Annotated in this window: 87 protein-coding genes, 2 tRNA genes and 1 rRNA gene (1 of these 90 running past the window's edge); 41 read left to right on the top strand and 49 right to left on the bottom strand. The window is 67.9% G+C overall.

Going from position 1 to position 115,343, the window contains the following annotated elements; translation table 11 throughout:
- Window positions 1-541: the beginning of a pyruvate dehydrogenase complex E1 component subunit beta gene (locus FHS97_RS00445; protein WP_184032356.1), read on the bottom strand. It extends 890 nt beyond the left edge of the window; 541 of the gene's 1,431 nt are visible here — the first part of the coding sequence; the start codon lies at window positions 539-541; its stop codon lies off the left edge, out of view.
- Window position 542: 1 nt separating this feature from the next.
- A complete protein-coding gene (gene pdhA, locus FHS97_RS00440; RefSeq protein ID WP_184032355.1) occupies window positions 543-1,598 on the bottom strand; it encodes a pyruvate dehydrogenase (acetyl-transferring) E1 component subunit alpha in 1,056 nt (351 codons plus the stop codon).
- A 113-nt stretch (window positions 1,599-1,711) separates the two neighbouring features.
- On the opposite strand from pdhA, the gene FHS97_RS00435 reads away from it, so the two are divergent.
- The 3 genes from FHS97_RS00435 to FHS97_RS00425 are packed head-to-tail and all read left to right on the top strand — an operon-like array spanning window position 1,712 to window position 5,230.
- Window positions 1,712-3,067 carry an MFS transporter gene (locus FHS97_RS00435; protein ID WP_184032354.1) on the top strand — a complete coding sequence of 452 codons (1,356 nt, stop codon included), beginning with the start codon at window positions 1,712-1,714 and terminating at the stop codon, window positions 3,065-3,067.
- Entirely contained in the window at window positions 3,064-3,984 is a 921-nt protein-coding gene (gene cysK, locus FHS97_RS00430) for a cysteine synthase A (protein WP_184032353.1), read from the top strand. The genes FHS97_RS00435 and cysK overlap by 4 nt, the downstream gene beginning before the upstream one ends.
- A gap of 22 nt (window positions 3,985-4,006) precedes the next feature.
- Window positions 4,007-5,230 (top strand): cell wall hydrolase, encoded by a 1,224-nt coding sequence (locus tag FHS97_RS00425; protein ID WP_184032351.1) that lies wholly within the window; start codon window positions 4,007-4,009, stop codon window positions 5,228-5,230.
- A gap of 349 nt (window positions 5,231-5,579) precedes the next feature.
- On the opposite strand, the gene FHS97_RS00420 is transcribed toward FHS97_RS00425, so the two are convergent.
- The 3 genes from FHS97_RS00420 to FHS97_RS00410 form a co-directional block, all read right to left on the bottom strand.
- Window positions 5,580-6,146 (bottom strand): FKBP-type peptidyl-prolyl cis-trans isomerase, encoded by a 567-nt coding sequence (locus tag FHS97_RS00420; protein ID WP_184032350.1) that lies wholly within the window; start codon window positions 6,144-6,146, stop codon window positions 5,580-5,582.
- 102 nt (window positions 6,147-6,248) lie between these two features.
- Window positions 6,249-6,455, bottom strand: coding sequence for a 30S ribosomal protein S21 (rpsU, locus tag FHS97_RS00415; RefSeq protein ID WP_007404630.1), 207 nt, complete (start codon window positions 6,453-6,455; stop codon window positions 6,249-6,251).
- Between the two features lie 99 nt (window positions 6,456-6,554).
- Window positions 6,555-7,382: a nitrilase-related carbon-nitrogen hydrolase gene (locus tag FHS97_RS00410; RefSeq protein WP_184032349.1), complete on the bottom strand. Its 828-nt coding sequence runs from the start codon at window positions 7,380-7,382 to the stop codon at window positions 6,555-6,557.
- Window positions 7,383-7,501: 119 nt separating this feature from the next.
- Between FHS97_RS00410 and cysS the strand changes: the two genes are divergently transcribed.
- The 4 genes from cysS to FHS97_RS00390 all read left to right on the top strand — a co-directional run bounded on the left by cysS (window position 7,502) and on the right by FHS97_RS00390 (window position 11,338).
- A complete protein-coding gene (gene cysS / locus FHS97_RS00405) occupies window positions 7,502-8,929 on the top strand; it encodes a cysteine--tRNA ligase (protein ID WP_184032348.1) in 1,428 nt (475 codons plus the stop codon).
- Window positions 8,930-8,950: 21 nt separating this feature from the next.
- Window positions 8,951-9,730, top strand: a complete 780-nt coding sequence (locus tag FHS97_RS00400) for an SDR family oxidoreductase (protein WP_184032347.1) — start codon at window positions 8,951-8,953, stop codon at window positions 9,728-9,730.
- A 60-nt stretch (window positions 9,731-9,790) separates the two neighbouring features.
- On the top strand, window positions 9,791-11,167 hold the full coding sequence (locus FHS97_RS00395) for a class II 3-deoxy-7-phosphoheptulonate synthase (RefSeq protein WP_311770311.1): 1,377 nt from the start codon (window positions 9,791-9,793) through the stop codon (window positions 11,165-11,167).
- Between the two features lie 96 nt (window positions 11,168-11,263).
- Window positions 11,264-11,338 (top strand) — tRNA-Glu (locus tag FHS97_RS00390).
- Window positions 11,339-11,461: 123 nt separating this feature from the next.
- On the opposite strand, the gene FHS97_RS00385 is transcribed toward FHS97_RS00390, so the two are convergent.
- A complete protein-coding gene (locus FHS97_RS00385; protein ID WP_343053334.1) occupies window positions 11,462-13,438 on the bottom strand; it encodes an alpha/beta hydrolase family protein in 1,977 nt (658 codons plus the stop codon).
- 552 nt (window positions 13,439-13,990) lie between these two features.
- Here FHS97_RS00385 and FHS97_RS00380 point away from each other — a divergent pair.
- The 3 genes from FHS97_RS00380 (at window position 13,991) to FHS97_RS00370 (ending at window position 20,996) form a co-directional block, all read left to right on the top strand.
- Complete coding sequence (locus tag FHS97_RS00380; RefSeq protein ID WP_184032344.1) at window positions 13,991-17,137, top strand: TonB-dependent receptor; 3,147 nt, start codon at window positions 13,991-13,993, stop codon at window positions 17,135-17,137.
- 146 nt (window positions 17,138-17,283) lie between these two features.
- Window positions 17,284-19,881, top strand: a complete 2,598-nt coding sequence (locus FHS97_RS00375) for a glycosyl hydrolase 115 family protein (RefSeq protein ID WP_184032342.1) — start codon at window positions 17,284-17,286, stop codon at window positions 19,879-19,881.
- Window positions 19,882-19,988: 107 nt separating this feature from the next.
- Window positions 19,989-20,996, top strand: a complete 1,008-nt coding sequence (locus tag FHS97_RS00370) for a zinc-dependent alcohol dehydrogenase family protein (RefSeq protein WP_184032340.1) — start codon at window positions 19,989-19,991, stop codon at window positions 20,994-20,996.
- A 19-nt stretch (window positions 20,997-21,015) separates the two neighbouring features.
- Here FHS97_RS00370 and FHS97_RS00365 read toward each other — a convergent pair whose 3' ends face one another.
- The 5 genes from FHS97_RS00365 to FHS97_RS00345 form a co-directional block, all read right to left on the bottom strand.
- Window positions 21,016-22,089 carry an endonuclease/exonuclease/phosphatase family protein gene (locus FHS97_RS00365; protein ID WP_184032338.1) on the bottom strand — a complete coding sequence of 358 codons (1,074 nt, stop codon included), beginning with the start codon at window positions 22,087-22,089 and terminating at the stop codon, window positions 21,016-21,018.
- An 8-nt stretch (window positions 22,090-22,097) separates the two neighbouring features.
- Window positions 22,098-22,943 carry an undecaprenyl-diphosphate phosphatase gene (locus tag FHS97_RS00360; protein WP_184032336.1) on the bottom strand — a complete coding sequence of 282 codons (846 nt, stop codon included), beginning with the start codon at window positions 22,941-22,943 and terminating at the stop codon, window positions 22,098-22,100.
- A gap of 17 nt (window positions 22,944-22,960) precedes the next feature.
- Window positions 22,961-23,893 carry a lysylphosphatidylglycerol synthase domain-containing protein gene (locus tag FHS97_RS00355; RefSeq protein WP_184032334.1) on the bottom strand — a complete coding sequence of 311 codons (933 nt, stop codon included), beginning with the start codon at window positions 23,891-23,893 and terminating at the stop codon, window positions 22,961-22,963.
- A 458-nt stretch (window positions 23,894-24,351) separates the two neighbouring features.
- Window positions 24,352-27,429, bottom strand: a complete 3,078-nt coding sequence (locus tag FHS97_RS00350; RefSeq protein ID WP_184032332.1) for a family 78 glycoside hydrolase catalytic domain — start codon at window positions 27,427-27,429, stop codon at window positions 24,352-24,354.
- 198 nt (window positions 27,430-27,627) lie between these two features.
- Window positions 27,628-28,443: an IclR family transcriptional regulator gene (locus FHS97_RS00345; RefSeq protein WP_184032331.1), complete on the bottom strand. Its 816-nt coding sequence runs from the start codon at window positions 28,441-28,443 to the stop codon at window positions 27,628-27,630.
- A 244-nt stretch (window positions 28,444-28,687) separates the two neighbouring features.
- On the opposite strand from FHS97_RS00345, the gene FHS97_RS00340 reads away from it, so the two are divergent.
- The gene (locus tag FHS97_RS00340; protein WP_184032330.1) at window positions 28,688-30,487 is read left to right on the top strand and encodes an NPCBM/NEW2 domain-containing protein; all 1,800 of its coding nucleotides are present in this window, start codon (window positions 28,688-28,690) and stop codon (window positions 30,485-30,487) included.
- Window positions 30,488-30,661: 174 nt separating this feature from the next.
- Window positions 30,662-31,699 (top strand): ABC transporter ATP-binding protein, encoded by a 1,038-nt coding sequence (locus FHS97_RS00335; RefSeq protein ID WP_343053333.1) that lies wholly within the window; start codon window positions 30,662-30,664, stop codon window positions 31,697-31,699.
- On the opposite strand, the gene FHS97_RS00330 is transcribed toward FHS97_RS00335, so the two are convergent.
- From FHS97_RS00330 to FHS97_RS17320, 3 genes are read right to left on the bottom strand one after another with little or no spacing between them, the layout of a single operon-like run.
- The gene (locus FHS97_RS00330; protein ID WP_311770314.1) at window positions 31,689-32,540 is read right to left on the bottom strand and encodes a carbohydrate ABC transporter permease; all 852 of its coding nucleotides are present in this window, start codon (window positions 32,538-32,540) and stop codon (window positions 31,689-31,691) included. The genes FHS97_RS00335 and FHS97_RS00330 overlap by 11 nt on opposite strands.
- Window positions 32,537-33,391, bottom strand: coding sequence for a carbohydrate ABC transporter permease (locus FHS97_RS00325; protein ID WP_246346352.1), 855 nt, complete (start codon window positions 33,389-33,391; stop codon window positions 32,537-32,539). Before FHS97_RS00325 ends, FHS97_RS00330 begins: the two co-directional genes overlap by 4 nt.
- A 23-nt stretch (window positions 33,392-33,414) precedes the next feature.
- A complete protein-coding gene (locus FHS97_RS17320; protein WP_246346351.1) occupies window positions 33,415-34,689 on the bottom strand; it encodes an extracellular solute-binding protein in 1,275 nt (424 codons plus the stop codon).
- Between the two features lie 192 nt (window positions 34,690-34,881).
- On the opposite strand from FHS97_RS17320, the gene FHS97_RS00320 reads away from it, so the two are divergent.
- Together FHS97_RS00320 and FHS97_RS00315 are read left to right on the top strand one after the other, a co-directional pair.
- A complete protein-coding gene (locus FHS97_RS00320) occupies window positions 34,882-37,779 on the top strand; it encodes a TonB-dependent receptor plug domain-containing protein (protein ID WP_246346350.1) in 2,898 nt (965 codons plus the stop codon).
- 81 nt (window positions 37,780-37,860) lie between these two features.
- On the top strand, window positions 37,861-38,697 hold the full coding sequence (locus FHS97_RS00315; RefSeq protein ID WP_184032327.1) for a hydroxypyruvate isomerase family protein: 837 nt from the start codon (window positions 37,861-37,863) through the stop codon (window positions 38,695-38,697).
- Window positions 38,698-38,728: 31 nt separating this feature from the next.
- On the opposite strand, the gene FHS97_RS00310 is transcribed toward FHS97_RS00315, so the two are convergent.
- Window positions 38,729-39,418, bottom strand: coding sequence for a DUF2490 domain-containing protein (locus FHS97_RS00310; RefSeq protein ID WP_343053332.1), 690 nt, complete (start codon window positions 39,416-39,418; stop codon window positions 38,729-38,731).
- 247 nt (window positions 39,419-39,665) lie between these two features.
- Between FHS97_RS00310 and glsA the strand changes: the two genes are divergently transcribed.
- The gene (glsA, locus tag FHS97_RS00305) at window positions 39,666-40,589 is read left to right on the top strand and encodes a glutaminase A (protein ID WP_184032325.1); all 924 of its coding nucleotides are present in this window, start codon (window positions 39,666-39,668) and stop codon (window positions 40,587-40,589) included.
- 111 nt (window positions 40,590-40,700) lie between these two features.
- The gene (locus tag FHS97_RS00300) at window positions 40,701-42,296 is read left to right on the top strand and encodes a sodium:solute symporter family transporter (protein ID WP_184032324.1); all 1,596 of its coding nucleotides are present in this window, start codon (window positions 40,701-40,703) and stop codon (window positions 42,294-42,296) included.
- 44 nt (window positions 42,297-42,340) lie between these two features.
- Here the strand turns inward: FHS97_RS00300 and FHS97_RS00295 are convergent, their stop codons facing one another.
- The 3 genes from FHS97_RS00295 to FHS97_RS00285 form a co-directional block, all read right to left on the bottom strand.
- Entirely contained in the window at window positions 42,341-45,199 is a 2,859-nt protein-coding gene (locus FHS97_RS00295) for a TonB-dependent receptor domain-containing protein (RefSeq protein WP_184032323.1), read from the bottom strand.
- Between the two features lie 92 nt (window positions 45,200-45,291).
- The gene (locus FHS97_RS00290) at window positions 45,292-46,893 is read right to left on the bottom strand and encodes a DUF885 family protein (RefSeq protein ID WP_184032322.1); all 1,602 of its coding nucleotides are present in this window, start codon (window positions 46,891-46,893) and stop codon (window positions 45,292-45,294) included.
- Window positions 46,894-47,019: 126 nt separating this feature from the next.
- Window positions 47,020-47,166 (bottom strand): hypothetical protein, encoded by a 147-nt coding sequence (locus tag FHS97_RS00285; RefSeq protein WP_184032321.1) that lies wholly within the window; start codon window positions 47,164-47,166, stop codon window positions 47,020-47,022.
- A 133-nt stretch (window positions 47,167-47,299) separates the two neighbouring features.
- On the opposite strand from FHS97_RS00285, the gene FHS97_RS00280 reads away from it, so the two are divergent.
- The 4 genes from FHS97_RS00280 to FHS97_RS00265 all read left to right on the top strand — a co-directional run bounded on the left by FHS97_RS00280 (window position 47,300) and on the right by FHS97_RS00265 (window position 53,618).
- Window positions 47,300-49,111 carry a DUF885 domain-containing protein gene (locus tag FHS97_RS00280; protein WP_184032320.1) on the top strand — a complete coding sequence of 604 codons (1,812 nt, stop codon included), beginning with the start codon at window positions 47,300-47,302 and terminating at the stop codon, window positions 49,109-49,111.
- A gap of 73 nt (window positions 49,112-49,184) precedes the next feature.
- Entirely contained in the window at window positions 49,185-51,644 is a 2,460-nt protein-coding gene (locus FHS97_RS00275) for a sulfite reductase flavoprotein subunit alpha (protein WP_184032318.1), read from the top strand.
- Window positions 51,645-51,692: 48 nt separating this feature from the next.
- The gene (locus FHS97_RS00270; RefSeq protein ID WP_184032316.1) at window positions 51,693-52,946 is read left to right on the top strand and encodes an NAD(P)/FAD-dependent oxidoreductase; all 1,254 of its coding nucleotides are present in this window, start codon (window positions 51,693-51,695) and stop codon (window positions 52,944-52,946) included.
- A gap of 84 nt (window positions 52,947-53,030) precedes the next feature.
- Window positions 53,031-53,618, top strand: coding sequence for a cysteine hydrolase family protein (locus FHS97_RS00265; protein ID WP_184032314.1), 588 nt, complete (start codon window positions 53,031-53,033; stop codon window positions 53,616-53,618).
- On the opposite strand, the gene FHS97_RS00260 is transcribed toward FHS97_RS00265, so the two are convergent.
- From FHS97_RS00260 to FHS97_RS00250, 3 genes are all read right to left on the bottom strand, one after another.
- Entirely contained in the window at window positions 53,592-55,802 is a 2,211-nt protein-coding gene (locus tag FHS97_RS00260) for a GH92 family glycosyl hydrolase (protein WP_184032312.1), read from the bottom strand. The genes FHS97_RS00265 and FHS97_RS00260 overlap by 27 nt on opposite strands.
- 94 nt (window positions 55,803-55,896) lie before the next feature.
- On the bottom strand, window positions 55,897-58,848 hold the full coding sequence (locus tag FHS97_RS00255; protein ID WP_246346349.1) for a TonB-dependent receptor: 2,952 nt from the start codon (window positions 58,846-58,848) through the stop codon (window positions 55,897-55,899).
- 365 nt (window positions 58,849-59,213) lie between these two features.
- Entirely contained in the window at window positions 59,214-59,594 is a 381-nt protein-coding gene (locus tag FHS97_RS00250; protein WP_184032311.1) for a winged helix-turn-helix transcriptional regulator, read from the bottom strand.
- Between the two features lie 91 nt (window positions 59,595-59,685).
- Here FHS97_RS00250 and FHS97_RS00245 point away from each other — a divergent pair, with 91 nt between their 5' ends.
- Complete coding sequence (locus FHS97_RS00245; protein WP_184032309.1) at window positions 59,686-60,747, top strand: SDR family oxidoreductase; 1,062 nt, start codon at window positions 59,686-59,688, stop codon at window positions 60,745-60,747.
- Between the two features lie 45 nt (window positions 60,748-60,792).
- On the opposite strand, the gene FHS97_RS00240 is transcribed toward FHS97_RS00245, so the two are convergent.
- The 3 genes from FHS97_RS00240 to FHS97_RS00230 are packed head-to-tail and all read right to left on the bottom strand — an operon-like array spanning window position 60,793 to window position 64,051.
- Window positions 60,793-61,074 (bottom strand): TonB-dependent receptor, encoded by a 282-nt coding sequence (locus FHS97_RS00240; RefSeq protein ID WP_184032308.1) that lies wholly within the window; start codon window positions 61,072-61,074, stop codon window positions 60,793-60,795.
- Between the two features lie 20 nt (window positions 61,075-61,094).
- Window positions 61,095-62,834 (bottom strand): methyl-accepting chemotaxis protein, encoded by a 1,740-nt coding sequence (locus FHS97_RS00235; RefSeq protein WP_184032307.1) that lies wholly within the window; start codon window positions 62,832-62,834, stop codon window positions 61,095-61,097.
- Window positions 62,835-62,887: 53 nt separating this feature from the next.
- Entirely contained in the window at window positions 62,888-64,051 is a 1,164-nt protein-coding gene (locus FHS97_RS00230) for an acyltransferase family protein (RefSeq protein WP_184032306.1), read from the bottom strand.
- Window positions 64,052-64,193: 142 nt separating this feature from the next.
- Here FHS97_RS00230 and FHS97_RS00225 point away from each other — a divergent pair, with 142 nt between their 5' ends.
- On the top strand, window positions 64,194-65,741 hold the full coding sequence (locus tag FHS97_RS00225) for an MFS transporter (protein ID WP_184032305.1): 1,548 nt from the start codon (window positions 64,194-64,196) through the stop codon (window positions 65,739-65,741).
- On the opposite strand, the gene FHS97_RS00220 is transcribed toward FHS97_RS00225, so the two are convergent.
- Together FHS97_RS00220 and FHS97_RS00215 are read right to left on the bottom strand one after the other, a co-directional pair.
- Window positions 65,738-66,217, bottom strand: coding sequence for a metallophosphoesterase family protein (locus FHS97_RS00220; RefSeq protein WP_184032303.1), 480 nt, complete (start codon window positions 66,215-66,217; stop codon window positions 65,738-65,740). The two genes, FHS97_RS00225 and FHS97_RS00220, sit on opposite strands and share 4 nt — an antisense overlap.
- Entirely contained in the window at window positions 66,214-67,302 is a 1,089-nt protein-coding gene (locus tag FHS97_RS00215; RefSeq protein ID WP_184032301.1) for an SPL family radical SAM protein, read from the bottom strand. The genes FHS97_RS00220 and FHS97_RS00215 overlap by 4 nt, the downstream gene beginning before the upstream one ends.
- A 160-nt stretch (window positions 67,303-67,462) precedes the next feature.
- Here FHS97_RS00215 and FHS97_RS00210 point away from each other — a divergent pair, with 160 nt between their 5' ends.
- From FHS97_RS00210 to FHS97_RS00195, 4 genes are read left to right on the top strand one after another with little or no spacing between them, the layout of a single operon-like run.
- Window positions 67,463-71,035, top strand: coding sequence for a hydantoinase B/oxoprolinase family protein (locus FHS97_RS00210; RefSeq protein ID WP_184032299.1), 3,573 nt, complete (start codon window positions 67,463-67,465; stop codon window positions 71,033-71,035).
- Window positions 71,035-71,712, top strand: coding sequence for a DUF969 domain-containing protein (locus FHS97_RS00205; RefSeq protein ID WP_184032297.1), 678 nt, complete (start codon window positions 71,035-71,037; stop codon window positions 71,710-71,712). The genes FHS97_RS00210 and FHS97_RS00205 overlap by 1 nt, the downstream gene beginning before the upstream one ends.
- On the top strand, window positions 71,709-72,608 hold the full coding sequence (locus tag FHS97_RS00200) for a 5-oxoproline transporter, DUF979 family subunit (RefSeq protein ID WP_184032986.1): 900 nt from the start codon (window positions 71,709-71,711) through the stop codon (window positions 72,606-72,608). Before FHS97_RS00205 ends, FHS97_RS00200 begins: the two co-directional genes overlap by 4 nt.
- Window positions 72,605-73,615, top strand: a complete 1,011-nt coding sequence (locus FHS97_RS00195) for a DUF2891 domain-containing protein (protein ID WP_184032295.1) — start codon at window positions 72,605-72,607, stop codon at window positions 73,613-73,615. The genes FHS97_RS00200 and FHS97_RS00195 overlap by 4 nt, the downstream gene beginning before the upstream one ends.
- A 5-nt stretch (window positions 73,616-73,620) precedes the next feature.
- Here the strand turns inward: FHS97_RS00195 and FHS97_RS00190 are convergent, their stop codons facing one another.
- Window positions 73,621-74,586 carry an alpha/beta fold hydrolase gene (locus tag FHS97_RS00190; RefSeq protein ID WP_184032294.1) on the bottom strand — a complete coding sequence of 322 codons (966 nt, stop codon included), beginning with the start codon at window positions 74,584-74,586 and terminating at the stop codon, window positions 73,621-73,623.
- Between the two features lie 25 nt (window positions 74,587-74,611).
- Window positions 74,612-75,931, bottom strand: a complete 1,320-nt coding sequence (locus tag FHS97_RS00185; RefSeq protein ID WP_184032292.1) for a GntP family permease — start codon at window positions 75,929-75,931, stop codon at window positions 74,612-74,614.
- A 206-nt stretch (window positions 75,932-76,137) separates the two neighbouring features.
- Between FHS97_RS00185 and FHS97_RS00180 the strand changes: the two genes are divergently transcribed.
- The 3 genes from FHS97_RS00180 to FHS97_RS00170 are packed head-to-tail and all read left to right on the top strand — an operon-like array spanning window position 76,138 to window position 80,424.
- Window positions 76,138-76,605 carry a YfiR/HmsC family protein gene (locus FHS97_RS00180; protein ID WP_184032290.1) on the top strand — a complete coding sequence of 156 codons (468 nt, stop codon included), beginning with the start codon at window positions 76,138-76,140 and terminating at the stop codon, window positions 76,603-76,605.
- Between the two features lie 2 nt (window positions 76,606-76,607).
- Window positions 76,608-78,650: a TonB-dependent receptor plug domain-containing protein gene (locus FHS97_RS17590; protein ID WP_184032289.1), complete on the top strand. Its 2,043-nt coding sequence runs from the start codon at window positions 76,608-76,610 to the stop codon at window positions 78,648-78,650.
- Between the two features lies 1 nt (window position 78,651).
- Window positions 78,652-80,424: a methyl-accepting chemotaxis protein gene (locus tag FHS97_RS00170; protein WP_184032288.1), complete on the top strand. Its 1,773-nt coding sequence runs from the start codon at window positions 78,652-78,654 to the stop codon at window positions 80,422-80,424.
- Window positions 80,425-80,463: 39 nt separating this feature from the next.
- Here FHS97_RS00170 and FHS97_RS00165 read toward each other — a convergent pair whose 3' ends face one another.
- The gene (locus tag FHS97_RS00165; protein WP_184032287.1) at window positions 80,464-80,898 is read right to left on the bottom strand and encodes an acyl-CoA thioesterase; all 435 of its coding nucleotides are present in this window, start codon (window positions 80,896-80,898) and stop codon (window positions 80,464-80,466) included.
- A 43-nt stretch (window positions 80,899-80,941) separates the two neighbouring features.
- Window positions 80,942-81,757, bottom strand: a complete 816-nt coding sequence (locus FHS97_RS00160; protein ID WP_184032286.1) for a formate/nitrite transporter family protein — start codon at window positions 81,755-81,757, stop codon at window positions 80,942-80,944.
- Between the two features lie 162 nt (window positions 81,758-81,919).
- On the opposite strand from FHS97_RS00160, the gene FHS97_RS00155 reads away from it, so the two are divergent.
- Window positions 81,920-82,723, top strand: a complete 804-nt coding sequence (locus FHS97_RS00155) for an NIPSNAP family protein (RefSeq protein ID WP_184032285.1) — start codon at window positions 81,920-81,922, stop codon at window positions 82,721-82,723.
- 140 nt (window positions 82,724-82,863) lie between these two features.
- Here the strand turns inward: FHS97_RS00155 and FHS97_RS00150 are convergent, their stop codons facing one another.
- Window positions 82,864-83,004, bottom strand: a complete 141-nt coding sequence (locus tag FHS97_RS00150) for a hypothetical protein (RefSeq protein ID WP_184032283.1) — start codon at window positions 83,002-83,004, stop codon at window positions 82,864-82,866.
- 100 nt (window positions 83,005-83,104) lie between these two features.
- Between FHS97_RS00150 and ppk2 the strand changes: the two genes are divergently transcribed.
- Both ppk2 and FHS97_RS00140 read left to right on the top strand, forming a co-directional pair.
- The gene (gene ppk2, locus FHS97_RS00145; RefSeq protein ID WP_184032281.1) at window positions 83,105-83,863 is read left to right on the top strand and encodes a polyphosphate kinase 2; all 759 of its coding nucleotides are present in this window, start codon (window positions 83,105-83,107) and stop codon (window positions 83,861-83,863) included.
- Between the two features lie 26 nt (window positions 83,864-83,889).
- On the top strand, window positions 83,890-84,237 hold the full coding sequence (locus FHS97_RS00140) for a hypothetical protein (RefSeq protein ID WP_184032279.1): 348 nt from the start codon (window positions 83,890-83,892) through the stop codon (window positions 84,235-84,237).
- Window positions 84,238-84,247: 10 nt separating this feature from the next.
- Here the strand turns inward: FHS97_RS00140 and FHS97_RS00135 are convergent, their stop codons facing one another.
- From FHS97_RS00135 to FHS97_RS00125, 3 genes are all read right to left on the bottom strand, one after another.
- Window positions 84,248-85,951, bottom strand: a complete 1,704-nt coding sequence (locus FHS97_RS00135; protein WP_184032278.1) for a cation acetate symporter — start codon at window positions 85,949-85,951, stop codon at window positions 84,248-84,250.
- A complete protein-coding gene (locus FHS97_RS00130) occupies window positions 85,948-86,256 on the bottom strand; it encodes a DUF485 domain-containing protein (protein ID WP_184032275.1) in 309 nt (102 codons plus the stop codon). The genes FHS97_RS00135 and FHS97_RS00130 overlap by 4 nt, the downstream gene beginning before the upstream one ends.
- Window positions 86,257-86,327: 71 nt before the next feature.
- Window positions 86,328-87,290, bottom strand: a complete 963-nt coding sequence (locus FHS97_RS00125) for a family 43 glycosylhydrolase (RefSeq protein WP_184032273.1) — start codon at window positions 87,288-87,290, stop codon at window positions 86,328-86,330.
- Window positions 87,291-87,378: 88 nt separating this feature from the next.
- Between FHS97_RS00125 and FHS97_RS00120 the strand changes: the two genes are divergently transcribed.
- Window positions 87,379-88,518, top strand: coding sequence for a glycoside hydrolase 5 family protein (locus tag FHS97_RS00120; protein ID WP_184032271.1), 1,140 nt, complete (start codon window positions 87,379-87,381; stop codon window positions 88,516-88,518).
- 102 nt (window positions 88,519-88,620) lie between these two features.
- Window positions 88,621-90,567, top strand: a complete 1,947-nt coding sequence (locus FHS97_RS00115; protein WP_184032269.1) for a putative bifunctional diguanylate cyclase/phosphodiesterase — start codon at window positions 88,621-88,623, stop codon at window positions 90,565-90,567.
- Window positions 90,568-90,636: 69 nt separating this feature from the next.
- Here the strand turns inward: FHS97_RS00115 and FHS97_RS00110 are convergent, their stop codons facing one another.
- Window positions 90,637-91,515 (bottom strand): crotonase/enoyl-CoA hydratase family protein, encoded by an 879-nt coding sequence (locus FHS97_RS00110; RefSeq protein WP_184032267.1) that lies wholly within the window; start codon window positions 91,513-91,515, stop codon window positions 90,637-90,639.
- Window positions 91,516-91,633: 118 nt separating this feature from the next.
- On the opposite strand from FHS97_RS00110, the gene FHS97_RS00105 reads away from it, so the two are divergent.
- Window positions 91,634-92,104, top strand: coding sequence for a YaiI/YqxD family protein (locus FHS97_RS00105; protein ID WP_184032265.1), 471 nt, complete (start codon window positions 91,634-91,636; stop codon window positions 92,102-92,104).
- A 43-nt stretch (window positions 92,105-92,147) separates the two neighbouring features.
- Window positions 92,148-93,305 carry a UV DNA damage repair endonuclease UvsE gene (gene uvsE, locus FHS97_RS00100; protein WP_184032263.1) on the top strand — a complete coding sequence of 386 codons (1,158 nt, stop codon included), beginning with the start codon at window positions 92,148-92,150 and terminating at the stop codon, window positions 93,303-93,305.
- A gap of 22 nt (window positions 93,306-93,327) precedes the next feature.
- Here uvsE and FHS97_RS00095 read toward each other — a convergent pair whose 3' ends face one another.
- From FHS97_RS00095 to FHS97_RS00080, 4 genes are read right to left on the bottom strand one after another with little or no spacing between them, the layout of a single operon-like run.
- Window positions 93,328-93,861 (bottom strand): hypothetical protein, encoded by a 534-nt coding sequence (locus tag FHS97_RS00095; RefSeq protein ID WP_184032261.1) that lies wholly within the window; start codon window positions 93,859-93,861, stop codon window positions 93,328-93,330.
- Between the two features lie 41 nt (window positions 93,862-93,902).
- Window positions 93,903-95,714: a glycoside hydrolase family 15 protein gene (locus FHS97_RS00090; RefSeq protein WP_184032259.1), complete on the bottom strand. Its 1,812-nt coding sequence runs from the start codon at window positions 95,712-95,714 to the stop codon at window positions 93,903-93,905.
- On the bottom strand, window positions 95,707-96,537 hold the full coding sequence (locus FHS97_RS00085) for a glucose 1-dehydrogenase (protein WP_343053330.1): 831 nt from the start codon (window positions 96,535-96,537) through the stop codon (window positions 95,707-95,709). Before FHS97_RS00085 ends, FHS97_RS00090 begins: the two co-directional genes overlap by 8 nt.
- Before the next feature lies 1 nt (window position 96,538).
- Complete coding sequence (locus FHS97_RS00080; RefSeq protein WP_184032257.1) at window positions 96,539-97,672, bottom strand: Gfo/Idh/MocA family protein; 1,134 nt, start codon at window positions 97,670-97,672, stop codon at window positions 96,539-96,541.
- Between the two features lie 189 nt (window positions 97,673-97,861).
- Between FHS97_RS00080 and FHS97_RS00075 the strand changes: the two genes are divergently transcribed.
- The 4 genes from FHS97_RS00075 (at window position 97,862) to FHS97_RS00060 (ending at window position 102,881) form a co-directional block, all read left to right on the top strand.
- Window positions 97,862-99,679, top strand: a complete 1,818-nt coding sequence (locus FHS97_RS00075) for a cation:proton antiporter (protein ID WP_184032256.1) — start codon at window positions 97,862-97,864, stop codon at window positions 99,677-99,679.
- Window positions 99,676-100,305: an OmpA family protein gene (locus FHS97_RS00070; protein ID WP_184032255.1), complete on the top strand. Its 630-nt coding sequence runs from the start codon at window positions 99,676-99,678 to the stop codon at window positions 100,303-100,305. Before FHS97_RS00075 ends, FHS97_RS00070 begins: the two co-directional genes overlap by 4 nt.
- A 203-nt stretch (window positions 100,306-100,508) precedes the next feature.
- Window positions 100,509-100,823: a hypothetical protein gene (locus FHS97_RS00065; protein ID WP_184032254.1), complete on the top strand. Its 315-nt coding sequence runs from the start codon at window positions 100,509-100,511 to the stop codon at window positions 100,821-100,823.
- A 54-nt stretch (window positions 100,824-100,877) separates the two neighbouring features.
- Window positions 100,878-102,881: a TonB-dependent receptor gene (locus FHS97_RS00060; RefSeq protein ID WP_184032252.1), complete on the top strand. Its 2,004-nt coding sequence runs from the start codon at window positions 100,878-100,880 to the stop codon at window positions 102,879-102,881.
- Between the two features lie 183 nt (window positions 102,882-103,064).
- Here FHS97_RS00060 and FHS97_RS00055 read toward each other — a convergent pair whose 3' ends face one another.
- From FHS97_RS00055 to FHS97_RS00045, 3 genes are read right to left on the bottom strand one after another with little or no spacing between them, the layout of a single operon-like run.
- Window positions 103,065-104,474, bottom strand: a complete 1,410-nt coding sequence (locus tag FHS97_RS00055) for an efflux transporter outer membrane subunit (RefSeq protein ID WP_425506274.1) — start codon at window positions 104,472-104,474, stop codon at window positions 103,065-103,067.
- A gap of 5 nt (window positions 104,475-104,479) precedes the next feature.
- Complete coding sequence (locus FHS97_RS00050) at window positions 104,480-105,649, bottom strand: efflux RND transporter periplasmic adaptor subunit (protein ID WP_184032251.1); 1,170 nt, start codon at window positions 105,647-105,649, stop codon at window positions 104,480-104,482.
- Window positions 105,642-108,845, bottom strand: coding sequence for an efflux RND transporter permease subunit (locus tag FHS97_RS00045; protein WP_184032250.1), 3,204 nt, complete (start codon window positions 108,843-108,845; stop codon window positions 105,642-105,644). Before FHS97_RS00045 ends, FHS97_RS00050 begins: the two co-directional genes overlap by 8 nt.
- 187 nt (window positions 108,846-109,032) lie before the next feature.
- Between FHS97_RS00045 and FHS97_RS00040 the strand changes: the two genes are divergently transcribed.
- Window positions 109,033-109,917, top strand: a complete 885-nt coding sequence (locus tag FHS97_RS00040; protein WP_184032249.1) for a LysR substrate-binding domain-containing protein — start codon at window positions 109,033-109,035, stop codon at window positions 109,915-109,917.
- Between the two features lie 12 nt (window positions 109,918-109,929).
- On the opposite strand, the gene FHS97_RS00035 is transcribed toward FHS97_RS00040, so the two are convergent.
- The 7 genes from FHS97_RS00035 to rrf form a co-directional block, all read right to left on the bottom strand.
- Window positions 109,930-111,339, bottom strand: a complete 1,410-nt coding sequence (locus FHS97_RS00035) for a carboxylesterase/lipase family protein (protein ID WP_184032248.1) — start codon at window positions 111,337-111,339, stop codon at window positions 109,930-109,932.
- A gap of 688 nt (window positions 111,340-112,027) precedes the next feature.
- Window positions 112,028-112,720, bottom strand: a complete 693-nt coding sequence (locus FHS97_RS00030) for a hypothetical protein (RefSeq protein ID WP_184032246.1) — start codon at window positions 112,718-112,720, stop codon at window positions 112,028-112,030.
- A gap of 186 nt (window positions 112,721-112,906) precedes the next feature.
- On the bottom strand, window positions 112,907-113,215 hold the full coding sequence (locus FHS97_RS00025) for a hypothetical protein (RefSeq protein ID WP_184032244.1): 309 nt from the start codon (window positions 113,213-113,215) through the stop codon (window positions 112,907-112,909).
- 204 nt (window positions 113,216-113,419) lie between these two features.
- Window positions 113,420-114,010 carry a hypothetical protein gene (locus FHS97_RS00020; protein WP_246346348.1) on the bottom strand — a complete coding sequence of 197 codons (591 nt, stop codon included), beginning with the start codon at window positions 114,008-114,010 and terminating at the stop codon, window positions 113,420-113,422.
- A 52-nt stretch (window positions 114,011-114,062) separates the two neighbouring features.
- The gene (locus FHS97_RS00015) at window positions 114,063-114,386 is read right to left on the bottom strand and encodes a hypothetical protein (protein WP_184032242.1); all 324 of its coding nucleotides are present in this window, start codon (window positions 114,384-114,386) and stop codon (window positions 114,063-114,065) included.
- 588 nt (window positions 114,387-114,974) lie between these two features.
- Window positions 114,975-115,051, bottom strand: a tRNA-Met gene (locus FHS97_RS00010).
- A gap of 45 nt (window positions 115,052-115,096) precedes the next feature.
- Window positions 115,097-115,211: ribosomal RNA gene (gene rrf, locus FHS97_RS00005) — 5S ribosomal RNA — on the bottom strand.
- Window positions 115,212-115,343: the final 132 nt, after the last annotated feature.

Here is a 115,343-nt window from a genome sequence, read left to right as displayed (position 1 = left end):
CGACTTCTTCGCCCATCACGAACACGCGCTCGTCGGCGCGCATTTCTTCGGCCATCGCGTCGCGCAGCGCTTCGCGGACGGTGACCTTGACCATCTCGGTGCCCGCCGGGATCGCGGGATCGGACACCTCGGCCTTGTGGCTCGCCGCCTCGAACAACTGGCGCGCGCCGGTGTCGACCTTTTCCTGCGCGGGATGCGCCGAATCCTCGACGGTGTCGGGCTTCTTCTCATCGGCCTGCGCATCGGCCTTCGGCGAATCGTCCTTGGTCGCCGCGCCGGTGTCCGCACCGACTTCCTCGCCCTCACCGGCGAGCTGCATGATGACCGTACCGACCTTCACGCCATCGGTGCCCTCGGCAACGAGGATTTTCGCCACGGTGCCTTCATCGACCGCCTCGAACTCCATCGTCGCCTTGTCGGTCTCGATCTCGGCCATGATGTCGCCTGACTTCACCGTGTCGCCTTCCTTGACGAGCCACTTGGCGAGCGTGCCCTCCTCCATGGTGGGCGACAGCGCCGGCATCTTGATGTCGATCGCCATCTCAATACTTCTCCACCAGAATATCGGTATACAATTCGGCCGGATCCGGCTCCGGCGTGCTTTCGGCGAAATCGGCCGACTCGGCGACCTGCTTGCGGATGCGCTGCTCGACGGCCTTGAAGTCCTCTTCCTTGACCCCGTGGCCCTCTGTCAGCAGCTTCTTGACGTGCTCGATCGGGTCGGACTTGTCGCGAACCGCCTGCACTTCGTCGCGCGAGCGGTACTTGGCCGGATCGGACATCGAGTGACCGCGATAGCGATAGGTCTTCATCTCGAGGATGATCGGCCCCTTGCCCGCACGCACCCACGCCAGCGCCTCCTCCGCGGCACCGCGCGACGCCAGCACGTCCATGCCGTCGACCTGAATGCCGGGGATGCGGAAGCTCTCGCCGCGGCGATACAGCTGGTCCTCCGCCGAGGCGCGGTTCACGCTGGTGCCCATCGCATACTGGTTGTTCTCGATCACGAAGATGATCGGGAGCTTCCATAGCTCGGCCATGTTGAAGCTCTCGTACACCTGACCCTGATTGGCCGCGCCGTCACCGAAATAGGCGAGGCATACGCCACCGTCGTTGTTGTACTTGTGGCTGAACGCGAGGCCCGCGCCGAGCGACACCTGCGCGCCGACGATGCCATGACCGCCGTAGAACTTATGCTCGACGCTGAACATGTGCATCGAGCCGCCCTTGCCCTTCGAGATGCCGGCCTGACGCCCGGTCAGCTCCGCCATCACGTCCTTGGGCGGGATCCCGCACAACAGCATATGGCCGTGGTCGCGATAGCCGGTGATCACCGAATCCTTCTCGGTCAGCGCCGACTGGAGCCCGACCGCCACGGCTTCCTGCCCGATGTACAGGTGGCAAAAACCACCGATCAGCCCGAGGCCATACAACTGCCCGGCCTTCTCCTCGAAGCGGCGGATCAGCAGCATGTCCTCGTAGAATTTGAGGAGTTCGTCCTTGCTTGCTTCATAGGGGCGCGGCTCGGCGGGACGCTCGCGATTCGTTTTCTGCGGGTCGGCAGCCGGTGCTTCGCTGCGTGCGGGGGCTTTTGCCACGATGGACACTACCTCGTTTCTTGGAAGACGTAGCGGCCTATAGCCACGGCACGGTGCAGACTGCAAACCCCACCGGCTTGCAAGGGATTGGGGGGCGGTCTACGCGGGCGGCAATGAGCGCGCCGGTCCCTTCGTCTGCCCCGCTGCATCCGCTGCGGATCGCCAATTTCCGGGCCTATTGGCTCTCCCGTTTCGCGGGCACGATCGCGGTCAGCGCGCAGGCGATCATCATCGGCTGGCAGGTCTATGGGATCGCGCGCGAGACGATGGACATCCGCGGCGCCGCGTTCATGCTCGGCATGATCGGTCTGGTGCAGTTCGTGCCCCTGTTCCTGCTGACCCCGGTTGTCGGGCTGGTCGCCGACAGCGTCGACCGGCGCTGGATCGTGCGCGGGACGACCGCGTTGCTGGTGCTCAACGCCGCCACGCTCGGGCTGCTGACCTGGTCGGGTAATCTTTCGTTGCCGGCGCTTTTTTCGGCCGCGGTGCTGATCGGGATCGCGCGCGCCTTCTCCGGCCCGGCCTATGCCGCGCTCGCTCCCAACCTCGTGCCGAAGGAAAGCCTGCCGACCGCGATCGCGATCTCGTCGATCGCGTGGCAATTCGGGACGGTGGCGGGCCCCAGCATCGGCGGCCTGCTCTATGCGATCCATCCCGACGTCGCGTACGGGGTGATCTCGGCGCTGCTGGGGCTGGCGCTGGCGACGATGCTCCTGATCGGCAAGGTGCCGCAACCGCGCGCGCAGAAGGACCGCCGGCCGATCCAGCGCATCCTCGACGGCTTCTCCTATGTACGGCGTAACCGACTTGTCCTGGCGGCGATTACGCTGGATCTCTTTGCGGTGCTGCTGGCCGGCGCGACCGCGTTGCTGCCGATCTACGCCCGCGACATCCTGCACGTCGGTGCGAGCGGGCTCGGCTTCCTTGCGGCGGGCATGGGAATCGGTGCGGCGACGACGGCGATCTGGTTCTCGTTCCGGCCGATGAAGTCGAACGTCGGCGTCAAGATGCTGACGGCGGTGATCGTCTTCGGGCTGGCGATCCTCACCTTCGGCGTGGCGACGCAGGTCACCGAGGCGCTGGGCGTCACCCGCATCGGTGCGGACGGCGCCATCCGCGTCGATTTCGTCATCAGCCTCGTGGCGCTGATCGTCGCAGGCGGCGCGGACATGGTCTCGGTCTATGTCCGTACCTCGTTGATCCAGCTCCACACCCCCGATGCGATGCGCGGACGGGTCAGCGCGGTGTCGCAGCTTACCATCTCGGCGTCGAACGAACTGGGCGAGGCGGAGAGCGGGTTGCTCGCCTCGTTGCTCGGCCCGGTCGGCGCGGTGGTGTTCGGCGGGGTCGGCGCGATCGCGGTGACCTTGCTGTGGTCGCGGCTTTTCCCGGAACTCCGCCGCGCGCGGACCTTTGATCCGCCCGACATGCTCGATATCGAACCACAACATGGAGTAGCGCAGCCATGAAGGCCCAGAACGTACTCGCGACGATCGGCAATACGCCGCACATCCGCATCCAGAAGCTCTTCCCCGGCTCGGAAGTGTGGATCAAGTCCGAGCGGGCGAACCCCGGCGGCTCGATCAAGGACCGCATCGCGCTGGCGATGATCGAGGCGGCGGAGGCGTCCGGCGCGCTCCAGCCAGGCGGCACGATCATCGAGCCGACCAGCGGCAACACCGGCATCGGGCTCGCAATGGTTGCGGCGGTGAAGGGCTACAAGCTCGTCCTCGTCATGCCGGAGAGCATGAGCCTCGAGCGTCGCCGGCTGATGCTGGCCTATGGCGCGCAGTTCGACCTGACGCCGCGCGAGAAGGGCATGAAGGGCGCGATCGAGCGCGCGCTGGAGCTGGTCGAGCAGACGCCCGGCGCGTGGATGCCGCAGCAATTCGAGAACCCGGCGAATATCGACGTTCACGTCCGCACCACCGCGCAGGAGATCCTCAACGACTTCCGCGACTCGCCGATCGACGTCATCATCACCGGGGTCGGCACCGGCGGGCACATCACCGGCGTCGCCGAGGTGCTGAAGAAGGAATGGCCGAACCTGAAGGTGTTCGCGGTCGAGCCGCAGGCTTCGCCGGTGATCGGCGGGGGACAGGCCGGGCCGCATCCGATCCAGGGTATCGGCGCAGGGTTCATCCCCGCCAACTTGCATACGCAGGCGCTCGACGGAGTGATTGAGGTCGATGCCGCGGTCGCCAAGGATATGGCGCGGCGTTCGGCGCGCGAGGAAGGGCTGCTGGTCGGGATCTCGTCGGGCGCCACGCTGGCGGCGATCCTCCAGAAGTTGCCCGACCTGCCCGACGACGTGCGGGTGCTCGGCTTCAACTACGACACCGGCGAGCGTTACCTGTCGGTGCCGGACTTCCTGCCGGAGAATTGACCTGTCCGAGCTGAGCTGGACCATGCGCGCGATCCTTGCCGGGATCGCGACATCGGCGCTCGTCGCCCCCGCGCTGATCGCGCGCCGGGCGCCGGCGGTGCCGCGCGCGATCGCCGCGAAGGTGGTGCGCCCGCAACGCGTCGCAGTCGCCGGCGAGGTGCCGACGGTCGAGCCGGTCGAGTTGCAGGATCTCACCCCCGAGGACGCGCGGACCTATAATGCGGCAATCCCGTTCGTGCGCGGACCGCGCCCCGCCGCCCGCCCCTTCCGGTTCGCAGGTGACGACGTGCAGCGGGCGCGGGCGACCGACTGTCTTGCCGCAGCCGCCTGGTACGAGGCGGGTGACGATCCGGTCGGGCAGCAGGCCGTGGTGCAGGTGGTGCTCAACCGACTGCGGCATCCCGCCTTTCCGAAGACGGTGTGCGGCGTCGTCTTTCAGGGGCAGGAGCGCGCGACCGGCTGCCAGTTCACCTTCACTTGCGACGGCGCGCTGACCCGGCATCCGTCCGAGCCGGCGTGGGAGCGCGCGCGGCAGGTGGCGACCAAGGCGTTGAACGGCGCGGTGTTCGCCAAGGTCGGCTATGCCACGCATTATCATACCGATTGGGTGGTGCCCTATTGGAGCGCGAGCCTCGACAAGCTTGCCGAGATCCACACGCATCTGTTCTTCCGCTGGACCGGCTGGTGGGGGACGCCGGCGGCGTTCCGGCGCACCGTGTCGAGCGACGAGCCGGTGATCGCGCTGCTGGGCACCCTCTCCCCGGTTCATCGTCTCGGCGGGGCGCTGGAGGAAGCCACGACCGCGATTGCCGCTGCCCCGCCCGGCGTCACGGTCGCGCCGCTTGCGACGGGCATGGTGCCCGGCGAGCCCGACAGCGTCACGGCCTTGCTGACCGGCGGTGCCGCCGACACCTATCCCGCGACTGCCAAGGCAGCGTGTGGCACGCGGCCGAAGTGCAAGTTCCTCGGCTGGACCGACCGTGCGATGCTACCGCGCGGCACAGCGATGACTCCGGAGCAGATGGCGAACATGTCGTTCAGTTACCTCCGCGACCAGAACGCGGGGCTGGAACGCGAGCTGTGGAATTGCCGCGAGTTCCCGCGCACCGGACCGGGTTTGTGTATGCGACGGCAGGTGGTGCCGGTCGCAGCCCCGACCGGCGCGCCGGTCCTGCGCGGGCCAGCCGATCTGGATGGCGTCCGGCGCCGTGATGAGCCGGTCGCGGCTACGACGCCCGCCTCGTAGCAATGGTCACGCTTGATTTCGCGCGGACAGCCCCAAAGCGCGTGCCAAGCGTCCGCACCGGGCTCGGCCAGCATCTGGACGGTCATTGCTATCTTCTAACGTCATCCCGGACCTGATCCGAGATCCCGCTGCTTCAAGCGCTGGCGGGAGGCGGAGCTTTGGACGAGGTCCGCGGCGTCGCGTAACGCATTGTCCGCTCCGAGGCATCCCGAAGGGTCGCGGAAGCGGTACACGACGATCGCGCCTCACCGGCGGGCTCGTCGGGCGGCGCACGCGCCACCATCGGCCGCCCGCAAACGAAAAGGGCGGCCCGCAGGCCGCCCCTCACCTGTTCCCGAAGGAACCCGCCTCAGCGCCCACCCGGCACCGGTGCGGCCGGACCGCCCGGCGCACCGCCCGGTCCGCCCATGCCCTGCATCCCGCCCATCATGCTCTGCTGCATCTGAAGCTGACGCAGCGTCGCCTCGGGGATGAAGTCCTGCAGCTCGACGTCGAAGACCAGCGTCGAATTGGCGGGGATCGGCCCGTTGGCGCGCTCGCCATAGCCGAGTTCCGGCTTGATCCAGAACCGGTACTTGGCGCCCTTGTGCATCAGCTTCAGGCCTTCGGAAAAGCCCGGCACGACACCGGCGACCGGCAGCGGCGTCGGCTGCTGCGACTTGTCGAAGACCGTACCGTCGACCAACCGGCCCTCGTAGTTGACGAGCGTGACGTCGGTGTCGGTCGGCAGGCCGCCCTTGGTGTCGCCGGGCTTGATCACCTGATAGCGCAGGCCCGACGGCGTCGTGACGATGCCGGTGCTCCCGAAGCGCGCCAAGGTCACGCCTGCCACCAGGGCGATCAACAATCCCGCCACCAGCCATAGCACGTAAGCGCGACGGACAGGAGGGATCGGAACGGCGGTGACAGTCGACATCGGCGGGCAACCTCAGGCTTGCACGCGCCGCCGCGACGACGCGCACTGGCAGATACGGGGTGAACGCAGCGCCGCCGGCAGCAGCGCTACGACCGGCGCGTCTTACCGCGCGCCGTCACGCTCCGCACGCTTGCGCTCCAGCTTGCGTGCACGACGCACCGCCGCCGCACGCTCACGCGCGCGCTTCTCCGACGGCTTCTCGTAGTGGCGACGCAGCTTCATTTCGCGATAGACGCCCTCACGCTGCAGCTTCTTCTTGAGTGCGCGAAGGGCTTGGTCAACATTGTTGTCGCGAACGATGATCTGCATTGGAACCTTCAACTCCGGATCAAACAGGTAATGCGGCGGCGAGCGAGGCTCGCGCCGAACACACCGGCCCTAGCAGCAAGTACCCAGCCTCGCAAGCGTTCACGCGATCCTGATCGGCGCGGTCACGACGCGCCGGTGCTGGAGCGCCGGCACACGGCCGCGCACGTCGTGCAGTCGTGTGCCGTCGATCTCGGCATAACCGATCCCCGGCGCCTCGCCCATGTCGAGCAGCACTTCGCCCCAAGGATCGACGACCAGCGAATGGCCGTAGGTGGTGCGGCCATCCTCATGCACCCCGGTCTGCGCAGCGGCGACCAGATGCACCCCGGCCTCGATCGCCCGCGCGCGCAGAAGCACGTGCCAATGCGCCGCCCCGGTCGGACGCGTGAAGCTGGCGGGAACGGTGAGCACCTGCGCGCCGGCATCGGTCAAGGCGCGGTAAAGGTCGGGAAAGCGCATGTCGTAGCAGATCGACAGCCCCATCGGCCCCAGCGGCGTCCCGACCACCACCGGCCGGTCGCCGGCCGCATAGCTCGCCGATTCGCGCCAGCTCTCGCCGCCCGGCAGATCGACGTCGAACAGATGCATCTTGTCGTAGCGCGCGCGGATATTGCCGATCGCATCGATCACGAAGCTGCGGTTGGAGAGACGCCCGTCCGGCCGGCGCAACGCCAGCGATCCCAGATGAACCCACACGCCGGCCCGTGCCGCCGCCTCGCGCACCGCCACCAGCACGCGGTCGTCGCCCTCGCGCATGATCGACGATGCGGCGCGGGTGCGGTCGCGATCGAGCAGGCCCGACATTTCCGGCGTGAAGACCATCCCGGCGCCTTCCTTGCCCGCTTCGTCGATCGCCGCGACCAGGGCAGCCGCGTTCCTCGCAGGGTCGATTCCAGTCGTGGTCTGAACGACGGCAATCTTCGTCACATGGGGCTCCTTGCTGCTGCACGCTGCGGAACAGCAAGCGCATCACATGCGCAAGTGTTGCAACGCGGCAACATCCGCAGACGGTTGGCGTAGCGGGGCGAGCGGATTATGAGCGCGCGATGACCGGCGCTCCCCTCATCCTGTACAACAGCCTCTCGCGCAGCCCAGAGACCTTCGCGCCGCTCGATCCCGGCAACGTCCGCATCTATTCGTGCGGGCCAACCGTCTATCATTATGCGCACCTCGGCAATCTGCGCGCCTATGTCTTCACCGATACGCTGAGCCGGACGATCGCGTGGAAGGGCTGGCCGCTGACGCATGTCATCAACATCACCGACGTCGGGCACCTGACCTCCGACGCCGATGCGGGCGACGACAAGATGGAGGCGGCGGCGCGCGTGAGCGGACAGGATATCTGGGCGATTGCAAAGCATTATACCAAGGCCTTCAAGCAGAACCTCGCGGATCTGAACGTCCGGACGCCGACTCACATGCCGCTCGCGACCGACCATGTCGCCGAGATGATCGCCTGGGGCGAGCAGATCGCGCCACGCCATTGCTACCAACTGGCGGACGGCCTTTATTTCGATACTACCACCGTGCCGGACTATGGCCGGCTGGCGGGCGCGGCCGACGATGCCGCGCACGGGCGGATCGAGACGGTCGCGGGCAAGCGGCACCCGCAGGATTTCGCGATCTGGCGCACCACCCCGCCCGGCGAGACGCGCCAGATGGAGTGGGATTCGCCATGGGGCCGTGGCGCGCCGGGCTGGCATCTCGAATGTTCGGTGATGGCGGCGAAATATCTCGGCGCAGCGTTCGACATCCACACCGGCGGGATCGATCATCGCGAGATCCACCATCCCAACGAAATCGCGCAGAATCAGGCACATTGCGAGTGCGCGGACACCGGCGCGACCTTCTGGATGCACAACAACTTCCTTGTCGATCGCACGGGAAAGATGAGCAAATCCTCCGGCGAGTTCCTGACGCTGTCGCGGGTGGTGGAACGCGGCTTCCACCCCCTGTCCTATCGGCTGATGTGTCTGCAGGCGCATTATCGCAGCGAGCTGGAATTCTCGTGGGAGAATCTGGCGGCGGCGCAGGTGCGTCTCAAACGCTGGGTTCATGCGGTGGAGACGTTGCGCCAGCGCGCCGACGGCGCTGGCGCAACGGCCGCCGGGTACCTCGAACAGCTCGACGCCGCGCTCAGCGACGATCTCGCCACCCCCCGCGCGCTGCCGGTGCTCGACGCGCTGCTCGGCGATAAGAAGTTTTCGGCCGCGGATCGGCTGGCGACGCTGCGTGCGTTCGACGCGGTGCTGGGACTCGACCTCGCGCGGCTCGACCGCGCGACGCTGCGGGTCCGGCCAGCGGATGCGCGGATCGAGGAACCGGCGATCGCGGCGCGCCTGACCGAGCGGAACGAGGCGCGGGTGGCGAAGGACTTCGGCCGCTCCGATGCGATCCGTGACGAACTCGCGGCGGCGGGGGTCGAGGTGATGGACGGCGATCCGCTCGGCTGGGACTGGAAATTGCCGGGCTGAGCGCAAGAAGAGGACGACCACATGGATCTCGGACTGACAGGACGCAAGGCGATCGTCTGCGCATCGAGCCACGGGCTCGGGCGCGCCTGCGCGACGGCGCTCGCACAGGCCGGAACGACGGTGGTGCTGAACGGGCGCGACGCCGCGGCGCTGGCGGCGACCGCCGGTGCATTGCGCGACACGGGGGCCGATGTGCGGATGGTCGCGGGCGACGTCGGCGAGGAGCGCGTGCAGCAGGCGCTGATCGAGGCGGCGGATGGGCAGGTCGACATTCTGGTCAACAACAACGGCGGCCCGCCGCTCCGCGACTTTCGCGCGCTGGACGGCGAGGCGATCCATGCCGGGGTTGACGCCAATATGGTCACGCCGATCCGGCTGGTGCAGAAGGTGATCGACGGGATGATCGAGCGCCGCTTCGGCCGGATCGTGTGCATCACCTCCGGGTCGGTGAAGGCGCCGGTGCCGGGGCTCGATCTGTCCAGCGGCGCGCGGGTCGGGCTGACCGGCTTTCTCGCCGGCGTCGCGCGGCAGGTGGCGCACGCCAACGTCACGATCAACTTCCTGCTGCCCGGGCTGTTCGAGACCCGGCGTCTGGCGGGGGTTCATGCCTTCAACGCGGAGGCGAACGGCATGTCGGTCGAACAGGCCGAGGCAAGCGCACGCGACCGGATCCCGGCGAAGCGCTTCGGCGACCCGCGGGAGTTCGGCGACGCCTGCGCCTTTCTATGCGCATCCTCGTCTGGGTTCATGACGGGACAAAGTCTGCTGATCGACGGCGGCGCCTATCCGGGTGTGCTGTAAAGAGGAAGTTGATTGCGACCCGCGTGCGGTTGGTTCAAGGCGCGGGTCTTATTTGGAAGGATGAATACCATGGCCACTTGGGCCCCGCACAGCTGGACGAATGCCGAAGCGCGCCAGCTCCCCATCTATCCCGACGCTGCCGCGCTGGATGATGCGACGCGGCGGCTGGCCTCGTTTCCGCCGCTGGTCTTTGCCGGCGAAGCGCGCAACCTGACCGCCGACCTAGCCAAGGTCGCGGAAGGCAAGGCGTTCCTTCTGCAAGGCGGCGATTGCGCGGAGAGTTTCGCGGAGTTCCATCCCAACAACATCCGCGACACCTTTCGTGTGATCCTGCAGATGGCGGTGGTGCTCACCTTCGCGTCAAAGCTGCCGGTGGTGAAGGTCGGCCGCATGGCCGGGCAGTTCGCCAAGCCGCGCTCGGCCAATACCGAGACGATCGACGGTGTCGAGCTGCCGAGCTACCGCGGCGACAACGTCAACGATATCGCGTTCACCGCGGAGTCGCGCGTGCCCGATCCGGAGCGGATGATCCGCTCCTATGCGCAATCGGCGGCGACGCTGAACCTGCTGCGTGCGTTTGCGCAGGGCGGCTATGCGAACCTCCACCAGGTGCACCGCTGGACGCACGACTTCATGGGCCGCAGTCCGTGGGCGAAAAAGTATGCGGAGACCGCCGACCGGATCGGCGAGGCGCTCGACTTCATGGAAGCGTGCGGGATCAGCCCGGACACGGTGCCGCAGCTGTCGCAGACCACCTTCTACACCAGCCACGAAGCGCTGCTGTTGCCGTTCGAGGAAGCGCTGACCCGGCAGGATTCGCTGACCGGCGACTGGTACGACACCTCGGCGCACTTTCTGTGGATCGGCGATCGTACCCGCTTCGAGGGCTCGTCACATGTCGAGTTCCTGCGCGGGATCGGCAATCCGATCGGCGTGAAGTGCGGACCGTCGCTCGATCCCGACGCGCTGCTGCGGATGCTCGATACGCTCAATCCGCAGCGCGTGCCGGGGCGAATGACGCTCATCACCCGCTATGGCTACGACCAGATCGAGGCGCATCTGCCCCGGCTGGTGCGCGCGGTAAAGCGCGAAGGGCATCCAGTGGTGTGGAGCTGCGATCCGATGCACGGCAACACCGTCAAGGCGACCAGCGGCTACAAGACGCGGCCGTTCGAGCGCATCCTGTCCGAGGTGCGTGGCTTCTTCGCGGTGCATCGCGCAGAGGGGACGCATGCCGGCGGGATCCATGCCGAGATGACGGGGCAGAACGTCACCGAGTGCACCGGCGGCGCGATCGACGTCACCGAACAGAGCCTCGCTGACCGCTATCACACGCATTGCGACCCGCGCCTGAACGCCGGGCAGAGCCTCGAACTGGCGTTCCTGCTCGCCGAGATGCTCAACACCGAGATGGCCGAGCGCCGCAAGGCGGCCTGAACGTCGGGCGACATCGGGACGATAAATCAGGGGCGGTGCGAAAGTCGCTTGACGCGCTCGCCCCTGCCCCGTAACGACGCGCCTCGCACCGCATACGGCCCCTTCGTCTAGCGGTTAGGACGTCGCCCTCTCACGGCGAAAACACGAGTTCGATTCTCGTAGGGGTCACCAGCGGTTGCCGAGACAGCGGCGTGGCACCGATCGCGCCAGCATCGCTCCGCCGCCGGACAGCCGGACGGCGCATCGCGGCTATCCAGATCAGGGGCGGATCGGCGATTGACGGTCAGCGCCCGCTCATCCTCCGAACGCCTTTCGCAGAAACGCATCGCTCCTGGACAGCAATTGCGCACGCGCGTCGCTGTCGTCGAGCTGATGATCCAGTTTCGGGAATTCGATCAGCGTCGACGGCTTCCCTGCCCCACGCAGCCGCTTGTCCATCAACCGCGACTGGCCGATGCCGACGTTTAGGTCGAGATCGCCGTGGAACATCAGCACCGGTGCCTTGAAGCGTTCGGCGTGGCGCGCGGGTGAGCCCTTGCCGATGTTCTCGCCCGAGCCGATCTGGCGCTCGACCAGTTCGCGGTTGCTGAACCCATCCGCTTCGCTCTTGGTGCGCCCGAGGTCGGTCACCGGCGCGATCGCCACCACCGCCTTGAACAGGTCGGGATCGACGACATTGCTCTGGAGCGCGGCATAGCCGCCATATGACCAGCCGACGATCGCCAGCTTCTTCGCATCAGCGATGCCTTCCTTGACCAGCCAGCGGCCCGCGTCGGTGACGTCGCCGATCGCCAGTTCCCAGGACTGAAAACCGTTGTTCGCGAACCAGGCGTCGCCATAGCCGGTGGAGCCGCGGAACTCAGGCTGCAGCACCGCATAGCCGCGTGCGGCGAAGAACTGCACCAGCCAGTCGAACCCCCATTCGTCGCGGGAGGCTGGTCCGCCGTGCGGCATGACGATCGTGGGCAGATGCTTTGCGGCGCCGCCGGGTGGCAGTGTCAAGTACGCGGGGATCATCGTCCCGTCGCGCGCGGGGAAGCGCACCGCCTGCATCGCGCCGAGCGGAACACCCTCCAGCTCGGGACGTGCCCTTGTCAGTTCGTCGAGCTTCCGCGTCGCCTTGGTGAATAGATAATATATGCCGGGATCGGTATCGCTGCCGGCGAAAACCAGCAGCTTGCTCTCGTCCGCAGTCGCGCCGAGGAAATGAATCAATGGCGTCCTGGGCAGCGCGCGCGCGAGGGCCGCTGCGAGCTTCTTGTACTCCGGATCGAAATAGTCGGTCTGCCGCCGATCGGTGACGTAAGTGGCGCCGATGATCCGGCCACGCCGGCCGATCCGCACGATCGAGCCGACGTCGACCATTGCGTTGCTCGACACCAACTCGCTCTTCATCGATCCGTCGAGCGCCACGCTGTACAAGGCGAGCCGTCCGTCGAGCCGTTTGGTCGCGAAGGCGACGTTGCGGGTGCCGTCGACGCCGATCGGATCGAGCGACTGGCGATCGTCGCGCAGCGCTTTGCTGAACAGCGTCCATTTGGTCTGACCGGTCGGGCGGTAGGAATAGATCGCGTCGCCCTTCAACTGCCCGTCCTGCTGACGCGGCAATTCGATCTTCATGCGGATATTGCCCTGCCCGTCCGCGAAATAGCCTTCGGTGTCGCGGTCGGGTCGCTCGACCAGCTCCGCCTTGCCGGTTTTCGCGTCCACCAGCTCCACCCCGAGCCCGTCGCGTCCATCGGCGCCGAGGTTCGAGCCGAGCTCGGCGCGTTCGGGAACGAAGTTGCGCTCCATCAGCACCTTGCCGTCGCCCATCCGCCAATCGATCACGTCGCCGTCGAACTGGTTGGGCCGCTCGGCATGGCGCGTCTTGCGTCCGAGATAGAGCGGATTCTTGCCATCCGCGTCGAAGCCGAGCAGCCGCGTGTAGGAAATGCGCTGCCCGCCATAGTCGCCGATGCCATAGAATTTGCAGATCAGCCGCGACGCGGACGCCCAGCCGCAGCTGGTCGGCGTGACCCTGCCGCCGTCGCCGAGATCGAGCGGGGTCATGTGCCCGCTCGCCAGATCGGCGATTACCGCCGCGCTGCCGTGGGTGCCGCGCGGGACGACATAGGCGATGTGCGAACCGTCTGGTGCGAGGCTGACCTGTTGCACGCCTTCGCGCGCGCCGAACTTCGCGGCGAGCTCCTCGCCGGCCGGGGCCGATTGCGCCGCCACGTCCGTCCCCGCCAGCAGCGCCGCGAGCGCTACCCCTGTTTTCCACGCCACGCTTCTTATCCCCGATAATCTGCGTCGGGATTAGCCAGCGGCGCAGAAAGTGTCGAGGAGGGGACCGGGTGTCGATGACCCGGGTCGAGACGCGCCATCCGACGCTCGGTGGCGCTTGCGCATCGCGGCGCTGACCGGCCAACTTCTTTGGTAAGACCAGAAACCTGATAGCGTTCTCAAACTCACCTCCATTTGCCTTGGTTGCCAGGAATGAGCGGCGTCATCCTTTTGCTCGAGCGACGTGGCCGCATGTGACCTAAATCCTCTTGCAGCGAGCATGAACGTGGCCGTTTTGCCATCCTGATCGGTGATGAACGCGCAGTCCTCACTACGAACCCGTTGATATCGCCCTAGCGCATGTCAGGCCAAAAAGCGGTTGACAGGTAAGGCATACCATTGGAAGTTAGCGCTATCAGCAGGTCGCATCGGCCTGCGGCAAGGGCGGCAATCGACCGCCCGGCCGATACCAGCCTTGATGGTCCGGGAAGCGGGCCGGGAATCATGGAAGCGGCCTCCCGGTGAGGAGGCGCTTCGAGGGAGAGGATCGAACCCATGAAGAGTCGTCGTTTCGCGCGTGCCACGCGCGCCCTTCTGCTGAGCGCGACCGTGCTTGGCGCCATGACCGCGGCGTCCGCGTCCGGGCAGGCGCTGCCCCCCACCGCTACCGCGGCGCCAGCCGACGGGCAGGATAACGGCCCGGCCACCCCGCCGCTGCCGCAGACCGATGCGACGCAGGGCACGATCGCGGAGGACATCGTCGTCACCGGCTATCGCTCATCGCTGGCCAAGTCGACCGACGCCAAGCGCGCCTCGACCGGCTTCACCGACTCGATCTTCGCCGAGGATATCGGCAAGTTCCCCGACACCAACATCGCGGAATCGTTCAATCGCATCCCCGGCATCACGATCAGCCGCGACGTGACCGGCGAGGGCACCAACGTCGCGATCCGCGGGCTCGGCTCGAACTTCACCAACGTCACGCTGAACGGCGCGACGATCGCGGTCGCGTCGTCGGGGGCAACCGATGCGCAGGGCACCGACCGTTCGGTCGACCTCAGCTTCTTCCCGACCGACCTGTTCACCAAGCTGACCGTCAACAAGAGCTACACCGCCGATCTGCTCGAGGGCGGCGCGGCAGGCAACATCGACCTGCGCTCGGCGCGCCCGTTCGATCGCCAGACCGGCTTCCTCGCCTATAACATCCAGGGCACCAAGCAGTCGCCCGAGGACCGGATTGGCGCGCGCGGCTCGCTGATCGGTAGCTGGCGCAGCGAAACGTTCGGTATTCTCGCGGGTGTGTCGGCGCAGCGGCTGTTTACCGACACGCGCGGGTTCGAGACGATCGGCTACACCAACCCGGCGCTCACCGCCGCGCAGTGCGGCGCGACGTCGGGATGCAACACCACCGGCGGTGGCAACTGGACGATCCCGACGACGGTGCCGGTCGGCTCAGGCGCCGGGCTGGTCGCCGGCACGACGATCGACCGCGCCTTCCTGCTCGCCAACAACCCCGGCGCGACGATCCAGCAGATCGACAACGGGCTGCTTCCGCGTCTCGGCCGCTCGACCAGCATCCGTGGCCCGCGCGACCGCTTCAACGCGATCGTCAGCGCGGAATGGCAGCCGACCGATACGCTGCATTTCTACATCGACGGCCTGTACGGCTATAAGAAGAACGAGCTGATTCGCGAGAATATGGCGTGGATCGTCCGCAACAGCGCGATCATCCCGACCAACCTCACCTTCGACAAATCGGATTGCAGCGCGGGCTGCACCGTCACCGGCGGCACGTTCGGCAACGTGCAGTTCTTCAACGAATACCGCCCCTATATCGAGACCACCAAGCTGGTCAGCGTCAACCCGGGCGGCGAGTGGGAGATTTCGGATCGCCTCAAGCTGACGCTGCAGGGCAATTACGCGCGCTCGACCTTCCACCGCGAAAACCCGACCGTAGGCATGACCACGCCGCTCGGCGTCGGCAACACCGTCACTTTCTCCAGCGACGGTGGCATCCCGACGATCACCAGCGGGCTCGACCTCAACGATCCCAACAACTTCGGCTGGTATACCGGCAGCCGCGTCGGCGTGAACGACGAGCGTCGCGTCAACGAGAACAAGGGCTTCCGTGGCGACCTGATGTGGGGCGACACGTCGCTCAACCTGCGGGTCGGCGGTTCCTACGACGACGTGTCGCGCCGGATCAGGAGCTACGACGCCTCGCAACAATGGCAGAACGCGGTCTGCGGCAACAACCCCAGCGCGTTCGTGCCGTCGCCGAACAGCCAGCCGCCGTGCGAAGGACTGAATGCCCCCGGCGCGGCGCCGCCCGGCTACCCGACTTATCCGGGGCTCGGCACCGGCTATAGCGCCGGCGCCACCGGCCCGCTGACCTATGGCGGCTCGCTGGTGCCGAACAGCGCCGCGCCGAGCTATCTGCGGCCCGGCCCGGCCGGCTTCGTGACGGTCGACTTCCCGGCCTTCGCCGCCGCGACCAATTACGATTTCTACCACGACAATGCGGACGAAAGCGGCTCGTCGACGACGGGCGCGAGCGGCGGCCTGATCCGCGAGGTCAACAAGGGTCTGTTCGCCACGGTCAACGGGGCGCAGGAACTCGGCGGCAACATGCTGCGGTTCAACGTCGGCGTGCGCTGGGTCAACACGATCCAGACGATCTCGGGCCGTGTCTCCGTTCCCGACCCGCGCAACACCACCGCCAGCGGTGCGAGCTTGCCGGATGGCAGCCGTTATCCGAACATCGTCACGATCGCGGACACCCGCAACGTCTATTCGAAGTGGCTGCCGGCAGCGACCTTCGCCTATGACGTCGGCGAACATGCGGTGGTGCGCGTTGCGGGCTCGCGGACGATGACGCGCCCGGATCCCTCGGCGCAGCTGCCGGGCGTCAACTTCAGCGCGCCCTCGGCCGATCAGGCGGGGATCGGCAACCCGGCGCTGGCGCCGTATCTGTCGACCAACCTCGACCTCGGCTTCGAATATTACACCGGGCGCGAAGGCGTGGTCAGCTTCAACGCGTTCCGCAAGTCGATCGAGGGGTTCACGACCACCGCGATCAACACGGTGCCGTTCTCGAACCTGGCGCAATATGGCATTACCTACGACACGCTGAACCCGACCCAGCAGATCGCGCTCAACTCGCGCGGCGGGCCGACCGCGGCGCAGGTGCAGGTGACCTCGCAGGTCAACGTCGCCAACAAGCTGACGATCAACGGCCTCGAATTCCAGTGGGTGCAGCCGCTCGACTTCTTGACACGGATGATCGGCGTGACCGGCTTCGGCTTCAACGCCAATGCCACGATCGTCGACCAGCGCAGCGATGGCCCGGCGGTGGCGTTCGGCGTTTCGCCGTTCACGTACAACATTACGGGTTATTACGAGAAGAACGGCATCATGCTGCGCGTCGCGACCACCTCGCGGCAGGGGTCGCAGAACAGCGGTGCGGCGCAGAACGGCATTCCGGCGGCGGCGCTATACGGGACCGACTATACGACCTACGATTTCTCGTCGTCGTTCGATCTCGACAAGCTGCTCGGCATCCCGAATGCGCCGCAGCTGACGTTCAACATCGCCAACTTCACCGACGCCACGCTGCGTTCGTACTTCCAGTTCGAGAATGCGACCTTCACGCAGTACAAGCCCGGCCGCCAGTTCCTGATCGGCCTGCGCGGGACGTTCTAGGAGCCGTCATGCGTCGCCCCGGACCTGATCCGAGGTTCCGCTTCTTGCTGGTCGAAGTGAGAAGCGGGATCCCGGACCAAGTCCGGTATGACGACGAAGAAAGCTCGTCTTCACCAACCGGCACGAACAGTAAGGAACATTTGGCTATGAGCGCGATCGACGATGCGGTCTCGCGGCGCGCGATGCTTTCTGCGGCTGGCTTCAGCGCGATGCTGGCCGCGATACCGGCCCACGCGGCATTGACCGGTCGCGAGGGAGAGCCGCTCGATCCCCGCACCGCCTTCCCGCTGGTTCAGGACGGCCGGGTCGCCACCGTGATCGTCGACCGCGAGGCGGACAGCGCAATCCAGCACGTCGCTGCCAGCCTCGCCAGCGATCTTGCCCGCGTCGCCGGTATACGCGCTCAGCCGGTTCGCCAGCAGGTCGCGGGCGCGCGCGGGCCGGTCGTCCTCGTCGGCGTGCTTGGCCAGAGCGCGATGATCGATGCGCTTGCGGCGGCCGGCAAGATTTCCGCCGCCGACCTGCGTGGCGGATGGGAGGCGTTCCGCCAGATCGTCGTCGATCGTCCGTGGCCGAACGTGCCGCGCGCGCTGATCATCGTCGGCGCCGACCGGCGCGGCGCGGTGTTCGGGGCCTATGACGTGTCGGAACGGATCGGCGTCTCGCCGTGGCACTGGTTCGCCGACGTGCCGGTGGCGCGCCGCCGCGAGGTGCTGTTCCCCGCCGGCTCGCACCGCGATCAGCCCAAGGTCCGCTATCGGGGCTTCTTCATCAACGACGAGGACCCGTGCCTGAAAGGCTGGGCGACGAAGAAGTTCGGGGGCGTCAATTCGGCGATGTACGCGCACGTCTTCGAACTGCTGCTGCGCATGAGGGGCAATTACCTGTGGCCCGCGATGTGGGGCAAGGCCTTTGCCGACGACGATCCGAAGAGCATGGTGCTGGCGGACGCGATGGGCGTGGTGATGGGCAATTCGCACCACGAACCGATGCTGCGCGCGCAGGCCGAATGGCACCGCCACAAGGAGGATCCGACGCGCGGCGGACCGTGGGACTATACGAAGAATGCGGCCAATTTGCGAACCTTCTGGCGCGGCGGCATCGAGCGGATGATGGCGAAGGGCGACGGCCGGGGCTATGAATCGGTTGTCACCGTGGGAATGCGCGGCGACGGTGACGAGGCGATGGCCGAGGGCACCGCGACCGACTTGCTCGAACGCGTCGTCGCCGATCAGCGCGCGATCATCGCCGAGGTCACGCGCCGTCCCGCCGGCGAAACGCCTCAGGTCTGGGCGCTCTACAAGGAAGTGCAGGATTATTACGACAAGGGCATGAAGGTGCCCGACGATGTCACCTTGCTGTTCTCGGACGACAATTGGGGGCAGATCCGCCGCCTTCCCGAAGCGGGCGCCGCGCCGCGCAAGGGCGGCTACGGCATCTATTATCATTTCGATTACGTCGGTGCGCCGCGCAACTACAAATGGATCAACACCAACCAGATCGAAAAGATCTGGCAGCAGATGGATCTTGCCTACCGCGGCGGGGTGCAGACGATGTGGATCGTCAACGTCGGCGATATCAAGCCGATGGAATATCCGCTCGGCTTCTTCCTGAAGATGGCATGGAATCCGGAGGCGATGACCCCGCAGGCGCTCGCCGACTATCCGCGCACATGGGCCGCCGCTACGTTCGGGCCGGCGCAGGCGGCGGCGATCGGCGCGATCGTCACCGACTACAGCCGTTATGCCGCGCGACGAAAGCCCGAGCTGATCGACCAGAACAGCTTTCCGCTCGGCGGCGTCACCGCGGCCGAGCTGGACGGTGGCGAGTTCGGCGCGCTGGTCGCCGAATGGGACGATCTGGAGCGACGGATGCTGGCGGCGCGTGCGGAGCTCTCTCCCGAGTATCACGATGCCTTTTTCCAGCTCGTCGAACATCCCGTCGGCGCGATGGCCAACCTCTACCGCCTCTATTATGCTGCGGCGTGGAACGAGCAGCTGACCCGCAGCAACGACCCGCGCGCCAATTATTTCGCGGATCAGGTCGAGGCGACCTTCCGCCGCGATGGTGAACTGACCCGGCAGTACCATCGTATCAACGGCGGCAAGTGGGACGGCATGATGGCGCAGGTCCATATGAGCTACGTCACGTGGAACGACCCGACGCAGCAATCCATGCCGAGCATCACGCGGGTCGCCGCCGACACGCCGGTGTCGCAGCGCACGCCGCAACCGCGCTTCGCCGCGCCGAAGCCCGATCGGAGCGGCGTCGTGTCGGTGGAGGCGACCGCGTTCAGCCGGACGCGCAGCGCGCGCGGACTGCGCTGGACCGCCATACCGCATCTCGGCCAGACGCGCGGCGCGATGGTCGCGCTGCCGCAGGGGCGACCGCCGACCCGCGCGGAGGATCAGATCGCGCTCGACTATGACGTGACGCTCGACGTCGGCGGCGTCGCGCAGCTCACCCTGCATCTCGCGCCATCGCTCGATACGACCGGTGGCGCGGGCGTGCGGGTTGCGGTGGCGCTGGACGGTGGTCCGGCGCAGCTCCTTCGCGCCGCACTGGAGCCGACCGGCGGGGCGCAGGATACGCCCGCCAAACAGGCATGGGCTACTGCGGTCAGCGATAATGAGGTCGCGCTGACCGCCAACATGGGCCAGGTGCGCGCCGGCAGACATACGATTCGCGTGTCGCGCGTCGACGACAACGTCGTGATCGAGAGGCTTACCCTCACCGCCATTTAGATAGCGCGAACCTGCGTCCGCCTGTGCCGCCGCGCCGGGCATGATCGTCCTGAAGGGATAGGTCGGGGCGGCGCAGCGTTCTGCGCATGATTGATGGAGACGGTCCAATGAAGGCGATGATCGTGCACGCCCCGGCAGCACTCGACAATTTGCGGCTGGAGGAGCGCCCTGATCCGGGCGGGCCGGGTGTGGGAGAGGTGCGGGTGCGGCTGCATGGCAGTTCGCTCAATTTCCATGATCTGGGTGTCGTCACTGGGCGGATGGGCGAGGCCGACGGGTTGATTCCGCTCGCGGACGGCGCCGGAATCGTCGAGGCGGTCGGCGACGGGGTCAGCGAGTTTTCGCCCGGCGACATGGTCGTGTCCTGCTTCTTCCCGGACTGGCAGAACGGCGCGCCGACGATCGGTGACTTCAGCAGGACGCCCGGCGACGGGATCGATGGCTTTGCACAGGAATATACCGTCCGCCCCGCGTCCGCCTTTACGCATGCGCCGAAGGAGCTCGACGCGGTGGAGGCAGCGACGATCACCACCGCCGGACTGACCGCCTGGCGCGCTTTGGTAGTCGACGGCAAGCTGAAGGCCGGAGACCGCGTGCTGTTGCTGGGCACCGGCGGCGTTTCGATCTGGGCCTTGCAGATCGCCAAGCTGATGGGCGCGCGGGTCGCGATCACCTCCTCGTCGGACGAAAAGCTGGAACGGGCGCGCGCCTTGGGTGCCGACCACGTCCTCAACTATCGCAGCCAGCCGGACTGGGGGCGCGCGATCCGCGACTGGAGCAACGGGCGCGGCGTCGATCATGTCGTCGAGGTCGGCGGGCCGGGCACGCTCGCGCAGTCGATCGAGGCGGTGCGGGTCGGCGGTCACATCTCGCTGATCGGCGTGCTGACCGGCGCCAGCGGCGAGGTGCCGACCGCTGCGCTGATGGGCAAGCAGGCGCGGCTGCAAGGTTTGATCGTCGGCAGCCGCAGCGAGCAGCAGGACTTCGTTCGCGCGATCGAGCAGGGCAAGCTCCGCCCCGTGGTCGATCGCCGGTTCGCGCTCGAGGATTTGGCCGAGGCATTTCGCTACGAAATGGGCGCGACGCACTTCGGCAAGATCGGGGTCGCGTGGTGACCTGAATAGTGGAAGGCGTTCAGGGAAGTTGCTGATCCTGCACCGCCGGGAGTGACGGAACGGACCACGCCAGCCGATAGGTCACGCGCAGGCCGTCATGATCCGAAAGCCGCGGCTGGCCTTCCGTCCCGTCGAACATCGCCTCGATCCGGGTCGGGGTGATGGTGACGCTCGCCCCCGAGCGGAAGAGTTGCAAGTCTTCGGTGTCGATCCACGGTTCGTCGCCGTCCCATGACAGCCGCACTTCGCACGGCGATCCGGGAGCGGCGCAGAAGCGATGGACCATCGCGTAACGCGACAGCGCCTCTTCGAGCTTTTCGAGCCGGTCGGGCGCACCGGCCATGTTGAAGTCGCCGCCGATGATCGCCGGCAGCCGCTCGGAACCGGTCGCGGCGAGGAAGCGGGTGAGGTCGGCGCGCTGCAGCGCCTGCGCTGCGCCGTGACGCGCCGCCGGCACGCGCGATTCCGCCTGTGAATTGAGATGGGTATTGAACAGGTCGATCGCGCTCGGCACGCCCGGCACCATGACGCGCGCCTGCTGTGCGCCCTTGTTGCTGAGACAGTCGAAGCCGGCGCAATGCCGGCTGCCGAACGGCTCCGACGCCGCCGCGACGATCGGATAACGGCTAAGGATCGCCAGCCCGGACCCCACCAGATGGAAGCCGGCCTCGCCCTTGCCCCAGCGACGCGGCCCCGGCACCCGGCCCGAGCCGGTCAGTACCCGCCCTTGCGTCCGCGTCGGTCCCCATACCCGGTAGCGATAGCCGGCCTGCGACAGCGCGCGCACCGCGGCGGGGCTGAACATCTCCTGCACCAGAATGATGTCCGGCGCCGCGCCGCGCGCGTTGAGCTGCGCGAGGATGCGACCGATCTTTGCCAGCGATGGCGCCCTTCCCCGCCGGGCGGGCCAGGCGAGGCCTTCGACGTTGAAACTCAGCACGTCGATCGTGGTGCTCGCCTGCCCTTGCGCCTGGTCGACCCGGATCGGTGGCGCGGGCGTGGCGGGCAGCGGGCCATGCGCCACCCGCGCCGGCGGCAGCGACGTACAGGCAGCGCTCGCCAGCACGATTGCCAGCGCGATCAGACGACGCATCCTCGCCCTTACCGCGCGGCGATGACGCCGTTTGCCAGCATCAGCAGCACTGCGGCCCCCGCCACGACCCGGTAGACCACAAACGGCAGGAAGCTGCGCGTGCGCAACAGGCGCAGGAAGCCGACGATCACCGCATAGCCGACGCCGAAGGCCAGCACGGTGGCCAGCAACGTCGGTCCGCCGCCGATCGGGTTCGGCTTGTCCCAGCTGTCGATCAGCTCGAAGAACCCGGAGGCGAGCACGGCTGGAATTGCCAGCAGGAACGAATAGCGCGCCGCCGCCTCGCGCGTATAACCGAGCAGCAACGCCGCACTGATCGTGCCGCCCGAGCGCGAGACACCCGGCACCAGCGCGAGCGCCTGCGCGAAGCCGAGCAGCAGGCCATGCCCCCAGCCCAGCCGCTCCAGCGTCAGCCGCCGCGTACCGATCCGGTCGGCCGCCCCGAGGATCAATCCGAAGCCGATCAGCATCGTCGCGGTGATGTAGAGGTTGCGCAGATTGCCTTCGATCTGGTGCTTGAGCACCAGCCCGAGAATGGCGATCGGCAAGGTCCCGAGAATGATGAGCCAGCCAAGCCGCGCATCCGGGGACAGCGTGGCGGGGCGCTTCGCCACCGCGGTCAGCCACGCCAGCGCGATTCGCCATATGTCGCGGCGGAAATACAGCAGCACCGCGGCTTCGGTCCCGATCTGCGTAATCGCGGTGAACGCCGCGCCCGGATCAGTGCCCGAGGGCAGCAGCGCGCCCGCGATCCGAAGATGCGCGCTCGACGATACGGGCAGGAATTCAGTCAGCCCCTGCAACAGCCCGAGGAACGCGGCCTCGAGCCATTGCGCGTTGGTATAGGTGGTCATCGATACTCCAGAACTCTTCAGGCGTCGCGCGACCGGCGCAACGCCACGACCTCATGGCCGGCGAACAACACGACCCCGAGCGCGAGCGGGATCAGATAATAGACGAGCCGGAAGGTCAGCAGCGCGGCGACGAGCCCGGTCCGCTCGATCTGCGGCAGCGCCGCGAGCATCACCACCTCGAACACGCCGAGTCCCCCGGGCGCGTGGACCAGCAGGCTGGAAATGATCGCGAGCAGATAGCCGACCAGGACCAGCGGATAGAGCCCGACATCGGGCGCGGGCAGCAGCACGAACAAAACGGCAGTCGCGGTGAGCAGGTCGAGCGTGCCGAGCGCGAACTGCGCCATCGCCATGCGCCAGGTCGGCAGCCGGACCTGCCAGCGCCACAGCCGGACGGAGCGGCCATCGAGAATGGCGAGCGCGATCATATAGCCGGCGAGCAGGGCCAGCGTCGCCAGTCCCGCGGCGGTCTGGAAGGCGGGCGGCACCGCGCGGTCGCCGATCGCGGGAAGATCGGGCAGGACGACGAACGCCAGCCCCAGCAGCAGGAAGGCGCCCAACCAGAAGGTCACCCCCGCGACGATCATGATCTGCCCGACGTCGCCCAGCGGCACGCCGTGCCGGCCGTAGATGCGGTAGCGCGCGGCGCCGCCGGTCAGCGCGGCGAACCCGAGATTGTGGCTAAAGATATAGCTGGTGAAGGCTGCCAGCGCCGTGACCGGATAGGGAACGCGTCGCCCCACCAGCCGGAGTGCGAGCACGTCGAAGCCGGTCAGGATGAAATAGCTGACGGCGGTCAGCACCCCCGACAGGGCGAGTGCCGTCGTCGGAATCGCATGAACAGCGGTGACGACATCGTTCCACACGATGCCCGCGAGCAGGTGATGCAGCGCCACCCCCGAGACCGCCAGCACGGCGATCGTCGCCGCGACGACCAGAAGATGACGCAAGGACACGTGGGAGAAGCTCAGGACACCAGGATGCAGGCAGGGCGCACCCATCTAGCCGGACAAGCGGCGCTGTCAAAAGCCGTCATGCGGGGTGCGCTACACCTATTCGGGGGCAAAGTCTGCCCCGCTGTCGATGTGAGATGGTCGCTCGGGGCAGGTCTGTCTGTGAGCCTGCCACGAAGATTGTTCCGATAGCTGCCGACAACCGGGGTGCCGGCGAAAGAAGCGATGGCGGCTCATCCGAGACGCAGCCATTTGGGGGCACCCCACGCCGCACAAAAGAAAGTCCATGTAGCATCGAAGATCATGATCGACGCCAAGCGCGAAACTCAGAAGCAGAAGCCGATCCGCTGCCCTCAGCGCTCACCATCATGCAGAAGAAGAGCCGGACGCCTGACCACTCCGCGCCGAGGCCGCCGTGCGCGCGGATGGCTGCCCTGATCGCGCCCGACCGTCGATCAGCCGACTTCGAAGCGGTAGGTGCCCGCCGGAACACTCAGGACGGCTTCCTCGGCGGTGCGCTGTTCGACGGGCATGGGCCTGCCGCCTTCGAGGACCCGCGCACCTTGGGTTGCGGGGAGATGGACGCGTGCCACGCTCCCGACCGGCACCGTCAGGTCGAGCGAGAAGCGGTCCTTGTCCTCCTTCCAGCGCGTGCTGATCCGTCCGAGCCGGGAGTCGTAGGTCGCTCCCGCCGAGGACATGCGCGCGTCGCGCAGCGGACGGACGTCGAAGCGCGTGAAGCCGGGCGCAGTCGGCGCGATCCCGGCGATGCGGCGGAACATGAAGCCGACCACCGCGCCGAGCGCATAATGGTTGAACGAATTCATCGACCGATCGCCCGCGTCGCTGTTCCAGCGTTCCCAGGTGGTGGTCGCGCCCTTCGCGATCATATAGCCCCACGACGGAAATTCGGTGCGCAGCAACAGGTCGTAGACCAGTGCGATCTCCCCCGCATCCGCCAACACGTCGAGGCTGTAGGGCGTGCCGAGGAACCCGGTCGACAGCAATGTGCCGCGCCGCCGGATGTCGGCCACCAGCCGCTCCGCCGCACCCGCGCGTGCGCCGGGCGCGAGCAGATCGAAATGCAGCGCGAGAATATAGCCGGTCTGCGAGCCGTTCCCGATCGTGCCGTCCGCCTTCACGAAGCTGCGCCGGAACGCGTCACCCAGCCTGCCGGCGAGCCCCGCATAGCGCGCCGCTTCCGCCGCGCGCCCGCTGGCGCGCGCCATGTCGGCCATCTGGTCGGCCGCACCTTTCCAGAAGGCGGTGCCGATCAGATCCTTGGGCGTGGTCGGGTCGCCGGGGTTGACCGCGTCCAGCGCGAGCCAGTCGCCGTAATCCACCCCGCGCGCCTTGCTCCAGACCAGGTCCGGATTGTCGGCCTCGATCGAGGCTAGGAAGCGCGCCATCGACGTCCAATGCTGGTCGATGATCCCGGTATCGCCATAGCGCTGCCACACCGTCCACGGCAGCGCGACCCCGGCGTCGCCCCAGCCCGGCGAGGAGCCCGGCTCGGCAAAATGGTCGTGGCGCGCAACCGGGGCGATGTCCGAATAGCCGCCGCTGTCGCGCTGTGCGTCACGCATGTCGCGCATGAAGCGCTGCGTGAACGCGGCGGTGTCCATGTTGAAGCTGGCCGCATCCCAAAAGACGTGTGCGTCCCCGGTCCAGCCAAGCCGCTCGTCGCGCTGCGGGCAATCGGTCGGGATGCCGGTGAAGTTAGAGCGCTGGCTCCAGCGGCTGTTCTGCCACAGCCGTTGCGGGACGTAGCTGCCGAGCTGCAGGTCGCTGGTCTCGGGCAGGTCGCTGCGGATCGAGATGCCGGTGATCTCGGCGGCGGTGATCGGTCGTTCCAGCCCCTCGACCTGCACGTAGCGGAAGCCGTGATAAGTGAAGCGCGGCTCGTAACGCTCGACGCGGTCACCTGCGAACGTATAGTGATCGGTGGCATCGGCGGCGCGCAGATTGCTCTGGTCGACGCTGCCGTCCGGGTTGACCAGCTCGGCATAGCGCAGCCGGATCGTCTGGCCACGCCGGCCCGATAGCGCGATCCGCGTCCAGCCGGTAAAATTCTGCCCGAAGTCGATCACCGACGCGCCATCGGCAAGCGTCGCGATCGCTTGCGCCGGCATCCGCTCCTTGCGGCGGATCGGTGGCACGGTCGCCGCGACCAGCGCGGCGGTCGCAGCCTCGGCGGATACCGCCGGCGACCAGTCGCCGTCCGGTCGGTAGTCGGCGCGGCTCCACCCGGCCCGTTCGCGCCGTGCGTCATAGAGTTCGCCATCGTAGATCGTCGCGCTGGTGATCGGCGACTCGGCGACCGCCCAGCCCGGCCCCGTCGCGACGGTCTGCATGCGCCCGTCGGCATAACGGATCTCGAGCTGACCGAAGATCCGCAACGGCGGCTCGCCGTAGGAATACCGGCCGTCCGGTGAGATATAGCTGCCGTACCAGCCATCCGCGACATGCACGCCCAGCACGTTGTCACCGGGCACCAGCGTGTCGGTCACATCCTCGACACAATAAAGGCAGTGTTTGCGATAGTCGGTGAACTCGGGCCGCAGCAGCGCATCGTCGAGCCGTTTGCCGTTGAGCTCGGCCTCATACATGCCGAGCGCGGTCAGATAGAGCCGCGCCGAGGCGACGCGCCCGGCGACGCGGAACGGCCGGCGCAACAACGTCGCGGCGCGCGCCGGCATCGTCGCCTGCCCCGCTGCCGCCCTGGTCGGCGACCACCCGGAGTCGCTGTCAACGACCGCCCCGATACGGCTCTCGAGCTGCTCCCCGCCGATGCGGATCGTGCGACCGTCGCGCAGGGTCAGGCGCAGCAGCGCAGCGGCTTGTGCCGCTACGTCACCGGGCGCGCGCGTCTCGATCGTCAGAACATGCGCCCCCGCCGCGACGGGCACCAAGGCGCTGCGTGGCCCGGGCGAGCCCCAGCCGCCGCGTTTGGGCGCGATGATCTCGGCGCCGTCGAGCCGCACGCGGCAATTGCCGCCGCAGCCGATCAACGCGGTCATCTCACCGTGCTGTGGCGCGTCGAAGCGCAGCCGGAACGCCACCTGCTCACCACGCTTCGCCACGGGGCCAGCCCGCCACGCCAGCCCGGTCGCGCGGTCCTCGCGTTGCGCCGGAGTTTCCGCCGACAACCATGCCGCCGACCAGTCGCCCGGGGTCAGCAGCCCCATTTCCCAGAACGCGACCGGTGAGGTCGCGCCCGTGCCGCGCTCGTCCCAGGCCGTGACCCGCCACCACGCCCGCTGCCGCGAAGCGAGCGGGGTGCCGGCGTAAGCGACGTCGAAGCACTTTTCCCCGGCGACGCGTCCGCTGTCCCACAGATCGTATCGCCCGGCTGCAGCTGCCGCCTGCGACGAAGCCACGCCGATCCGCCATGCGACCTGTCGCGCGCCCCGGCGGCTGGAGCGAAGCTGCCACGACAGGCGCGGAAGGTCGTGCAGCCCCAGTGGGTTGCACAGCCCACCAGTCAACAGGCCATCGACGCCCCACGCCGGCACCTCGGCCGTCGCGGCCACGGCGCCGACATGCGTCGGGAGCAACGCGAGGCCAGCACCGGCCCCCAGCAGAACGGAACGTCGCCTCGGTACCAACTTCACCTCCCTGACCGCCGCCCGTCGATCGCGCGGCGTATGCTCCGCGGACGCACCCACGCGAGCATTTTGTCGTTCAGGTGATCCTATCCACGATTTGAACCAATGTCCATGATATGGATGTCAGCTTTTCTGGCGCTTGCCTGCGCCGGCAGGCTGATGCCCGATCGCAGCGCTGATCCGCGCCGCCGCTGCCAGCACGTCGCTGCTCAGCGCGGCCATGCGCGCATCTTCCATATAATGCGCCGCACCCGAAACACTGATCGCCGCGACGATCCGGTCGTGCACGTCGCGGATCGGGGCAGCGACGCAGCGGATACGATCCTCATTCTCTTCGAGGTCGAAGGCGCGGCCCCATTCCCGATAGTCTGTCATCCGCTGCTGCCACGTCTTCCAGCGCCGCGCGTCGCTGCCCTGCTCCGCGTCGAGCCGCGCCGCCCAATAGTCGGGATCGCGATCGAGCATCAGCGCCTTGCCGAGCCCCGTCGAGGTCAGCGGATGACGATCGCCGACACGGCTCGACACGATGACGCGCCGCCGCCCCGGCACCTTGTCGAGATACAGCGCCTGATCGGCGTCGAGGACGCCAAGGTGCACTGTGTCTTCGGTCAGCGCAGCGAGCTCCTCCATGATCGGCCGCGCCGCCTGGACGAGATCGACCTGATCGCGCGCCGCCGATCCCAGCGCCAGCAGCCGCGGCCCCAGCCGATATCCCGCGCGCGGGGTCGCCGCGAGATAGCCGCGATCGGTCAGCGCCGAAGCCAGCCGATAGGTGGTGCTCTTGTTCAGCCCCACCTTCTCCGCCAGCTCGCCGACGGTGAGCTGCTCCTCGGCGAGCGCTTCCAGCACGTCGAGCCCGCGCATCAACGTCTGGCTGCCCGCCCCGATCGCCGCCGGTGCAAGGATGTCATCATCGGACGAGGCGTTTCGACGGGGCATCGGAACCTTTCTTCACCGGGAAACGCCGCGCGCGCGCCATCGGAGCTGTCCTTATCCTATGATCCGCAGCCAGCGCCAAGGGGGTAGCCGTTGTGGGTCAGCCAACGATGGTGCGCGCGTCCGGAGTGGCTAGGGTCGGCGTCCGGGAACGACAGGACAGCGGGCCGTGACGAGTGTATCCGGGCTGTTGCCGGCCACTTGCCGACAACAGGGTTCGGCCGGATGACAAGGGGGAGAGGCACGGGTGAAGCTTGACAACGGGATGAAGCAGGTGCTGCGAGCCATCAGTGCGGCGATGATCCTCACCGCGACCGCCGCGCAGGCGCAGGTCGCGGCACCAATCCCGCCGATGGGATGGAACCCCTATAACGCCTTCGACCTGAACTACGGCGAGGCCGAGGTGATGGCGCAGGCTAATCTGCTGGTTTCGAACGGACTGGCGCGGCTCGGCTACGATCACGTCAACATCGACGACGGTTGGTGGCTTCGTCGCGAGCACGACACCATCGAGGTCCGCACCGGTATCTATCCGTCCGCGGCATTGCCCGACGGCACCACCAGCCTGCGTCCGTTCGTGGACCGCCTCCACGCGATGGGGTTGAAGGCGGGCATCTACACCGACATCGGACGGAACACCTGTTCGCAACGCTGGCGACCGCACACCCCCAATCTGCCGGTGGGCAACGTCCGTCAGCGCGAGGTCGGCGCTTATGGGCATCATGCGCAGGACGCAGCTTTGCTGTTCGCCCGATGGGGGTTCGACTTCATCAAGGTCGACGCCTGCGGAGTCGGCGATTACGGCCCCGACGTGCCCGAGGTGAAAAATGGCACGTTCCGGGCATTCCCGCCGCTGATCGTCCGCGAGCAGCCCGCGCGCTCGAATGCCGCCGAGCTGGCGCGGCAATATGCCAGCTTCGCCGACGCGGTGCGTCGCGCGGCGCAAGGGCGGACGCCGCTGGTGTCGATCTGCGCCTGGGGACAGGCGGATGTGAACGACTGGGCGCGTCGTTACGGCCAGATGTCGCGGACCAGCTTCGACATCGCGCCGACCTGGGAGGCGATGCTGTTCAATTTCGACAGCGCCGCATCGCGTGCGCTGTTCGCCGGGCCGGGACATTGGAACGACCCTGACATGCTGGAGGTCGGAAACGGCGCGTTCGATGGCGAGCATCTCGTCGCGGCGCGCGCGCACATGAGCCTGTGGGCGGTGCTCGCCGCGCCGCTGATCCTCGGCAACGACCTGCGGCGGATGACACCGGGCATCGCCGCGATCATCGGCAACCGCGACGTGATCGCGGTCGACCAGGACGCGGCCGGGAACCAGGGCGTGGTCATATCGCGGGCCGGCGACGGCGAAGTTCTGGCCAAGGCGCTGTCCACGACCGGGCACAAGGCGGTCGCGCTCGTCAACCGCGGCAGAGCATCGCTGACGCTGGCAGTCGACCTCGCCGACCTTGGCCTGTCCTCGACCGCGCCGACGACGCTGCGCGATCTGTGGAGCGGTGCGTCGCGCAGAGTGAGCAACGGACGGATCAGCGTCGAGCTGGCACCACAGGAAACCGCCCTGCTGAAGGTGGAAGGCCGGCCCGCCGAGGACGATGTCGACCGAGCCGCCGACCTCCCGGCGCGCTTCGACGTCGCCGACGAGGGGTATAAGGCCCCGGACCGCACCCCGGCGCGACAATGGGTTCTCGCGCAGATCGGCTTCCGTCCCGACGGCCAGCCGCTGATGCGCAACGGGGCGCAGGATCATGCCGGCCTCGGCGTGACGGCGGGATCGCGCCTCCGCATCGATCTCGCCGGCCGCTATGATCGCGTGTCGCTCGATCCACGGACGCTCGGGAAGGCGACCGGCCCCTTCGCGATCCGCGTCGATGGGCGAACGCTGGTGGAGGGGGTCGCGTCGCAGCAGCCGCATCCGGTCGTGCTTCATGTCCGCGGCGCGCAGCAGCTCGAATTGATCGCGCCACCCGCGGCGAACGGCAGCACGCAATTCGCCTGGCACGACGTTCGATTCGTGAGGCGCGCAACGTCCCGGTCGTAAATATCTCCACCCGTCGCCGGGCGATGGCGCGCTTCGACGCGTCGACACGCGCCCTTTGTTCGTTATGGATCGGTGTCGTCGCCGTGCGTTGGCGGCGCAGCGGTGTTCCCGGCGTTCGAGGGGTGTCAGGTGGCAGATGTTGTCGTCAGCGATGTAAGCAAACGCTTCGGGCCGGTGACCGCACTGGCCCCGAGCGATCTTTCGATCGAGGATGGCGAGTTCGTCGCGATCGTCGGACCATCGGGGTGCGGGAAATCGACGTTGCTTCGGCTGATCGCCGGACTCGAGGCGCCGAGCAGCGGCCGCATCCTGATCGACGGGCGCGACGTCACCGATGCCGCGCCGGCCGATCGGGGGCTGGCGATGGTGTTCCAGTCCTACGCGCTGTATCCGCATCTGACCGTCGCCGAAAACATTGCCTTTCCGCTCCGCGTCGCCGGAATGTCGCGCGCCGAGATCGCCGAGCGGGTCGGCGCGGTGGCCGAGACGCTCGGCCTCACCGCCTTGCTGTCGCGGCGACCCCGCGCACTGTCCGGAGGGCAACGGCAACGCGTCTCGATCGCGCGCGCGATCGTCCGCGAGCCGAAGGTGCTGCTTCTCGACGAACCCTTGTCGAACCTCGACCTCGATCTACGCGTGCGGATGCGCCACGAATTCGCGCGCCTGCACGGCCAGCTCGCGGCGACGATGATCTACGTGACGCACGATCAGGTGGAGGCGATGACGCTGGCGAACCGCATCGTCGTGATGAACGCCGGCCGGATCGAGCAGGTCGGTGCGCCGCTCGCCTTGTACGACGCGCCCGCGACGCTGGCGGTGGCGCGCGCGATCGGATCGCCGCGAATGAACCTGCTCCCCGCCACGATCGAGGCAGGTGGTACCGACGCCGTCGGCGTCCGCCTGCCGAGCGGCGCGTTCGTGCCGGTGCCGGTTGCGGGCGAGACCGGCCAGCCAGTGACGTTGGGCGTCCGGCCCGAGCATCTCGTCGCCGACGCGGCCGGGCCGTTCACCGGCGCGGTCGAGCTGTTCGAGCGGCTCGGTCCCTTGTCGTTCGCGCATCTCGGATCGCCGGGCATGGGCTCGACAATCGTCGCACAACTGCCCGCCGACCGCCACATCGCGCTCGGCCAGACGCTAGCCTTCCGCGGGATCGCGGAGCGGCTCCACGTCTTCGGCGAAGACGGCCGCGTTCTTCCACAGCTCAGCCCTTGATGCTGCCACCCAGCAAGCCGCCGATATAATAACGCTGAAGTGCAAGGAACAGCATCAGCACCGGCAGCGTCGTGACCACCGCGGCGGCCATCATCAATTCGCCGTCCGCAGCATGTTCGCGCGAGATCGCGGCGACGGCGACCGGTAACGTATAATGATGCTGGTCGGACAAGACGATCAGCGGCCAGAGAAAGTCGTTCCAGCTCCCGAGGAACATGAACAGGGCGAGCGTCACCGTGATCGGCATTAGCAGCGGAAGCACGATCGAGACGAAGATCCGAACCTCTCCCGCGCCGTCGAGCCGCGCGGCGTCGATCATCTCGTCGGGAATTCCCAACGTAGCCTGTCGGACGAACAGCACCGCGAAAATCCCGGCGAGACTGGGCAGGATCACCCCGGCATAGCTGTCGACCAGTCCGAGTTCACGAAAGATGAGAAACAACGGCAGCATGGCCACCTGCCCCGGCACCACGAGGCTGGCGATCAGCAGCTTGAGCAACCGCTCGCGTCCGCGAAAGCGCAGCTTGGCGAAGGCATAGCCGGCCGGGACGGTCAGCACGAGCCCGAGCAGCGTGGAGATCGCCGCGACCAGCAGGCTGTTCCCCATGGCCGGCAGGATCCGGTAATCGAACCACGCGCCGTCAAATTGCCGGCGCGTGAGCAGTTCGTGATAATTCTCCAGCGTCCACCGGCTCGGCCAGAACGGCGGCGGGTAGCGGCTCGATTCGTAGCGCGGCATGAAGGACACCGTGACCATCCACACGAACGGCACCAGCGTGACGAAGGTCACGGCCGCGATGAGCGCGTTGAGGACGATCGCGCGCAGGCGAAGCGGCGTCACAGCCATTCGTAGCGGCGCCCTATCCGCGTCTGGATCAGCGTCAACGACAGGATCAGCAGCAACAGGACGAACGCCACCGTCGATGCCTGTCCGAGGTTCCACCATTTGAACCCCTCGTCGAACATGAAATACAGGATCGTGACCGTCGATTGCGACGGCCCGCCCAGCGTCATGACATAGGGCTCGGCGAAAAGTTGCAGGAAGCCCGCGACGCTCAGGACCGTGGCGAGCAACAGGGTCGGGCCGATGGCGGGCAAGGTGACGTGGCGGAACCGGGTCCACGCCCCCGCCCCGTCGAGCCGTGCCGCCTCCATCAGATCCTGCGGCACCGTCGCCAGCGCCGCGGTGAAGACGATCATGTTATAGCCGAAGACCTTCCATGTGACGAACAGCAGGATCGCCGGGATCGACCAGCGCGGATCGCCGAGCCAGTCGACCGGCGCCACTTCAATCTGCGCCAGCAGCCAGTTCAGCAGACCGAAGCGCGTGTTGAGCAGGAAACGCCACACCACCGCGGTCGCCACGATACCGGTGACATAGGGGGCGAACAGCGCCACTCGCCACAGTGGCTTCCAGCGCACGGTCGCATCGTTGAGCAGCAACGCGGTGAACAGCGACGTCCCGATCGCCATGGGTACCCCCAGCGCAGCGAAGACCGCGGTATTGCCGAGCGCACGCCAGAAGAGCGGCGTGGCGAGCAGGTCGGTGAAGTTGCCGAAGCCGACGAAGCGCAGATTGGACCAGTCCGCCAGCGCATAGATGCTGTAATCGGTGACGCTCAGCCCGAGCGCGAGGAGCGTCGGCAATACAAACACCAGCGCGATCACCGCCAGCACGGGGGCGGCGAACAACCAGGCGGATCGTTCCTGCCGGGTCACGCGATCTTTCCCGCCGCGACCAGCCGACGCCGCTGCGCGAGTAGCGCATCGACCCGCGCGTCCATCGCCGCCAGCCCTTCGTCGATCGTCAGCCCGCCGCGCACCACCCGCTCGGCGATGATCTGCACCTCGAGCCGGATCCGCTCCCATTCGACGATCGTCGGTTGCATTGCGGGTTGTTCCACCTGCTCGGCGAACGGACGGAGGACGGGGCCGGCAAGCTGCGCGCTTCGCCACGCGCTGCGCCGCGCTGGCAGCACGCCGATCATCTGCTGAAAGCGCAGCTCGCTGCTCACGGAGGTCAGATGCCGCGCCAGCGCCCATGCCTCGGCCGGTCGTCTGGTCGTCGTCGAGACCGCGATGCTGTTGTTGATCGCGGACACTGCCCCCGGTCCTCCGGGGCCGGGCATTCGCGCTACCCCCCACGCGCCGGCCGCGATTTCGCTTGTGCGGCGGTGCAGGTCGGTCAGCAGCGTCGGGCCGTTGGGATAAATCGCGAACCAGCCTTGCGCGAAAGCGGCCAGCGGGTCCTGCAGCTCGTTCGACGAGACGCGCGGGGCATAGCCGTCCGCGAACAGCGACACATAGAATGCCAGCGCATGGCGATAGGCAGGCGTCCGGAAATGGCCGCGCGTGTCGTTGTCGCGGAGCGGATAGGCGCCGGCCTGTCCCGCGAAGGTTATCAGCGTGTCCCACCAGTTCAGGAACATCAGCATCGTGTAGCGATCGGGATGCCGGCGCTTCAGCTTGGCGCCCAGATCGCGCCAGCCCTCCCAGCTCGTCGGGGCCGTATCGTACCCGACCTCACCCAGCAGATCGCGACGGTAGAACTGGACCTGGCTGCCGACCGACCACGGCATGGCGAAGGCGCGCCCCTCGTAGGTCAGCGGGCGCATCACGCCGGGAAAGGTGTCCTGCGCAAGCGCGGGATCGGGGAGCGGAGCGATCGCGCCGATCATCGCGAATTCGCCGGCCCATCCGGACGGCAGCATCATTACGTCGGGCAGCGACGCGCCGGCGCGAGCGGTGAGGTATTTTTCATGTGCGGCAGTGCCCGGCAGCGACTGCGTCTCCACCGGTATGCCGGTACGCGCCGAAAAGGCGGTCATCAGATGCGGGGCATAATCGCCTTCATAACCCGTCGCCCAGAAGGTCAGCGCCTCCGGATCGCGGCGCGACGTGCAGCCGGGGAGCAGCGTCGCCGTGCTGGCGCACGACAGCGCTTGCAGAGCGCGACGTCTCGTCCATCCCTCCCCTGCGCGATCGTTCATGCGTCAAGCTTGTGACAGCGATGGCCGGCGGCGAACAGCGAAAAGCTTGCTGGTCTATCTATATCGATAATTTATATTATTTCGGCGTGGAGCCGCAGCCGGTTTCGTTCGTATGCAAGATTGTGACAGATGCGGGATCACGGGACAGGCGCAGTCGGTCGAACTGGTCGCTCGTGAACGGAGGGGGCTGGTATGACGAAATTGCCGATCGGTGCGCTGTTGACGTGCACAACGATGCTCGCGCAACCGGCGCTGGCGCAGACGGGCCAGGCGATCCCGCCGGCAACGGACGCTTCGGCGACGTCCGGTGACACCGCTGACATCGTCGTGACCGGCTCGCGCATCCAGCGTCCCGATTACGAAGCGCCCAACCCGATCATATCGAGCGATGCGGCGGACATCCGTGAGTCCGGCAACACCAATCTCACCAACTTCCTCGTCCGGGTCCCGGCGCTGGTCAGCTCGCGTGACAGCACGCGTGCGGGCGGCGGCGATGCGGTATCGAGCGCGCAATTCGGGCAGACCGGGCTCAATCAGCTCAACCTCCGCAATCTCGGCGTCAACCGGACGCTGACGCTGGTCGACGGTCGCCGCCATGTCGCCGCCGAGGCGAGCAATGCCGCGGTCGACATCAACGCCATTCCGACCGACCTCATCCGGCGCGTCGACGTGCTGACGGGGGCAGTGTCGGCCATCTATGGGGCCGATGGCGTCACCGGTGTCGTCAATTTCGTCCTCCGCCGCGATTTCGACGGCGTCGCCGCCCGGGCGCAGATGGGTGTGTCGCAATATGGCGATGGCGCCACGCGCTTCGCCTCGCTGCTCGCCGGGCGCAACTTCGCCGATGGCCGCGGCAACGTGACGCTGGCGTATGAATATAGCGCCGAAGAACGGATCCCCTATGAGGCGCGCAAATACCTGCGGCAGGGCAATCGCAGATATCTCGTCCCCAATCCCGCCGATCAGCCCGACGATCCCAGGGTGCCGGATCAGATCCTGGCCGGCGATCTGCACTATACCTACATCTCGCCGCTCGGCGCGATCTTCGTCGGCGGTGAGGCCAATCCCAGTTTCGATGGGCTCGGCCGGCGCTATGATCCGGGCACGCCGATCGCTTATTACTGGCAGGGCGGCGTCAGCACCGACGTTCCGGGTTTCTATCAGGGCGATCTGGCACCCGGAATCGACCGGCACCTGGTCAATCTGCTGTCATCCTTCGAGGTGTCCGACGCCCTGAAGCTGTCGTTCGACGCCAAATATGCGCGCTCCAATGCGACGACCTTCGGGCAATATCCGGAGACCTATTACCTTCCGATCGCCCTGGACAATCCGTTCATTCCGCAGAGCATCCGCGCGGCCGCCGGTGCCGCGGGGGCGGAAGGACTGTTCTTCAACCGCGACAACAACGACTTCGGACGCCTCGGCGAAAACGATCTTCGCGAGACCTATCGCGGCGTTGTTGCAGCTTCCGGGCGGTTGTCGGATCATGCGACGTACGACGCCTATTACCAATATGGTCGCACCGACCTGCGCATTACCCGGCTCGGCAGCCGGTTGGCCGCACCCTATCTCGAAGCGCTTGATGCGGTGGCCGGACCGGACGGCACCGTGGTCTGCCGATCGACGCTGACCGATCCGGGCAACGGCTGCCAGCCGATCAACCCGTTCGGCGCCGGTCCGGCGACATCGGCACAACTCGCCTATTTCCAGCGGAACGACCGAAGCTTCGCCCGGATCGACCAGCATGTGGCGAGCGCCTCGATCAGCGGCGACTTCGGTCAGTTCTTCCGCCTGCCCGGCGGGCCGGTGCAATTCTCGTTCGGCGGCGAGTATCGGCGCGAGAGCAGCCGGTTCGATCCCAACGCCAATCTCGTCGCCGGCGCCTATTTCGGGAGCGACGAGCCCGCCGTGGTCGTACCGAGCCGCGGCAGTTTCGACGTCTGGGAAGCGTTCGGCGAGCTCAACGTCCCGATCGTGCGCGATCGTCCCTTCGCGGAATTGCTGTCGGTCGGCGCAGCAGGACGCTACTCGCGCTATTCGACGGTCGGCAGCACCGAGACGTGGCAATTCACCGGCATCTATGCGCCGATCCGCGACATATCGTTTCGCGGCTCCTATGGTCAGGCGGTGCGCGCGCCCAATATCGGCGAGTTGTTCCAGCCGCGCAGCACCTCGCAGGGTTTTCTCGACGACCCCTGCACGACGCGCTCGGTCGGCAACGGCACGCAATATCGCGAGGCGAACTGCCGCGCGCAGCTTGCCGCCGCCGGTCGGACGACCTTGCTCGGCGAGGGCGATACCGGCTTCGTCCTCAACGGCGTGTCGCAGGGCAATCTCAACCTCCGCCCGGAGCGTGCGCGGACCTGGACCGCCGGCGTCGTCCTTCGCCCGCGCTTCCTGCCGGGGCTGACGGCATCGGCCGACTGGTATGACATCGCGTTGAGGGACGCGATCACCACCGTGCAGGCCGGCGATCTCATCAACCTCTGCGTCGACCAGCCGACACTCGACAATGCGTTCTGCAACTCCTTCACGCGCGCGACCGGCACCGGCAGGATCAACAATTTCACCGTCGGGCCGCAGAATGTCGCGAGCTTCCGCACCGCCGGTCTCGATCTCAACATCAACTACAACCTGCCGACCGCGCGCCTTGGCACTTTCGACCTGCGCCTGATCGGCGGTTACCTGAACCGGCTCACGTTCATCGCGATCCCTGGCGCGCCGCCGACCAACAATCTCGACGCGTTCGGCGCGCCGCAGTGGAACGCGAACTTCGCCCCGACCTGGACGCTCGACCGGGTATCGGTGAACTACAATCTGCGCTGGTTCAACGCGACGCGCGCTTTCACCCGCAACGAAACCGCCGCCAATCCGGATATCGCCGCCGCCGAATATCTCCGCAATGCGCCGCTGTGGCAGCATGACCTGCAGATTGCCTATCAGGTCCCGGACGGCTTCGGCTTCTACGGTGGCGTAACCAACCTCACCGATCAGAAGCCGGATCCGGCCGCCTACGGCACCAACGTCCCGATCTCGCCGCTCGGCCGCTTCTTCTATATCGGTGCGCGGATCGGACTCTCCGGCCAGTAATCGCCTCCGCCGGCGGGATCGTGCGATTTCCCGCCGCAATCCCCTTGCCGCCACCGTCATCTTCCGTATCGTGCCGCCATGATGACCCGCCGTGAAATCGTCGCCTCTTCGCTCGCCCTCTCTGCCACTGCGGGAGCGGCCGCATCGCCACCGCGCGCCGGTCGCCTCAAACAGTCGGTAAGCCGCTGGTGCTATCAGAACATCCCGCTCGACAAGCTCTGCGAGGCGGCCGCACGCATGGGCCTGCAGGGCATCGACCTGTTGCAGCCCGCCGAATATGACGTTCCCCGCCGGCACGGACTGCGCTGCACGATGGGCTACGCCGCGGACATCATGACGATCCCCAACGGGCTCAACCGCCGCGAGAACCACGATGCGATCGAAAAGGCGTTCCGCGTCGGTATTCCGCAAGCGGCAAAGGCGGGTGTCCCGAACGTCATCGCATTCTCGGGCAATCGCAAGGGCATGTCCGACGAGGAGGGAGCCGCGAATGCCGTCATCGGGCTGAACCGCGTCAAGCGGATCGCCGAAGACCATGGGGTGACGATCTGCATCGAACTGCTCAATAGCAAGGTCGACCATGCCGATTACATGGCCGACCACACCGCATGGGGCGTGCGCGTCGCCGAGCAGGTCGGGTCGCCGCGTGTCAAGTTGCTCTACGACATCTATCACATGCAGATCATGGAGGGCGACCTGATCGCGACGATCAGGAAGAACATTAAATGGCTCGGGCATTTTCACACCGGCGGGGTGCCGGGGCGTCATAACCTCGACGATACGCAGGAGGTGAACTGGCACGCGGTGGCGCGCAGCGTCGCGGATCTCGGCTTCGAGGGCTATTTCGCGCACGAGTTCGTGCCGACGGGCGACCCGTTGACGGCGCTGGCGCAGGCGGTGCGCACCTGCACCGTCTAGCCCGGCCCGGGCGGACCGTGCTCCGCCAATGTCAGTCGTGCAGGATCGGACCGATCGCGTTGATCGTCAGTTGCAGGCTCAGCGCATGTTCCATCACCGGCCGTGCGCCCGCGCGGCCGAAACGGAACTGGTTGAGGTAGCCGATGTCGAGCATCGCCTTTCGAGTGACGAACGGCACCGTCACGCCCAGCATGTTGCGCATCCGCTCATAGCCCGATCGTTGCCCCCACCGCGTCGAATTGGGGAGGATGAAGCTCTCGTGCGACGCGAAGAACGCGAGTCGCTTACTCGACAGCGGAAAGTTGCGACGAAGCAGCGGCCGAATCCGCACGCCGACCTGGTCGCCGCCGGGATTGAACCGCTCGTCGACGCGAAAGCGCGCGAACAGCTTGCCGTGCGTCACGACCATCTGCTGCCGGAGCCGGTTCTCGTGCACCGACGGACCGGTCGCGCTGAACAGCCCCACGCGCCGGTAGCCGACGCCGAACTCGATGGCCTTGCTGGTCTTCCAGCCGAGCAAGGCGCCATATTCGGTCTGGCTGATCCCGTCGGCGCGATCGCCCCAGCGCCCGATCTGCTCGAGCGTGACCCGCACCTCGGGGGTGAGGGGTACGTTGACGTTGACCTGTTCCCAGAATTGCTCGTCCTCGATCTGCGCCTGCGCCGGTACGGCGAACAGCAGCGCACCGGGCACAATCGCCGCGCAACGCAAAAGAGACACGAACACCCCCCAAGGTTCTTCCCCGCTCCCATAGCGGCACCGTGCCTTTTGCCGATCCGCCGCGCAGCACAATCCGCCCGGTCGGCGCTCATCGTATAAACACCGGCATCTGCCGCAAAAACATTGCTGCTATGAAGCTCAGCCGCCGGTTAGACCTCGATCCCGCCGGTCGCGGGACAGGCCCGGCGCGCATTGCCCGCTATCGACGTTCGGCGGGGACCGGCAGCGGAGCCGGGAGGGAGACGAGATGAATCTTGCACAAACGCTTGCCGACATCGCCGCTGAGATCGAAGATCAGGCTGCGGCCATCGAGGGCGAGGCCGACGCCAAGCACCCCGATGCCATACCCGGCCCGTTCGGGATCGCGGTCGCGACTTGCGATGGCAACGTCGTCAGTGCGGGGTCGCGCGACCTCTTCCCGATCCAGAGCATCGGCAAGGTGTTCGCGGTCGATCTGGCGCTTCGCGCGCGCGAGGATCGCGTCTTCGAGCGCGTCGGGCGTGAACCGTCGGGCGATCCGTTCAACTCGCTCGTCGATCTGGAGCGAACCCACGGCCTGCCGCGAAATCCGTTCATCAATGCGGGCGCGCTCGTCGTCGTCGACATGCTCGTCGAGGAATATGGCGCGACCGCGTGCGACAAGGTCGTCGATCTGATCGCGGCCGGGATCGGCCATGCGGTACGGTTCGATGACGAGGTGCTGACCGAAGGCGGCGATCTCAATCGCGCGATGCTGAGCTTCATGCGCCATCATGGCAATCTTCACGCTTCGGATGATGCGGTCATGCACGCCTATGCGCGGCAATGCGCGATCACGCTGGACGTCGCCGACCTCGCGCGCGCCGGGCGTTTCCTGGCCACCACGCGGCGGCGCCCGGACGAAGCCGCGGCGGATTGTCGCGCGCGGCAAACGCGAACGGTGCTCGCGCTCATGATGACGTGCGGCCATTACGATGCATCGGGTGACTTTGCGGTGCGGGTCGGATTGCCCGCAAAGAGCGGCGTCGGCGGCGGCATATTGGCGATCGCCCCACAGCTCGCATCGATCGCCGCCTGGTCGCCCAATCTCGACCAGCACGGCAATTCGATCCTCGGCGTGCGGGCGCTGGAGATGCTGGTGGCGCGCACCGGCTGGTCGGTGTTCGGGCCGCCGCTCGAAGATGTCGGATAGTGGGTCGAACGTCGCAGTGCGACCGGCACCTCCGCCGTGGACGCCGCCACGATAAACGCTAAACAGCGTCGGAGGATCGCGCATCGCCGACGATCGCGGGGAGGACAATCAATGACGTTGCAAACGATCGATCTGGTCGTGGTGATCGGCTATGCGATCGGCATCTTCGTGCTCGCGCAATGGGTCAGCCGCGACAAGGCCGGCGAGAGCAAGGACACGTCGGACTATTTTCTCGCGTCCAAGGCGCTGCCATGGTGGGCGGTGGGCGCGTCGCTGATTGCCGCCAACATCTCCGCCGAGCAGATCGTCGGGATGGCGGGCTCCGGCTATGCGATCGGGCTGGCGATCGCGTCCTATGAATGGATGGCCGGCGCTACGCTGTTGATCGTCGGCAAGTTCTTTCTGCCGATCTTCCTCCACAACCGCATCTACACGATGCCGCAGTTCCTCGAGCAGCGTTACGGCACGTCGATCCGCACGATCATGGCGGTGTTCTGGCTGGCGCTATACATCTTCGTCAATCTGACCTCGATCATCTGGCTGGGGTCGATCGCGGTGACGCAGGTGGCGGGGATCAACCAGGACCTGGCGCTGGTCGGGCTTGGCGCCTTCGCGGTATTGTATCAGTTGCGTGGCGGGCTGAAGGCGGTCGCGCTCACCGATATCGTGCAGGTGACGCTGCTGGTGTTCGGCGGGCTGCTCGTCTCCGCGCTGACGTTGCGCGCGATCGGTGGCGATGCGGGGATGATCGGTGGCTTCACGGAGCTGACGCGGCGCGTTCCCGACCACTTCCACATGATCCTGTCGCCCGACAATCCGCATTACAAGGATCTGCCGGGGCTCGCGGTGCTGATCGGTGGCATGTGGATCGCGAACCTGAGCTATTGGGGGTTCAACCAATATATCATTCAGCGCGCGCTGGCCGCCAAAAGCCTGCCGGAGGCGCAAAAGGGGATCGTGTTCGCAGCGTTCCTGAAGCTGCTGATGCCGCTGGTGATCGTGCTGCCCGGCATCGCGGCGGTCGTGCTGGCACCGGATCTCGCCAAGCCCGATGAGGCTTATCCCGCGATGCTGCGCCTGCTACCGCCCGGGCTGCTCGGGCTGGTGTTCGCGGCGCTGATCGCGGCGATCATCGCCTCGACCGCATCGAAGATCAACGCGATCGCGACGATCTTCACGCTCGACCTGTACGCCAAGCAGTTCAGCCGCCCGACCGCCGCCGAGGACGGACGCGCCGACCCGGCGCAGGAGCGAAGGCTGGTGCTGGTCGGGCGGATCGCGGCGTGCGTGTCGATCGTGATCGCGATGCTCACCGCGCGGCCGCTGATCGGGCAATCGGATCAGGCGTTCCAGTTCATCCAGGAATTCTCGGGCTTCTTCACGCCGGGCATCACCGTGATCTTCCTGCTGGGACTGTTCTGGAAGCGCGCCAACGAGGCGGGGGCGATCGGCGCGGCGATCGCGTCGGTGGTGCTGTCCTATGTGCTGCGCGCGGCGCTGCCGGACCTGCCGTTCCTCAACCGCATGAGCCTCGTCTTCTTCCTGAGCCTCGCGCTGGCGGTGGTGCTGTCGCTGCTGGTCCAGTCGAGGGCCGACGCCAACCGCGTCACGGTGCAGGATGTCGATTTCCGCACCACCACCGGGTTCAACGTCGCCTGCCTCGGCATCGTGCTGATCCTGATCGCGCTCTACGCGACCTGGTGGTGAGACCGCTTCGGGGCGGAGGGCCGTTGCCCCCCGCCCCGTCGCGATCAGAACTTCACCCCGATCCGCGCATAACCGAACTGGTCGGGCAGATCGTAGGTGGTGGGATCGAACCCGCCGCAGCTCAGACAGTCCGGCGCACGCTTGCCGAGGATGTTGTTGACCCCCAGCGTGAGCGTCAGCCGCTCGTCCCACATCCCCGGCGTCCAGCCGACCTGCGCATCGAGGTAGAGCGTCGGGCGCATGACATGATTGTCGTACGCCGGCTCGACCACGCGCCCGATATAGCGGCCGGTGATCGATGCGAGGAACGTCGGGCTCGACCAGTCGATCGTCGCATTGCTCTTGAAGCGCGGATAGGCCTGATCGCCGCGCTCGGTGCCCTGCCGGCGGACGGTCTGGCTGCCGTCGGCGGTCGGCAGGGTGGTCGAATATTCGAACAGGAAGTTGTTCGACCACAACAGCCCGAACGTCCCTGCCCCGACCGACGGCGAGCGCCACGTCAGGATCGCGTCGAGCCCTTCGCTCTTGAGCGAGGCGATGTTCTGGAGCAGTCCGCGGATCTGCGTGATCGCCCCCGAGGTGGAACGCGTAATCGCGCCGCACGCGACCGGATCGTTGGTCTGTGTGCAATTGGCGAGCAGCACGTCGGCTCCGATCGACGAAATCGCATTGTCCACCTTGATCGTGTAATAATCGACCTCGAGCGACAGGCGACCGACACCGCTCGCCCATGACGGGCTGTAGACGCCACCGACGATCCAGCTTTCCGATGTTTCCGCCTTCAACGCGCGATTGCCGCCGGTGAGGATCGGCAATTGCTGGTTGGTCTGTACATAGCCGGCCGGAATTCCCTGCGCGGCGCAATTCTGCCGCACCGTCGCCGACGTGCCGGTCGCGTCGGCGGAACACGGATCGATCACCCCGCCATCGAACCGAGACGGCGTGCCGAACAGCTCGCCGATCGAGGGCGCGCGGAAGCCCTGCGCCCAGGTGCCGCGCAGCCGCAGGTCGTCGAAAGGCTTCCAGCTGACCCCCGCTTTCATCGTCGTGCGACTGCCGCTGGTCGAATAATCCGAATAGCGTGCTGCGAACGATCCTTCGAGCAGCCGGAACAACGGCACGTCCTTGAGCACCGGGATGCTCAATTCGCCGTACACTTCGTTGACGTCGAAGCTGCCGCTGGTCGCCTGCGCCGGAATGTCCGAGCCAAGCCCGGCGGCGACGAGCGGATCGGGCGTAAACGAGCCCGATTGCCGCCGATATTCATACCCGGCCGCCAGCCCGAGCGGCCCCGCTGGCAGCTCGAACAGCGTGCCGGTGACGTTGAAGGTCGCGTCGACCATCGCCTGTTCGCTGCGGTCGCGTTGCTGGAAGGTGATGTAATCGATCATCGCCGGCGTGATCGAACCTTCGCCGCCGAAGATGTTGAACGGCACGCACGCCCCGGTGCAGTCGGCGACCGGGCCGAGCGCGCGGGCGAGATTGGCGGCGTTGACGTTGCCCTGCACCACCTGCTTGGCGGTATTCGAGGCATAGATGACGTTGGCGTCCCAATACCAGGTGCCGCTGCCGACCGCGAACTTTCCGTCGAGCGTACCGCCGAGGTACATCGTCTCGACCTTTTGGCTGTAACGCCGCGGGCCATTCTCGACGAACCGGCGCCCGATGAAGTCGTAATTGCGCGGCAGGCCGGCGTTGCCGGTCGCGAGCGTGACCCCGAACGGATTGTACGGATTGGTCCCGTCGATCGAGATCGTATCTAGCAGATTGCCGTTGCCCGCATCGGGACCGACGAACAGCGGCAGCGGCGCAGCCTGATTGTCCGAGGTGCGGCGATTGTAGATCATCCGCGTCGTCAGCCGGACCTTGTCGCCGAGATCACCCTGAAAGTTGACGAAGGCGCCGAACCGCTCCTGCGGCGTCAGCAGATAATTGTACGGGCGGAAGTTGAAGCGGTCGGCGACCGTGAACTCCTTGAAGTCGCTGTTCGCACCGGTCGGGTCGGCGGGGTCGAAGCGCGGACGGCCGAGCGGGTTCGACTTGAGCGTCAGGTTCATGCCGGTGCCCGTCACCGGATTGTTGATGAGGAAGCGGCCATTGGGCGTGCCCGAGCTGCAGCTGGTGGTACAGGCGGTCGCGCCCGGGTCCGGGAAGGCGTAATAGCTGCGGTCGCCCGCGAACACCGAACCCTGTTTGATGTAGTTCGCACCGGCGACGAACGAGATGCCCGCTTCCTCGTCTCGGTGGCCCCAGCTGAGCTGATAATTCTGCGTCACGCCGTCACCCTGCGGATAGGCCCCGCCCTGCGCCGAGACGACGAAGCCGTTCTGACGCTTTTTGGTGATGATGTTGACGACGCCGGCGATCGCGTCGGAGCCGTAGATCGTCGACGCACCGTCGCGCAGGACCTCGACGCGCTCGATCATGCTGTCGGGAATCGCGTTGAGATCGACCGCGCCGGGCACGCCGCTCGCCGCGCTGCCGTTGATGAAGCGCAGCCCATCGACGAGCACCAGCGTGCGGCGGCTGCCGAGATAGCGCAGGTCGATTTCGGACGAGCCCGCGCCGACGCCGCCGCCATCGGGCGGATTGCCGTTGTTGCCGGAGCGGTTGAAGCGGGAGTTGAGCCCGCCCGCCGCCCCCGGCAGCCGTTGCAGCACGTCGGCGATCGACGACAGGCCGGTGCGCGCGATATCGGCATTGTCGAGCGTGGTCACCGGCGCTGCCTGTGCGAGCGGGTTCTGCCGGATGCGCGATCCGGTGACGACGACCGTCTCGCCCTCGCCGGGATCGTTCGCTGGATCGGCGGCGGTTTGTGCGGTCGCCGGCAGCGCGGCCAGCAGCGCGCACCAGGCGACGCCGATGGTGGCGCGTCGCCGCGCGGTGGTGTTCTTCCCGGTCATTTCGGCCTTCCCCTTCTTGGTTCGTTTTCCCTGTCCCTGCTGCGGGTTATCCGGGCGCGTGCCTCTTCGTGCGGGCCGCTATTCCCAGGATCTCAATGGTCGCCCTCGTCCAGCGCACGCTCGACCAGCGCCAGCGGCAGGATGCCGGGCGTGGCGAGCGTGGCGATGGCGGCGGCGGCGTCGAATGGCTTGCCGGCGCGGCTCGCGCGTTCGGCCTCGCGCGCGAGCAGATCGTCGAGCTGGACCTTGCCGACGATATAGCTGGCGCCGTAGCCGGGCTGGCGCAGGTAGAGGAGCTGCTCGAAGCCGACCAGCCGGCTGTCGGGGTCCGACCAGCCGCGCGGAGTCCAGCGCGCGTGGAAGCGGCCCGCCTCCGCCAGCGTCATGCGATTGTCCTGCACGTAGAGCGAGGCGAGCCCGCGCGCGGCGCGGTTGGCGAGCATGATCCACACCAGTTCGCGTCCGCGTGGCAGATCGTCGTAGAGGCCGGCCTGCATCGCCAATTCCTCCATCGCGGTCGCGACGCCTTCGGAGCGGTCCTGCCACATGTTGAACGGCAACGGCCCTTGCCGGAGCGGATCGACGTGCGGCTCGTGCGCCATCCGCGCCAGCTCGATCCAGTGATAGAAGTGGCTGTAGAGCGGCAGCGGGTCCTGCGCGACGACATGGCCGAAGAAGTCGCGCTGTGCCGGCGCGCGCCACGTTGTGCGCTGCGCAGGGATGGCGGCGCGATACCATGGGCGATCGGGAACCATGCCGCGATCGATCAGGAATTGCGTGAAGCGCTCGGCCTTCTTCAGCGAGAGCCGGTCGAACGCTGCGGCGTCCGTCGGCATCGCCAGTGGAGGCAGCGCGCGGTTGCGGACTTCCTCAAGCGCGAGCCCCGCCCAGGCGCGCGACAATTCGCGCTTGAGCAGCACTTCCTGTGCGGCCCAGTCATAGGGGGAAAGATAGACGTGGCGGGCGGCCCAGTCATAATCGCGACGACCGACGCCGGAAGGCCCGTTGCGGCGCGGCGCTTCGGTTTCGACCCATGCGGCGAAGCGTGCCGAGGCGGCGCGCGCGGCGCGGATCGCGGGCAACAGGCGCTGCCCTTCGCCCGACAGATCGGCACGGCGGTGTCCGACGAGCGACCGCAGCTCAAGCGTTCCCGCCTCCAGTTGGGCAAGCAGCTCGGCCTGATCGTGGAAGGCACGCGCGCCATAAGCGAACAGGTCGTGCGCCCGGCTGCCGGCGAGGTTTACCCGCGCCGCGTCCAGCAGCGCAGGGATCGCCGAGAGCTGCGCGTCAAGCCGCGCCGCGTCGGGCGCCGACAGTGGATAGTCGAAACGCCATAGATCGATCACCGGCGCGTTCGGCCCCTCGTGCGCGGGCACATCGCTCTGCTCGGCCCAGACCGTCGCATAATAGCCGGGATCGCGCGCCCAGGGGCGAAGCACCCGCAGCTGGAAATCGAGCCCGTTCATCTCCGCCTCGAGCAGCGCGGCGTCGATCGCTGCCGCCGGCGTGAGCCGCGCGCGATCGATCGCTGCCAGCTTCGCGCGGGCGTTCTTGAGCCGCCGCGACCAGCGGGCGATCGCCGCCGGCGAATAGTCGGGAACGCCGTTGGTCGCGACGGGGTCGATCATGCCGCGCCACTCGATAGCGATCGCGGTCAGCGGCGGCGGAACCTGCCCAGCGGCAGGTGTTGCCATCAGCAACGCGATCAGCAGGAGCGGTGCTTTTCTCACAAGAAGACAAGCTGATGGTATACGAAAGCCTTGTCAATCTATGTAAGTGGTTCTCGCCAACAATGCAGTGCGAACCCAGCTATAGCGATATCACTGATCGCGCCGGTCTGAGCCGACAGGCGCGTCGATCCGCCCGCGGCTGACGCGGTCGGCGTCGTGTTCGGCGTCGGTCGAGAAGCTGGCGTAACCGATGACAACCGATGCCGATGCGTCGTTCGCGCCGTCGGTGCCGGACACGCGGCAGGCCCCCGACCCGGCGGGAACGAGCTGCCCGGCAGCGTGACCGCGGCGTTGGCAGAGGGACGCGGGCGGGCGGCGCGCCGGCCCCCTCGCGTTTGACCTTGCCACCGACGCGGGTCATCACAGGCAGATGAAGAAGCTCGTCTCGCGCCGCGACACCCTGATCGGCCTCACCGCTGCCACCGCCGCTACCGCTGCCGGAGCGGCGACACCGCCCGAAAGCGCACAAGCGTTCCTCGACCGGGTCGCGTGGCAGTTACTCGACCTTCAGCCGGAGCGTGCGACGACGCTGGGCGTCGACGAGGGTGCTCATGCCGGGTTGCGACGCCGGCTCGAGGATCGCTCGCCAGACGGCGTCGCCGCGCGGCGACGCTTTTTGGCGGGGGCGCTCGCCGATCTGGCGAAGCTGCCGCGCACCGGTCTCGACGCCTCGACCGCGACCAGCCTTGCGGTCGTCGAAAGCGCATTCCGCACTGCGCTCGACGGCATGGCCCTGCCGTACGGCGTCGCGACGATCGGCGACTGGCGCAACACGCCCTATGGAGTCGTCCAGAACGTCGGCGCGTGGCTCGACGTGCCGCAAATGCTCGACGGCGATCAGCCCGTGCGCAACACGGCCGATGCCGAAGCCTATCTCGCCCGGCTCGCGGCGATGCCGGCGCAACTCGACGGTGAGACGATGCGCATTCGTGAGACACGCGCGCTCGGCGTCGTTCCGCCGTCCTTCCTGCTCGACAAGACGATTTCGGGCATGACCCAGACGCTGGCCGAGGCGGCGAACGGCGACGGTCCGCTGGTCGGGCCGCTGGCGCGCAAGGGCAAGGCGGTGCCGGGCGACTGGACGACGCGCGCCGCGGCGATCGTCCAGACAGCCATCGTCCCGGCGCTGGAGCGGCAGCTGGCCGAAATCCGCGCGCAGCGTGCGGTCGCGACCGCCGCACCGGGGCTGAACGCGCGTCCGCACGGCGAGCAATGGTATGGCTGGGGGTTGCGCGCGGGCACCACGACCCGGCGCAGCGCGGCCGATCTGCACGCGATGGGCCGCGCCCGGTTGGCCGACTTGCAGGCGCAGATGGACGTGATCCTGCGCAAGGAAGGGTTGACGCAAGGTAGCGTCGCCGAGCGCCTGATCGCCTATCAGCAGCGTCCCGGGATCGGCTTCCCGGACGGCGACTCGGGCCGCCGGCAGATCATCGCCTATATGCAGGGGCGCATTGACGCGATCCGCCCCAAATTGCCGCAGGCGTTCCGGCGACTGGCGCGCGGCAACCTCGAGATCCGCCGGATGCCGCTCGCGCAGGAGCCGGGCGCACCCGCCGCCTATGGCGGCCCGGGAACGATCGACGGGCGCGAGCCGGGCAAGGTGTGGATCAACCTCGGCGACCCCTCGATCCACAATCGCGTGACAATCCCCGATCTCGTCTATCACGAGGGCATACCGGGTCACGTCTGGCAGGGCGAATATGCGCAGCGGTTGCCGCTGATCCGCTCGATCCTCGCCTTCAACGCCTATTCGGAAGGCTGGGCGCTCTACGCCGAGCAGCTGGCGGACGAACTGGGGATGTACGAAGGCGATCCGGCCGGGCGGCTGGGCTATCTGATGGGGCTGGCGTGGCGCGCGGTGCGGCTGATCGTCGATACCGGGATCCATGCGATCGGCTGGTCGCGCGACAAGGCGCTGGCCGAGTTCATCGCCGCGACCGGGCTGCCACGCAGCAATGCCGAGAGCGAGGTCGATCGTTATTGCGCGTGGCCGGGTCAGGCGTGCGGCTATGAGGTCGGGCGCGCTGAGATCGTCGCGCAACGAACGCGGGCGCAGAAGGCGCTCGGCGCGCGCTACGATCTGCGCGATTTCGATCAGGCGGTGGTGGACGGCGGAAACGTGCCGTTGAACGTGCTCGCCGACAACGTGTCGCGCTACATCGGCCGGCGACCAGGCTGACCGTTTGCCGCATTGACCCTCGACCACAGCCCCGTTAACGCGACTTATTCGCACTAGCGGGGAAGTGCTGGTAATGCTTCGGTCGGTTCTGTTTCAGCTTCATTGGTGTCTGGGGATCACCGCGGGTCTGGTGCTGGCGGTGATGGGCGTAACCGGGGCATTGATGAGCTTCGAACCGGAGGTGCTCGCCGCCTTCAATCCCGGTGTGGTGAAGGTTGTGCCGACAAGCGCTCCCCTCCCCGCCCCGGCGTTACTCGCGCGCTTCAAGGCGCAGCGTCCGACCGCGAAGATCAGCCGTCTGGTGGTGGAGCGCGATTCAACCCGGGCCGCGGCGGTGACGTTCACGCTCAGGAGATCGAAGGAGCGGCGGCGCAGCTTTCTCGATCCGGCGACGGGTGCGTTGCTCGGCGCGCCGCGCGGCGAAGGTTTCTATGGCGTGGTCGAGGACCTGCACCGCTGGCTGGCGTTGCCGGGGCAGGGCAATGGCTGGGGTCGACAGATCACCGGATTTGCGGCGTTGTCGCTGATCTATTTCGCTTTATCCGGGCTTTACCTGCGTTGGCCGCGGCGGCCGCTCGACTGGCGCAACTGGCTGGTCATCGACGGGCGGATGACCGGGCGCAACCTGTACCGCGCGCTCCATGCGGTGGTCGGCGGCTGGGTGCTGGTCTTCTATCTCATCAGCGCCGCGACCGGATTGTGGTGGTCGTATGACTGGTATCGCAGCGGGGTGCAGCAACTGCTCGCGGTCGAGCGTGGCCATGAAGCGGGCGGTCGAACCGACAAGGCAGTGGAGGTTGACTGGTCACGCGCGTGGGACAGCTTCGCGCGCGTCTCCGCCGGACACCGATATGAGAGCGTGACCGCGAGCAGCCGGGCCGGCGCGGCGGTGCAGTTCCGCGCCAAACTGCCGGACGCGCGCCACGATCGCGTATCCGACGAGATCGTGATTGACAGTCGGAGCGGCAGGATCGTCTCCGACCGGCGCTATGCCGATCGGCGCTGGGGCGAGGACATCGTCACCAGCGTCTACGAGATCCACCGCGGCGCGTATTTCGGGATCGTCGGACGGGTGGCGATCATGCTGGCCAGCCTGACGATGCCGCTGTTCACGATCACCGGCTTCCTGCTCTATTTTGCACGCCGCCGTCGCAAGCGCGCGCTGGCCGCGGTCGCGCCGGTCGCGGCAGCCGCGGATACGGCGACGACGCTGGTCGCGTTCGCCAGCCAGACCGGCACGGCCGAGCGGATCGCACGCCTCACCGCGCAGGCGCTGCCCGGTGCCGCCGCGCTGCCGGTCGCCGCACTGGATGCCGCGACGCTGGCGCGGGCGGAGCGACTGTTCGTCGTCGCCAGCACCTATGGCGAGGGCGAGCCACCTGACGCCGCGCGCGGCTTTGCGCGGGCAATGGCCGCGCCGCCACCCGACCTGTCGCATCTTTCCTACGCGGTGCTGGCGTTGGGCGACCGCGAGTATCGCGATTTCTGCGCCTTCGGGCAGCGCATCGATCACTGGCTCCACGGTGCGGGAGCGGTACGGCTGTTGGAGACGATCGCCGTCGACGGCGAGGATGCGGATGCGCAGCGGCAATGGCAGCAACAACTCGCCGGGCTGGGCGCGCGCACCGACCAGCCCGACTGGGCGCCCGCCCCGATGACGGACTGGCGGCTGGTCGAGCGGCGGCTGCTCAATCCCGGCAGCGCGGGCGGCGCGGCCTGGCATGTCGCCCTGAAGCCGGTCGGCGGCCCGGCGATTTGGGAGGCCGGTGACATTCTGGAGGTGTTGCCCGAACAGGACCGGGCCCGTGTCGACGCCTTCATGCGTGCGAACGGTCTTGCCGACACACCCGAGATGCGGGCGACGCTCAGGACGCGGCTGCTGCCCGCGCAGGTGAGTGGCGCGGTCGCGCCGGAGACGCTGCCTCCCCTGCCCCATCGTGAATATTCCATCGCCTCGGTGCCGGAGAGCGGCCAGGTCGAGCTGATCGTGCGCGCGTGCCGGGCGGCGGACGGCTTTGCCGGTCTGGGCTCGGGCTGGCTCACCGCCGGCTTGCCCGTGCACGGCAGCGTGCGTGCGCGCATCCGCAGCAACCCCGCCTTCCATGCACCCGCCGACCCCGCGACGCCGCTGATCCTGATCGGCAACGGCACCGGCCTCGCCGGACTGCTCGCGCATTTGCGGCAGCGGGCGATCAGCGACGGGGCACCGGCGTGGCTGTTCTTCGGCGAGCGTCATCCGGCGCATGATGACCTGCACGCCAATGTGCGCGCGCGACTGGCCGTGCTCGGCATATTGGCCGAAACCACCACCGCATGGTCGCGGCTTGGGGACGGGCCACGCTATGTGCAGGACGCGGTGACGGCGGCAGCGGATCGCATCGCGTCAGCGATCGAGGCCGGCGCTGCCATCTATGTCTGCGGCAGCATCAACGGGATGGCGCCCGGCGTACACGGCGCGCTCGCCGGGATCGTCGGTGAGGACGTCCTGGAACGGATGCTTGCGGAGGGGCGGTACCGCCGCGACATTTATTGAGGCAATTTCGGCATCAACATCGCGTCCTCCTTCGCGTAGTGGCGGCGCATGATTGACCGCTCGTCCGCACCGCCACTTGGCACTGACCTTTACGACGTGGTGATCGTCGGCGGCGGCCATGCCGGCGCGCAGGCCGCGATCGCGCTACGGCAGGAGAAGTTCGCGGGCACGATTGCAATCGTCGGCGCGGAGCCGGAACTGCCCTACGAGCGCCCGCCGCTGTCAAAGGACTATCTCGCCGGCGACAAGCCCTTCGAGCGGCTGCTGATCCGGCCGGTCGCGTTCTGGGCGGAGCGCGCGATTGCCTTGCTCCCGGGCACGCGCGTGGTGGCGGTCGATGCCGTCGCGCGGCTGCTCCGTACCGAGGCGGGGCAGACGATCGGATATGGCGAGTTGATCTGGGCGACCGGTGGCACGCCGCGGCGGCTGACATGCGACGGTCATTCGCTGCGCGGCGTCCACGGGATACGCACCCGCGCCGATGTCGACCGGCTGCTCGCCGAATTGCCCGACGCGCGCGAGGTCGTGGTGATCGGGGGGGGCTATATCGGGCTGGAGGCCGCGGCGACGCTAACGAAGCTCGGCAAGTCGGTGACGTTGGTCGAGGCGCTCGACCGCGTGCTCGCGCGGGTCGCGGGTGCGCCGCTGTCCCGCGTCTTCGAGCGCGAACATCGCGCCCATGGCGTGCGCATGCTGCTCGGCGCACAGGTCGCCTGTATCGAGGGGAGCGACACGGTCGCGGCGGTCCGGCTGGCCGATGGCGGACAGCTCCGCGCCGATATCGTGATCGTGGGGATCGGCATCGTTCCCGAGATCGCGCCGCTGATCGCCGCGGGGGCGGAGGTCTGCGACGGCGTGCTGGTCGACGCGCAATGCCGCACCACCCTGCCCCATGTCTATGCGATCGGCGACATCGCTGCCCACGCCAATCATTTCGCCGGCGGCGCAGTGATCCGGCTGGAATCGGTGCAGAACGCCAACGATCAGGCGGTCGTCGCCGCGCGAACGATCGTCGGGCGCGAGGCGCGCTACGAAGCGGTGCCGTGGTTTTGGTCGAACCAATATGACCTCAAGCTCCAGACGGTCGGGCTTTCGACCGGGTTCGACGATCTGGTGGTGCGCGGCGACCTGGCGACGCGGTCCTTCTCAGTGATCTATCTGCGCGGAGGGCGCGTCATCGCGATCGATGCGGTCAATGCGGTGAAGGACTATGTGCAGGGGCGCGCGCTGGTGGTTGCCGGGAAGCACATCGCCCCGGCGGACCTCGCCGACACCAGTCGGCCGCTGAAGGAACTCGTCTGATCCAGACGCTTATGTCGATCAACGACAGTCGCGTCCGAACCCGTCATGTCGCCGGCGCACGACCTGACGAGAAGGAAGCGCGCCATGGCCGATGCCAAGACACCCTCGCCCGGCGCCTCGGCGCTGCTCATCATCGACATGATCAACGATCTCGCGTTCGATGGCGGCGAGGACCTCGCGCCCGCCGCCATAGCGGCGGCCGAGCGCATCCGTGGACTGCGCGATGCCGCCGAAGTCGCGGGTGTGCCGGTGATCTACGTGAACGACAATTTCGGTCACTGGCTGTCCGACCGCAACGCGATCGTCGATCATTGCCGAGCGGCGGCGTGCCGCGGCAAGCCGCTGATCGACCTGTTGCGTCCGCGCGACGACGATTACTTCGTGGTGAAGCCGCAGTTTTCAGGCTTCTACGCGACCAACCTGCCGGTGCTGCTGCCGCAATTGGGGGTCAGCCGCCTGATCCTCACCGGGATCGCCGCCGATATCTGCGTCCTCTTCACCGCCGCCGACGCGCATATGCGCGACTATGATCTGTGGGTGCCCGAGGACACGGTCGCGAGCGAACAATCTGCGCATCAGCAATGGGCGCTGGAGTTGATGCGGCACAGCATGTGCGCGGAAACCGCCGCGAGCGACGCCTTGTCGCTAGCGGCGTGGCTCGACCGCGCCTGACGTCGCTTGCGCCCAGCGCGTCGGGGTTTCGGAGAGGACCAGCCGCAACGTACCGCCGCCCGTGATGTCGCGCTGGCGGATGAACGGCGCGTCGAGGCGGCGACCATTGAGCGTCGCCGACGCGATATAGATGCGACCCGGCTGCCAATTGTCGGCGACGATCGTGAAGCGCTTGCCACCGGTGCCGGTGATCGTCCCGCGCGGCTGGTGCGGGGCGTGGAGGTAATACAGATCGCTGGTCAGCTTCGGAAACAATCCCAGGCGGTTGAAGACATAGTGCGAGCTCATCGCGCCATTGTCCTCGTCGCCCGGATAGGCGTCGGCGGTGAAGCGGCGGAAGACGCGGTCCGCCCAATAGCTGGCAAGATCGGGCCGGCCGACGTCGCTGAACAGCCACGGCGTCGCGAAGCTCGGCTCATTGGTGATGTCGATCAGCCCGGCGTCCAGCGCGTGGCGCAGTCTTGCGGTGAACAGCGCGCGGCCGCCCATCGCATCGATCATGCCCGGCACGTCGTGGAGCATCGCATAGGAATAGACCCAGGCAGTGCCTTCGTAAAAGCCGACATTCTCGTACTTTTTGCCGTCCCAGCCGATCTTCGGGTCGAGTGGCTGGAAACGGCCGTCCGGGTAACGCGGCATGATAAAGCCGCGATAGCCGTCGCTGGTCGCTTCGGGATTCCAGACCTTGCGCCAGCTTCGCGACCGCGCGCGCAGCAGCGCCGCCTTGCCCGTGTCGCCGATCGCCTCCGCCAGCCGCGCGGCGTAGAAGTCGTTGAGGGCAAAGGCCGGCGTCGACGAGCCCGAACGCGCGCGCTGGTTGTCGGGCTCCGGGCTGGGGTCGCCGACCGCGAACCAGCCTTGCTGGCGATAGCGGGAACTGCGCTCTTCCAGCGCGTTATGGAGCGCAACAGGGGCGGCGCTCCGCCAGTCAATGCCGGGCACGCCGCGGACCAGCGCCTCGCCCAGCACGTTGTCGACCTCGTCCCCGCCCTGCCCGACGTGGTAATTTCGCCCGGCAATGAAGGCGGTATGCGCCGCGCCGAAGCGGCTGTAGGTGCGCACGATCGAGGCGACATTGTCGCGGTACACGCCCGGCCGCAGCAGCGACATCAGCGGGAAGCCGGTGCGATACGTGTCCCACAGCGTGTAATAATCGTCCCAATACGGGGTCTTGCGGTCCGCGAGCGGTTGATCGCGGGTGCGGTCGCGCGGCTGGACGGCGCTGTGGTAGAGCGCGGTGTAGAAGCGCCGCTTGTCGGCGTCGCCGACGCCGTCGATCGTGGCGCGCGCCAATTCGCGATTCCACGCCGCCTGCGTGCCGCGACGGACCGCATCGAAGTCCCAGCCGGGGATGTCTTCGTGCAGCAATTCGGCGGCGCGGGACGCACTGCTGAACGAAATTGCCACCTTTAACTGGACCGGCGTCGCTGCTCTGGTATCGAACTGCCACCAACCGGCGAGCTGCGTGTCACCTGGTGCACTTGCCTGCATCACGCCCTCGCGATCGGCGCCGCCGACGTGGACGCCCCAGCGGGTCGGCGTGCGATCGAGCTGCGCGGCGAACCAGATATCGACCTCGGCCGGGTTCCAGTAATGGCGCGTCCGCACCCGCCCGGTGATCCGGCCGCGCGCCGGATCGATCGTCACGTCCGACCCGGCGCTGGCCAGCTCGCCGCGGATCTTGCGGGTGAGATCGAAGACCATCGTCGCCGGCCGACCGGCGGGATAGGTGAAGCGGTAGATCGCCGCATAGGGCGCGGGCGTCACCTCGGCACGAATGCCGTAACGGGTCAGCGTGACCGCATAGGCGTCCGCCGCGACCCGCTCGTCGGCCTTGGGCGAGAGGTGACGCGCCTCGTCGAAGACCGGTGCGCCGGTCTGCGGCGAGATCAGGAAGGTGCCGTAGGTGGTCCGCCCGCCCGACCCTTGCGTGTGCAGTTGCGCGAAGCCGCTGATCGGCGCGTCGCGATCATAGCCGGCGTTGCTGCCGACGAGCGTCTGCGGGCTGGGATGGATCGAGCCGGCCGGGCGAGTCGGGCCGGGCACCGTATCGCCCTGATCGTCATTGCCGTTGCCGACGCGCGGATCGACGTAGCGGAACAGCCCCGGCGCATCGCCCGACATCGCCATCGACGAGGTCGTCGCGAGCAGGAGGCCGAGAGCGACGCCGATGCTGGTCTTCATGCGCGTTCCTTATTTCGCCGGCGCGCCGGTCCATATAAAAAAGGGCGGCGCTTCCATGAACGGGAAGCGCCGCAGTCGCCCTCAGGGAAGGGACCTAGAAAGTGGCACGCGCGGTGACGGTGAAGGTGCGGCCGTCATAGTCGGCGCGCCGGATCAGCCGCGGATCGTTTTCATATTCGATGCGGATCGCGTTGGTGAGGTTATAGGCGTCGAACGACAGCGACACGGTGTCGCTGAGGTTGGCCGAGGCCGACAGATCAAGCTGCCCGCGCGCCTTCACCTGTCGCGCCGCGCCGGTGAAGGTGCCGGCCGAGGCGAGATCGTATTTGCTGCGGATGTTGTAGACGAGCCGGATGCCGCCCGCGTCGGTCTCATAATAGCCGATGACATTGGCATTGTGCTTCGACACGCCGGGCAACGTCGCATCCGCGCCGGTCGCGGTCTTGCCGCTGATCCCGGTAAAGGCATAGTTGAAGCCGCCGCCGAGATGCCGCAGCGCGCCGGGCAGGAAGTCGAGCGATTGCTGGAGGTTGAACTCCAGCCCGCGCACCGTGACCGGATTGTCCTGATTGACGAAGCCCGCCGCGGTGACGAGGAACGGCGTCGGCACCGCGCCGCCGGTGTAGATCTGGTCGCTTTCGCAGCGGTCGCCGTTGACGCGCAAATTGCCCAGCCCCAGCGCGGCGCCGTCGGCGGGGCACAGGCGGGTCGGATCGGTGATCTGCGCGATCAGCCCGGTGATCCGCTTCTGGAAGGCCGCGATCGAGATGATGCCGTTGGGGCGATTGTACCATTCGAGCGAGGCATCGAACGAGGTCGATTCATACGGCTTCAGATCGGGGTTGCCGAGCGTCAGCGAATAGACGCCGTTGATCGGATTGCCGACGATCGTCGAGGGCGTGAACTGGCGCGGCTGCGGGCGCACATAGGTGCGATAGGCGGCACCGCGCAGCAACAGCTTCTCGGTCAGGTCGGCGACGACAATGAACGACGGCAGCAGCTTGCCGTAGCTCTGCTTGTAGGTGTTCGTGCGGAAATCGGCCGGCGCGCCGATCGTGCCGGTCAGCGAGATGCGATCGAGCGCATCGATGGTGTTGCGCGCATATTCGTAGCGCAGGCCGCCGTTGCCGCGGATGCGGATGCCGCCCACGTCGAAGCCATATTTGACCTGCGCATAGCCGGCGGCGATGTCGGTCTGGTTGGTAAAATTGTAGAGTGCGTAATTGTTGTCGTTGTAGCGGATGTTGAACCCCGCCGGCGACAAGGCACCGCCCGGATACAGCGTGACCGGCAACAGCTTCGACAAGGCATAGTCGAAGCGCGTCGCCTGCCAGTTGGTGCTGTACGTGCCCAGCCTGCCACCGAAGAAATCGTCGGCGACCGGCGCGGTCCTCACGAACGTGCCGTCGATGTTCTGCGTCTGAAGCCCGAAGCCCGAAGTGCGATAACCCTGCGAGATGAACTTGTTGTGCTCGAAGCGAAAACCGGTCTGGATGCCGCTGATGACGCTGTCCTGGAACGTTCGCTCGACATCCCATTGGTACGCGAGCAGCTGGTTTTCGGCATAGCTTTGCGTGCCGGTCAGCTGGAAGCGGTTGGTGCGCGCCGACGCGGTCGCCGAATTATAATATTGGGTCGGGTCGGATAGGCCGCCCCAGATCCAGGCCGGCACCGCGCTGGTGATCAGCGGCTGCGGCGCGAGCGCATAATACATGTCGCCGACGTCGCCCGCGCCGGTGCGCAGCGTCCCGCTGCCGCCATTGCCGCTGGCGGTCTGGAGCCGATCGAAGTCGATCGACGTCTCTTCGGAACGGTTGTTCGCGCGCGAGGCGGTCAGCACCGTCGACAGCCGCCAGGAGTCATCGCTCCACTCGGCCTTGCCGTTGAGCCCCCAGCTGCTCTGGCGGATGCCGAGCCGACGCGTCGAGGCGCGCGCATCGGGGTTGGTGAAGTCGTAATCGGTCACGACATAGCGGCCGTCATCCAGCTTCACCGGCGCCGAGGTCGGGGTCAGGAAGCTGGCGTCGTTCTGGCTGATGATCGAGATATATTGCATCGTCTTCGGCAGCCGCCGGTCGGTATAGAAGCCCGTCAGGCTGACGCGCGTACGATCGTCGGGCTTCCACTCGGCGCCCGCCGCACCGGTATAGAGGTTGCCGGGGTTGAGCCGCGAATATTGGCGGAGCTGCGAATTGTAGAGCACCCCGCCGGTCGAGGTGGACCCGGTGCAGGACGGACAGGCGGCGGACGGTGCGTAATAGCTGCCGAGCGTGCTCGCATTGACCTGCGCCTGCGCGGCGGAGAAGCTGGAATAGCTGTTGAACTGAACGGTATCGCGGCGGAAATTCTCCTTCTTGTACGCGAGCACCGCGAAGACGCCGAAGCTGTCGGAAAACAGGTGATTGTAGCCGACCGTCGCGGCGGGGGCGAATTTATCGCCAAGCTGGTTGTATTCGAGCGCCGCCTTGGTGAAGCCGCCTTCCTTGCGGCTGAGCGCGGGAGCGATCTGCAGGTCGACGTTGCCTGACAACCCACCCGATTGCGCATTGGCAAGCGGCGATTTGTCGATGACGATCGAGCTGAAGATGTCGGCATTGAACGCGCCCAGCGGCGCGGCTTCGGTCAGGATCGGTTCGGCGAAAGCGACGCCGTTCAGCGTCAGCCGCGCATATTCGCCGGGCAGGCCGCGCAGGTTGATCGTGGCGTTGCGCCCCTCGGCCTCGCGGTTGATCTGCACGCCGGGCACGCGCTGCAGCGCCTCGCCGACGTTGAGGTCGGGGAAGCGCCCGAGCCCGTCCGAGGAGATGCCGTCGGTGATCGCGATGTCGTTGCGCTTCGAACGGATCGCATCGGCATAGCTCTGTCGGAAACCGGTGACGACGATATCGCCCTCCGGCTGCGGCGCTGCCTCGGGCTGCGACTGCGGATCGGCGGCGGTGGTCTGGTCGGGGTTGGCGGCGGTGGCGACGGTCGGCGTCGGCGGGTTTCCGCCGCCCTGCTGGGCGCGGGCGGGCGTCCCGGCCAGCATCGTGGCGGCAAGTAGCATGGCATCGAACGATCGATGCCGGCGCGCGGCGAACCCCATCAACATTCCCCCTCCCCTCGGAGCCGTAGCTCCCGTCGTTCCGTCCGGGCCGATCCACGCCGCGCGACACTGCGCGATGGCCAGCCTTATTGGTAAGGCCAATTAAGCCGGAAGATAGGTATTTGTCAATTTGGTTTACTAATGCAGATAGGTATCTGACTGGATGGATTTGGTGGCTCTAGATCATGGAATTGTTTGGTTTTCTAGGTTGGGCCGGAGTTGGGCCGGACATCCTGCTCCGGTGTTCGGGCTCGATGAGCGAGCGGAGCGCTTCGGTCATCGAGACAGGCCGACGACTCACTGCGGGCGTCGGGCGGGTTCAGGCGTCAGCCACGCCGCGAACTGCTGCGGGGACGCAGCGTGTCGAGTGCGTCGGCATTGTCGCGCCCCCACGCATAGAGCAACTCGACCGGCTCGACGAACCGCCGGCCGAGCGGCGTCAGGCGATATTCGACCATCGGCGGCATCACGCTCTCGACATGGCGGCTCACCAGCCCGCTCGCTTCCATTTCACGGACGGTCTGGGTCAGCATCTTCTTGGAGATGCCCGGCAGGCTGCGCTGGAGCACGCCGGTGCGCGCGGCGCCGCCATGTCGGGCGTGCAGCGTGTGGAGCACCATGCTGGTCCATTTGGTCGCGAACAGCTCCAGCACGCGGCGCGGTGCGCAATCCTCCCGCCATTCCTCGTCGCGCGTGCCGGGCTGCATGTGGTTACCTTCTGGTGCCTGGGGAGGCGGATGGTGCCGTCTAGAACCACCGCCCTGCACTGCCTAGCTGTCGTAAAGACAAGGAGATGTTATGGCGAAGACGGCATTGGTGGCAGGCGCGAGCGGGATCGTCGGCGCAGCCACGGCGGCGCTGCTGGTCGAGCGGGGCTGGACGGTACACGGGCTGGCCCGCGGTCCCGCCCCCCAACTCGGCGTGCAGCCGGTCGCGGCCGACCTGCAGGACGCGGACACGACCGCCGCCGCGCTGCGCGACGTCCACCCGGACGCGGTGTTCATCACCACCTGGGCGCGGCAGGACAGCGAGGCGGAGAACATCCGCGTCAACGGCGCGATGGTGCGCAACCTGCTCGACGCGCTGCCGCGTCCGACCGGGCCGCGCCACGTCGCTTTGGTCACCGGACTCAAACATTATCTCGGACCGTTCGAGGCCTATGGCAAAGGCACGCTGCCGCAGACGCCGTTCCGCGAGGAGCAGGGCCGGCTCGACGTCGAGAATTTCTATTATGCGCAGGAAGACGAACTGTTCGCCGCGGCGGCGCGCGACGGCGTTACCTGGAGCGTGCATCGGCCGCACACCGTGATCGGGCTGGCGGTCGGCAATGCGATGAACATGGGGACGACGCTGGCGGTCTATGCGACACTGTGTCGCGAGACGGGGCGCGCGTTCACCTTCCCCGGCTCGGCGGCGCAATGGTCGGGATTGACCGACATGACCGACGCCGGACAGCTCGCGCGGCATTTGCTGTGGGCGACCGAGACCGAAGCCGCCCACGATCAGGCGTTCAACGTCGTGAATGGCGATGTCTTCCGCTGGCAGTGGATGTGGGAGCGGATCGCCTCGTGGTTCGGCGTCGCGGCAGCGCCGTTCGACGGGGTCATGCGTCCGCTCGAGCAGCAGATGGCGGACGATGCGGCGCTATGGCGCGAGATCGCGACGCGCGAGGGGCTTGCCGAGCCCGATCTCTCGCGCCTCGCCTCGCCCTGGCACACCGACGCCGATCTCGGACGACCGATCGAGGTGGTGACCGACATGAGCAAGAGCCGGCGGCTCGGCTTTCCTGACTACCAGCCGACCGACGACGCGTTCTTCGCGCTCTTCGACCGGCTGCGCGCGGCGCGCCTGATCCCCTGAGACGGAGGCCGCCCGCCCGCCGCAGCGGATGGGCGGTGCCCGACGTCACAGCCGCAGCGAGACGCCTGCGACGATCTGGCGACCGGGCAGGTCATAGCCCATGATCGTGTTGCCGCGCAGCAGCCCGATCCGCGAGCGGCTGTCCGGGACGATCGGCGGGTCGCGATCGAACAGGTTGCTGGCGGCGAGGCGGAACGTCATGCGCTTGTTGATATCGAGCGACAGCGCTAGGTCGATCTGCTCATAGGCGTCGATGCCCGGATATTGATCGCGCCGGGCGCTCTCGTGCTGTGCCGGTGTCCGCCGGGCGAACAAGGACGTCGGCATGCCGCCGCGGTGCCGCAAAATCAGGCGGCGCGTCGCTCGCGCGCTGGCGCCGATCGGGCGGTGTCGGGAGCGTCGATCGCGAAGCGCGCGACCTGGCGCGCCAGTTCGTCGGCCTCGCCCGCCAGACTGCGCGCCGCGGCGGTCGCCTGTTCGACCATCGCGGCATTCTGCTGGGTCACCCCGTCCATTTCGGAGACCGCGGTGTTCACCTGCTGCAGCCCGATCGCCTGCTGCTCGGCCGCCGCGCTGATCGCGGACATGAGGGTGCTGATGTCGCTGATCCGGGCATTGATCGTCTGCAGCGCGGCGCCGGCCTCGCCCACCAGCTCGACCCCCAGATCGACCTGCTCGGTCGATGCGGTGATCTTGACCTTGACGTCCTTCGCGGCGTCGGCGGAGCGTTGCGCCAGCGCGCGGACCTCCGACGCGACGACCGCAAAGCCCTTGCCCGCGTCGCCGGCGCGCGCCGCCTCGACCCCGGCGTTCAGCGCCAGCAGGTTGGTCTGGAAGGCGATCGCATCGATCACGCTGATGATATCGCTGATCTCGCTCGACGCGCGCTCGATCCCGCCCATGGCGTCCACCGCGCGCCGGACCACGTCGCCGGACGTCGCCGCCTCGTGGCGCGCGGCGGTGACGATCTTGTCGGCCTGCGCGGCGTCCCTGGCGGTTTGCCGGACGGTGCTGGTGATCTCCTCCATCGCCGCGGCGGTCTCCTCGAGGCTGGCCGCCTGCTGCTCGGTGCGTTGCGACAGATCGTCGGAGGCGGAGCGGATATCCGCCGCGCCGCTCTTGATGTCGCTCGATGCGCGCATCACCGCCGCCATCACCTGCGCCATCGCCCCGATCGCGCGGTTGAAATCCTGTTCGAGCCGGGCATAGGCGGGCGGAAAATGCGACAAGCGTGTGCCGAGGTCGGCATTCGCGAGCCGCTTCAACCCCGCCTCCATATTCTCCATTACCGCCTGACGCTCGCGATCGTCGCGCTGCTTGCCGATCGCCGCCTCCTGGAAGACGAGCACCGCCTTGGCGATCTTGCCGATCTCGTCGCCGCGCTCGATGCTGGGAACGGTGAGGTCGGTGCGCCCCGCCGCCATCTCGACCATGATCCCGGCGATGTCGACCACCGGCCGCGCCATCGAGCGCGACAGCAGCCAGCCGAGCACGCCCGCCAGCGAGACCGCGAACAACCCGCCCAGCCCCAGCGCCAGCTCGACCATCAACTCGGCGTGGCGTTGCTCGACATCCTGACGCGCGACCCAAGCCGCCTGCGCGGCGCGGATCTCCTTGTGAACCTTGCGGATCGCGCCGAGCTGCTTGGCGCCGGCCAGCTCGCGCGCGGTCTCGCGCGTCGCCGGGTCGCGATAGGCGGCGAGCGTCGGGGCGACCCTGGTCGCCTGCCAGTCGGCGACCGCGGCAAGGAATTCGTCGACGCGCCGGCGCTGATCGGGGCGTGGCGCGCTCTGCTTGAGCCGGGCAGCGGCGGCGGTGATTGCGGCCCGGTTCTCCTCATGCGTATCGAGGAACGCCTGCTTGCCGAGCAGCACATAACCACGCACCGCGCTCTGCCCCTCGACCACCCCGGTCAGCATGTCGTCGGCATGATCGGAGGCTTGCTTGGCCTGATCGCGCTCGACCGCGACCTCGTGCAGCCGCATGACGTTGACGAACACCACCGCGCTGACCGCGGCGAAGGTGGCGATCAGCGACGCGAAGGCCAGCGCCAGCTTGCGGGGTATCGAAAGATCTCGAAACGTCACGGCTTCCCTCTCGTCTTCCGCGGGAAGCTAGCATCGCGACCGTTAACGCAGCGCTAAGCGCGCAAATACCAGCCGCGACGGTCCATGTAGGCGATCGGATACCAGACAATCGCGACGAACAGCGCCACCGGCGCCAGCGCCGCGACCTGCGTTCCGACGAGCGGCGCCAGCCATTTGAACGGCAACTGGATCGCATCGCCGGTCAGGATGATCGACGCGACCTCGTGCAGCACATAAGCGGCGATCGCGTTGCGGCCGAAGCTGCCGAAGAAATCGCCCTTTCGCGCGGGTCGGTCGCCGCGATCGAACCAATTGTGGAACAGCCCGAGCAGGACCATGGTGATCCCGGTCGACACCAGCACGAAGCTGCTGGTCCACAGATTCTTGGCGATCGGGAACACCATGCCCCATGCCAGCCCGACGACGATCGCGCCCAGTCCTGCGACGAGCAACGCTTTGGCGGAGCGGTCGACCGGCAGTCCGCGCCGCAGCCAGTCGCCCGCCAGCGTGCCGAGCAGCGCCTGCGCCAGCGCCGGCAGCGTGCCGAGCACGCCTTCGGGATCATAGCCGGACGGCCCTTTCACGTAGCGCCACTCGCCCAGCACCAGCCGGTCGACCCAAGACACGAAATTGTCGCCCGGCACCCAGAGGTCGGTCGCGCCGCCGCCCGGCACCGGCAACAGGCACAGGCCCCAGTAGCCGAGCAGCAAGGCGCCGGCCGCGATCGCCCGCGCGCGCGTCGTCATCCGCGGATAGAGCAAGGCGCAGATGGCGAAGACGATGCCGATCCGTTGCAGCACGCCGGGCAGGCGCACGCCATGTTTGTGGAAGTCGGCGAGGAAGAACATGTGCCCGAGCAGCAGGCCGAGCAGGATCATCCGCCCCGCGCGGGCCAGCACGCGGCGGGTGGCCGCCGCGCTCGCCGCATCGCCGCGCGACGCGATCGCGATCGAGACCCCGACCATCGTCAGAAAGGCCGGGAACACCGTGTCGGCCAGCGTGAAGCCGACCCAGTCGGCATGGAGCAACGTCGCGAACACCGGCTTGTCGAGGGACTGGACGCCAGCGGTGGCGTTGACGGTGATCATCCCCGCCACCGTCACCCCGCGCAGCAGGTCGAGCGAGCGCAACCGACGCCCGGCGCGATCGTGCGGGTCGCGCGGTCCGGTCGCGGTCGGTCCCGGCGGCGTGACGACTGACTCCGTGGCGGCGGCCATTGCGATCTCCCGTGCCTGAGGCGGCCGTCAATAAGTGACGCACAAAGCTGGATAAAAGCTTTGTCGGTGATGCTCAACCGCTTGGCTCGCTTCCCCGGCGGGCATGGCGCCGCTATGCGGAATCGCAGCCAAGGGGGACTTGATGGGTTCGATCGGGAGCACGTTGTCGGATCGGCAGGCGGTCTGGGCGTTCGTGCTCGGCTGCGTCGCGGTAACGCTCGGCGTCGTCGCGCATCTGCCGATGTTCGCGATGGCGCGCGCGATGCATTATCGGCTCGCGGGCATGCCGATGGACGACCTGATGGTCGGCGGCATGGCGCTGATCATCGTCGGGACGGTGATCGCGGGCTATGGCCTGCTGCCGCGCAACGTCGCGGCGCAGCGCGCAGCGGCGGCGGAGATCGTCGTCGCCGCGCCCGAGGACGCGCCGCTCGGCGCGGCGCATTGGGGATTGATGGCGGTGCTGGTCGTGGCGCTGGTGATCGACGTCATGAAGCCCGCGTCGCTCGGCTTCACCGTGCCGGGCATGATCGCCGAATATGGTGTGCCCAAGAAGACGGTGTCGCTCGTCCCGTTCTTTGCGCTGGCGGGGACCGTCGCCGGATCGGTGCTGTGGGGCTGGATCGCCGACGTCTATGGCCGCAAGGCGTCGATCCTGCTGTCGGCGGTGATGTTCGTGGGCACGTCGATCTGCGGCGCGATGCCCAGCCTCGCGTGGAACATCGCGATGTGCTTTATGATGGGCGCGGCGGCGGGCGGGATGCTGCCCGTCACCTATGCGCTGCTCGCCGAAATGATGCCGAGCCGTCACCGCGGCTGGAGCCTCGTGCTCGTCGGCGGCATGGGCGCGGTCGGCGGCTATTTCGCGGCGAGCGGAATGTCGGCGGTGCTGCAACCGGTGTTCGGGTGGCGGATCCTGTGGCTGGCGAACCTGCCGACCGGGCTGACCCTGGTGCTGCTCGGGGCGTTGATCCCCGAATCGGCCAAGTTCCTGCTCGCGCGCGGCCGGGTCGCGGAGGCCGAGGTGGTGATGCGCCGGTTCGGTGCCACCGCGCAGGCGGCGCGTCCGCCGCGTGTCGCAGCACCGCGCGCGCCGGCGTTGCGCGGTCTCCACCTTTACGGAAAGCTCGCCGCGCTGAGCATCTGCGCCCTGTCCTGGGGGCTGGTCAATTTCGGGCTGTTGTTGTGGCTGCCGGCTGATCTGGTCGCCAGGGGCTATTCGGTCGGCGTGTCGAGCCGGCTGCTCGCCGAGAGTGCGCTGATCGCCTTTCCGACGGTGTTCGTCGCGGCGCTGCTCTACAGCCGCTGGAGCACCAAATGGGCGCTGGCGACGATGATCGCGCTGACGCTGGCCGGGCTGCTCCTCGTGCTGCGGCTGGAGATGGCGGGCGGCGGCAGCCCGGTGCTGCCGGTCGCGCTGCTGATCGTCGGCACGAACGGGATCATCGCGATCGTCCTGCCCTATGCCGCGGAGAGTTTCCCGATGCGGGTCCGCGGCCGCGCCACCGGCTGGGTCGCCGCCTGCACCAAGGCCGGCGGGCTGATCGCGCAGGGGCTGACGATCGGCGGGGTCGCGCTGTCGATGGGCAGTGCCGCGGTGCTGGTGATGGTGCCGACCGCGCTGGCGTTCGTGCTGGTCGGATGGTTCGGGCGCGAGACGCGCGGGCGCGACCTGCGCGATCTCGACTAGCCGAGCGCATCCAGCCGCACCGGCGCGAAGTCGTGGACGTCCACCCCGACGTCGAACTGGCGCGGCATCGGCTTCAGCCGCCCATGACTATGCCCGTGAAGGTTGAGCGCGCCCTTGTGCTGACCGTTCCAGCTGCGGAACGGATAGTGGCACAGGATGAGCTTTCGGCCATCCAGCGCGATTTCGGCGTAATCGCCGACGCTCGCCCAGCCTGTCGCCGCCGCGGTGCCGTCGGGATCGTTGTTGCCGCGCAGCAGGTGCTTGGTCCCGTGCAGCCGCGCGAGCAGTGCCGGCACCGCGTCGGCGCGGCGTGCGACATCGCCGAGGTGCCAGACGATGTCGCCCGGCGCGACGACCGCGTTCCACCGCGCGATCAGCAGCTCGTCCATCTCGGCCACGCTGGCAAAGGGCCGCCGCTGGATGTTGATCGTGCGGTGGTCGCCGAAATGGGTGTCGGCGGTGAAGAAGACCGTCATGTCCAGTAGAGGATCCGCGCGCAGGGCAGTGTGGCGGCGATCCGCTCCTCGAAGAAGCGGCGCAGCGCGCGCATCGTCGCAGCGTCGTACACCTGTTTCTCGGTCCCGAACTTGGTGCGCTTGGTGGTGCGGCCGGTCATGCCCATGTCGAGCGACGAACCGGGGTACCAGCTCTCCAGCACCGCCTTGGATCCGGCGGTGAAGCGATGGGTGATGAGCTCGATGGTCAGGTCGACCGCGGGCAGATCGGCGAAGCTCGCCGCAACCTCGTCGAGCAGCGCGCCATAGGCCGCTTCCCAGCCCGAAGCGGCGATGATCGGCGCGATCGTCAGCCCGACCGGATAGCCCGCCACCGCCATCCGCGCGAGCGCGTCCAGCCGCGCCGACACCGGCGACGTGCCGCCCTCGAAGCGCGCGAACAGCGGCGGGTTGATCGAGGCCCGCATCCGCGTCCGCCCGTGATGATCGAGGGCGAGCAGCGGGCCGACATCGGCGAACTTGCTCGTGAAGCGGAGTTGCACGGCTGCGTCCCATTGGCCGAACCACGCGATCGTCGCGGACAGCGCGCCCGTGACCGGCTCCAGCGCGAGCGGATCGGTGTAGCAGGACGCCTCGAATGTCGTGCCCTCGTGCGCGCGGTCGCGGCTGCCCGAGGTGACCCGTCCCTGCCCGACATAGGCCGCCAGCCCGTCAAGAATCTCGTCGAGATTGGCGTAGACGCGCGTGATCGGCGGCCCCTTCAACGATCCGGCGAGATAGCAATAGCTGCAATGCGCCGGGCAGCCTTCGGCGAGATCGACCCGCCAGTCGGCGCTCGGTGCGATCGGCTGGAGCCGCCGCTTCGAGGGCGGCGCCACCACCACCGCCAGCGTCGACTTCGCCGCCGCATAGGCGCGGCGCGGATCGTCGGGCAGGTCGAGCGTCACGCGGTCGCCGCGCAGCTCGACAACCTCGACGCCGAGCGCCGCGGCGCGGTTCACGATCGCCCGCCCTTGCGCGAAGCCGAGCGACGAGCGCGTCACCAGCAACTGTCGTGGACGCCAGCCGGCGCCGGCCGCGATACCTTGCTGTCGTGCAACCGCCATGCGACCCGAACGGCTGACGCGTGCGAACGGTCCGCGTCGATGGCGGCCCGACGGCGTGGCCGATGCGCGGCCCCGTCCCGCCCATCGCGCCCGCTTGCGTCGCCACACGCTGCCCGACGACCGCATCGACAATGGCTTATCGCATTGCGATAGAGGCGCGATGACCGATCCTGCCGCCCGTCCCGCGCTTCGGCGCATCGCCATCGATCGTGGCGGCACCTTCACCGACGTCGTGGCCGAACACGCCGACGGCTCGATCGCGGTGACCAAGCTGCTGTCGGTCGATCCGGGACGTTACGACGATGCCGCGGTCGAGGCCGTCCGGCGGCTGACCGGGATCGCGGACGGGCCGCTGCCGCCGATCGACGTGCGGATCGGGACCACGGTCGCGACCAACGCCCTGCTCGAGCGCGGCGGCGAAGCGACGGTGCTGGCGATCACGCGCGGCTTCGGCGACGCGCTGACGATCGGCTATCAGGACCGGCCCGACATCTTCGCGCGCGCGATCCACCGGCTTCCGCCGCTCGCCGCGGAGGTGATCGAGATCGACGAGCGGCTCGATGTCGACGGGGAGGTCCTCCGCGCGCTCGACCTCGCCGCCGCCGAGCGCGCGTTCCGTGCGGCCTTCGATGCCGGACGGCGCAGCATCGCGATCGTGCTGATGCACGGCTGGCGGCATCCGGCGCACGAGCAGGCGCTCGCCGAACTCGCGCAGCGGATCGGCTTTGCGCAGGTCTCGGCCAGCCATCGCGTCTCGCCGCTGGTGCGGCTGGTCGCGCGCGGCGACACGACCACCGCCGACGCTTACCTGACCCCGGTGTTCCGGCACTATGTCGACGGGTTGCAGGCGGCGTTCGACCGGACCGGTACGTCGCTGTTCATGCAATCCTCGGGCGGGCTTGCCGATGCGCGCGCGGTGAGCGGCAAGGACGCGCTGCTGTCCGGTCCGGCGGGCGGGATCGTCGGCATGGCGGCGGCGGCACAGGCCGCGGGCGTGGCGCGCGTGATCGGCTTCGACATGGGCGGTACCTCCACCGACGTCTCGTTGTGGGCGGGCGGGTTCGAGCGACGGCAGGAAGCGGTGATCGGCGGCGTGCGCGTCTCGGCGCCGATGCTCCGGATAGACACGGTCGCGGCGGGCGGCGGGTCGATCTGCCGCTTCGACGGCGGGCGGTTCGTCGTCGGACCGGAGTCCGCGGGGGCCGATCCCGGCCCGGCCTGTTACCGGCGCGGCGGACCGCTGACGGTGACCGACTGCAACCTCGTGCTCGGCAAGGTGGTGCCGGCGCATTTCCCGGCGGTGTTCGGCGCCGGGCGCGACCAGCCGCTCGATCGCGCCGCGTCGCTGGCCCGGCTCGACGCCTTGCTTGACGAGGTCGCCGCGGCGACCGGCGCGCGGCCGGAGCGGATCGCGGCCGCCGAGGGGCTGGTGGCGATCGCGGTCGCCAATATGGCCGGCGCGATCAAGGCGGTGTCGGTGGCGCGCGGACATGATCCGGCCAGCTATGCGCTGATGAGCTTCGGGGGTGCCGGCGGGCAACATGCCTGTCTGGTCGCCGATGCGCTGGGGATGACCGAGGTGCTGGTCCATCCGCTTGCGGGCGTCCTGTCGGCGTGGGGGATCGCGCTTGCCGACCGCCGCAGCGTGCGGCAGCGGACGGTCGGGCAGCCGCTCGCGGAGCACGGCTGGCGAAGGGCCATCGACGAACTGGCCGCGGCGGCAGCGGCGGAGCTGGGATCGCAGGCGCGGCTCGAGGCGAGCGCGACGCTCCGGTACGCGCGTACCGATCAGGGTATCGATGTCGCGGTCGACGACGAGGCGGCGATGGCCGCGGCCTTCACCGTCGCGCATCGCGACCGGTTCGGGTTCGACGGCGACGACCTGCTGATCGTCGAGCGTGTCCAGGTCGAAGCGGTGCTGCCGACGCGCGCGCCGACGATGGCCGCCGCCGCGCAGGACGGCGCCGCCGTGCCCGAGATCGTCGAGGCGGCGCTCGGTGGGGTGGTCGCCCCTACCCCGCTCTACCGCCGCGACACGCTCGACGCGGAGGTGCGGATCGACGGTCCGGCGCTGATCGTCGACGCGACCTCGACCGTGGCGGTCGAGCCGGGCTGGTCGGCGGCGACGCTGGCCGACGGCACGTTGCGCCTGACGCGCACCGCGCCGCGCCGTATCGAGGCGGCGGATGCGACGGTCGATCCGGTGCGGCTCGCGATCTTCGCGGGGCTGTTCATGGGGCTGGCGGAAGAGATGGGCTCGGCGCTCCAGCGCAGCGCGGCGTCGGTCAACATCCGCGAGCGGCTCGACTTCTCCTGCGCGATCTTCGACGCGAACGGGCATCTGGTCGCCAACGCGCCGCACATCCCGGTGCATCTCGGCTCGATGGGAGACTGCGTCCGCCACCTGATGGCAAGCCGCGCGGCGGACGGGCGCGGCATGCGTCGCGGTGATTCCTATGCGGTCAACGATCCCTATCGTGGCGGCACCCACCTGCCCGACATCACGATCGTTCAGCCGGTCTTCGCCGGCGGCACGCGGCCGGCCTTCTTCGTCGCGGCGCGCGGGCATCACGCCGATGTCGGCGGCACCAGCCCTGGGTCGATGCCGGCGGACAGCCGCACGATCCATGACGAGGGCGTGGTGCTCGACGACGTGCTGGTGGTCGCCGACGGGCGGCTGCGCGAGGCGGAGATGCGCGCGATCTTCGCCGCCGGGCCGCACCCCGCGCGCGCCATCGACCAGAATATCGCCGACCTCACCGCGCAGCTCGCCGCCTGCGCGCGCGGTGCGGCCGGGCTGGAGCGGCTGGCCGGCGAACAGGGGCTGGCGGTCGTCAGCGCCTATATGGAGCATTTGCAGGCCCATGCCGAGACGCTGGCGCGGCGGGCGATCGCAACGCTGTCCGACGGCGCGTTCGCCTATGCCACCGACGACGGTGCGACGGTGCGCGTCGCCGTCCGTGTCGATCACGCTGCCGAAGCGCTGACGGTCGATTTCACCGGCACTAGCGCGCAACGCCCCGGCAACACCAACGCACCTTTCGCGGTCACACGCGCGGCGGTGCTCTACGTGCTGCGGACGCTGGTCGCGGAGGACGTGCCGCTCAACGACGGCTTCCTGCGCCCGGTGACCTTGATCGTCCCCGAGGGATCGATGCTCAACCCGCGCTTCCCCGCCGCCGTGGTCGCCGGCAACGTCGAGACCAGCCAGGTCATCACCGATGCGTTGCTCGGCGCGCTGGGCGTGATGGCGGCGTCGCAGGGGACGATGAACAATTTCACCTTCGGCGATGCAACGCGGCAATATTACGAGACCATCGCCGGCGGCGCGGGCGCGGGACCGGGGTTCGCCGGGGCGAGCGCGGTGCAGACGCATATGACGAACAGCCGCCTGACCGATCCGGAAATATTGGAGACGCGCTTCCCGGTGCTGCTGGAGGCGTTCGCGATCCGGCGCGGGTCGGGCGGTGCTGGCGAATGGCGGGGCGGCGACGGCGCAGTGCGGCGCGTCCGCTTCCGCGCGCCAATGCGCGCCAACATCCTGTCCAACCGGCGCGTGGTCGCGCCATTCGGGCTGCACGGCGGCGGCGACGGCGCGCTCGGGATCAACCGGATCGAGCGTGCCGACGGCCGGGTCGAGCCGCTCGCGGCGACCGCGTCCGCCGACATGGCGCCGGGCGACGTGTTCGTGATCGAGACGCCCGGTGGTGGCGGCTATGGGGCGGCGGGCTGATGCTCGTTCTGTCCGGGATTGCGGTGATCGCGCTTGGTTTCCTGCTGCGCTTCCATCCGCTGCTGGTCATCATCGTCTCGGCGTTGCTGACCGGGCTTGCGGCGGGGCTCGAGCCGCTGACGGTGCTCGCGCGTTTCGGCCATGCCTTCAACGAGACGCGCTACGTCACCGCCATCTATATGGTGCTGCCGGTCATCGGACTGCTCGAGCGTCATGGATTGCAGGAACGCGCCCGCACGCTGGTCGCGGGGCTCAAGGGGTTGACGGTCGGTCGGTTGCTGGCGAGCTACCTGCTGTTCCGGCAGATCGCCGCCGCGCTTGGTCTCACCGCGATCGCCGGCCATGCGCAGACCGTGCGGCCGCTGGTCGCGCCGATGGCCGAGGCCGCGGCGGAGCGGCAGGGCGCGGGCGCGGACGAGGACGCGCGCGCCGATCCCGAACGCGTCCGCGCGCTGGCGGCGGCGACCGACAATATCGGGCTGTTCTTCGGCGAGGACATCTTCATCGCGATCGGCTCGATCCTGCTGATGAAGGGCGTGCTGGACGGCTATGGCTTCCATATCGAGCCTTTTCATCTCTCCGTCTGGGCGATCCCGACAGCGATCGCCGCTGCCCTGATCCACGGCACGCGGCTGTGGCTGTTCGACCGCCGGCTGGCGCGGCGGCCCAGGCGATGATCGGGATCGGCTTTGTCTATCTGGTCGCGGGCAGCTTCTTCGCGGCGGCGGCGATCCTCGGGACGGTCGACCGCCGCTGGAGCAATGCGTTGTTCCATGCCTTGCTCGCGCTGTCCTTTTTCGCGGGCGACCGGCTCGGCGACATCGGCAACGGCATCCTCGTGCTGGCGCTGGTGGCGATCGCCACCTCGGGCCGAATGAAACGTGGTGAGGCGAGCACGGCGGCAGCGCCGCAAGGGCCGTTGCTCGCGCTGGCGCTCGTCATCCCCGCTGCGGCGCTGGGAGGCACCGTGCTGTTCAAGCAGATGCCGGCGCGCGTCGACCCGGCGCAAGCGACGCTCGTCGCGCTGGCGGTCGGCGCGTTGCTCGCGCTGCTGCTCTGTCATCTGTTGCTCCGCGCCGCGCCGCTCTCGGGCGTGCGGGCGGGCCGGCGGCTGCTCGACGAGATCGGCTGGGCGGCGATCATGCCGCAATTGCTCGCCAGCCTCGGCGCGGTTTTCGCGCTGGCGGGCGTCGGCGAGGTCGTGGGCGGGTTGATCGGCCGGGCGATCCCGACCGGCAGCATCTTCGGCGCGGCGCTCGCTTATGGGCTCGGCATGGCGCTGTTCACCGTCGTGATGGGCAATGCGTTCGCCGCCTTTCCGGTGATGGTGTCGGCGGTCGCGATCCCGCTGCTCGTCCACCGCTATGGCGGCGACCCGGCGCCGATCGCGGCGCTGGGGATGCTGGCGGGCTTTTGCGGCACGCTGCTGACCCCGATGGCGGCCAATTTCAACATCGTCCCCGCCGCGTTGCTCGAGTTGCGCGATCGCTACGGCGTGATCCGGGCGCAGGCGGCGACCGCCCTGCTGCTGCTGGCGTTCAATATCCTGCTCCTCTGGTGGGTGGTCCGATGACGACACTCGATCCCGTACTCGCCCGCCGTTTCGCGCGGATCACGCTCGACCATGTCGGGCGCGAATATCCCTATAAGCTCGATCATGTGCTGACCGGCGCGCACGACGCCGCGACGCCGGCCATGCTCCACCCGATCTTCCATGGCAGTTTCGACTGGCACAGCTGTGTTCATGGCTGGTGGCAGTTGCTGACGGTTCGGCGGCTGTTCCCCGACCTGCCCGAGGCGGCGGCGATCGTGGCGCGCGCCGACGCGCTGCTTACCCCGACGCTGGTCGCGGGCGAACTGGCCTATCTCGACCGGCCGCTGTCCACCGGGTTCGAGCGGCCCTATGGCTGGGCGTGGCTGCTCGCGCTCCATGCCGAGGCGGCGCGGCACGACAAAGCCTGGGCCGCGGCGCTCGCGCCGCTCGCGGCGGCCTTTGCGGAGCGGTTCAGATCCTATCTGCCCAAACTCACCTATCCGATCCGCGCGGGTACGCACGGCAATACCGCCTTCGCGCTGGTGCTGGCGCGCGACTGGGCGATGCGACACGATGCCGCGCTCGTCGCGTTGATCGACGCGCGGGCGGGTGACTGGTTCGGTGACGATCGCGGCTGCCAGGCGTGGGAGCCGTCGGGGGACGACTTCCTGTCCTCCGCCTTGGTCGAGGCCGTGCTGATGAGCCGGGTGCTCGCCGCCCCGGCGTTCGCGGCGTGGTTCGGCGCCTTCCTGCCCGATCTCGCGCGCGGCGCGCCTGCGACCCTATTCCACCCTGCGACGGTGTCGGATCGCAGCGATGGCAAGATCGCGCATCTCGACGGGCTCAATCTCAGCCGCGCCTGGTGCTGGCGCGCGATCGCCGCGGCGCTCGGTCCGGCGCATCCCGCCGCCCCGGCAATGCGCGGCACCGCCGAGCGGCATCTCGCCGCCAGCCTGCCGCACCTCGATGACGATTACATGGGCAGCCACTGGCTCGCGACCTTCGCGCTGCTCGCGACCGGGGTCGACGTCGCGGGCGGCGCGTAGCGCGCTCACCCCGGCGTTGCGGGGAAGCTCCGCGAGAGAAAGTCGATCAGCACCGCGTTCACCGCGCCGCTGGCCTCCTGCTGGAGCCAGTGACCGACGCCGGGCAGCATCGTCGTCCCGCGCAGGCCGGGCACCGTCTGCGGCAGTACATCGATCGCGGGTCTGACCGCCGGAAGGATCGGGTCGCGATCGCCGATGACGAACCATGCCGGCTGCGTGATCCCTAGCCCTGCCAGCGACGCGGTCAGTTCCCAGTTGCGTTCGATATTGCGATACCAGTTCAGCGCGCCCGCGAACCCCGTTGCGCGGAACGCGGCACCATAGCGGGCAAGGTCCTCGTCGCCGAGCCATGGCATCGGCTGGTCGGGTTCGTGGAACGCCGCCAGCGCGCCCGCCGGACCGATCATCCCGCTCCATGCGGTCGACGGCCCGGCGGAGAGGCTCCACATGATCCGGCGCATCGCCGTATCGACATCGGCCTCCAGCTCGCGCTCCGCCCTGCCGGGGGTCTGGAAATAGAGCTGGTAATAGGCATCGAGCCCGGCGCGGCGCAGCTTGGCGAGGCTGCTGATCGATCCGCGCCGCGCGAACGGCACCGACATCCCCAGCACCGCCCTGAACAGATCGGGGCGAAGCTGTGCCGCGGTCCAGGCGACCGGCGCGCCCCAGTCATGCCCGACGATCGCCGCCTCCGCGATGCCGAGCGCCTCGAGCAACGCGACCATGTCGCCGGTCAGATGGAAGATCGTGTAATGCTCGACACCGTCAGGCACGGTCGTGCCGCCATAGCCGCGCATGTCGGGCGCGATCGCGCGATAGCCGGCATCGGCAAGCGCGCGCAGCTGGTGCCGCCACGAATAGCCGAGTTCGGGAAAGCCGTGACACAGGAGGATCGCCGGTCCGCTTCCCGCCTCGATCACGTGCTGGCGGATCCCGTTCGCCTCGACCCGATATTCGCTGAACCCGCGCATCGCCGATCCTCCCCGCGCACGGATGCTAGCCAAGCCGCAGCAGCGCGTCGAGCAGCAGCACGAAGAGCAGCCCGAACACGCCGACCAGCGTTTCCATCAGCGACCAGGACCGGAACGTATCGCGCAACGACAGGCCGAAATATTCCTTGAACATCCAGAAGCCCGAGTCATTGACATGGCTGCACATCAGGCTGCCCGCCCCGATCGCCAGCACCATCAGATTGGCGTCCGCGCCGGTCGCGACGATCACCGGCTGGATCAGCCCGCCCGCGGTCAGCCCCGCGACCGTCGCCGAGCCGACCGCGATGCGGATCACGCACGCCAGCAGCCAGCCGAGCGCGAGCGGGGGCAGCGGCAGGCCGGCGAGTTGCGTGGCGAGCACCTTGTCCGCCCCGCTCTCCACCAGCACCTGCTTCAACCCGCCGGCGCCCGCGATGATGAGCAGGATCGGCGCGATGTCGCGGATCGCGACCGTGAAGCCGTCCATGATCTCGGCGCGGGTCAGTCCGGCGCTCCGCCCCAGCGCGACGATCCCGACCGCGATCGACAGCAGCAGCACGTTGGTGGGATGCCCGACGAACGCGATCGCGGTGGCGGTGGCCGGGGGAAGCGGCGCATAGTGCAGCGCGGTCGCCCCGGCGATGAGGATCACCGGCAGCAGCGCGCAGACGAAGCTGGCGAACGCGCCGGGCCGCGCGCGGTCGCCGGACGCCACCGCCGCGTCGAACAAGGGCGAGCGCGGCGTGGCGATGCCCTTGAGCGTCGTCGCGAACAGCGGGCCGGCGATCGCCAGCGTGGGGAGCCCGACGATCAGGCCGTAGATCAGCGTGACGCCCAGATCGGCGCCGAGCTGCGCCACCACCGCGGTCGGCGACGGGTGCGGCGGCAGGAAGCCGTGCGCGATCGACAGGCCGGCGAGCAACGGGATGCCGACATGCACCGCCGGCAACCCCGATCGCAACACGATCGAGAAGATCAGCGGCACCATCAGCACGAAGCCGACATTGTAGAACAGCGGGATGCCGACGAGGAACCCGGTCGCCGCCATCGCGATCGGCAGCCGCGACGGCCCGCACCAGCCGATCAGCGTGTCCGCGATCCGCTGCGCCGCGCCGCTGTCGGCGATCAGCTTGCCGAGGAACGCACCGAGCACGATCGTGATAACGACCGGGCCGATCGTGTCGCCGATCCCCTTTTCGATCGCTCCGGGTATGCGCGCGAGCGGCACGCCGAGGAGCAAGGCGGCGCAGAGCGCAGCCACGACGAAGGCGAGGAACGGCGGCGCGCGCAGCGCCACCAGGACGATCAACACCCCCAGCGCCGCGACGATCGAGAACAGCATCATCCGGGATTAACCACCGCGTAGCAGAAGCGAAGTCGTTGATCGGTCATCTGCCCAGACAGCGCATTTGCCGCCTCCGCGTCAATCACGACCTTTGGCGCAGCACCTGCCGTTAACCAATTGGTGAGGCACGACCCGTAAGCGGGTCCGCTAACGTCGGGAATTTACAGTTGCGCGCTTCCTTAATCGCCACTGCCACGATCGGGGTGATGAGTGTCACCGCCCCCTCGGCGGCAGAGCTCAACGTCCCCGTCGCCACGCGGGTCATCTCGTTCCTCCAATTGCCGCCGTCCGGACCGATCCAGACCGCGATCATCTACGCCCCCGGCAACGCCGATTCTGTCGCCGAGGCAGCATCGATCGAACGCGCGATCGGCGCGGGCAAGGGCCGGATCCGGGTGAAGCGCATCGCCGTTGGTGCGCTCGGCACGCTGGCCGGAACGCAGGTGGCGTTCGTCACCGGCGGGTTGCGCGGCGAGCAGGACGAGATCGCGCAGGCCGCGACCCGCAACCATGTGGTCACGATCACCTCCGACCAGTCGTGTGTGGCGTCGGCGCGCTGCGTGGTCGCGATCGCGACCAGCCCGCGGGTCCAGATCACCGTCAATCGCGCCGCCGCGCGCGCCGTAGATGCCAAGTTCGGATCGGCATTCCTGATGCTGGTCAAGGAGATTTGATGATGCGCCATTCGCGCATGCTGGCCGCCATCGCCGCGATGGCGCTGCCCGTCGTTCCTGCCGCTGCCCAGACCGTCGATTATTCGGCGCTCGAGGCAGTGATGGGCGAGCCCGTCACCACCAGCGTCACCGGGCGTCCGCAACGCGGCTCGGAGGTGCCCGCCTCCACCGTCATCATCACCGCCGAGCAGATCGCCCGCTCGCCCGCGCATGACGTGCCGGGGCTGCTCAAGGGATATGCCGGGATCGACGTCAACCGCTGGACCGCGGGGCAAAGCGACGTGGCGGTCCGCGGCGGCGTGCAGAGCTATAACGCGCGGCTGCTGGTGCTGGTGGACGGCCGACAGGTCTATCTCGACCATTACGGCATGACCGACTGGAACCTGCTGGGCGTGCCGATCGAGGACATCCAGCAGATCGAGCTGGTACGCGGCCCGGCCAGCGCGCTGTTCGGCTTCAACGCCGCCAGCGGGGTCGTCAACATCATCACCAAAAAGCCGGGGGACGCCCCCGCGGCGACGCTGGTCGCCGCGCTCGGCGATCACGATCGCGCGCGCGTCGCCGGTTCGGTGATGGTGCCGCTTGCCGCCGGGATCGGGATCAAGCTGAGCGCGCAGCATCTGCGCGAGGACGAGCGCCGCGTGCCCGACGCCTTGCTGACGCCCGGCCGCTTGCCCGACGTGACCGCGTCGCAGGTCGCGAGCGAATTGTTCGTGCACGTCGGCCGCACCACGGCGACGGTCGGCGGCGGCTATGCCACGAACGGGCAGATGGAATATCTGCCGAGCCAGATCCTTTCGAATCAATTCTACCGCAGCGGCAACGTCCATGCGAGCGTCGCGCGCGACACCGCCTGGGGCGGGCTGACGGTCAGCGGCTTCGTCAACTGGCTGGACGCGACCTATGGCAAGGACGCGCTCAGGGACCGGCCGAACGCCGCGCTGGAAATCGACAACCGCATCGTTTCGCTCAAGGCGGCGGGGCTCTATCGCTTCGGCGACAACAACGTCATCCGGCTCGGCAGCGAATATCGCAACAACCGGATCGTCGGCGACGCGCAGTTCGCCGACACGATCAGCTACGACGTCGCGTCGGTCGACGCGATGCTCGACCTCCATTTCGGCGATCGCGTCGCGCTCACCACCGCCGCACGGTTCGACCGGCTCTGGCTGGGCGCGTCCGGGCCGGTGGCGCAGCCGGCGTTCAACGATCCGGCGAGCTTCGATCGCGCCTTCAGCCGCGTCAGCCTCAATGCGGCGTTGCTGGTGCAGGTCGGCGCCAACGGGCGTGTGCGGCTCAACGGCGGCCGCGGGTACCAATTGCCGTCGCTGACCACGTTCGGGGTCCGCATTCCGCTGGTCACCGCCACCCCGCTCCCCTTCCCCGTGTTCGTCGCGGGATCGCCGTTGCTCGACCCCGTCGGCACCTGGAGCGGCGAGCTGGGCTATGCGCATGACCTGGGCAGCACACGGCTGGAGGCGACCGGCTTCTACACCCGGACGAGCGATGCGATCGCTTCGCCGGGCGACGGGCTGCAGGATCTGCTCGAATTCCATCTCGTACCCGCCCCGGTGGCGGTCGCGCGTTTTCAGGTCGCCGGCGACTATCAGACATATGGCGTCGAACTGTCCGCTTCGGGGCGGCACGCTGCGCTGACGTGGCGGACCAACTACACCTGGACGCATACCGACGAGCAGGTCGGCAGCCTCGCCGCGCCGATCGCGCTCGCCTTCTCGCCGCGTGCCACCACGCCGCAGCACAAGGCGAACGTCGCGCTCGGCTATGACGCCGGCGGTCGCTGGTATCTCGCCGCGCTGGCGCGATACACGTCGCCGACGCGCCAGTTCGCCTTCACGGCCATGCAGCAACTGGCATTGTTCCGCGTCGAGGATGCGATCGGGATCGATGCGCGCATCGGCTATCGCTTCACCACGCGTCTGGCTGGCTATGTCGCGGCGGAGAACCTGACGCTGGCGTCCGGCGTGGCAGGCTCGCCGATCCCCGCGGATCGCCGGCTGCGCGCCGGCCTCCGGCTGAGCATCTGAGATGATCGCGGCGCTGGCAGACTGGATCGAGCGACGCGCGCGGCTCGCCGACCGGCCGCTCGCCACCAAGGTGGCGGCGACGCCGCTGCTGATGCTCGGCCTGTTCATCGCGGTCGCGGCGCTCAGCGCGGCGGCGTTGCTGGTCGCCGACCGCAACGTCAGCGGGATCGTGCGCGGCGACATGCACGACATCGGGCGGCTGAATGCGATCGAACGTCAGTTCGGCGCCAACGACTCCCGCGTCTACCGACTGCTGGTATCGAAGGCCGCCAATCCGGCCTTCGACGTCGGGCGCGATCGTGCTGCGATCCAAAGCGGTCTGGCGCAGGTCCGCGCCGACCTGTTGGCCTATCGCACCGGGCATCCCACCGATGGCGCGGCGATCATGCGCGCAGTGACGGTGCTCGATCGCTATCGCGAGACGGTCAGCGTCATCACCGCGATGCTGGAACTCGATTTCGGCAGCAGCGCGGCGATGATCGCGCCGTTCCGCGCCCATGCGGCGCTGGTCGAGCAACGCATCCGGCAGGTGTCGAAGGCGGGGGTCGACCATGCCGACGCCAGCGCCGCCGAGGCGGTGCTGACCACCCGCATGACGGTGCTCCTGATCATCATCCTGTCGGTCGTGACGATCCTACTCGGGCTCAGCCTCGCGTTCGTCATCAGCCGCTCGACGGTCCGCTCGATCACCGACATCGCGGGTGCGACGCGCTCGATCATGAACGGCGAGAACCTCGACCTCGCGCCGCTGCGGCGCGGCGACGAGCTCGGGCTGATGGTCACCGCGCTGCAGACCTTTCAGACGCAGCGCGATACCGCGCGCACGCTCGAGCGACAGGCGGCGGCGCTGCGTGACGAGGCGCAGGAGCGCGACCGGCGCAACGCGGAGGCGATCCGGCACACCGAGGAGCAGGCCGAGCAACAGCGCCGCACGATCATGGCGCAGCTCGCCGCCTCGTTCGAGGACCGGGTGGCGGGCGCGATCCGCGACGCGCAGCGCGCCATGCAGCATCTCGACCGCCACGCCGAAAGCCTGTTGTCGTCGGCAGGCGTCGAGCAACAGCTCGCACACGACCTCGACGTCATCGCTCACCAACTGACGGACGAGATGCGCGAAGCGAACGAGGCGACACAGCGGGTGGCGCGCGCCTTCGCCAGCATCGACGACGAAGTCGCCGGCACCGGGCGCGCCGCGCGCTCGATCAACGAACATGCCGCCAACGCCCGCGACGCGGTCGCCCGGTCGCAGACGCAGGCGGCGTCGATCGAGCAGATCGTCGATGTCATCGCCGCGATTGCGCAGCAGACGAACCTGCTCGCGCTCAACGCGACCATCGAGGCCGCGCGGGCCGGCCGCGCCGGCGCAGGGTTTGCCGTCGTCGCCGCCGAGATCAAGTCGCTGTCGAGCCGGACCAGCCTGTCGACCAGCGACGCCCGCACCAAGATCGAGGCTGTGCAGGAGCAGATCGAGACCGTCGTCGTCTGCACCGACAGCCTCAACAGCCTGATCTCCGAACTGGACGAGGTCGCGCAGAATGTCGTCGGGATGACGCGCGGGCAGACCACGTCGGTGCGCCACCTCGACACGCTGCTGGAGAAGGTCCGCGAACGCAGCGGCCGGCTGGCGGCGGCGAGCAAGCAGATTTCGGCGTCGGCGGAGGAAAATGCCGCCTCCGTTCACCGTTTCCGTGAGGACAGCCAGTCGCTGGGCAGCGCGCTGACCCTGCTCGGTCAGGACGCACAGCTTTTCACGAGAGAGCTGCTCGCCGGCTGACCGGACGCTGGCCGGCGATCGTCGCCGCCGAGCACCTCGCTAAGCCTGCAAGGTCGCCATCGCCTCTCGCCAGGTCGGGGGCAAGGGCATCGGCCGATGCGTCGCGCGATCGACGCAGACATGCGTGAACAGCGCCTCGGCGGCCGCCTCGGCTGCGCCGGCCGCGAACGCCCCGAGCCGATAGGTGACGCTCGACGTGCCGATCCGGACGATCGCGACGCCGATCTCGACCGGGGCAGGATAGGCAAGCGGTCGCGCGTAACGGCACCCGGTCTCCACCACCAGCGCGATCGGATCGCCAACGGCGATGTCGAGCAGCCCGGCCGCGATCAGCCAGTTGTTCACCGCCGTGTCGAACCAGTGATAGTAGACCGCATTGTTGACGTGACCGTAGGCGTCATTGTCGCTCCACCGCGTGGTGACCGGTTGCCACCAACGATAATCAGCGCGGGGGCGCAGCGGTTCGCGTGCCATCTCGTCTCCTTCCCCGGTGCGCAGCGGCGATGCGCGGCCGCTGCTAGCGCAGTTCGTTCCTGACCTGCGCATGCGCGAGCAGCGCGAACAAGCCGGTGCCGCCAAGAATGTTGCCGAGCAACGCCGGCAACACGAATCCGCCGATCGCCCAGCCGAGGCTCGCCTGCCCCGCCCACATCAGCAGGAACGCCTCCGACGCGCCCGCGACGACATGCGCGAACCCGCCGAGCGAGATCGTGTAGGTCACCGCGAAGACGATCCAGAAGTCGCCGCTGTTCACCGCCGAGCGGATCCACGCGATCGACGCGATCAGGAAGCCGGCCGGGATCGCCTGCATCAGCGTATCGAGCGGGGTGCGCGCCAGCAGCTTCTCCGATACCGTCACCATCCCGGCCAGCGTGTCCGCAGGCTGGAGATGCGCATGGACCGCCAGCGCGGTGGCTATCAGCGTGCCGAGCATGTTGGCGACGAAGATCACGCTCCACAATCGCGCGAGCAGCAGCAGGTTGCGGCGGGTCGGCGCGCGCACCACCGGCAGCACCGCGACGGCGGTATGTTCCGTAAACAGCTGCAACCGGCCGAGGATCACGATCAGGAATCCCGCGGGATAGCCAAGCGCGACCACCGCTTCCGCCCAGCGGGCCTCCGGCAGATAGTGGCGCAGCGCCCCGCTGACCCATAGCGATGCCATGATCGCGATCCCGGCCGCGAAGCCCGACCAGAACAGCGATGCGGCCGGACGGTCGAGTTCATCCTCGCCCTGCTCGGCGACCGCGGCGTGGACGACCCGCGCCGCAGGGGCGCTACGCTCCTCGGCTTCTTCTTCCTCGTCGCGCTGATCGTCATGCCGTTCGGACATCGCAGTCTCCCACCGTGCCGCTAACGTATGATCGGGGCGGATCGCTCAACGCGCTGAAGATGATTTCACATAGGTTCGGAAGCGCGACAACGCTGATCGTCGCGACTTGACCGAACCAGCGGCATCGGCATCGTGCGCCGACACGACTACGCGAGGAAACCAATGTCTTACCCGATCGACCGACGCGCCGTGCTGGCGGGCGCCACGCTGGGCGGGATGACGCTCGCCAGCGCCGGCGCACAGGCTCAGGCCCGCAGCGCCGCGGCCACGCCGGAAATCTATGAATTGCGCACCTACCACCTCGTCAACGGATCGATGCGCGCAAGGCTCGACGCCTATCTGCGTGACGCGTTCATGCCGGCGGCGCGGCGGGCAGGCTGCGGGCCGATCGGAGTTTTCGCGGTCAGCATCGGCCCGGCCAGCCCGAGCGTGCTGGTGCTGATCCCGCATCCGACGCTTGCCGATTTTGCGGCACTGCCCGCGCGGCTCGCCGCCGACCAACAGCATGGGCAGGCCGGTGCACCGTTCCTCGACGCCGCGCCGAGCGCGCCCGGATATGCCTCGCTGGACGTCAAGTTGATGCGCGCCTTCCCGCATATGCCGCGCATCGAGGTGCCGGCCGGTGGCGCCGCACGCCTCTTCGAGCTGCGGACCTATTTCAGCCCGAGCGACAAGACGGGTGCGACCAAGATCGAAATGTTCGATACCGGCGGGGAGACCGAGATTTTCCGCCGCACCGGGCTGACCCCGGTGTTCTTCGCCCAGGACCTGACCGGCGAAAGGTTGCCGAGCCTGACCTACATGCTCACCTTCCCCGATCTTGCGACCCGCGAACGCAACTGGCGGACGTTCGGGTCGGATCCAGCGTGGAAGCGGCTGATCGCCACCCCCGGGCTGACCGATCCGGAGATCACCACCGGGATCGATAACAGCATCCTCGGCCCGACGCCTTACTCACAGATTTGACCGGCGCACCGCGACGGGTCGGATCGAGGCGAATGCGGCGCGCTCGCCTCGATCGTTACTCTGTAGCGATCAACCCTTGTTTTGAATGATGTACCGGTCAAATGGGGTCCCGGAGCACGTCCGGGACCATGCAAGGGGGCTCAGCCGCGCGCGGGCGACAGACGCTGCGCCATCGCGCGTTCGACCGGGGTGAGCCCGGCAAGCGGATCGTCGTTGATGCGGCGCTGTGGGGCCGAAGCCGGCTTGGCGGTGCCGAACAGGCTCAGGGTCGTGCGGGTCATATCCATCCTCAAGGTGGTCGGCGCGACGTGCGCCGGACAGCGCAGGAACCGGAATGTTCGGGCTTGGTTCCAAACGGGCACAGGAAAGGGCAAGCGCAGGATGGACAAGGACCGCTACGAACACGATTTGGAACGCGCGCAGCTCGCGCTGGTCGAGGCGCAACTTGCCGCGGTACAGGCAGGCGAGCGGGTCGTCATCGTGCTGGAGGGCCGCGACAGCGCGGGCAAGGACGGTACGATCAGGCGCATCATCGAGCATCTGTCGGTGCGCTATACCCGCGTGGTCGCGCTACCGAAGCCCTCGGACCGCGAGCGGACGCAATGGTATTTCCAACGCTATGTCGCGCACCTGCCCGCGGCGGGCGAGATCGTGATCTTCAATCGCTCCTGGTACAATCGCGCCGGGGTCGAGGTGGTGATGGGCTTCTCGACCGAGGCCGAGCAGGCCGAGTTCCTGCGCGACGCCCCCGATTTCGAGCGAATGCTGGTCGAAAGCGGCATCCGGCTGGTCAAGCTGTGGCTCGACATCGACAAGGACGAGCAGGAAGAGCGACTGAAGGCGCGCCGCACCGATCCGCTCAAGCAATTGAAGGTGTCGGACATGGACAAGGTCGCGCAGGCGCGCTGGGACGATTATTCGGCCGCGCGCGACACGATGCTGATGCGCACGCATACCCCGCTAGCCCCCTGGTATGTCGTGCGCGCCGACCACAAGAAACCGGCGCGGATCGCGGTGCTGCGGCACCTCGTCCACCAGATCGCACCGGCGCGCATCGCGCAGGAGGTGCCGGTCGCCGACCCGGCGGTGCTGTTCGCCTTCGAGCGCGCGGCGCTGGAAGACGGACGGCTGGCGCGCTGAATCGATTGGCGTTAGGTCTGCCGCGCATGGGCATCCTGTGCGTCCTCGGGCTCCATCGCTGGGCCGGCAAGCCGACCGCGCGCGCCGGCACCACCGTCTATCGCTGCGCGACATGCGGCGCGCGGCTGGTGCTGCACGACCATCGCACCCGGTGGCGCAAGCGCGGCTGGGTCGCGGGGGCGCTGCTGCTATCGGGCGCGATCTGGTTCGTCAGCTACAATCTGGTCTTCCACGGCCGCACCCGCGTCCTCCACACCGCCTCCGCGGCGGCGCGCAAGGCCGAGGTCGCCGCGTCGCGCGGGCGCGCCGCGATCCACCGCGCGCAGGGGGACAGCGGCGCCTATGTCGACGGCGACGACGACGCCCCGAGATAGGTGCAATTCGTCAGTGCGATGACGACCGCGCCGCGCCGATCCCGGTTTCGGCGCGGACCTGCTGCGCGGGGTAGCCACCACGATCGACCGCCGCCCGCCCACTGCGATCGAGCAGCGACACCAACCAGATCGTCAGAAAGGCGGCGGGCATCGAGAAGATCGCCGGAGACGAATAAGGGAAGATCGCCGCGGGATAGTCGAGGATCTTCTCCCAGACCGCCGGCGACAGCACCGTTAGCACGACCGCCAGCACCAGCCCGAGCGTCCCGCCCGCGACCACCCCGCGCGTCGTGCAACCCTTCCAGAATAAAGACAGCAGCAGCACCGGGAAATTGCCGGACGCCGCCACCGCGAAGGCGAGGCTGACCATGAACGCGACATTCTGCTTCTCGAAGATGATCCCGAGCAGGATCGCGACCACCGCCAGCACCAGCACGGTGCGCCGCGACACGCGCAGCTCGGCCGCCGGATCGGCCGCGCCCCTGCGCAGCACGGTCGCATAGAGATCGTGGCTGACCGCCGACGCTCCCGACAGCGTCAGCCCGGCGACCACTGCGAGGATCGTCGCGAACGCGACGGCCGAGATAAAGCCGAGGAACAGGTCGCCGCCGACGGCGTGCGCGAGATGGATCGCCGCCATGTTGCCGCCGCCGAGCAAGCCGCCGGCCGGATCGAGATAGCGCGGCGCGGTCGCGACCAGGACGATCGCGCCGAAACCGATGATGAAGGTCAGCAGGTAGAAATAGCCGATCCACCCCGTCGCCCACAGCACCGACTTGCGCGCCGCGCGCGCATCGGGAACGGTGAAGAAGCGCATCAGGATGTGCGGCAACCCCGCGGTTCCGAACATCAGCGCCAGCCCGAACGACACCGCCGAGACCGGATCCTTGATGAAATTGCCCGGCCCCATGATCGACCGCCCCCTGGCGGCGGCCTCCGCCGGATCGGCACCGGCCGCGGCGGCGAGCCCGCTCTTCACCGCGACCGCGCGTGCGAAGAGCGCCTCGAACGAAAAGCCGAACTGCCACAGCACGACCAGCGCCATGAAGGTCGCGCTGCCCAGCAGCAACACCGCCTTGACGATCTGCACCCAGGTCGTCGCGGTCATGCCGCCAAACAACACGTAAAGCGTCATCAGCACGCCCACGATCACCACCGCATATTCGTAGCGCAGCCCGAACAGCAATTTGATGAGCTGCCCCGCCCCGACCATCTGCGCGATCAGGTAGAAGAGCACCACGGTCAGCGTGCTGACCGCCGCGAAGCTGCGCACCGGGGCCTGCGCGAAGCGGAAGCTCGCGACATCGGCGAAGGTATAGCGGCCGAGGTTGCGCAACCGCTCCGCCATCAGGAAAAGGATGATCGGCCAGCCGACGAGAAAGCCGATCGAATAGATGAGCCCGTCGTAACCATCCGCGAAGATCTGCGCGGAGATGCCGAGGAACGACGCCGCCGACATGAAGTCGCCCGCGATCGCCAGCCCGTTCTGAAAGCCGGTGATCCCGCCGCCCGCGGTATAGAAGTCGCCGACCGTCCGCGTCCGCTGCGCCGCCCAGCGTGTGATCCCGAGCGTCAGCAAGGCAAACGCCGCGAACATCAGGATCGCGGTCCAGTTGGTCGGCTGCTGCACGCTCTGCCCCGCCAGCGCATCCGCTCCAACCGGCGCCGGCAACAGCGTTGCCACGATTGCGGCGGCCAGCCCCGGCCGCCTCACGCGTCATGCTCCGCGCGCACCGCTTCCACCAGCGGGTCGAAATCGCGGGCGGCACGGCGGACATAGATCGCGGTCAGCACGATCGCGAGCATGATCACCGCAAAGCCCGCGACAATCCCGACCGAGGTAACCCCCGCGCCGATCGGCCGCGCCAGCAACGCCTTGTCGAACGCGATCAGCAGGATGAAGCTGAGATAGGCGATCAGCATGACCGCGGTCAGCGTCCAGGTGAAGAGCCCGCGCCGCCGAACCAATTCGTGGTAGCGTGGATCTGCCGCCACCCGCGCCGCCTCCGCGTCGTCCATCCCGCCCCTCCCCGTTGTTGCCGCTACCATGCAGCAATGCGGGCGGGGCGCAAGGGGCTGACGGTGAGGTCTTACTTCCCCCGGAGCGTCGGGCTTGCCCCGCGGTCGGTCATCCGTACCGGCAGGATCCGCCCGTCTCGGGCATAGCGAAGCCGGTCGATCGCCACTTGCCGCTCGCCGCTGAACGGCGCGGGCCCCTTCGGGTTTTCCCAGCGATGATAGACGATCAGCCACCCGCCGCCGGGCGTCTGGACGAAGCTGTGGTGTCCGGGACCCTTGTGCCGACGATCGCTGGTCAGGATCGCGCCACGGTAGCGCCACGGTCCGACCGGCGAGGAGGCGGTCGCGTAATGCACCGAATAGTCCGGTCCGTTGAAGCGACCGTGGCTATAGGAGAGATAATAGACTCCGTTGCGCTCGTGCATGAACGCGCCCTCGGTGAATTGCGGCGGCGTTTCCACCGACACCTCGCGCGCAAGGCCGACCATGTCCGGGGTCAGCTCCCATAGCCGCAGCTTCGCGCCCGCGCTGCCGCCGGCATAAAGATACGGCGTGCCGCTTTTCGGGTCGACGAACACCATCGGGTCGATCGCCTCGAACCCCTGCCCGCCGGTGATCAGCGGCTGGCCGCTGTCGCGATACGGGCCCGCCGGGCGGTCCGCGACCGCGACGCCGATCCGGCTCGGCGTCGGGTTCTGCGGACCGACCGAATAATACAGGTACCATTTGCCGCCGCGCGTCACGACGCCGGGTGCCCAGAGAAAATGCTCGGGTGCGCCGTCCGCGCCGATCCATGCAATCTGGTCGCGCCGGATCAGCTCGCCGCGCGGCTGCCACGTCTTGAGGTCACGCGACGAGAACGCGCCGAAGCGGTCCGCCGCCCAGCTGCCGCCCGGCCCGCCGGTCGGGAACACCCACAATTCGTTACCGATCATCGTCGCATGCGGGTCCGCGCCCTGGAATTGCGGATTGTCCGCGAGCACCGGCGCAGCGGTGAGCAAAAAGGCGACGGCAAGGGTGCGACGGAGGTTCATGGGCGAATCATAGGATAATTCCTCGCCTTTTTCGATAGTTGAGTTGTATGCCCTGCGCCGGGACCCCCAAGAGAGAGGAGAGGACGCGATGAACAGGCGGCTGCTGACGACCTTGCTGACCGTGGCCACGGTGACGGCCGCGCTGCCCGCCGACGCGCGCGCACGCTGGACCGAGGCGCAGGCGACCTCATGGTATCGCGCGCAGCCATGGCTGGTCGGCGCAAACTATACCCCGGCGTCGGCGATCAACCAGCTGGAGATGTGGCAGCGCGAGACATGGGACCCGCAGGCGATCGACCGCGAACTCGGCTGGGCGCAGGGCATCGGCATGAACACGATGCGCGTCTTCCTCCACGATCAATTGTGGCAGCAGGATCCGGCGGGCTTCCAGCGGCGCATCGACGAATTTCTCACGATCGCCGCGCGCCACAAGATCAAGCCGCTGTTCGTGCTGTTCGACAGTTGCTGGGACCCCGACCCCAAGCTCGGGCCGCAGCATCCGCCGATCCCCGGCGTCCACAATTCCGGCTGGGTGCAGGGCCCTGGCCTCCCCGGGCTTCGCGACAAACGCCGCTATCCCGCGTACAAGGCCTATGTGCAGGGCGTGATCGGCGCGTTCCGCAACGATCCGCGCATCCTCGGCTGGGACGTCTGGAACGAGCCCGACAATGGCGCGGACCAATATAAGGGACAGGACGGCAAGGAACCGCTGGTGCGCGCGCTGCTCGCGCAGGTGTTCACATGGGCGCGCGACGCCGATCCGTCGCAACCGCTCACTTCCGGCGTGTGGCAGCATGACGACTGGACCCCGACCGGGGGCAAGCTGACGCCGATGGAGACGCTGCAGCTCCGCCAGTCCGACGTGATCTCGTTCCACGATTATAGCTGGCCCGAAACGTTCGAGGCACGCGTGAAGCAGTTGCTCCCCTATAACCGCCCGATCCTGTGCACCGAATATATGGCGCGCGGCAACGGCTCGACGTTCGACGGATCGCTGCCGATCGGGAAGCGTTACGATGTCGCGATGATCAACTGGGGGTTCGTCGACGGCAAGACGCAGACGCGGCTGCCGTGGGACAGCTGGAAGAAACCCTATGTGCTGGAGGAGCCGACGATCTGGTTCCACGAGGTCTTTCGTGGCGACGGCACGCCTTACCGGCGCGCGGAGACGGACCTGATCCGGCGGCTCAGCGCCGCGCCGCGTCGGGAGGCGCCGGGGGAGCGATGATGGTAAAACCTAAGAAAACGTAAGGAAAAAACCGCAATCTTCCTCACTTGCCCTTATGACAGCTTAATCGAAATCACGTAATTGTCGGGTCATGGACATGTCATGGCGCGACTGATCGCCCGGCTGCGGGAGCTTCGGCATTCCGACCATCGCATTACCGCGCAGGTGCGGGCGGTGCTGGTCGAGTCGCTTTACGCCTCCACACAGTCGCTGGTGATCGGTGCGCTGACCAGCACGACGATCGCCGCGGTGGTCGCGTGGGCGACGCATGACGCGTGGCTGGCAGCGGGTGCGGTGGCGATCGGCACGGTCGGCGCGCTGCGGATCGGCGACGCGCTCCGCCCGCGCCCGCTCGCGGCCGACGATGCCGCTGCGGCGGCCCGGCATGAATTCGGCTATCGCGCAGGCGCGCTCGCTTATTCGGGGCTGCTCGGATTGTTCGGGTTCCTGGCGCTGACGCGCAGCGGCGACGGCGTCGTCCAGCTGCTCGCAGTGACCACCGCGATCGGCTATGCTGCAGGGATCGCCGGCCGTAATGCCGGACGGCCGCGGATCGCGCTCGCGCAGCTCTGCCTCGCCTCGCTGCCCCTGTCCGCCGGGCTGCTGATCGGGTTCGAGCCGCTCAAGCTGGTGCTGGCGGTGGTGATCGTGCTGTTCGTCGTGGCGATGATGGACATCACGCTCCAGACATATGGCGCGCTGCTAAAGGCGACGCTCGTCAGCCACGAGAATGCGGCGCTTGCCGCGCATCACGCCGCGCAGGCGCGCCGCGACGATCTGACCGGAGTCTCCAACCGCACCGCCTTTCGCGAGCAGTTCGAGGATCGTCTGCGGATGTTGCCGGAGGCAGGGGGCAAGCTGGCGCTCTATTGGCTCGATCTCGACCGGTTCAAGGAGATCAACGACACGTTCGGGCATCTGGCGGGGAATGCGCTGCTCGCCGCGGTCGCCGGGCGGCTGCGTGCGCATTTCGACCGCGACAGCGTCGTCGCGCGGCTGGGCGGCGACGAGTTCGCGATCCTCTGCCCGGTCGGCGACCGGCAGGAGGCCGCGACGATCGGCGCGGCGATCCTCGCGCTCGTCCGCCGCCCGGTGGCGCATGACGGGCATAGCCTGCGCACCAGCGTGTCGATCGGGGTCGCGATCGCGCCCGAGAACGGGCGCGAGGCGGACACGTTGCTCAAAAACGCCGATCTCGCACTATATCGCGCCAAGGAAAGCGGGCGTGGACAGCTCTATTTCTACGAACCGGTCATGGACGAGAAGGTCGAACGGCGACGGCAGCTCGACTATGAATTGCACGGTGCGCTGGAGCGTGGCGAGTTCCACCTGCTGTTCCAGCCGATCTTCGATCTGGACACGACGCGCGTGCTGTCGTGCGAGGTGCTGCTGCGCTGGACCAACCGCCACCATGGTGCGGTTTCGCCCGTCGAGTTCATCCCGATCGCGGAGGATAATGGCCTGATCGACGCCATCGGGCACTGGGTGCTCTATCAGGCGTGCGAGGCCGCGCGCGGCTGGCCCGCTGACGTGTCGATCGCGGTCAATCTCTCTCCCATCCAGCTCCGCGCGACGCATCTGCCCGCGGTGGTGCTCGACGCGCTGAACGCCAGCGCGCTGCCGCCCGAGCGGCTCAACCTCGAGGTTACCGAGACGGTGCTGCTCGAGGACGTCGAGGCGTCGCTCGCCGCGCTGGAGGCGCTCAACCGCCTGCGGGTACGCACCACGCTCGACGATTTCGGCACCGGTTATTCCTCGCTCAGCTATCTGACGCGCTTTCCGTTCCAGACGCTCAAGATCGATCGCTCGTTCGTGACCGATCTCGCCCGCAGCCCGGCGTCGATCGCGATCGTCCAGACCATCGTCGATCTCGGCGCGCAGCTCGGGATGCGGACGATTGCGGAAGGTGTCGAGACGCAGGCGCAGCTCGACCAGTTGCGGCGCACGCGCTGCGACGCGGTCCAGGGATATCTGCTCGCCCGCCCGATGTCGGCGGCCATGGTCTCTGCCATGTTGACCGGCGACGCGGGCGAAGAAGCCGCCGGCTGAAAAGCGGGCGGTCGTGCCGGCAGCGTATGCCCCCTGCGCACGACCGGAGCGCTTCCAGCCGGCGAGGGGTCAGCGCGCCTTCTCCAGCAATCGCTCCTGCGCGGAAACCAGCCGCCGCATCAGCTTCAGGTCACTTTCACCCAGCCGCAACGCCGCATCCGCCCAAAGCTCGACCACCGCTTCCAGTTCGCCCAGCGTCAGCGGGTTCACCGCGCGTGACGCTTCGTAGATCGCGGCATGGGCGCTGTGGCGGCGACGGTTGGTTCGGATATAGTCCTCCACGACCCGCCGCCCCTCGCCCGGCTCGGCGAGCGCGTGGACGAGGCCCATGTCATAGAGTTCCTCGGCGCGATACGTCCGTCCGCTGAGGATCATCTGCTCGGCGCGCGCCGCGCCCAGCCGCCGCGACAGGAAGCAATGCGCTCCCATGCCAGGGAACAGCCCGAACAGCGTTTCGGGCAGGCCGAAGCCCACGCCGCGCTCGGCGACGACGACGTTGAACGACATCAACGCCTCGAACCCGCCGCCCAGCGCATCGCCCTCGACCAGCCCGATCGTGACGATCGAGCGGTCCAGCCCGAGCATGTTGCGATGCAGGATCCGCACGCACGCCTTGCCGTAGCCGACCAGCGCCTCGCGGTTGCGCGCGCGGATCAGTTGCGCGAACAGGTCTAGGTCGCCGCCGAGCGAGAACACGCCGGGAAAGCGCGATCCGAGCACCAGATAACGGATCGGCATCGCGCCGCTGCCGTGCGCGAGGTCGATATCCTCCTGCCACTGCACGAAATCATGGAGCAGGGCGGGGTTGAAGCTCGGCCGCACGCGCGGGCGCATATAGGTCCAGAGCGTATTCAGCGCCGGGTCGAACGTCGCCTCCAGCTGGTCGAAGACGAACAAGGCGCGCGCGTCCGAAGCGGCCGCGGCGATCGTGGTATGATGGATGGTCATTGCGACTTCCTCTTTCCTGACAGCGGCTTGCTGTCGGTCAAGGATAACCCACCACGGGTTCGCTGTCGGTGGCATACGACGCTGGTCGGCGCGGCCCCGGCATGGCATGGCGCAAGGCATGACGCACTCGCCGCGCATTCTCGTCGACGCCGATGCCTGTCCGGTGAAGGAAGAAATCTACCGGGTCGCCTATCGCGTCGCCGTGCCGGTGGTGGTGGTCAGCAACGCGCACCTGCGCGTCCCCGTCCATCCGCTGATCTCCCGCGTGGTGGTCGATGACGGCTTCGACGCCGCGGATGACTGGATCGCGGCGCAGGTCGATCCTGCCGCACTGGTCGTCACCGCCGACATCCTGCTCGCCGACCGCTGCCTGAAGGCGGGCGCGCCGGCGGTGATCGCACCGAACGGCCGCCCGTTCACGAGCAGCTCGATCGGCAATGCGGTGGCGGTGCGCGCGATCATGAGTGACCTGCGCGCGGGCGGCGACCGGATCGGCGGGCCGCCGCCGTTCGGCAAGGAGGACCGGTCGCGCTTCCTCTCCGCGCTGGACGCCGCGATCGTCCGCGTCCGCCGCGCCGCAGGCGGCTGACGTTCGCGAGGGAGCCGGCGCGCGCCTGCCTCGTTGGGCAGGCATGACCGAACCCGACCATCCGCTCCGCCTCGGCTTTCCCGTCAAGGTCATGGGCCGGCCCGAGCTGAAGACGCAGGACACGCGGCGCTGGCAAAAGAACCCGCACCTCAAATGCTCGCTCGAACTGCTCGACCCGGTCCTCGACTATCTGCGATCCGAGCGGCTCGACATGTACCGGCTGTCGTCGGACATCGCGCCCTACGCCACCCACCCCGACATGCCGCAATTCCATGCGATGGTCGCGGAGAGTGACGCCGAACTGCGCGCCTTCGGCGCCAAGGCGCGCGACTATGGCATCCGGCTGTCCTTCCACCCGTCGCAATACGTGCTGCTCAACGCCCCCGACCCGGCGCTGACCCGCAAGAGCATCTGGGATCTGGCGAGCCAGGCCGAGATGCTCGACCGGATGGGACTGGACGACGAAGCGGTGATGGTGACGCATGTCGGCGGCGTTTACGGAGATCACGAAGCGAGCCGTGCGCGCTGGATCGCGGGTTGGGAGCAATGCCCCGAGCATGTCCGGCGACGGCTGGTGCTGGAGAATGACGACATCCGCTTTTCCGCCGCCGACGCGCTCTGGATTCATGAGCGGACCGGCGTGCGGCTGATCTTCGACTATCAGCATTTCTGGTGCCTCAACCCCGAGCGGCTCGACATGCGCGAGACGCTCGAACGCTTCCTGGCGACCTGGCCGGCGGGCGTGCGGCCCAAGATCCATTTCTCCTCGCCGCGCACCGAGTTGCGGGAGATCAAGCAGAAGATCACGCCCAAGGCGCGCGCCGCCGCCAAGGCAGGTAGCGCGAAGGCGAAAAAGGGCGAGTTGCTCAAGGCGCCGGTGAAGGCGACCGCGCGGGTCAAGACCGTGCTGCGCCCGCCGATCTGGACCGGCCATGCCGATTTCACCAACCCGTTCGAATTCGCGACCTTCATGCGGATGGCGGAAGGATTGGTGTTCGACGTGATGCTGGAGGGCAAATCCAAGGATCTCAGCCTGCTCCGGCTGCGCCCCGATCTGCTTCGCTACGCTCCCGACGTGGCGGCACGCTTCGGCATCACCGATGCCGATCGCGGCGCGCTGGCGGAGGATGAGTCGCTGCTCGACGAGGGGGCGATGGCCGAAGACGAGGCGGATGTCGACGAAGGCGCATTAGAAGAGTGATCGCGAGCCGCGCTCGACCCGATCACGGGATGGAGATCGCGGTTTCCACCACCGCCGGATAAGCGTTGAGCGCGGCGCGGCTCAGTTGCGCCGCCAGTCGCGCGGCGGCGGTGCCCGGCCGCACGGTCACCGCCGCGCCATGCCATAGCACGGCGGCATCGCCGCGCTTGTGGATGCGGATCTCGATCATCACCCGCCGCATCGTCACCAGCGTCGAGCGATCGCGCGAGAGCGGGATGTTGACCCCGGCGCCCATCACCGCCGGCCCTTCGCCGCGCGTGCGGGCCACCGATGTGCCCACCGCGCTGCGCGTCGTCGCCACTTCGGCGATATAGGCGGCGTGATCGCGGTCATCGAGGATCGTGAAGCCCTTGTCACCCAACGCCGCCGTGGTCGCTTCGCGCGCGATCGGTTCGAGCGTCTCGTCGCGGTCGCCGTCGGGGGCGGAGATCACCGCGATCGTCCCTGCGCTCGGCGGTGCAGCGGCCTGCGCCGTCATGGACGACAGCGTCAGCGCCGCCGCGCCGGCCAGCCGCATGAGGATGTTGAGCGTCACGTCACCTCTCCTGCCTCACGGCCCGCGTCCGCCGCGACCGGCTATGGCTGCCAATTGGGTCGATAGGACGGATCGAGGCGGCGGTCGATGAAATAGGCGGCGCTGATGAACGCGAGGTGCGTCAGCGCCTGCGGGTAATTGCCGAGCGGCTGTCCGCGCCGGTCGACCTCCTCCGAGAACAGCCCCAGCGGATTGGCATAGGCCATGCCCTTGGCGAGGATCATCTGCGCCTCGTCCAGCCGCCCGGCGCGCGCCAGACATTCGGCATACCAGAAGGTGCAGGTCGTGAACGCGCCCTCCCCGCCCTCCAGCCCGTCCGCGTTGCAATAGCGATATACCAATCCGTCGTCGCGCAACTCGGTGCCGATCGCGTCGAGCGTCTTCAGCCACACCGGGTCGGTCGAGGAAACGAAGCGCACCAGCGGCATCATCAGCAGCGCGGCATCGAGTTCTCGACCACCCCGCTCCTGCACGAAATAGCCGTGGTCGGGATGGCGGAAGTTCGACCAGACATCCTCGACGATCGCATCCCGCGCCTCGGCCCAGGCGACCAGCGGCGCAGGCAGCGAGCGTTGATGCGCCAGCCGGATCGCGCGATCCAGCGCCACCCAGCACATCACGCGCGAATGGAGGAAATGCCGTGGTTCGCTGCGCATCTCCCAGATGCCGGCGTCCGGCTCCTGCCAATGCGCGATGACATGGTCGACGACCCCGCGCACGTGCTGCCAGCCTTCGTGGCTGATCGCCTGCCCGTATTTGTTCGACAGGTAGACACTGTCGAGCAGCTCGCCGAAGATGTCGAGCTGCGTCTGCGCGTGCGCGGCATTGCCGATCCGCACCGGTCGACTGCCCGCATAGCCGGCAAGATGGGTCAGCTCCTGCTCGTCCGCCGCCTCCGATCCGTCGAGGGCGTACATGATGCGGATCGGATCCGCCGCGCTCGCCGCCATCACGCGCTTCGCGGCCCAGCGGTTGAAATGCTCGGCCTCGTCGACATGGCCGAGGCGCAGGAAGGCATAGACGGTGAAAGAGGCGTCTCTGATCCAAGTCGCACGATAGTCCCAATTGCGTCCCGCTCCGGTCGCCTCGGGCAGCGAGAAGGTCGCCGCCGCCGCGATCGAACCATGCCGCGCCGATGTCAGCAACTTGAGCGCGAGGGCCGAGCGTGTCATCATTTCACGCCAGCGGCCGTTGTACGACGATTTGCCTGTCCATGCCCGCCATGCCTCGGTCGTTGCGGCGAGATCCTGCTCGACCGCCAGATCGTCGGGGCATTGCAGCGCATCGTCGCCGAGCACGAACCAGGCGCTTTCGCCCGTCCGCAGCGTGAAGTCGGCGGTCGCCGCGTCGCTGGCGGCCGCGAGCGGCACCGAGGCGAACAGGCGCAGCGCCAGCTCACGCCCCGCGAAGCGGATGCCGCGCTCCGACGCCGCGACGGCCGGCAACTCGCGCGCGTAATCGAATCGCGGCGCGCATCGCATGGTGAACCGCACGCAGCCGCGGGTCACCGTCACCCGCCGGATCAGGCAGCGCGCGGCGCGGTCGGGATGAACGCGCGGATCGGGAAGCGGCATCACGTCGCGGACCTCGGCGCTGCCCTGCTCGGCCATCCAGCGCGTCAGCAGGACGTTGGTATCGGGAACGTAGAGCTGCATCCGTTCCGGCGCCTCCAGCACCGGCGCGAGCGTGAACGCCCCGCCCTTGTCCGCGTCGAGCAGTTCGGCGAAGATCGTCGGGCTGTCGAGCGATGGCCAGCACAGGTAATCGATCGTCGCGTCGCGCGCGATCAGCGCCGCCGTTTCGAGATCACCGATGATGCCATGCTCGCCGATCGTGCGGGGCGGCTCAACCATTGTCGCGGAATTCAGGATAGAGCGTCATCCCGCCGTCGACGAACAGCGTCGTTCCCGTGACATAATCCGCCTGGTCGGACGCCAGCCACACCGCCGCGCGCGCGACGTCGTCGGGCTCGCCGATCCGGCCGTACGGGATCAGCCGCAGCAGTTTCTCCAGCGCCGCGTCGCTGCCCCATGCATCTTCGTTGATCGGCGTGCGGATCGCGCCGGGGGCGATCGCATTGACGCGGATGCGATCAGCGGCGACCTCCTGCGCGAGCGTGCGCGTCAACATCCGGCTGCCGCCCTTGGAGGCGGCATAATTGACGTGCCCGGCCCAGGGGATCACCTCATGGACCGAGCTCATGGTGATGATCGACCCCGCGCTGCGGGCCGGCCGGCCGGCCGTCGGCTGCGTGCGGAAGCGTCGCACCGCCTCGCGCGCGCACAGGAACTGGCCGGTCAGATTTACGTCGATGACGGTGTTCCAGTCCGCCAGCGTCATCTCGGCGATCGCCGCGTCCTTCTGCACCCCGGAGTTCGCCACCAGCACGTCGACGCGCCCGAACGCCGCTACCGCCGCGTCGAACAGCCGCGTGACCTCCTCTTCATCGGAGACGTTCGCGCCGATCGCCTCCGCGCGGCCGCCCGCGTCACGGATGCGGGCGGCGAGCGCCTCGGCAGGATCGGCGTCCGAATGATAGTTGACGATCACCGCCGCGCCCGCATCGGCGAGCGCCTCGGCGACGGCGAAGCCGATCCCGGAACTCGCGCCCGTGACGATCGCAGCATGATCCGCGAGCGGGCGGTCGGGCGCCGGGCGCGCGTTCGTCAGGGGCACGTCAGGCGCCGGTCGGCGGAGCGGCGTTGACCGGCGTCGGCGCCTTGACGGCACGCAGCGTCTGCTCCTGCGCATCCGGGTCGATCCGCCGCGTTCGTGCCAGGGGCTCGATCGGCACCGATCCGCCCGACCCGAGCGCCGCGACGATCGCCTCGATCACCAGCAGGTCCGCCAGCCCTTCCTCGCCGTCCGGCTCGGGGTCTCGCTCCTCAAGGATGCAGTCCGAGAAGTAGCGCAGCTCGCCGCCGAACTGGTCGGTTGCCTTGTAGGTCTCGTGCGATCGCTCCTCGCCGATCTGCCGGTGATGTTCTAGCCCCTGCCCGAAGCCGAACGCCGGGTTCATCTCGATCGACCCCTTGGTGCCGGCGATGATGAGGCTGTCGACGTTGTTGGCGTAGTAGCTGACGGTGAATTGCGCGATCCGGTCGCCCGGCAGGCGCAGCGTCACCGCGATCGTGTCGTCGAGGTCGCCCAGCCCGGCCTCAGCGTGGCGGATGCCGGTCGCGGAAACCACTTCCACCGGCTCGGCACAGAACAGATAGCGGATCGCGTTGATCGGATAGGCGCCCATGTCGAACAATGGCCCGGCCTCGATCCCGTTGTTCGCGCGGTGATTGGCGGGATCGACCATCTGCGTGAAACAAGCGGTGAAGGCGATCAGCTCGCCCAGCTCCCCGGCCCGGATGCGACGAATCGCGTCGAGCGTGGCCGGCTCGAAATGCAGGCGGTAGGCGGTCATCAGCCGTGCCCCGCCCCGCTCGGCCGCCGCGATGATCGCGCGCGCTTTCTCGGCCGAGACGTCGAGCGGCTTTTCGCACAGGACGTGGATACCGGCTTCCAGCGCCGGGATCGCGAATTCGGCGTGCCGCCAGTTCGGCGTGGCGAGATAGATGGCGTCGATCGTTCCGGAGGCGAGCAACTCACCGAACTGCTCGTAGGCATAGCGGCCCTCCACGCCGTAGCGCTCGCCCAGCGCCGCCAGTTTCTCGGGATCGCCGGACACCAGCGCGGTCATCTCGGAATTGCCGGTGTGCGCCACGCCGGGCATCAACGCTTCCTGCGCGATGTCACCGAGACCGACGATCGCATAGCGGACCTTGCGTCCGCCCAAACCCAGTGCCGATGCGATGCTCATCGATAATTCCGCCTGTCGTTCAACGAGAGCCGCAACCGCCCCAGACCGCGGAATTGTTCCATGCCAATCCGGTCGTTACGCCTGCGGCCCGCCCTCCTCGTCGCGGCGACGCACAAGCGGCTGGCATCAAAGTCGGTCCTGCTGCTAGGTCGCTCGGTTCTTTCGACGGCCTGAGGCGTATGCCACGTTATGGAACAACAAGCTCTCGTCATCGCGCTGATCGGCGCGCTGGGGATCGGCGCGCAGTGGATCGCGTGGCGGACCGGCTGGCCGGCCATCGCGTTGATGCTGGTCGCGGGCGTGATCGCCGGCCCGGTGCTCGGCCTGATCGACCCGCACCGCACCTTCGGCGACCTGCTCGAACCGTTGGTGTCGGTCGCGGTCGCGATCATCCTCTTCGAGGGCGGGCTCAGCCTCAACTTCCGTGAACTGCGCCGTACCGACGGTGCGGTGGCGCGTTTGCTGTTCGTCGGCGTGCCGATCGGGTGGCTGCTCGGCGCGCTGGCCTGTTATTACGTCGGCGGGCTGGTGTGGCCGGTCGCGATCCTGTTCGCGGGCATTCTGGTGGTCACCGGGCCGACCGTCGTGCTCCCGCTGCTGCGGCAGACCAACATCGCCGCCCGCCCGCGTGCGATCCTCAAGTGGGAAGCGATCGTCAACGATCCGATCGGCGCGCTGTGCGGCGTCATCACCTTCGAATATCTGCGCCGCGCCGGCGAGGGCGTCACGATCCCGGCGCTGCTCGGGTCATTGCTCGCCGCGAGCATCGTCGCCGGGCTGATCGGCTTCGGCGCCGCCCGCGCGATCGGCTGGGCCTTCCCGCGCGGTCACGTACCGGAATATCTCAAGGCGCCGGTGCTGCTGGTCGCCGTCATCGCGACCTTCGTGGTGTCGAACCTCATCCAGCAGGAAACCGGGCTGCTCGCGGTGACGGTGATGGGGATCGCGCTGGCCAATATGCGGCTCGACTCGTTGCGCGACATCCACCCGTTCAAGGAGAATGTCACCGTTCTGCTCATCTCGGGAGTGTTCGTGCTGCTGTCCGCGACGCTGAACCTCGGCGTGCTGGAGCGTTTCGAGTGGCGCTTCCTCGCCTTCTTATTTGCCTTGCTGTTCCTCGTCCGCCCCGCGACGGTGCTGCTCAGCCTCGCCTTCACGCGCGTGCCATGGAACGAGCGGCTGCTCGTCGCCTGGATCGCGCCGCGCGGTATCGTCGCGGTCGCGATTTCGGGACTGTTCGCGCTGCGGCTCGGCAACCTCGGCTATGAGGACGGTTCGATCCTCGTCACTCTGTCGTTCGCGGTCGTCGTGGCAACGATCCTCGCGCACGGCTTCTCGATCGGCCCGGTCGCGCGGTTGCTCAAGGTGACCGGCGCGACGCAGCGCGGGCTGCTGATCGTCGGCGCGACGCCGTGGAGCAATGCGCTGGCGGCGCAGCTGCGCCAGCTCGATGTGCCGGTCACGATCTGCGACACGAGCTGGCAACGGCTCGCGCCGGCGCGGCGCGTGGGGCTGCCGACCTACCATGGCGAGATCCTCGCGGAGGCGACTGAGGATCGCCTCGACCTGTCGCAATATGAGGTGTTGATCGCCACGACCGACAACGAAGCCTATAACGCGCTGGTCTGCAACGAATTCGCTCCGGAGATCGGCCGCGACAACGTCTATCAGCTCGGTGGGGGCGCGCACGACGACGACGCCAAGGCGCTGCCCGCCTCGCTGCGCGGACGCGCGCTGTTCACCAGCGGGCACGGCGTCGAGGAAATCGTGCGGCGGCTCGCCGACGGCTGGGCGTTCCGCAAGACACGGATCACTGACAAGTTCGACTTCGACACCGCGCGGGCCGGGATGGCGGACGAGGCGGACATGCTGCTGTTGTTGCGCAAGGGCGGACCGTTGCGCTTCTTCTCGCACGCCAGCCGACCGACGCCGCAGTCGGGCGATACGATCATCAGTTTCGGGCCGCCATCCGGCGCGCGCCGCGTGCAGCAGGAGGTGGGTGAATGACCGTGACGAAGCAAGCAAGCGGCCCGGCGATCGTCGTCTTGTGCGTGGCTCTCGCGGCTTGCTCCTCCCCGCCCGACCAGCCCTCCGCCAACGACACGGCCGTCAACGAACGCGTCGTCGAGACCCCCGCGGTCGAGACGAACACCGAAGCGCCGACCAAGTCGATCCTGCGCCCGGAGGTGGTCGAGCCCGCCCCCGGAGCGCCTCCGTTGCAGCCGGTGGATCGAATCATCGCCTTCGACGAAGGCGGCGACACGTTGACCGACGCTGCCCGGCGGGCGCTCGACGAACTGGCGACGAACCCGCTGGTGGAGGCGGGCGGCGCGCTGACGGTGCGTGGCCATAGCGACACGCGCGGCAGCGACCGCGTCAACCTGCGCTCCTCCCGCAAGCGCGCCGAAGCGGTGCGCGACTATCTCGTCGCCAAGGGCATCGCACCGGACCGGCTGACCGTGATCGCGCTCGGCGAGACCACACCGCTGGTTCCCAACGCGCACCCGGACGGCAGCGACGATCCGGAAGCGCGCAAGAAGAACCGGCGCGTCGAGGTGCATGTCGCATTGCCGGCGGCACCGCCGCCGGCGGAGGACGCGCCGGTCGACAATGGCGTCGCGCCGGCGACGTGATCGCATCGGGCCGCTCGTGCGGTCCGCGCCGGCTCGCGCAGATCGCGACATGAACGCTGACGGACCGGCCGAGGGACGGCACCATCGTTCATGACCAACTTGTAATGATATCCCGTCACATGTTCAGCGTTTAGAAAGGCGCGAACGTGTCGGTCGGGCGAGTGATCGGTGTCCCGACCTTCCCGCGCCGGAAGCGCCCTGGCATGCTGCTGCTGGCGCTGCTGTGCCTGTGGTCGCTGGTCTGCGACGGCATCGCGGTCGGCGCGCATCATCATGCTGCCCCGCAGTTCGTCGGCGCGCAGCTCCAGACCGCGGCCCCGGCGCTCGACGAACCCTGCGCGCTATGTGGCGCGGCGACGACGCTCGAAGCGCTGCTGCTGCCTTCTCCGCCCGGCTGGCACGTGCCGTTCGCGGCGGTGATGGTCGTCACGGGCACCGCGCGCCGGGCGAACAGGCGGCGGTCGCTGGCGCACGGCTGGCGGAGCCGCGCACCGCCGGGCACGCCTGCGCCCCGCTGACGGCCCGCCGTCCACCCGGACGCTGCGGGCCAGGAGACACCCGGAGACATTTTCATGCGCTATCTTCTGTTCCTAGGCGCGGCGTTCGCCGCGTCCGCTCCCTTACCCGTCGCCGCTCAGACCGCGCCCGACCCCGGCGCGCCCGATCCACGCCGCGACATCATCGTCACCGCCTCGCCGATCGGCCACGACCGTGACGACACGCCGGCGATCGTCGCCAAGGTCGACGCCGAGGACATCCTGCGCCGCGGCGGCGCCAGCATCGCCGACGCCTTGTCGAAGGTGCCCGGGATCGCCGCGACCGGCTTCGCGACCGGTGCCAGCCGCCCGATCATCCGCGGCATGGACGCGACCCGCGTCCGCGTGCTCGAGGACGGGACCAGCGGCTCCGACGTGTCGGACATCGGCCCCGATCACGGCATCCCGATCGACCCGCTGGCGGCGCGCAGCATCGAGGTGGTACGCGGCGCGGGCACGCTCCGCTACGGCAGCCAGGCGATCGGCGGGGTCGTCAACGTGCTCAACAACCGCGTGCCCACCAGCTTTCCCGACAAGCCGCTGTCCGCCGAGCTGAACGGCACCTATGGCACGGTATCGGACCTGTATCAGGGCGCTGGGCTGGTCGACGTCGCGGTCGGAGACGTCGCGCTCCACGCCGATGCGTTCGGTCGTCACGCCGGCGATTACGACACGCCGACCGGCGTCCAGCAAAATTCCTTCTTCCGCGGTTACGGCGGATCGGTGGGCGGTTCGTACTTCTTCGGCAGCAACCATGACAGCCATGTCGGCGCGGCGGTCACGCAATATGACGCGCAATACGGCATCCCCAGCGACACGACCTTCATCGACATGCGCCAGACCAAGGTGATGACGCGCTCGTCGATCGCGCTGGGCAGCGGATTCCTCCAGCGCTTCAACCTCGACGGCAGCTACGCCAATTACGCGCACGACGAGAAAAAGCCCGACGGCACGATCGACACCACGTTCCGCAACAAGGAATATAACGCCCGCGGCGAGGTGCTGCTCGGCGCGCTCGGCCCGGTGACCAATTCGGCGCTGGGTGTCGAATATCAGCACCGCGCCTTCTCGGCGGTCGGGGAGGACAGTTCCTATCTGTTCCCGGCGACGATGGAGAGCGTCGCCGGCTATCTGTTCACCGACACGCAGGTCGCCGACCGGCTCCATCTGGAAGCGAGCGGGCGCGTCGAGCGGGTACGGCTGAACGGCACCCCGCGCTTCGGCGATGCGACCGTCCGCGACTTCACCCCGGTCAGCGGCGCGATCGGCGCGCTCTACACCGTGTCGCCCGCGATCAAGCTCGGCGCGACCTTCTCGACCACTGGCCGCGCGCCCGCGCTGACCGAATTGTTCGCGCGCGGCGGGCATGACGGGCCGAACACCTTCGAGACCGGCGATCCCGATCTGCGGATCGAGCGTGCCAATTCGCTGGAGGGCACGCTGCGCATCCGCTCGGGCGGGTTCCGCTTCGACGGCAGCGTCTACAGCAGCTGGTTTCGCAACTATATCTACGGCGATCTCACCGGCCGCCGGTGCGACGACGACGGCTCCTGCGCGCTGGACGGCGACGGCGATCTGCGCGAGCTGAACTATCGCCAGCAGGGCGCGCACTTCCGCGGCGTCGAGGGGGAGGCGAGCTACGACCTCGTTCATACCCCGCACGGCGTCTATCGCTTCAACCTGCTCGCCGATTATACGCGTGCCACGCTCGACGACGGCAGAAACGTGCCGCGCATCCCGCCCTATCGCATCGGCGGCGGGCTGAACTGGACCGGGGAGAAGCTCGACGCCGGGTTCAACCTGATCTACGCCGGGCGGCAGGACCGGTTCGGCGCCTTCGACACCGCCACCTCGGGCTATGTTGCGCTCGACGGGCAACTCGCGCTGCGCCCGTTCGCCAGCCACCCCAATGTCGAGCTGGCGATCGTGGGGCAGAACCTGACCAACGACACGCAGCGGCTCGCCACCGCGCTGAACAAGGACGAGGTGGTGATGCCGGGTCGGCGGCTGATGGCGACGCTGCGGATCGCCACCAACTGACGCAGCGCCGCGCGGGGCGGGGCACACCCTGCCCCGCGCGTTCGCTCCCGGAGTTTGATCCGGCAAAGCTGAATCAGCGGCGGCACCAGCCCGCTCCTCCACCCGACCGCCCATCGCATAGCCCGATTAAGCGGCCGGGTGGTGGAACGGGCCGGTGCCGCTTCCACGTAAACGGATCGAACTCTAGCCGGCCGATCCGCCGAGCGCGCGGATCAGGTCGGTCGCGGTCTGCAATTGCTCGCTGCGCACCGTCAGCAGCGCACGCTGCGCATCAAGCGCCGCCGTCTGGGCGCTGACCACCTCGAGATAATCCGACGCACCGTCGCGGTAGCGGATCAGCGCCAGCTCGCGGGTATGTTCCGCGGCATCGGCAGCGGTGCGCTGGTCGCGCTCCTGCGCGGCAAGCAGCCGCTGGCTGGCGAGCGCATCCTCCACCTCGCGGAACGCGGTGAGCACGGTCTGCCGATAGGACGCCGCCGCCTCGTCATATTCCCCGCGTGCGCGCTGCACCCCCGCCCTTCGCCGCCCGCCGTCGAAGATCGCCAGCGCCGCGGAGAGCGGCCCCAGCGCCCAGAAGCCGTTCGACGCGCTGAGCAGCGAGCCGCGCGCCGCCTCGAACCCGCCCGCCGCGCCGAGCGTGACGCTCGGGAACAGCGCCGAGCGCGCCACACCGATCCGCGCATTGGCGGCGGCCACCCGCCGCTCGGCCGCGGCGATGTCGGGGCGGCGTTCTAGCAAGGTCGACGGCAGCCCGGCCGGGATCGGCGGCGGCGCAAGTTGCCGATCGTCGACCGCCAGCGCGAAGGTCGACGGCAGCTCGCCGAGCAATACCGCGATCGCATGTTCGTCGCGTTGCCGTGCGACCCCGACCGCCGACAGTTCGGCGCGCGCGCTCGACAGCAAGGTCTGCGCGCGGCTGACGTCGATCCCCGAGGCGATCCCGCCGCTGTGGCGGGTGTCGGTGAGCTGATAGGCGCGCTCGTTCGCCGCGACCGTCTGACGCAGCAGCACGATCCGCGCGTCGAGCCCGCGCATGTCGAAATAGATGCCGGCGAGTTGCGCCTGCAGCCCGAGCGTAACCGCGGCGACGTCCGCCGCGCTGGCGGCGGCATCGGCAGTGCTGGCGCGTACTGAATTGCGCACCCGCCCGAACAGGTCCAGCTCATAGGCGAGCGACGCCCCAACCGTCCCGACCGTATAGGGGGCCGCGCCGCCGGGTGCGAGCGGCCGCCCGTCCGAGACGCGGTCGCGGCTGACGTCCGCCGAGACGCCGACCTGCGGAAAGCGGTCGGCCCGCGCCTGCCGCGCGAGCGCGCGCGCCTGCTCGTAGCGCGCCGCGGCAACCGCGAGGTCCTGGTTCCCGGCCACGACCCGGTCCTCCAGCCCGGTGAGCACCGGATCGGCGAAGACCTCCCACCACCGGCCCGGCGGAGCGGGATGGGTGCCGGCCGCCTGCCAGCCCGCTGCCTCCTTGTACGCCGCCGGCGCCGCGGTGCGGGGGCGGACGTAGTCGGGCGCGGCGGAACAGGCGGCGGTGGCGAGCAGCATCGCCAGCGCGGCGCCCCGCCCCGCCCCCTGCGGGCGACGACGCAGCCCGCTCACCGTTCGGCCTTCGCGTTCTGCACCTGCACCCGGTCGCCGTCGGCCAGCGAGTCGGGCGGGTTGTCGATGACGCGATCGGCGGCGCTGACGCCCGCGCTGACCTCGACGGTGTTGCCGTGGTCCTGCGCGATCCGGATCGTGCGCAAATGCGCCTTGCCGTCGCTGCCGGCGAGCGCGACCTGCGTGCCCTTCTCGCCGACGATCAACGCACTGGCGGGCAAGGCCACCGCGCCGCTCGCGCCCGCGACCGGGAAGCTCGCCTGCGCATAGGCGCCCGGCTTTAGCGCGCGATCGGGGTTGGCGGCCTCGACCTGCACCAGCACCGTGCCCGACGCCTGATCCACCGCCCCGGCAGAACGGGTCAGCGTCGCATCGAAGGTGCGGCCGGAATATTCGGGCAGCGTCAGCGCGACGTGCATACCGGGATGGATCTGCGCCGAATAATTCTGTGGCACGCGGATATAGGCGCGCATCCGCCGCACGTCGGAGACGGTGAACAACGGCGTCGACGCGGCGGTGCCCGCGGTGACGAGCGCGCCGATATCGGTCGAGCGGCTGGTCACCACGCCGGCGAACGGCGCGACCAGCCGCGTGAAGCCCTGCGTATAGGTCAGCCGCGCGACATTGGCGCGCGCGGCATTGGCGACGGCGGTCTTGGCGGCGAGGTCGCCGACCTTCTCGTCGGTCTCCTGCTTCGATACCGCATCCTTGGCGAGCATGTTGCGCCAGCGGGCGGCGGTCGAGGCGGCGAGTTGCTGGTTGGCGCGCGCGGTCTCCAGATCGGCGCGCGCGGCGACCAGTTGCTGGTCGATCTCCGGCGCGTCCAGAACCGCCAGCGTCTGCCCGGCGCGGACCGGATCGCCGATGTCCACATACCATTTGCGGACATAGCCGCTGGTCCGCGCGAAGATCGGCGCGCTGTTGAGCGCCTGCAACGTCGCCGGCAGCGTCAGCGCGCCGGTCGCCGCCGCCGGCTTGGGCCGGATCACCGCGACGGTCGGGGTCGCCTGCGCGGCGGTCCAGTCGGCGAGCCGACTTTCGGTGCGCGAACGCGTGGCGATCCCCACGCTGACCACGCCGACCGCGATCACCGCCGCGGCGATCCCCGCCGTGCGCAGCGAACGGGATGACGCGGGCGGCGGCGCGTCGGTCGACGCCTCAGACATGGGCTTCCTCCAGATGGCTGGCCTCACGCACCGGGCGCGTCGCGCCGTGGCGACGGTGGACGAGGCTGAAGATGACGGGAACGAACATCAACGTGGCGAAGGTCGCGACCAGCAACCCGCCGATCACCGCCCGGCCCAGCGGCGCATTCTGCTCACCGCCCTCGCCGAGCCCCAGGGCCATCGGCAACATGCCGATGATCATTGCCAGCGCGGTCATCAGCACCGGGCGGAAGCGCGTCATGCCCGCCTCCAGCGCGGCGGCGGTCGCGTTGCCCAGCTCGGCGAGCCGCTCGCGCGCGAAGCTCACCACGAGGATCGCGTTGGCGGTGGCGACGCCCATGCACATGATCGCACCGGTCAGCGCGGGAACCGACAGCGTCGTGCCGGTGGTGAACAGCATCCAGATGATCCCCGCCAGCGCGCCGGGCAGCGCGGTGATGATGACGAACGGATCGAGCCAGCTCTGGAAGTTCACGACGATCAGCAGATAGATCAGCACGATCGCGCCGAGCAGCCCGTAGCCGAGCCCGGAGAAGGCGCTCTTCATCGTCGCAAACTGCCCGCGCATTGTGACGGTCGCGCCCTTGGGCGCTTCGGCCTTGAGGTCGTCGAGCACCCGCTGGATGTCGTCCGACACCGCGCCGAGATCCCGCCCGGCCGGCGTCGCGAAGATGTCGACCACCGGCGCGATGTTGTAGTGCGACACCACCGCGGGAGCATTGCCGCGGACGATCGTCCCCAGCCCGCCCAGCACCTGCGAACGCCCGCTCGTTCCCGTTACCGGAATGCTCGACAGATCGCTCATCGACCCGACCCGATATTCGGGCGCCTGCGCCACCACCGGATAGGAGACGCCGTTGTCGGGGTTGAGGAAGAACACCGGTGCGGTCTGCTGCGTCCCGGCCAGCGAGCTGGCGAGGCTGGTGGTCACGTCGCGCTCGGTCAGCCCATATTGCCCGATCCGGCTGCGATCGACCGCGACGTTGAGCTGCGGATAGCGCGCCGACTGCTGGATGCGCGCGTCGGCAAGACCCGGGATGCGCGCGATGCGGCGCATGATCTTCTGCGCGTAAGCGGCGTTGGCGGCGGCGTCCTTGCCGGTGATCTGGATGTCGATCGGCGCCGGCGCACCGAAATTGAGGATCTGGCTGGTGATGTCCGCCGGCAGGAACGAGAAGGTCGCGCCGGGGAAGTCGCGCGGCAGCTGCTCGCGGAGACGACGAACATAGTCTTCGGTGGGCCGGTGATCGTGCGAAAGCTGGATCAGCACGTCGCCGTCCTGCGGGCCGACCGTTCCCGAATTGTTGTAGGTCGTGTTGATCGAGCTGACCGGCAGCCCGATGTTGTCGACCATTGACACCAGCTCGTCGGCCGGGATGATCTGGCGGATGCGGCGCTGGATGCGGTCGAACTCGGCCGAGGTCTGCTCGATCCGGCTGCCGACCGGCGCGCGGACGTGCATCGCGATCTGCCCGGCATCGACCGACGGGAAAAAATTCTGCCCGAGAAACGGCACCAGCCCGAACGACAGCAGCACCACCGCAAGGAACCCGATCACGAACCCCTTCGGCACGGCGAGCACGCGTTCCAGCATCGCACCGTAACCGGTCCGGAAGCGCTCGAACCGCGCTTCGAACCCGCGCTGGAAGCGCACCAGCGGGTTGCGAGACATCGGCGACCCGGCGCTATGCTGGTCGTGGTCGTCGCCCGCGCCGTGCGGCCGCAGCAGATACATCGCCATCGTCGGCACCAGCGTGCGCGAAAGGATGAAAGACGCGATCATCGCGAACACCACCGCCAGCGCCAGCGGCACGAACAGGAACCCCGCGACCCCGGGCAGGAAAAACATCGGTACGAACACGATGCAGATGCACAGCAGCGACACGAACGCCGGCGTCACGATCTGCGCCGCGCCGTCGAGGATCGCGCGGTGCACCGGCTTGCCCTGTTCGAGATGCCAGTTGATGTTCTCGATCGTCACCGTCGCGTCGTCGACGAGAATGCCGACCGCCAGGCTCAGCCCGCCCAGCGTCATGGTATTCAAGGTGTTGCCCGTCACCGCCAGCCCGATGATCGCCGACAGGATCGCGAGCGGGATCGAGATTGCGATGATCACCGTCGAGCGCCACGATCCGAGGAACAGCAGGATCATCAGGCTGGTCAGCGCCGCCGCGATCAAGCCTTCCTTGACCACCCCCTCCACCGCCGCGCGCACGAACAGCGACTGGTCGCCGATCGGCACGATCTTGAGCGTGCTCGGCAATGTCTCCTGGATCTTGGGCAGCGCGTCCTTGATCCCCTGTACGATCGCCAGCGTCGAAGTCGCGCCGTTCTTGAGCACCGTCATGATGACCGAGCGCGACCCGTCGACGTGCACGACATTGGTCTGCGGTGCAGAGCCATCGCGGACGTGCGCGACATCGCGCATGTAGATCGTGGCGCCGTCCACAACCTTGACCGGAATGCTGTTCAGCTCCTCGATCGAGCCGGGCGCGTTGTTGAGCCGGACGCTGTACTGGAAGCCCCCGATCTTGGCGAAGCCGGCCGGGTTGATCTGGTTCTGCGCCGCGATCGCATTGCCGACATCCTGCGCCGACAGCCCCTTGGATTGCAGCGCGTCGGGATCGAGGTCGATCTGGATCTGCCGCTGCCGCCCGCCCGACGGATACGGGATCGCCGCGCCCGGCACCGTCACCAGCCCGGGGCGCACCTGATTGCTGGCAAGATCGAACATCTGCCCCTCCGACAGCCCCTTGCCCGACAAGGCGAGCTGGACGATCGGCACCGTCGAGGCGCTGTAATTGAGCACCAGCGGCGGGGTGATCCCCGGCGGCAATTGCTTGAGCACGGTCTGCGACACCGAGGTGACCTGCGCCGTGGCGGTGCGGATGTCGGCGCCGGGCTGGAAGTAGATCTTCACCACCCCGATGCCGGGCAGCGACTGGCTCTCGATATGGTCGATGTCGTTGACCGTCGTGGTCAGCACGCGCTCGAACGGGGTGATGATCCGTCCGGACATTTCGTCGGGCGACAGGCCGGCGTACTGCCACGCGGTCGCGATCACCGGGACCTTGATGTCGGGGAAGATGTCCACCGGGGTGCGGATCGCCGCCAGCACGCCCACGATGGCGATCAGGATCGCCATGACGATGAAGGTCAGCGGTCGTGACAGCGCGACGCGTACGATGCCGATCATGGGCACAGCTTCCCGTTGGTGGCGCCCTTTCCCGTGCACACAATGCCGCGCGCGGCTGGCGCAAGCGGCATCAGACGACCGGTTCAGGGCGGCGGCGACAAAGATGCCGCGCCGCAGCGAATGAGCGCCGATTGCCGCTTTGTCTAATATTGTTTCCGCGAGGATTGATACGTAGAGCCTATCAATCATGGAGCTTCGCCATTTGCGCTACTTCGTTCAGGTTGCCGAGGACCTGCACTTCGCCCGCGCTGCGGCGCGGCTGGGTATTTCGCAGCCGCCACTCAGCCAGCAAATTCGACAGCTTGAGGACGAACTGGGCGTGCGGCTGCTCGACCGCACCAGCCGCCGCGTCGCGCTGACCCGCGCCGGCACCGCGTTCCTCGACGCGGCGCGCCGGGTGCTGGCGGAGGCGGACAAAGCGGCGCTGATCGCACGGCGCGTCGCGCGCGGGGAATTGGGCGAGCTGCGGATCGGCTTCAACGCTTCCGCCCCCTTCATCCCCCGCGTCGCCAGCGCGATTTACGAATACCGATTGAACTACCCGGAAGTGCAGCTCGCGCTGTCCGAGGTCGCCGGCCGCGCACAGGTGGAGGCGATCGTCGCCGACTCGCTCGATGTCGGCTTCCTGCGCAGCGCCGCGCCGCCGACGCTTCCCCCGGAGCTGGTCGCGACCCGGATCCTCAGCGAGCGGCTGATGGTCGCGACCCGCCCCGACCACCCGCTCGCCGGGCGTGCCGGACTAAGGCTGGCCGACGCCGCCGCCTATCCGCTGGTCGTTTATGCGAGCGACCGCAGCGGCGGCTTCACCAAGGAGCTGTTCGCGCTGTTGAGCGCCGACGGCGTCGCACCGCGCGTCGCGCAAACGGTGCATGAGGTCTCCACCCTGCTCGGCCTTGTCGCGGCGGGAGTCGGCATCACGGTGGTGGCGCAATCCTTGTGCGCGCTCCGCTCGGCGGGGCTCGTCTATACGCCGTTTGCCGACGACGGTGCGGTGAGCGCGATCTGGCTCGTCCACGCCCGCGCCTGCACCCGGACCGCGGCGAACTTCGCCGCAATCGTGAAGGGTACGTAAGCCGCACGACCGCTATTGCGTCAGCGTGACGGCATCGATCGCGGGGCCGAGCGGATCCTTGCGCGCCACCGCCTCGCCCTTGGCGGTGAAGTCGAGCAACTCGTCCGTGCGCGGGTCATAGCGCGGCCAGCGGGGCAGTCCGGCGCCGTTGGGATCGCCGGTCTTGGCGAAGTTGACGATATAGGCGCTGATCGTTCGCGCCATCCGGCGGTCGCGCGGCGTGGTCGCCTCGCCATATTTGGTCGCGGCGGTGTCGAAGAAGAACGGGATGTCCGTGGCATGGCCAGCGCCCGTCGTGCCGAGCCCCTCGGCGACATAGGCGAAGCGGTAATGATAGGCCGGTGCGCCGGCTCTGGCGATCGCGCCGGCAAGCTGGCGCGCGCCCGCCACCATATAGCCAGTCGCGCCGCCGATATCATTGTCGGTTGCGCCGATCATGACCGGTATCTTGGGAAATGCGCCGCTACGATAGGCGGCCGCCGCATCCACCGCGACGACGCCGTCCGCATAGGGACTCGCGAAGGTTTTCGGCTCCGCGGTACGCCCGGACAGCGCGGTGAGGTTCAGGCCGTCGGTCACCGTCTCCGCCGATAGCGCGCGAAGCTTGGCAAGCGCGGCTGGATCGTCGCGCGCGATCCCCTTGGCCGCCGCGAAATCGACCCCGATCGCTTCAGCACCGGCCAGCCCGTCGGTGCCGCGGTTCTGCCCGTTCCCGCCCGACATCACGATGGCGCGCGCAAACAGCCCACGGGTGAGCGGCGACGTGACCATGGTGTTGACCGACATGCCGCCCGCGCTCTCGCCGACGATCGTCACATTCGCGGCGTCGCCCCCGAACGCCGCGATGTTGCGCTGGACCCACTGGAGCGCGGCGAGCTGATCCAGATAGCCGTAATTGCCAAGCCGCCCCTTGTCAGGGTCCTGCGCGGTCAGTTGCGGATGCGCGAAGGTGCCGAACCGACCGAGCCGGTAATTGAAGCTGACGAACATGACCCCCTGCCGCGCGAGGTTCGCGCCGGCATAGGTCGGCGGTGACGCGCCGCCGTTGACGAACCCGCCACCATAGATCCACACGATCACCGGCAGCCTGTTCTTGCCCCCCGGCTTCCACACGTTGACGGTCAGACAATCCTCGGCAGGCGTGGTGCCCAGCGGCGCGGCGTCGCTGGGGAACGGCAATTGCATGCAATCGTGGCCGTAGGCGGTCGCCTGCCGCACGCCGCTCCACCGGCTGGCAGGCTGTGGCGCGCGCCAGCGCAGCGGGCCGACCGGCGGCGCGGCGAAGGGGATGCCCTTCCAGCTCGTGACACCGTCGTTGGTGCTGCCCGCGACCTTGCCGGATTCGGTCGCCACCGTCTGCGCGTGCGCGGCGCAGGATAACAAGGCGCCCCCGGCCGCCAGCATCATCGTCGCAAATTTCATCCTCACCTCTCTGCCCTTGCTGCGTCGGCACGCTGATGCTGCCAGAGTTCCGGCCGCGCCGCATCCCCAGGAAACCGACGCGGCGTAGATTATCAAGTCGTTCGCAAGCTGCCTTTTCCTACGACCGGGCGCAGGATGATGACTTTTTGCCGGCCATCGACCGACTGGCTCGGGAAACGCGATGATCGGGACGGCGGCAGCCGTCGCCCGCCGCCTGCCACCGGCACCTATCCGCAGCGCCGCGCGCCGCGTCGCACGCCTTTGCCGGATCGCTAAGAGGGGTTAAGGTCGGTGGATTTACCGGCGACGTTAAAGCGACCTCCAGCTCCGTCGTCGCGATCATCTGCCGTTCGGCGCTGCGGGCGTACAGCATTCCCTGCGTGCCAGCCGGGCTCGGCGCCGCGTTCCAGCGACACGATCTGCGCGTCCGGGCGCGCATGGCTGATGGAAGGGCATCGCTTACGTCACCTGTAAGATGCGCTTCATGCACCAGCTCTCGATCTTCGGCGGAAACCCTTGAAATGACGCTGCAGACGCTCGGTCGATCGATCGACGTCGACGGCTCGCTTGCCTTCGTTCGTCATCCCGAACCTGCTGCGGATTCCCGCTTCTTGCCGCAGTCGCAAGATGTGGGTCGGATCGAAGATGTCGAAGGGGCGAGCACGACGGAGAGTGGACCAACTCCGACCTAGACGGCGTCCCTGCCCGATGTCAGCGCATGGACGCGGAGCCGCGGAAAGACCTCCTCGAGCGGCTTGGTGTCGGGCAACACATAAACATAGCCGCCCTTCTTCTGGAACAGAGGCCGCAGATCCGTGGCGTAAAAGCCGCGCGGCACGTTGATGCAACCGAAGGTAATGCGGTTATCGTCGGTCTCCGGCGACAGCATCCGGGCGCGGCGGTTCTCGGAACGCGCAGCATCGCCGGGAATTGGGTGGATCGCGACGCTGTTGGTGTAATCGACCCACAACACGCGCTGGCGCCCGGCGGCATAACCGAACTTGGCGAGGAAGCGGCCGGCGGGGGTGGTCTTTTCGGCAGGACCGATCTCGCCGAGCTTCTTGCTGCCGACGCCGGGGGTCGCGTCGTCGCCCGGCGCGATGCCGATCAGCACCGACACCTGCGTGACCATCTTCCCTTTGGCGTCGAACAGGATGAGCGCCGCATTATTCTTGTCGATCACGGCATAAGGCAGCGCGTGATTGTCGTGCGACGTCGCGACCCAGTCGGCGACACGCAGCGCCTCGGCCGATGGCGGCACGACGGGCGCCGCAGCCGGCATCGACACCGGAGCGGCTGATGGCTGATGCGGCTTCGTCTTCGAAGCGGAGGGCATCGCGGCGGCGACCAGCACCAGGCCGGTGAAGAGCTGTGAAATCATTATGGTATCGCCACAAGCCGGAAGCGGCCGCCCATTGCGAGCGGCCGCCGGATATTGTCAACGTCCGAACGCGGCGATCGACATCGCGCGCGCGGCGTTGGTCTGCGCGCCGTGGCCTGAGCGCCATCCAGCGTTCCCGATCGGGTGCCGAATGGCGTTGCGGCGGTCGCGAGATCGCATCGGCGCTTAGTGGCGCGGGCGCTTGCCGCGCTGCTCCTGCTGCTGGAGCCGCTGCTCGACGCCATCGACCCGGCCGTTCAGCTGGTCGAGACGCTGCCCGTGCTGCTGCGCCTGACCGGAAGCCGCCTGTGCCTCGGCGAGCGCCTGCTTGGCAGTGCCGTCCGTGGCCTGCAACTGCGTCTCCAGCGTGCTGACGCGGGCGCTGACCGGCTCGATCTGCTCACGCACATATTTCTTGGTAGCGCAGCCGCCGAGCGTCGGCGCGATGAGCAGGATCGCAATCGCAGGGGAAAGTTTGGCAAAGGAGGTAAGCATCACAATCTTCCAAATAATCTCTAGCCACCTCAGGGAGCCCTGATTGCAACGAACCGGCAATGGTCGGAGCGACCAAGTGAGCTCCTTATGCGCCAGATGGAGGTGTTCCCGCCCCAGATGCTCGTGGTACACTTGTTTTCGCTTCTCGGAAGCTACACGAATACTTGTCCATTAACCATTGCTGAACCAACGCGGGGTCGTTCGTTACTTCCTCGAATCGCGAGTGATGCTGCTGGCGAACGGATCGAGCGGTATGCGAGCGCTGCCATCGCGCGCTGCCTTGCCGGTAGCGGGCGCACGTTGACGATCGACGCACTTGCGCAACTCAGCCACGGCAGCGCCGCTACCGTCCAGCTTCAACTCCTCCACGGGCACGTCGCCGCGCCGCACCTTGAGATAGGTGGAGGCGGCGAAGCTGCGCGGAAAGCTCGTGCCGAAATCGGTAACGAAGCCGCGCCTGCCCTGCGCAGTGATGCCAATGGCCATATGTCGCGGGAAAGCCGAATTGGAGAGGCTGAAGTCGAGCCGAAGCTGCTCGCGCGCGCGGATCGACCAATTGTCGTTGAGCAACGTCAGCCGGTTGCTGCCATCGACATCGAGGCCGAACTGAAGCGTGGTGCCGCGCGGCCCGGGATAGGCGCGCGTAAGAAAGCAGCCCCTTTGATCGGTGCTCGCAGCAACGATCCAGTCGCCGATATCGCGTGTGGCGTAATTCGCGGCGTGTGCCGGGGCGACCGGCGCGGTCGCGACAATCACGATAGCCGACAGGAGGGCGGTGGAAGAGAGGATGCGCATTCCGATGACTGTAGCGTAAAATGATGCCCAGGTGAGCGGTGATTATAGCGCGTTAAGTATCCCGGCTGACCGCCGCCCCTTGACCGAAGGCCGGCCGCTCACGCAAGCGCCGCCAGCCGATCAGCGCGAGCAGCCAGCCGCTGGCATTGCTCGCGGGGCGCTGAAGTACGCAGGAAAATCGGTTGGCTAGTTTGCCGATATCGCGCCGCAGGCCGATCGTGTGCAGGCGCGCGGCGGCGAGTTCAAGGCGAGCAGGCAGAGTGCGCCGTCGTCGGCGGATCAACAGCGAAGTCTTGTTCGCAATCGGCGGTTGTTTGGAGAACGGCAAGCCGCGGTTAGGCGGGATTACGCTGACGCGGACGATTTCGATGAACATGGTAGTGCTCTTTACCGAACGAAGCGCCGGTCGAGGGCCCACTGGCGAACGCGGGTGCTGGCGACAGGTCGATATGATCCTCCTCAACCTGGCAGAGCGATCCGACGCTCTTCAATGCTAACAAATTCCACTCTAGTCGACGATCGTTCGACAGCACGCCTATGCTGCAGTTAGCTGCGCTCAGTGATCAATTGAACGCGCAAGTGTTGGCGCAAGTCAAGGGCAACAACCTGTTTACAATCGCTATTATTTGCGCATCGCCCGCGCTGGCCGCGGGAATTTCGGCAGCACGCACCGCACGATGTCATGTTCTGGAGGATCTGCGACGCGTCGCCTCGAGCGGCGCGATCGGCTAACGCGGCTGTCACCCGGCCACCAAGCTTCAGCTAGGTCGGGGGATTTGAACGGATAAGTCCTGAAGGTGACGATGGGAGGTTATCGTTGAGGTGGCGCGGGGGAGGTTGGGCGCGGAGGTTTTTTAGTAAGGCGCACAACGCCGTCTGGGTATCGCGGGCTGCGCGTTTTTGGCGGGTATCGAACGCACGACGGCCCCGTCTCGTTGGAGACGGGGCCGTTGTGTGTGTGTGATGGTTGCGGGGACAGGATTTGAACCTGTGACCTTCAGGTTATGAGCCTGACGAGCTACCGGGCTGCTCCACCCCGCGCCGAGGTGTAGTGTTGTGGATGGGTTCTGATGTGCGAGCTGCAATGCCTGGCGGCGACCTACTCTTCCATCGCTTGAGCGATAGTACCATTGGCGCAGAGGGGTTTCACGTCCGAGTTCGGGATGGGATCGGGTGGTTCACCGACGCTATGGCCACCAGGCAATGGAGCCTGCACATGTGTCTTCCCCGGCCGGTTAGCGGCGGGGGGAGACGGGTTCAAATCGATGCACTGTATGTCTGGTTGAGGGTCAATCACCCTGCATCCAACGCTGTTGTTGGGGGTGTGTGCTCT

The sequence above is a fragment of the Sphingomonas endophytica genome, assembly GCF_014199415.1.
GTDB classification, from domain to species: Bacteria; Pseudomonadota; Alphaproteobacteria; order Sphingomonadales; family Sphingomonadaceae; genus Sphingomonas; species Sphingomonas endophytica.
Note: the sequence above shows the minus strand (reverse complement) of the source record. Positions and strands in the feature narration are given on the sequence as shown.

What these genes read in the sequence shown, in the direction of transcription:
- FHS97_RS00150 (WP_184032283.1), bottom strand. Translation starts at nt 83,004, where the DNA reads ATGACCCGCACGACCCTGAGCCTGTTCGGCACCGCCAAGCCGGCTTCG.
- FHS97_RS00245 (WP_184032309.1), top strand. Translation starts at nt 59,686, where the DNA reads ATGGCGAAGACGGCATTGGTGGCAGGCGCGAGCGGGATCGTCGGCGCA.
- FHS97_RS00395 (WP_311770311.1), top strand. Translation starts at nt 9,791, where the DNA reads ATGAATACCATGGCCACTTGGGCCCCGCACAGCTGGACGAATGCCGAA.
- FHS97_RS00295 (WP_184032323.1), bottom strand. Translation starts at nt 45,199, where the DNA reads ATGACCGGGAAGAACACCACCGCGCGGCGACGCGCCACCATCGGCGTC.
- glsA (WP_184032325.1), top strand. Translation starts at nt 39,666, where the DNA reads ATGAATCTTGCACAAACGCTTGCCGACATCGCCGCTGAGATCGAAGAT.
- FHS97_RS00365 (WP_184032338.1), bottom strand. Translation starts at nt 22,089, where the DNA reads ATGCGTCGTCTGATCGCGCTGGCAATCGTGCTGGCGAGCGCTGCCTGT.
- FHS97_RS00080 (WP_184032257.1), bottom strand. Translation starts at nt 97,672, where the DNA reads ATGAGCATCGCATCGGCACTGGGTTTGGGCGGACGCAAGGTCCGCTAT.
- FHS97_RS00255 (WP_246346349.1), bottom strand. Translation starts at nt 58,848, where the DNA reads ATGCTACTTGCCGCCACGATGCTGGCCGGGACGCCCGCCCGCGCCCAG.
- FHS97_RS00220 (WP_184032303.1), bottom strand. Translation starts at nt 66,217, where the DNA reads ATGACGGTCTTCTTCACCGCCGACACCCATTTCGGCGACCACCGCACG.
- ppk2 (WP_184032281.1), top strand. Translation starts at nt 83,105, where the DNA reads ATGGACAAGGACCGCTACGAACACGATTTGGAACGCGCGCAGCTCGCG.
- FHS97_RS00370 (WP_184032340.1), top strand. Translation starts at nt 19,989, where the DNA reads ATGAAGGCGATGATCGTGCACGCCCCGGCAGCACTCGACAATTTGCGG.
- FHS97_RS00070 (WP_184032255.1), top strand. Translation starts at nt 99,676, where the DNA reads ATGACCGTGACGAAGCAAGCAAGCGGCCCGGCGATCGTCGTCTTGTGC.
- FHS97_RS00190 (WP_184032294.1), bottom strand. Translation starts at nt 74,586, where the DNA reads ATGCGCGGGTTCAGCGAATATCGGGTCGAGGCGAACGGGATCCGCCAG.
- FHS97_RS00120 (WP_184032271.1), top strand. Translation starts at nt 87,379, where the DNA reads ATGAACAGGCGGCTGCTGACGACCTTGCTGACCGTGGCCACGGTGACG.
- FHS97_RS00315 (WP_184032327.1), top strand. Translation starts at nt 37,861, where the DNA reads ATGACCCGCCGTGAAATCGTCGCCTCTTCGCTCGCCCTCTCTGCCACT.
- FHS97_RS00375 (WP_184032342.1), top strand. Translation starts at nt 17,284, where the DNA reads ATGAGCGCGATCGACGATGCGGTCTCGCGGCGCGCGATGCTTTCTGCG.
- FHS97_RS00290 (WP_184032322.1), bottom strand. Translation starts at nt 46,893, where the DNA reads ATGGCAACACCTGCCGCTGGGCAGGTTCCGCCGCCGCTGACCGCGATC.
- FHS97_RS00020 (WP_246346348.1), bottom strand. Translation starts at nt 114,010, where the DNA reads ATGCGCATCCTCTCTTCCACCGCCCTCCTGTCGGCTATCGTGATTGTC.
- FHS97_RS00215 (WP_184032301.1), bottom strand. Translation starts at nt 67,302, where the DNA reads ATGGCGGTTGCACGACAGCAAGGTATCGCGGCCGGCGCCGGCTGGCGT.
- FHS97_RS00260 (WP_184032312.1), bottom strand. Translation starts at nt 55,802, where the DNA reads ATGAAGACCAGCATCGGCGTCGCTCTCGGCCTCCTGCTCGCGACGACC.
- cysK (WP_184032353.1), top strand. Translation starts at nt 3,064, where the DNA reads ATGAAGGCCCAGAACGTACTCGCGACGATCGGCAATACGCCGCACATC.
- FHS97_RS00075 (WP_184032256.1), top strand. Translation starts at nt 97,862, where the DNA reads ATGGAACAACAAGCTCTCGTCATCGCGCTGATCGGCGCGCTGGGGATC.
- FHS97_RS00360 (WP_184032336.1), bottom strand. Translation starts at nt 22,943, where the DNA reads ATGACCACCTATACCAACGCGCAATGGCTCGAGGCCGCGTTCCTCGGG.
- FHS97_RS17320 (WP_246346351.1), bottom strand. Translation starts at nt 34,689, where the DNA reads ATGAACGATCGCGCAGGGGAGGGATGGACGAGACGTCGCGCTCTGCAA.
- FHS97_RS00200 (WP_184032986.1), top strand. Translation starts at nt 71,709, where the DNA reads ATGATCGGGATCGGCTTTGTCTATCTGGTCGCGGGCAGCTTCTTCGCG.
- FHS97_RS00250 (WP_184032311.1), bottom strand. Translation starts at nt 59,594, where the DNA reads ATGCAGCCCGGCACGCGCGACGAGGAATGGCGGGAGGATTGCGCACCG.
- FHS97_RS00185 (WP_184032292.1), bottom strand. Translation starts at nt 75,931, where the DNA reads ATGATGCTGTTCTCGATCGTCGCGGCGCTGGGGGTGTTGATCGTCCTG.
- FHS97_RS00105 (WP_184032265.1), top strand. Translation starts at nt 91,634, where the DNA reads ATGACGCACTCGCCGCGCATTCTCGTCGACGCCGATGCCTGTCCGGTG.
- FHS97_RS00425 (WP_184032351.1), top strand. Translation starts at nt 4,007, where the DNA reads ATGCGCGCGATCCTTGCCGGGATCGCGACATCGGCGCTCGTCGCCCCC.
- FHS97_RS00115 (WP_184032269.1), top strand. Translation starts at nt 88,621, where the DNA reads ATGGCGCGACTGATCGCCCGGCTGCGGGAGCTTCGGCATTCCGACCAT.
- uvsE (WP_184032263.1), top strand. Translation starts at nt 92,148, where the DNA reads ATGACCGAACCCGACCATCCGCTCCGCCTCGGCTTTCCCGTCAAGGTC.
- rpsU (WP_007404630.1), bottom strand. Translation starts at nt 6,455, where the DNA reads ATGCAGATCATCGTTCGCGACAACAATGTTGACCAAGCCCTTCGCGCA.
- FHS97_RS00030 (WP_184032246.1), bottom strand. Translation starts at nt 112,720, where the DNA reads ATGATTTCACAGCTCTTCACCGGCCTGGTGCTGGTCGCCGCCGCGATG.
- FHS97_RS00155 (WP_184032285.1), top strand. Translation starts at nt 81,920, where the DNA reads ATGTCTTACCCGATCGACCGACGCGCCGTGCTGGCGGGCGCCACGCTG.
- FHS97_RS00420 (WP_184032350.1), bottom strand. Translation starts at nt 6,146, where the DNA reads ATGTCGACTGTCACCGCCGTTCCGATCCCTCCTGTCCGTCGCGCTTAC.
- FHS97_RS00035 (WP_184032248.1), bottom strand. Translation starts at nt 111,339, where the DNA reads ATGAAATTTGCGACGATGATGCTGGCGGCCGGGGGCGCCTTGTTATCC.
- FHS97_RS00345 (WP_184032331.1), bottom strand. Translation starts at nt 28,443, where the DNA reads ATGCCCCGTCGAAACGCCTCGTCCGATGATGACATCCTTGCACCGGCG.
- FHS97_RS00225 (WP_184032305.1), top strand. Translation starts at nt 64,194, where the DNA reads ATGGGTTCGATCGGGAGCACGTTGTCGGATCGGCAGGCGGTCTGGGCG.
- FHS97_RS00140 (WP_184032279.1), top strand. Translation starts at nt 83,890, where the DNA reads ATGGGCATCCTGTGCGTCCTCGGGCTCCATCGCTGGGCCGGCAAGCCG.
- FHS97_RS00065 (WP_184032254.1), top strand. Translation starts at nt 100,509, where the DNA reads ATGCTGCTGCTGGCGCTGCTGTGCCTGTGGTCGCTGGTCTGCGACGGC.
- FHS97_RS00240 (WP_184032308.1), bottom strand. Translation starts at nt 61,074, where the DNA reads ATGCCGACGTCCTTGTTCGCCCGGCGGACACCGGCACAGCACGAGAGC.
- FHS97_RS00180 (WP_184032290.1), top strand. Translation starts at nt 76,138, where the DNA reads ATGAGTGTCACCGCCCCCTCGGCGGCAGAGCTCAACGTCCCCGTCGCC.
- FHS97_RS00170 (WP_184032288.1), top strand. Translation starts at nt 78,652, where the DNA reads ATGATCGCGGCGCTGGCAGACTGGATCGAGCGACGCGCGCGGCTCGCC.
- FHS97_RS00230 (WP_184032306.1), bottom strand. Translation starts at nt 64,051, where the DNA reads ATGGCCGCCGCCACGGAGTCAGTCGTCACGCCGCCGGGACCGACCGCG.
- FHS97_RS00435 (WP_184032354.1), top strand. Translation starts at nt 1,712, where the DNA reads ATGAGCGCGCCGGTCCCTTCGTCTGCCCCGCTGCATCCGCTGCGGATC.
- FHS97_RS00270 (WP_184032316.1), top strand. Translation starts at nt 51,693, where the DNA reads ATGATTGACCGCTCGTCCGCACCGCCACTTGGCACTGACCTTTACGAC.
- FHS97_RS00210 (WP_184032299.1), top strand. Translation starts at nt 67,463, where the DNA reads ATGACCGATCCTGCCGCCCGTCCCGCGCTTCGGCGCATCGCCATCGAT.
- FHS97_RS00125 (WP_184032273.1), bottom strand. Translation starts at nt 87,290, where the DNA reads ATGAACCTCCGTCGCACCCTTGCCGTCGCCTTTTTGCTCACCGCTGCG.
- FHS97_RS00400 (WP_184032347.1), top strand. Translation starts at nt 8,951, where the DNA reads ATGGATCTCGGACTGACAGGACGCAAGGCGATCGTCTGCGCATCGAGC.
- cysS (WP_184032348.1), top strand. Translation starts at nt 7,502, where the DNA reads ATGACCGGCGCTCCCCTCATCCTGTACAACAGCCTCTCGCGCAGCCCA.
- FHS97_RS00320 (WP_246346350.1), top strand. Translation starts at nt 34,882, where the DNA reads ATGACGAAATTGCCGATCGGTGCGCTGTTGACGTGCACAACGATGCTC.
- FHS97_RS00040 (WP_184032249.1), top strand. Translation starts at nt 109,033, where the DNA reads ATGGAGCTTCGCCATTTGCGCTACTTCGTTCAGGTTGCCGAGGACCTG.
- FHS97_RS00090 (WP_184032259.1), bottom strand. Translation starts at nt 95,714, where the DNA reads ATGGTTGAGCCGCCCCGCACGATCGGCGAGCATGGCATCATCGGTGAT.
- FHS97_RS00300 (WP_184032324.1), top strand. Translation starts at nt 40,701, where the DNA reads ATGACGTTGCAAACGATCGATCTGGTCGTGGTGATCGGCTATGCGATC.
- FHS97_RS00130 (WP_184032275.1), bottom strand. Translation starts at nt 86,256, where the DNA reads ATGGACGACGCGGAGGCGGCGCGGGTGGCGGCAGATCCACGCTACCAC.
- FHS97_RS00195 (WP_184032295.1), top strand. Translation starts at nt 72,605, where the DNA reads ATGACGACACTCGATCCCGTACTCGCCCGCCGTTTCGCGCGGATCACG.
- FHS97_RS00060 (WP_184032252.1), top strand. Translation starts at nt 100,878, where the DNA reads ATGCGCTATCTTCTGTTCCTAGGCGCGGCGTTCGCCGCGTCCGCTCCC.
- FHS97_RS00050 (WP_184032251.1), bottom strand. Translation starts at nt 105,649, where the DNA reads ATGTCTGAGGCGTCGACCGACGCGCCGCCGCCCGCGTCATCCCGTTCG.
- FHS97_RS00110 (WP_184032267.1), bottom strand. Translation starts at nt 91,515, where the DNA reads ATGACCATCCATCATACCACGATCGCCGCGGCCGCTTCGGACGCGCGC.
- FHS97_RS00045 (WP_184032250.1), bottom strand. Translation starts at nt 108,845, where the DNA reads ATGATCGGCATCGTACGCGTCGCGCTGTCACGACCGCTGACCTTCATC.
- FHS97_RS00160 (WP_184032286.1), bottom strand. Translation starts at nt 81,757, where the DNA reads ATGTCCGAACGGCATGACGATCAGCGCGACGAGGAAGAAGAAGCCGAG.
- FHS97_RS00205 (WP_184032297.1), top strand. Translation starts at nt 71,035, where the DNA reads ATGCTCGTTCTGTCCGGGATTGCGGTGATCGCGCTTGGTTTCCTGCTG.
- FHS97_RS00025 (WP_184032244.1), bottom strand. Translation starts at nt 113,215, where the DNA reads ATGCTTACCTCCTTTGCCAAACTTTCCCCTGCGATTGCGATCCTGCTC.
- FHS97_RS00015 (WP_184032242.1), bottom strand. Translation starts at nt 114,386, where the DNA reads ATGTTCATCGAAATCGTCCGCGTCAGCGTAATCCCGCCTAACCGCGGC.
- FHS97_RS00280 (WP_184032320.1), top strand. Translation starts at nt 47,300, where the DNA reads ATGAAGAAGCTCGTCTCGCGCCGCGACACCCTGATCGGCCTCACCGCT.
- FHS97_RS00265 (WP_184032314.1), top strand. Translation starts at nt 53,031, where the DNA reads ATGGCCGATGCCAAGACACCCTCGCCCGGCGCCTCGGCGCTGCTCATC.
- FHS97_RS00165 (WP_184032287.1), bottom strand. Translation starts at nt 80,898, where the DNA reads ATGGCACGCGAACCGCTGCGCCCCCGCGCTGATTATCGTTGGTGGCAA.
- FHS97_RS00275 (WP_184032318.1), top strand. Translation starts at nt 49,185, where the DNA reads ATGCTTCGGTCGGTTCTGTTTCAGCTTCATTGGTGTCTGGGGATCACC.
- FHS97_RS00380 (WP_184032344.1), top strand. Translation starts at nt 13,991, where the DNA reads ATGAAGAGTCGTCGTTTCGCGCGTGCCACGCGCGCCCTTCTGCTGAGC.
- FHS97_RS17590 (WP_184032289.1), top strand. Translation starts at nt 76,608, where the DNA reads ATGCGCCATTCGCGCATGCTGGCCGCCATCGCCGCGATGGCGCTGCCC.